Source organism: Microbacterium sp. USTB-Y (assembly GCF_023703415.1).
GTDB lineage: Bacteria > Actinomycetota > Actinomycetes > Actinomycetales > Microbacteriaceae > Microbacterium.
This window is the reverse complement of record NZ_JAGMTU010000010.1, coordinates 1-86,351: the sequence shown is the minus strand read 5'-3', so window position 1 is coordinate 86,351 and position 86,351 is coordinate 1. Positions and strand designations below refer to the sequence as shown.

The 86,351-nt window shown below is 71.0% G+C and carries 68 protein-coding genes, 2 tRNA genes and 1 pseudogene; 26 read left to right on the top strand and 45 right to left on the bottom strand.

Features of this window, described 5'->3' with window-relative positions:
* The 6 genes from J8G10_RS18370 to J8G10_RS18345 all read left to right on the top strand — a co-directional run.
* Positions 1-289 (top strand): TOBE domain-containing protein (locus J8G10_RS18370; RefSeq protein ID WP_251448475.1); only part of this gene is annotated, 289 nt, incomplete at its 5' end.
* Between the two features lie 42 nt (positions 290-331).
* Positions 332-1,510, top strand: a complete 1,179-nt coding sequence (locus J8G10_RS18365) for an ABC transporter substrate-binding protein (RefSeq protein WP_251448473.1) — start codon at positions 332-334, stop codon at positions 1,508-1,510.
* A 63-nt stretch (positions 1,511-1,573) separates the two neighbouring features.
* Positions 1,574-2,500 carry an ABC transporter permease gene (locus tag J8G10_RS18360; RefSeq protein ID WP_251448471.1) on the top strand — a complete coding sequence of 309 codons (927 nt, stop codon included), beginning with the start codon at positions 1,574-1,576 and terminating at the stop codon, positions 2,498-2,500.
* 8 nt (positions 2,501-2,508) lie between these two features.
* On the top strand, positions 2,509-3,309 hold the full coding sequence (locus J8G10_RS18355) for an ABC transporter permease (protein ID WP_251448469.1): 801 nt from the start codon (positions 2,509-2,511) through the stop codon (positions 3,307-3,309).
* 73 nt (positions 3,310-3,382) lie between these two features.
* Positions 3,383-5,083, top strand: coding sequence for a long-chain-fatty-acid--CoA ligase (locus J8G10_RS18350; RefSeq protein WP_251448467.1), 1,701 nt, complete (start codon positions 3,383-3,385; stop codon positions 5,081-5,083).
* Between the two features lie 143 nt (positions 5,084-5,226).
* Positions 5,227-7,143 (top strand): DEAD/DEAH box helicase, encoded by a 1,917-nt coding sequence (locus tag J8G10_RS18345; RefSeq protein ID WP_251448488.1) that lies wholly within the window; start codon positions 5,227-5,229, stop codon positions 7,141-7,143.
* Positions 7,144-7,326: 183 nt separating this feature from the next.
* On the opposite strand, the gene J8G10_RS18340 is transcribed toward J8G10_RS18345, so the two are convergent.
* The 5 genes from J8G10_RS18340 to J8G10_RS18320 form a co-directional block, all read right to left on the bottom strand.
* Entirely contained in the window at positions 7,327-8,076 is a 750-nt protein-coding gene (locus J8G10_RS18340; RefSeq protein WP_251448465.1) for an ABC transporter permease, read from the bottom strand.
* Positions 8,077-8,100: 24 nt separating this feature from the next.
* A complete protein-coding gene (gene ligA, locus J8G10_RS18335) occupies positions 8,101-10,419 on the bottom strand; it encodes an NAD-dependent DNA ligase LigA (protein ID WP_251448463.1) in 2,319 nt (772 codons plus the stop codon).
* Between the two features lie 47 nt (positions 10,420-10,466).
* The gene (locus tag J8G10_RS18330) at positions 10,467-11,738 is read right to left on the bottom strand and encodes an ATP-binding protein (RefSeq protein WP_251448461.1); all 1,272 of its coding nucleotides are present in this window, start codon (positions 11,736-11,738) and stop codon (positions 10,467-10,469) included.
* A 105-nt stretch (positions 11,739-11,843) separates the two neighbouring features.
* A complete protein-coding gene (mnmA, locus tag J8G10_RS18325; RefSeq protein ID WP_251448458.1) occupies positions 11,844-12,941 on the bottom strand; it encodes a tRNA 2-thiouridine(34) synthase MnmA in 1,098 nt (365 codons plus the stop codon).
* A 297-nt stretch (positions 12,942-13,238) separates the two neighbouring features.
* Positions 13,239-14,420: an aminotransferase class V-fold PLP-dependent enzyme gene (locus J8G10_RS18320; RefSeq protein WP_251448455.1), complete on the bottom strand. Its 1,182-nt coding sequence runs from the start codon at positions 14,418-14,420 to the stop codon at positions 13,239-13,241.
* A 115-nt stretch (positions 14,421-14,535) separates the two neighbouring features.
* On the opposite strand from J8G10_RS18320, the gene glgX reads away from it, so the two are divergent.
* The 6 genes from glgX to J8G10_RS18290 all read left to right on the top strand — a co-directional run bounded on the left by glgX (position 14,536) and on the right by J8G10_RS18290 (position 24,192).
* Entirely contained in the window at positions 14,536-16,620 is a 2,085-nt protein-coding gene (gene glgX, locus J8G10_RS18315) for a glycogen debranching protein GlgX (protein ID WP_251448485.1), read from the top strand.
* 109 nt (positions 16,621-16,729) lie between these two features.
* Positions 16,730-18,748: an alpha-1,4-glucan--maltose-1-phosphate maltosyltransferase gene (locus J8G10_RS18310; RefSeq protein ID WP_251448481.1), complete on the top strand. Its 2,019-nt coding sequence runs from the start codon at positions 16,730-16,732 to the stop codon at positions 18,746-18,748.
* Positions 18,745-20,943, top strand: a complete 2,199-nt coding sequence (gene glgB / locus J8G10_RS18305; RefSeq protein ID WP_251448452.1) for a 1,4-alpha-glucan branching protein GlgB — start codon at positions 18,745-18,747, stop codon at positions 20,941-20,943. The genes J8G10_RS18310 and glgB overlap by 4 nt, the downstream gene beginning before the upstream one ends.
* 55 nt (positions 20,944-20,998) lie before the next feature.
* Entirely contained in the window at positions 20,999-21,559 is a 561-nt protein-coding gene (locus J8G10_RS18300; RefSeq protein WP_251448449.1) for an RNA polymerase sigma factor, read from the top strand.
* Positions 21,556-22,662: a DUF4349 domain-containing protein gene (locus tag J8G10_RS18295; RefSeq protein WP_251448445.1), complete on the top strand. Its 1,107-nt coding sequence runs from the start codon at positions 21,556-21,558 to the stop codon at positions 22,660-22,662. The genes J8G10_RS18300 and J8G10_RS18295 overlap by 4 nt, the downstream gene beginning before the upstream one ends.
* A gap of 180 nt (positions 22,663-22,842) precedes the next feature.
* Positions 22,843-24,192: an acyltransferase family protein gene (locus J8G10_RS18290; RefSeq protein WP_251448443.1), complete on the top strand. Its 1,350-nt coding sequence runs from the start codon at positions 22,843-22,845 to the stop codon at positions 24,190-24,192.
* Here J8G10_RS18290 and proS read toward each other — a convergent pair.
* Both proS and J8G10_RS18280 read right to left on the bottom strand, forming a co-directional pair.
* Positions 24,186-25,604 carry a proline--tRNA ligase gene (proS, locus tag J8G10_RS18285; RefSeq protein ID WP_251448441.1) on the bottom strand — a complete coding sequence of 473 codons (1,419 nt, stop codon included), beginning with the start codon at positions 25,602-25,604 and terminating at the stop codon, positions 24,186-24,188. The genes J8G10_RS18290 and proS overlap by 7 nt on opposite strands.
* 78 nt (positions 25,605-25,682) lie before the next feature.
* Positions 25,683-25,755, bottom strand: a tRNA-Glu gene (locus tag J8G10_RS18280).
* A gap of 128 nt (positions 25,756-25,883) precedes the next feature.
* Here J8G10_RS18280 and J8G10_RS18275 point away from each other — a divergent pair.
* A complete protein-coding gene (locus J8G10_RS18275; RefSeq protein ID WP_251448439.1) occupies positions 25,884-26,522 on the top strand; it encodes an MBL fold metallo-hydrolase in 639 nt (212 codons plus the stop codon).
* A 53-nt stretch (positions 26,523-26,575) separates the two neighbouring features.
* Here J8G10_RS18275 and J8G10_RS18270 read toward each other — a convergent pair whose 3' ends face one another.
* Positions 26,576-27,751 (bottom strand): cation:proton antiporter, encoded by a 1,176-nt coding sequence (locus J8G10_RS18270; protein WP_251448437.1) that lies wholly within the window; start codon positions 27,749-27,751, stop codon positions 26,576-26,578.
* Positions 27,752-27,814: 63 nt separating this feature from the next.
* On the bottom strand, positions 27,815-30,310 hold the full coding sequence (gene pepN, locus J8G10_RS18265) for an aminopeptidase N (RefSeq protein ID WP_251448435.1): 2,496 nt from the start codon (positions 30,308-30,310) through the stop codon (positions 27,815-27,817).
* 55 nt (positions 30,311-30,365) lie between these two features.
* On the opposite strand from pepN, the gene J8G10_RS18260 reads away from it, so the two are divergent.
* The gene (locus J8G10_RS18260) at positions 30,366-30,863 is read left to right on the top strand and encodes a YbaK/EbsC family protein (RefSeq protein ID WP_251448433.1); all 498 of its coding nucleotides are present in this window, start codon (positions 30,366-30,368) and stop codon (positions 30,861-30,863) included.
* 78 nt (positions 30,864-30,941) lie between these two features.
* Complete coding sequence (locus J8G10_RS18255) at positions 30,942-32,096, top strand: acyltransferase (RefSeq protein ID WP_251448431.1); 1,155 nt, start codon at positions 30,942-30,944, stop codon at positions 32,094-32,096.
* A 45-nt stretch (positions 32,097-32,141) separates the two neighbouring features.
* On the opposite strand, the gene J8G10_RS18250 is transcribed toward J8G10_RS18255, so the two are convergent.
* The 10 genes from J8G10_RS18250 to J8G10_RS18205 all read right to left on the bottom strand — a co-directional run bounded on the left by J8G10_RS18250 (position 32,142) and on the right by J8G10_RS18205 (position 46,837).
* On the bottom strand, positions 32,142-34,580 hold the full coding sequence (locus tag J8G10_RS18250) for an HAD-IC family P-type ATPase (RefSeq protein WP_251448429.1): 2,439 nt from the start codon (positions 34,578-34,580) through the stop codon (positions 32,142-32,144).
* A gap of 5 nt (positions 34,581-34,585) precedes the next feature.
* A complete protein-coding gene (locus J8G10_RS18245; RefSeq protein ID WP_251448426.1) occupies positions 34,586-35,440 on the bottom strand; it encodes an SDR family NAD(P)-dependent oxidoreductase in 855 nt (284 codons plus the stop codon).
* Positions 35,441-35,482: 42 nt separating this feature from the next.
* Positions 35,483-36,802: an MFS transporter gene (locus J8G10_RS18240; RefSeq protein WP_251448422.1), complete on the bottom strand. Its 1,320-nt coding sequence runs from the start codon at positions 36,800-36,802 to the stop codon at positions 35,483-35,485.
* Positions 36,799-37,386, bottom strand: coding sequence for a helix-turn-helix domain-containing protein (locus J8G10_RS18235; protein ID WP_251448419.1), 588 nt, complete (start codon positions 37,384-37,386; stop codon positions 36,799-36,801). Before J8G10_RS18235 ends, J8G10_RS18240 begins: the two co-directional genes overlap by 4 nt.
* An 81-nt stretch (positions 37,387-37,467) precedes the next feature.
* Positions 37,468-38,172 (bottom strand): ABC transporter ATP-binding protein, encoded by a 705-nt coding sequence (locus J8G10_RS18230; protein ID WP_251448416.1) that lies wholly within the window; start codon positions 38,170-38,172, stop codon positions 37,468-37,470.
* A complete protein-coding gene (locus J8G10_RS18225; RefSeq protein WP_251448413.1) occupies positions 38,169-39,104 on the bottom strand; it encodes an ABC transporter ATP-binding protein in 936 nt (311 codons plus the stop codon). The genes J8G10_RS18230 and J8G10_RS18225 overlap by 4 nt, the downstream gene beginning before the upstream one ends.
* Before the next feature lie 56 nt (positions 39,105-39,160).
* Positions 39,161-41,818, bottom strand: a complete 2,658-nt coding sequence (locus J8G10_RS18220; RefSeq protein WP_251448410.1) for an FtsX-like permease family protein — start codon at positions 41,816-41,818, stop codon at positions 39,161-39,163.
* Complete coding sequence (locus J8G10_RS18215; RefSeq protein ID WP_251448407.1) at positions 41,815-44,166, bottom strand: hypothetical protein; 2,352 nt, start codon at positions 44,164-44,166, stop codon at positions 41,815-41,817. The genes J8G10_RS18220 and J8G10_RS18215 overlap by 4 nt, the downstream gene beginning before the upstream one ends.
* Before the next feature lie 123 nt (positions 44,167-44,289).
* A complete protein-coding gene (locus J8G10_RS18210; protein ID WP_251448478.1) occupies positions 44,290-45,558 on the bottom strand; it encodes an MFS transporter in 1,269 nt (422 codons plus the stop codon).
* A 73-nt stretch (positions 45,559-45,631) separates the two neighbouring features.
* Complete coding sequence (locus J8G10_RS18205) at positions 45,632-46,837, bottom strand: PLP-dependent aspartate aminotransferase family protein (protein ID WP_251448404.1); 1,206 nt, start codon at positions 46,835-46,837, stop codon at positions 45,632-45,634.
* Positions 46,838-46,951: 114 nt separating this feature from the next.
* On the opposite strand from J8G10_RS18205, the gene J8G10_RS18200 reads away from it, so the two are divergent.
* The 3 genes from J8G10_RS18200 (at position 46,952) to J8G10_RS18190 (ending at position 51,240) form a co-directional block, all read left to right on the top strand.
* The gene (locus J8G10_RS18200; protein WP_251448401.1) at positions 46,952-47,428 is read left to right on the top strand and encodes an Lrp/AsnC family transcriptional regulator; all 477 of its coding nucleotides are present in this window, start codon (positions 46,952-46,954) and stop codon (positions 47,426-47,428) included.
* 121 nt (positions 47,429-47,549) lie between these two features.
* Positions 47,550-50,084, top strand: coding sequence for a bifunctional lysylphosphatidylglycerol flippase/synthetase MprF (locus J8G10_RS18195; protein WP_251448398.1), 2,535 nt, complete (start codon positions 47,550-47,552; stop codon positions 50,082-50,084).
* Positions 50,085-50,127: 43 nt separating this feature from the next.
* Complete coding sequence (locus J8G10_RS18190; RefSeq protein ID WP_251448394.1) at positions 50,128-51,240, top strand: M23 family metallopeptidase; 1,113 nt, start codon at positions 50,128-50,130, stop codon at positions 51,238-51,240.
* A gap of 67 nt (positions 51,241-51,307) precedes the next feature.
* On the opposite strand, the gene J8G10_RS18185 is transcribed toward J8G10_RS18190, so the two are convergent.
* Together J8G10_RS18185 and J8G10_RS18180 are read right to left on the bottom strand one after the other, a co-directional pair.
* The gene (locus tag J8G10_RS18185) at positions 51,308-51,829 is read right to left on the bottom strand and encodes a hypothetical protein (protein ID WP_251448391.1); all 522 of its coding nucleotides are present in this window, start codon (positions 51,827-51,829) and stop codon (positions 51,308-51,310) included.
* A gap of 7 nt (positions 51,830-51,836) precedes the next feature.
* A complete protein-coding gene (locus J8G10_RS18180) occupies positions 51,837-52,247 on the bottom strand; it encodes a DUF4383 domain-containing protein (protein ID WP_251448388.1) in 411 nt (136 codons plus the stop codon).
* Positions 52,248-52,462: 215 nt separating this feature from the next.
* On the opposite strand from J8G10_RS18180, the gene J8G10_RS18175 reads away from it, so the two are divergent.
* On the top strand, positions 52,463-53,428 hold the full coding sequence (locus J8G10_RS18175; RefSeq protein ID WP_251448385.1) for a DNA topoisomerase IB: 966 nt from the start codon (positions 52,463-52,465) through the stop codon (positions 53,426-53,428).
* 28 nt (positions 53,429-53,456) lie between these two features.
* Here the strand turns inward: J8G10_RS18175 and J8G10_RS18170 are convergent, their stop codons facing one another.
* Positions 53,457-54,992, bottom strand: a complete 1,536-nt coding sequence (locus tag J8G10_RS18170; RefSeq protein WP_251448382.1) for an SDR family oxidoreductase — start codon at positions 54,990-54,992, stop codon at positions 53,457-53,459.
* Between the two features lie 208 nt (positions 54,993-55,200).
* Between J8G10_RS18170 and J8G10_RS18165 the strand changes: the two genes are divergently transcribed.
* Positions 55,201-57,084: a bifunctional UDP-sugar hydrolase/5'-nucleotidase gene (locus J8G10_RS18165; RefSeq protein WP_251448379.1), complete on the top strand. Its 1,884-nt coding sequence runs from the start codon at positions 55,201-55,203 to the stop codon at positions 57,082-57,084.
* A gap of 46 nt (positions 57,085-57,130) precedes the next feature.
* Here J8G10_RS18165 and J8G10_RS18160 read toward each other — a convergent pair whose 3' ends face one another.
* Positions 57,131-57,955, bottom strand: coding sequence for a glutamate ABC transporter substrate-binding protein (locus J8G10_RS18160; protein ID WP_251448377.1), 825 nt, complete (start codon positions 57,953-57,955; stop codon positions 57,131-57,133).
* Position 57,956: 1 nt separating this feature from the next.
* Positions 57,957-59,669 carry an amino acid permease gene (locus J8G10_RS18155; RefSeq protein WP_251448374.1) on the bottom strand — a complete coding sequence of 571 codons (1,713 nt, stop codon included), beginning with the start codon at positions 59,667-59,669 and terminating at the stop codon, positions 57,957-57,959.
* Positions 59,670-59,858: 189 nt separating this feature from the next.
* On the opposite strand from J8G10_RS18155, the gene J8G10_RS18150 reads away from it, so the two are divergent.
* The 3 genes from J8G10_RS18150 to J8G10_RS18140 all read left to right on the top strand — a co-directional run bounded on the left by J8G10_RS18150 (position 59,859) and on the right by J8G10_RS18140 (position 61,033).
* Positions 59,859-60,308: a hypothetical protein gene (locus J8G10_RS18150; protein WP_251448372.1), complete on the top strand. Its 450-nt coding sequence runs from the start codon at positions 59,859-59,861 to the stop codon at positions 60,306-60,308.
* On the top strand, positions 60,305-60,706 hold the full coding sequence (locus J8G10_RS18145) for an MmcQ/YjbR family DNA-binding protein (protein ID WP_251448370.1): 402 nt from the start codon (positions 60,305-60,307) through the stop codon (positions 60,704-60,706). Before J8G10_RS18150 ends, J8G10_RS18145 begins: the two co-directional genes overlap by 4 nt.
* A gap of 138 nt (positions 60,707-60,844) precedes the next feature.
* Positions 60,845-61,033: a hypothetical protein gene (locus J8G10_RS18140; RefSeq protein ID WP_251448368.1), complete on the top strand. Its 189-nt coding sequence runs from the start codon at positions 60,845-60,847 to the stop codon at positions 61,031-61,033.
* A 69-nt stretch (positions 61,034-61,102) separates the two neighbouring features.
* On the opposite strand, the gene J8G10_RS18135 is transcribed toward J8G10_RS18140, so the two are convergent.
* The 11 genes from J8G10_RS18135 to J8G10_RS18085 all read right to left on the bottom strand — a co-directional run bounded on the left by J8G10_RS18135 (position 61,103) and on the right by J8G10_RS18085 (position 72,191).
* On the bottom strand, positions 61,103-61,561 hold the full coding sequence (locus J8G10_RS18135; RefSeq protein WP_251448366.1) for a hypothetical protein: 459 nt from the start codon (positions 61,559-61,561) through the stop codon (positions 61,103-61,105).
* 392 nt (positions 61,562-61,953) lie between these two features.
* Positions 61,954-62,025: transfer RNA gene (locus J8G10_RS18130), tRNA-Gln, on the bottom strand.
* 90 nt (positions 62,026-62,115) lie between these two features.
* Positions 62,116-62,613, bottom strand: coding sequence for a lipocalin family protein (locus tag J8G10_RS18125; RefSeq protein ID WP_251448364.1), 498 nt, complete (start codon positions 62,611-62,613; stop codon positions 62,116-62,118).
* A 101-nt stretch (positions 62,614-62,714) separates the two neighbouring features.
* Complete coding sequence (gltX, locus tag J8G10_RS18120) at positions 62,715-64,220, bottom strand: glutamate--tRNA ligase (RefSeq protein WP_251448360.1); 1,506 nt, start codon at positions 64,218-64,220, stop codon at positions 62,715-62,717.
* A 63-nt stretch (positions 64,221-64,283) separates the two neighbouring features.
* A complete protein-coding gene (locus J8G10_RS18115) occupies positions 64,284-65,069 on the bottom strand; it encodes a class I SAM-dependent methyltransferase (protein WP_251448357.1) in 786 nt (261 codons plus the stop codon).
* Positions 65,066-66,346, bottom strand: a complete 1,281-nt coding sequence (locus tag J8G10_RS18110; protein ID WP_251448355.1) for an MFS transporter — start codon at positions 66,344-66,346, stop codon at positions 65,066-65,068. The genes J8G10_RS18115 and J8G10_RS18110 overlap by 4 nt, the downstream gene beginning before the upstream one ends.
* Positions 66,343-67,122: a fumarylacetoacetate hydrolase family protein gene (locus J8G10_RS18105; RefSeq protein WP_251448352.1), complete on the bottom strand. Its 780-nt coding sequence runs from the start codon at positions 67,120-67,122 to the stop codon at positions 66,343-66,345. Before J8G10_RS18105 ends, J8G10_RS18110 begins: the two co-directional genes overlap by 4 nt.
* A 47-nt stretch (positions 67,123-67,169) precedes the next feature.
* Positions 67,170-68,225, bottom strand: coding sequence for a phosphogluconate dehydrogenase (NAD(+)-dependent, decarboxylating) (gene gnd / locus J8G10_RS18100; RefSeq protein ID WP_251448349.1), 1,056 nt, complete (start codon positions 68,223-68,225; stop codon positions 67,170-67,172).
* Between the two features lie 76 nt (positions 68,226-68,301).
* Complete coding sequence (locus J8G10_RS18095; protein WP_251448346.1) at positions 68,302-69,414, bottom strand: branched-chain amino acid aminotransferase; 1,113 nt, start codon at positions 69,412-69,414, stop codon at positions 68,302-68,304.
* A 51-nt stretch (positions 69,415-69,465) separates the two neighbouring features.
* Positions 69,466-70,527, bottom strand: coding sequence for a 3-isopropylmalate dehydrogenase (locus J8G10_RS18090; RefSeq protein WP_251448343.1), 1,062 nt, complete (start codon positions 70,525-70,527; stop codon positions 69,466-69,468).
* A 128-nt stretch (positions 70,528-70,655) separates the two neighbouring features.
* The gene (locus J8G10_RS18085) at positions 70,656-72,191 is read right to left on the bottom strand and encodes an MFS transporter (protein ID WP_251448340.1); all 1,536 of its coding nucleotides are present in this window, start codon (positions 72,189-72,191) and stop codon (positions 70,656-70,658) included.
* Positions 72,192-72,258: 67 nt separating this feature from the next.
* Between J8G10_RS18085 and J8G10_RS18080 the strand changes: the two genes are divergently transcribed.
* Positions 72,259-72,816, top strand: coding sequence for a TetR/AcrR family transcriptional regulator (locus J8G10_RS18080; protein WP_251448337.1), 558 nt, complete (start codon positions 72,259-72,261; stop codon positions 72,814-72,816).
* 432 nt (positions 72,817-73,248) lie between these two features.
* Here J8G10_RS18080 and serA read toward each other — a convergent pair whose 3' ends face one another.
* From serA to J8G10_RS18065, 3 genes are all read right to left on the bottom strand, one after another.
* Positions 73,249-74,880, bottom strand: a complete 1,632-nt coding sequence (serA, locus tag J8G10_RS18075; protein WP_251448334.1) for a phosphoglycerate dehydrogenase — start codon at positions 74,878-74,880, stop codon at positions 73,249-73,251.
* Positions 74,881-74,996: 116 nt separating this feature from the next.
* Positions 74,997-75,326 (bottom strand): hypothetical protein, encoded by a 330-nt coding sequence (locus tag J8G10_RS18070; protein ID WP_251448331.1) that lies wholly within the window; start codon positions 75,324-75,326, stop codon positions 74,997-74,999.
* On the bottom strand, positions 75,323-75,853 hold the full coding sequence (locus J8G10_RS18065) for a hypothetical protein (RefSeq protein ID WP_251448328.1): 531 nt from the start codon (positions 75,851-75,853) through the stop codon (positions 75,323-75,325). The genes J8G10_RS18070 and J8G10_RS18065 overlap by 4 nt, the downstream gene beginning before the upstream one ends.
* A gap of 83 nt (positions 75,854-75,936) precedes the next feature.
* Between J8G10_RS18065 and J8G10_RS18060 the strand changes: the two genes are divergently transcribed.
* Positions 75,937-76,938, top strand: a complete 1,002-nt coding sequence (locus tag J8G10_RS18060) for a tetraspanin family protein (protein ID WP_251448325.1) — start codon at positions 75,937-75,939, stop codon at positions 76,936-76,938.
* Between the two features lie 101 nt (positions 76,939-77,039).
* Here the strand turns inward: J8G10_RS18060 and J8G10_RS18055 are convergent, their stop codons facing one another.
* From J8G10_RS18055 to J8G10_RS18025, 7 genes are all read right to left on the bottom strand, one after another.
* Positions 77,040-77,765 (bottom strand): copper homeostasis protein CutC, encoded by a 726-nt coding sequence (locus J8G10_RS18055; RefSeq protein WP_251448322.1) that lies wholly within the window; start codon positions 77,763-77,765, stop codon positions 77,040-77,042.
* On the bottom strand, positions 77,762-79,111 hold the full coding sequence (locus tag J8G10_RS18050) for an alpha-L-fucosidase (protein WP_251448319.1): 1,350 nt from the start codon (positions 79,109-79,111) through the stop codon (positions 77,762-77,764). Before J8G10_RS18050 ends, J8G10_RS18055 begins: the two co-directional genes overlap by 4 nt.
* Positions 79,108-80,658, bottom strand: coding sequence for a M81 family metallopeptidase (locus J8G10_RS18045; protein WP_374208794.1), 1,551 nt, complete (start codon positions 80,656-80,658; stop codon positions 79,108-79,110). Before J8G10_RS18045 ends, J8G10_RS18050 begins: the two co-directional genes overlap by 4 nt.
* Before the next feature lie 83 nt (positions 80,659-80,741).
* The gene (locus tag J8G10_RS18040) at positions 80,742-81,716 is read right to left on the bottom strand and encodes an ROK family protein (protein ID WP_251448312.1); all 975 of its coding nucleotides are present in this window, start codon (positions 81,714-81,716) and stop codon (positions 80,742-80,744) included.
* The gene (locus tag J8G10_RS18035) at positions 81,713-82,639 is read right to left on the bottom strand and encodes a carbohydrate ABC transporter permease (RefSeq protein ID WP_251448309.1); all 927 of its coding nucleotides are present in this window, start codon (positions 82,637-82,639) and stop codon (positions 81,713-81,715) included. Before J8G10_RS18035 ends, J8G10_RS18040 begins: the two co-directional genes overlap by 4 nt.
* Positions 82,629-83,573, bottom strand: coding sequence for a carbohydrate ABC transporter permease (locus tag J8G10_RS18030; RefSeq protein WP_251448306.1), 945 nt, complete (start codon positions 83,571-83,573; stop codon positions 82,629-82,631). Before J8G10_RS18030 ends, J8G10_RS18035 begins: the two co-directional genes overlap by 11 nt.
* Before the next feature lie 64 nt (positions 83,574-83,637).
* Positions 83,638-84,897 (bottom strand): ABC transporter substrate-binding protein, encoded by a 1,260-nt coding sequence (locus J8G10_RS18025; protein ID WP_251448303.1) that lies wholly within the window; start codon positions 84,895-84,897, stop codon positions 83,638-83,640.
* A gap of 211 nt (positions 84,898-85,108) precedes the next feature.
* Between J8G10_RS18025 and J8G10_RS18020 the strand changes: the two are divergent.
* Positions 85,109-86,188, top strand: a pseudogene (locus tag J8G10_RS18020) (ROK family protein); the annotation flags it as partial.
* Positions 86,189-86,351: the final 163 nt, after the last annotated feature.

Sequence of the window (86,351 nt, the reverse complement as noted above, 5' to 3'; positions counted from 1 at the left end):
GATGCTCGTCGGTGCCGGCCCGTCGACGGAGGCGGGGTCGCGGTCGGCGGCGGGGGTGGTCGCGGAGGCGATCTATCTCGGTTCCGGGGTGCGGCTGGTCGTGGATCTGGACCAGGGGCCGCGGGTCGCGGTGCTGCAGCAGAACGCCGGCGGTCGCGCGCACGGGAGCCACGGCGACCGGGTGTTCGTGTCCTGGCGGGACGCGGACGTCGTCGCCCTGGGCGACGCACCCATCGCCGAGCAGAACGACACCCCCTCCCGCACCATCCGCACAGTCGACACGCACTGAACCCTCGCACCACCGAACGCAAGAGAAACAAAGGAGTACTCCATGCGAAAGAACACCCTCACGGCCTTCGCGGCCGTCGGCCTCGCCACGGCGGTGATCGCCGCACTCACGGGCTGCGGCACCGCAGGATCCGGTGGCGGCGGCGCCGCGTCGGGCCCGATCGAGAAGCTCGGCAAGACCGAGGGCGCGGTCAAGATCCTCGCCTGGCCCGGTTATGTGGAGGACGGATCGAACGATCCGAACGTCGACTGGGTCTCCGACTTCACGAAGGCGACCGGCTGCAAGGTCGAGGCGAAGACCTTCGGGACCTCGGACGAGGCGCTGAACCTCATGAAGACCGGCGACTACGACGTGGTCTCCGCGTCGGGCGACGCGTCGCTGCGCCTCATCGCCTCGGGCGACGTGGTCGAGGTCAACACCAAGCTGCTGAAGAACTACGACGGCATCTTCCCGTTCCTCAAGGACCGCGCCTGGAACACGGTCGACGGAAAGCACTACGGCGTCCCGCACGGCTACGGCGCGAATCTGCTCATGTACAACACCGAGACGTTCCCGACCGCGCCCACCTCCTGGGACGTCGTCTTCGACAAGGCGTCCGAGCACAAGGGCAAGATCACGGCTTACGACTCCCCCATCTACATCGCCGACGCCGCCGTCTACCTCATGGCGCACAAGCCGGAGCTGAAGATCACCAACCCCTACGCGCTGGACCAGAAGCAGTTCGACGCCGCCGTCGACCTGCTCAAGGAGCAGCGTCCCAACATCAGCGAGTACTGGGGCGACTACCTCAAGGAGGTGCAGTCGTTCCAGTCGGGCGACAGCGTGGCCGGCACCACCTGGCAGGTGATCCAGAACACGCTCGAGGGCGAAGGCGCCAAGACCGCGGTCGTGCTTCCGAGCGAGGGAGCCACCGGCTGGAGCGACACCTGGATGATCTCGTCGAAGGCGAAGAACCCGAACTGCGCGTACGCATGGCTCGACTACATCTCCAGCCCGAAGGCGAACGCCCAGGCCACCGCGTTCTTCGGCGAAGCGCCTTCCAGCGAGAAGGCGTGCGACTACCGCGACGACTGCGCCTCGTACCACGCGGGCGACGCCGACTACGCGAAGAAGATCTGGTACTGGACCACCCCGATCGCGAAGTGCCTCGACGGCCGCACCGACGTGAAGTGCATCGACTACGCGGGCTGGACCACGGCCTGGCAGCAGATCCGGAACTGATCGGATCCGGTCGCCCGGGGCTCATGCTCCGGGCGACCGGGACCGGGACCCGAAAGGCCCGTCATGACCACCATCGCACCGGCGAAGACGCCGCCGCGCTCGTCGATCCCGTCGCCCCGCCGCTCCGCGGCGCGACGCGGATCCGTCTACCTCTCCGCGCACCCGCGCGCCCGTCTCGCCCTGCTCCTGTCGGCCCCGCTGTTCTGGCTCGGGGCGGTCTACGTCGTCGCCCTGGCCCTGCTGCTCGTGACGGCGTTCTGGACCACCGACACCTACACCGGTCAGATCCGCACCGAGTTCACCTTCGACAACGTGGTGACCGTCGTGACGGATGCGTTCTACCAGGGCATCACGCTGCGCACCGTGGGGATCGCCCTCGCCGTGACCCTCATCGACGTGGCCCTCGCCCTGCCCATCGCCTACTTCATGGCGATGGTGGCCTCCCCTGCCCTGCAGCGCGCGCTCGTCGTGCTCGTGCTGACCCCGCTCTGGGCCTCGTACCTCGTGAAGGCCTTCGCCTGGCGGTCGGTGCTCTCCAGCGACGGGATCCTGGACTGGCTGCTGCGTCCCTTCGGCGGGAGCACCCCCGGCTACGGCATCACGGCGACCATCATCACGCTGTCCTACCTGTGGCTGCCGTACGTCATCCTGCCCATCTACGCGGGTCTCGAGCGGGTGCCGAGCTCGCTGCTCGAAGCCTCGGGCGACCTGGGCGGACGCAGCTGGGCCACGCTGCGGCTGGTCGTGTGGCCGATGGCCCTGCCCGCGATCATCGCCGGCACGATCTTCAGCTTCTCGCTGTCTCTCGGCGACTACATCACGATCGGCATCGTCGGCGGCGGAGCGCAGATGCTCGGCACGCTCGTCTACCAGGACATCGGCGCGGCGAACAACCTGCCGCTCGCGAGCGCGATCGCCCTCATTCCCATCGTCATCATCTTCGGCTACCTCTTCCTCGTGCGCCGCACTGGCGCCCTGGACAACCTGTAGGAGTCATCGTGCGCATCTCCCTCGGAACCAGGGTCACCCTCGGCGTCGTCACGACCGTGATCCTCGCGGTCGTGTACGTGCCGCTCCTGGTCGTGCTCGTCAACTCGTTCTCCACGTCGTCGTCGCTCACCTGGCCACCTCCCGGGTTCACCCTGGAGTGGTGGGGGCGGGCGTTCCGCAGCGACGGCGCCCTCGAGGCCGTCGGCACGAGCGCCCTCGTCGCACTGATCTCATCGGCCCTCGCGCTCATCCTCGGCACGATGCTCTCCTTCGCGCTGCAGCGGTTCTCGTTCTTCGGCCGCAACACCGTGAACCTGCTCGTGATCCTCCCGATCGCGCTGCCCGGCATCATCACCGGCATCGCGCTGAACAACCTGTTCCGCACGATCCTCGGGGTTCCGCTGTCGATCTGGACGGTGATCATCGCGCACACGACGTTCTGCATCGTCACCGTCTTCAACAACGCTGTCGCCCGACTGCGACGCATGGGCACCTCCTTCGAGGAGGCCTCGGCAGACCTCGGAGCCGGCATCTGGACGACGTTCCGGCTCGTCACCTTCCCGCAGCTGCGCTCGGCGCTGCTCACCGGCGGACTGCTCGCGTTCGCGCTGTCCTTCGACGAGATCGTGGTGACGACGTTCACCGCCGGTTCCGGGGTGCGGACGCTCCCGATGTTCATCATCGACAACGTCGCCCGCCCCAACCAGGCGCCGATCGTGTCCGTGATCGCCGTCGTGCTGGTCGTGGTCTCGATCGTCCCGATCGCCCTGGCCCAGAAGCTCTCCGGCAGCGAGCAACAGCGCCGGTGAGGTGCTCCGGGGGGTGCGGAGGGGGTGGCGCCGCCCGGAGCATGTTCGCCGCCCGGCGGCATAGGCTGAGCAGGTGACGACGTTCGTTCCCCCGCGCCCCTGGACCGCCAGCTACGCCGAGGGGGTGCCGGAGGATCTCGCCGTGGTCTCCGGATCCCTCGTCGACATCGTCGAGGCGTCGGCCCGCGACTACCCGGACGCCCCCGCCCTGCAGTTCTTCGGGCGGACGACGTCCTACCGCGACCTGCAGGCCGCGATCGACCGTGCGGCCGCGGGGCTCAAGGCGCTCGGCGTGAAGGCCGGGGATCCGGTGGCGATCGTGCTGCCGAACTGCCCGCAGCACATCGTCGCGTTCTACGCCGTGCTGCGCCTGGGCGCCGTCGCCGTGGAGCACAACCCGCTCTACACGCCGCGCGAGCTGCGCAAGCAGTTCGAGGACCACGGCGCGAAGCACGCGATCGTCTGGAACAAGGTCGTCGCGTCCGTGCAGGAGTTCCCTTCGGATCTCGCCGTCACGAACCTGATCTCGGTCGACGTCACCCGCGCGATGCCCGCGCTCACGCGGTTCGCCCTGCGCCTCCCGGTCGCGAAGGCGCGTGAATCCCGGGAGGCGCTCACCACGCGGGTACGCGGCACGGTCACCTGGGAGTCCGTCCTCGGATACTCCCCGCTCCCGGCGTCGCACCCGCGGCCGGCGACCGACGACCTCGCGATCATCCAGTACACGTCCGGCACCACGGGCACCCCGAAGGGCGCCTCGCTGACGCACCGCAACCTGCTCGCCAACGCCGCACAGGCGCAGGCGTGGGTCCCGTCGATCACGCGCGGCAACGGCTGCGTCGTCTACGCCGTGCTGCCGATGTTCCACGCCTACGGGCTCACGCTCTGCCTCACCTTCGCGATGTCGATGGGGGCGCGCCTCGTGCTGTTCCCCAAGTTCGACCCGGATCTCGTCCTCGACGTCGTCAAGAAGCACCCGGCGACGTTCCTGCCGCTCGTGCCGCCGATCGCGGACCGCCTGCTCAAGGCCGCGACCGCGAAGGGCGTCTCGCTCGCCGGCATCGAGGTCGCGATCTCGGGCGCGATGGCCCTGCCGCACGAGCTCGTCGTCCCGTTCGAGCAGGCGACCGGAGGGTACCTCGTCGAGGGGTACGGCCTGAGCGAGTGCTCCCCCGTGCTCATGGCGAACCCCGTCGCGGACAACCGCGTCCCGGGAACCGTGGGGCTGCCGCTTCCCGGGACCGAGTGCCGTGTCGTGGATCCGGACGAGCCGACGAAGGACGTGGAGCCGGGGCAGCCCGGCGAGCTCGTCGTCCGCGGACCGCAGGTGTTCTCGGGCTACTACGGCAAGCCCGAGGAGACGGAGGCTGTGTTCGCGGACGGCTGGTTCCGCACCGGCGACATCGTCACGATCGACGAGGGCGGGTTCGTGCGCATCGTCGACCGCATCAAGGAGCTCATCATCACCGGCGGCTTCAACGTCGCCCCCACCGAGGTCGAGGGCGCCCTGCGCCAGCACCCGGACGTCATCGACGCCGCGGTCGTGGGACTTCCCAGCGAGCACTCCGGCGAGGAGGTCGTGGCCGCGATCGTGGTGGATCCGGGCACGGACGTCGACGTCGAGGCGATCCGCGAGTTCGCCCGCGGGATCCTCACGCCCTACAAGGTTCCCCGCCGCATCTTCGTCGTCGACGAGCTGCCGACCTCGCTGATCGGCAAGGTGCTGCGCCGCCAGGTCAAGGAACGTCTGGTCGCGCTGACCTCGGGGAACTGACCGGTCCTGTTGTCTCCGATCCCGCGAAGGGCCCGATCCCGGCCACGGATCGAGCCCTGTGCGGCCCCGGGCTGCGATCTCCCAGGGCCGGGACGGTACCCTGAGTTGTGACCCGAGACGACGCGACGCCGACCGAGACCCCCATCGACCCCGCTGCGGAGGGCGACGGAACGACCGAAGCGGAAGCGCCGGCGGGCCCCGGCTTCGAAGAGCTCGGCATCACCGGCCCCGTTCTCGCCGCGATCAAGGCGCTCGGCTACGAGACGCCGTCGGCGATCCAGCGCGAGACGATCCCGCTGCTGCTCGGGGGCCGCGACGTGCTCGGCACCGCGCAGACGGGAACGGGGAAGACCGCGGCCTTCGCCCTGCCGATCCTGGAGAACCTCGATCTGCAGCAGCGCAACCCGCAGGCGCTCGTGCTCGCCCCCACCCGCGAACTCGCCCTGCAGGTCGCGGAGGCGTTCGAGGCCTACGCCGCCCAGCTTCCGGGCGTTCACCTCCTGCCCGTCTACGGCGGACAGGGCTACGGCGTGCAGCTGTCGGCGCTCCGTCGCGGCGTGCACATCGTCGTGGGCACCCCGGGCCGCATCATGGACCACCTCGCCAAGGGCACGCTCGACCTGTCCGAGCTCAAGAACCTGGTGCTCGACGAAGCCGACGAGATGCTCAAGATGGGCTTCGCAGAGGACGTGGAGCAGATCCTCGCGCAGACCCCCGAGGACAAGCAGGTCGCGCTGTTCTCCGCGACCATGCCCGCGACGATCCGCCGGCTCGCCCAGCAGTACCTGCACGACCCCGAGGAGATCTCGGTCAAGGGCAAGACGACCACCAACGCGAACATCACGCAGCGCTACCTCGTCGTCTCGTATGCGCAGAAGGTCGACGCGCTCACCCGGATCCTCGAGGTGGAGAACTTCGAGGGCATGATCGTGTTCGTCCGCACCAAGAACGAGACAGAGACGCTGGCCGAGAAGCTCCGTGCCCGTGGCTACTCCGCCGCGGCGATCAACGGCGACATCCCGCAGCCGATGCGCGAGCGCACCGTCGGCCAGCTCAAGGACGGCAAGCTCGACATCCTCGTGGCGACCGACGTCGCGGCGCGCGGGCTCGACGTCGAGCGGATCAGCCACGTCGTGAACTTCGACATCCCCACCGACACCGAGTCGTACGTGCACCGCATCGGCCGCACCGGTCGCGCGGGGCGCAGCGGTGACGCGATCAGCTTCATCACGCCGCGCGAACGCTACCTGCTCAAGCACATCGAGCGCGCCACGCGGCAGCAGCCCACCCAGATGCAGCTCCCGACGACCGAGGACGTGAACAGCACCCGCCTCGCGCGCTTCGACGATGCGATCACCGCGGCGCTGGAGGAGACGGGGCGGATCGAAGGCTTCCGCGACATCATCGCCCACTACGTGCGCCACCACGACGTGCCCGAGGCCGACGTCGCCGCGGCGCTCGCGGTCGTCGCGCAGGGCGAGACGCCGTTGCTGCTCGACCCCGAGAACGACGCGCTGTCCGCCGCCGTGGCCGCCGACAACCGCCCGCCTCGGACGGACCGCCCCGAGCGCTCGGGAGGTCGCGACGCGCGTGATCGCGACGACCGCGGTGCCCGGCCCGAGCGGCGCAGCCGCGGCGACTACACGCCGTATCGGATCGAGGTGGGCCGCCGCCACCGCGTCGAGCCCCGGCAGATCGTCGGCGCGCTGGCGAACGAGGGCGGGCTCGGTCGCGACGACTTCGGCGCGATCACGATCCGTCCCGACTTCTCCATCGTGGAGCTGCCGGCGAACCTCGACGCATCGGTGCTGGATCGCCTGCGCGACACCCGGATCTCGGGCCGCCTCATCGAGATCCAGCGCGACTCCGGTCGCCCGAACCGTGGACCCCGCCGGGACGACCGCGGCGGTGACCGCGGCTACGGCGACCGTCCGCGTCGCTCGTACGAGGGCGGATCCGGGGATCGCGGCTACGGTGACCGCCCGCGTCGCGACGACCGCCCGCGCGATGACCGGCGCACCGACGAGCGGCCCCCGCGCAAGCCGCGTCATAAGGACTGAGCATTCCCGTGCGCCCGGCGTCCTCGCCGGGCGCACGGCGAGTTTCCGAGCGCACGGACCTCGATGCGCGGTTCCCCCGGGCGCGGTGCCGAGTGCACGACGAGCTGCCGATGACACGGCACGTTGACGCGAAGGACCCGTGCACTCGGCACGATCCCGTGCATTCGGCACGATCTCGTGCTCTTAAGCCGCGATGACCGGCTTGGTGCGCACCGGGCCGAGCCAAGTGGCGATGAGCACGGCGGTGACGGATCCGGCTGCCATGATCGCCGCGAGCACCACGATCTGGAAGCGCCCCGCGTCGAGCGGTGACAGGCCGCCGAAGATCGCGCCGACGAAGGCACCCGGCAGCACGACGAGACCCGTTGTCTTGGTCTGATCGATCGACGGGATGAGGGACTCCCGGACGGCCCTTCGAGCGAGTTCGAGTGTGGAGCGCCGCGGTGTTGCGCCGAGCGCCAGCCACCCCTCGACCTCCTCCCAGCGGTCGACGACCGAGGCGGTGAACCGGCACCCGGCGAGCGTGGCGATGCTCATGGAGTTGCCGATGAGGATCGCCCCGATCGCGAGGAGATAGCGCGGTGTCGGCTGCAGGGCGCCCGTCGCGAAGACGGTGCCGATCGACACCACCGCGCCCGCGCCGATCGACGTCGCCATCACGAGCACACTGCGGGCGCCGCCGCCCGTGCGACGCACGGCGACGCCCGTCGCGATGCCGAACATCACCAGCAGGGCGACGCCGATCCACGCAGGTTGTGAGACGATCCCCGTCAGGATCACGCTGATCACCGCGAGCTGCACCGCGCCCCGGATGACCGCGAGCGCCGGCGTCCACCGTCCGGGCACGCGGAAGAGCAGCAGAGCCGCCGTCGCGACGGCGGCGAGGACGAGCACCCCGATCACGGTCGGGAGCAGGTCGATTCCACCCGTCATGCCGACTCCTCCCCAGTTCGCGCCTCAGGCGTCGAGCGCGTCCGGCCCCTCCGTCACGAGGATATGGAACTGTGCCGCGTCGAGGATCCGGACACCCAGTTCCTCCGCCTTCGCGAGCTTCGACCCCGCCCCAGGCCCGGCCGCGACGAAGTCGGTCTTCTTCGAGACGCTGGATGCCGCCTTGCCGCCCGCCTTGATGATCGCCTCCTGCGCTCCGTCTCGCGTGTAACCGTCGAGCGAGCCGGTCGCGACGACCGTGAGCCCGTCGAGCACGCCCCCCTCGACGACGGCGGCCCCCGGACCGGGATGACCCGGTGTGGCCCACTGCACCCCCGCGTCGGCCCAGCGCTGCACGATCTCCTGGTGCCAGTCCACTTCGAACCAGTCCGACAGGGACTCGGCGATGATGCCGCCCACGCCCTCCACCGCCGCGAGCTCCTCGACGGAGGCGGCGCGGATCGCATCCAAGGATCCGAAGAACTGCGCGAGCGCGCGGGCCGCGACCGGCCCGACGTGCCGGATGTTGAGCGAGACGAGAAGACGCCACAGCTCCTTGGTCTTCGCCTTCTCCAGCTCCGCCAGGAGCTTGACGGCCTGCGACGACGGCTGGGGGACGGTGATCCCGTTCTTCTTCTCGGCCGCGGTCGCGTTGCGGCGGAACGGCGCGCGGGTCTTGACGATCCCGTCCTCGTCCTCCTTCGGAAGGCCCGTCTCGGCGTCGCGGACGAGCACCTCGATCGGCACGAGCTGCTCGAGCGTGAGCGTGAACAGCCCCGCCTCGGTCTCCAGCGGCGGCACGGCGGGGTGGCTCGGCTGGGTAAGCGCGGCCGCGGTGACCTCGCCGAGCGCCTCGACGTCGAGCGCGCCACGGGATCCGATGTGCTCGACACGGCCGCGCACCTGCGCGGGGCAGGAGCGCGTGTTCGGGCAGCGCAGATCGATGTCCCCCTCCTTGGCAGGGGCGAGGATCGAGCCGCACTCCGGGCAGCGCTCGGGCATCACGAACTCCCGCTCGGTGCCGTCACGACGTTCGACGACGGGCCCGAGCACCTCCGGGATCACGTCGCCGGCCTTGCGGAGCACGACCGTGTCGCCGATGAGCACGCCCTTGGCCTTCACCACGTCCTTGTTGTGCAGCGTCGCCTGACGCACCACGCTGCCGGCGACGTGCGCCGGAGCCATGACGGCGAACGGCGTGGCGCGCCCGGTGCGTCCGACCGAGACGACGATGTCGAGGAGCGTGGTCTGCACCTCCTCCGGCGGGTACTTGTAGGCGATGGCCCAGCGCGGCGCACGGCTGGTGGCGCCGAGCTCGTCGTGCAGGTCGAGCTCGTCGACCTTCACGACGATGCCGTCCAGCTCGTGCTCGATGTCGTGCCGGTGCTCGCCGAAGTACGCGACGAAGTCGGCGACCTCGTCGATCGTGGCGCAGACCTTCGTGTGCGGGCTCGTGGGCAGGCCCCATTCGTCCAGCAGCTCGTACACCTGGCTCTGCGCCGCGACGGGCGGATCCTGCCATGCTCCGATGCCGTGCACATACAGGGCGAGGGAGTCGACGCGGAGCAGCCCTGCCTCGAGCTCCATGCCGTCCTTCTTGTCCAGCTGCTGACGGAGGCCGCCGCTGGCCGCGTTGCGCGGGTTCGCGAAGGACGGGAAGCGCCGGGCGGCAGCCGTGCGCGCCTTCTCCTCGTCGAACGGCTTCTTGGCGCCGGTGCGCGCCTCCCACCGCTCCAGCGCCTCGGCGTAGGCCCGGTCTCGGAACGCGGCCTGCGCGGCGTTCAGACGCTCGAAGGCGGCGACCGGGATGAACACCTCCCCGCGCACCTCGACGATCGGAGGGTGCCCCGTTCCGCTCAGGCGCTCGGGGATCCCGGCGACGCGCAGCGCGTTCTCGGTGACGATCTCTCCGACGCGCCCGTCGCCGCGGGTCGCCGCCGACGTGAGCACGCCGTTCTCGTAGCGCAGGTTGATCGCGAGGCCGTCGATCTTGAGTTCGGTGAGCCAGGCCACCTCACGACCCGCCGCGGCGCGCGTCTTCGCGGCCCACTCCCGCAGCTCTTCGAGCGAGAACACGTTGTCGAGGCTGAGCATGCGCTCGGCGTGCTCGATGGTCTGCAGCCCCGTGGCCTCGGCGGCTCCCACCATCTGTGTCGGCGAGTCCTGGCCCTGAAGCTCGGGGTGCACGCGCTCGAGCTCTTCGAGCCGGTGCATCCAGCCGTCATAGGTGGCATCGTCGACGAGCGAGGTGTCGCGCCCGTAGTACGCGTCCTTCGCCTCCAGGATGCGGGTCGTCAGCTCCTCGGCCTCGACGCGGGCGGCTTGCAGCGAGATGTTCTCCGGCACCCCTGAAGTCTACGAGCGGGCGCCGACATCCGAGGGGCGCCGCCCTCTCAGAGCCGCGCGATCGTCTCGATGTCGGCGCGGAACTCGGCGATCTCGTCGGCCGAGACGGTCGCCCGGGTGCTGCCGAGGGCTCGCGCGTAGTCGTCGGTGCCGAGGGAGGAGCCCGCGGTCCCCTCGCGCAGCGCTCGTGCCAGAGCCTCCTGCGATGCACGGCGGGCGGCGTACTCGATGTCGGCGGGGGTCAGCCCGTCGCTCGCCGAGACGAGCCGGTCCAGGTCCACGTCCCCGGCGGATTCGACCGGGATGTACCGCGCCCAGATCGCGCGACGGGCATCGGCGTCGGGGAGCCCGATCGGGATCACGTAGTCGAAGCGCCCGTGCCGGAGGAACGCGGCGTCGAGAGCCCGTACGAAGTTCGTCGCGCAGATCAGGATCCGCCCCTCCCGGTCGCGGAAGTCGGCGACGAGCTTGAGCAGCTCGTTGGTCACCCCCTGGGTGGGCGACGGCGGAGTGCCGCCGCGGCGGGAGGCGATCTCCTCCACCTCGTCGATGAACACGACGGCGTGCTCGAGTTCGTCGATCGTCTCGAACGAGGCGCGCAGCCCGCCGGCGAGGCCCGAGCCGCCGTCGGCCAGCCGAGAGGGGAAGAGCTCGACGAAGGGCCAGTCCAGTCGTGAGGCGACGGCCCGCGCGAACGTGGTCTTCCCGGTTCCGGGAGGGCCGAACAGCATGACCGCCCGCGGCGGCACCACCCCGAACCTCTCGGCGAGCTCCGGGCGCGCCAGCGGCGTGACCAGACGCTCCTCGAGCAGCGTCTTCTCGTGCGTCATCCCCGCCACGCGGTCCCACAGGTGCGGCGGCAGGATGCGTCCGCCGACCTCTTTCAGCGCGTCGATCTCGCGCCGCTGGATGGGCATCGCGCGCTCCAGGTAGCGCACCGAGTGGTGCACGTGGAAGCCGTTCTCCGTGAAGGCGCCGAGCCCGTCGGCCTCGGGGATGAGCACGGAGAGCTTCGCGAGGCCGAGGGGCGCCATCTTGCGCTCCAGCGCGTGCAGGAGGGAGGAGCTCACCTCGGAACCGGCGTCCTCCGCCGTTCCAAAGAACACGATCCATCCCTGGGCGTGCGCGCCGCGGCCGACGGCGGCGCCCACGAGCAGCTCGCCCTGCACGGCGACGACGGCGTGGTCCTGCTGGCAGGAGGCGATCACCTCGGCGAGCGAGTAGATGGGCCACTCGTTCTCGCGGGTGACCTGCCCCCACAGCCGGACGATCTGGTCCAGATCGTCCCCGTGGAAATCGCGGATGTAGGTCCTCGTCATGGCGGCTCCTCCGTCGGACTGTGCACCCATCATCACAGAGCCCCGCATCGGCCGACCGCGACATGACGACGCCGACAACCGATGTCGTCGACGACGACAGCTGGTTCAGACGCCCGCGGGCACCGCCGAGACCGTGCGATCGATCGTGAACTGGCCGAGCACCCGTGTTCCGACGTAGAGCACCGCGCTCTGACCGGGCGCCACGCCGTCGAGGGGCTCGTCGGGGATGACCCGGACGACGTCCTCCGCGACGAAGGCACGGGCAGGAACCGGATCCGCATGGGCGCGGATCTGCACCTCGCAGAGGAACTCGTCCGCAACGGGCGCGGCTCCCGCCCACGAGCGCCGCTCCCCCGAGATCTCGGCGATCGCGAGCGCCTCCTTCGGGCCGACGACGACTGTGTTCGAGACCGGACGGACCTCGAGCACGAACCGGGGCTTGCCGTCGGGGGCGGGCACGCCGAGCCGCAGGCCCCTGCGCTGGCCGACCGTGAACGCGTGCGCGCCGTCGTGCGTGCCGACCACCTCGCCGTTGAGGTCGAGGATCTCGCCCTGCTCGGCGCCGACCTTCTCCGCGAGCCACCCACGGGTGTCGCCGTCGGGGATGAAGCAGATGTCGTGGCTGTCCGGCTTCTGCGCGACGCTCAGACCGCGCTCGGCGGCTTCCGCCCGCACGAGCGCCTTGGAGGGCGTGGATCCGAGCGGAAAGTAGGTGTGCGCGAGCTGCTCGGCGTTCAGCACGCCGAGCACGTAGGACTGGTCCTTCGCGGCATCCGAGGCGCGGTGCAGTTCCAGCCCGCCCTCGCCATCGACGAGCGTCGCGTAGTGCCCGGTGCACACCGCGTCGAAGCCGAGTTCGATCGCGCGCTCCAGGAGGGCGGCGAACTTGATCTTCTCGTTGCAGCGCAGACAGGGGTTCGGCGTGCGCCCCGCCCGGTACTCCGCGACGAAGTCCTCGATGACGTCCTCGCGGAACCGCTCGGAGAAGTCCCAGACGTAGAACGGGATGCCGAGGAGGTCGGCCGCTCGCCGCGCGTCCATCGCGTCCTCGATCGTGCAGCAGCCACGGCTGCCGGTGCGCAGGGTGCCGCCCGCGCGCGACAGCGCGAGGTGCACGCCCACCACGTCGTGCCCCGCCTCGACGGCGCGCGCGGCGGCCACCGCGGAGTCCACTCCCCCGCTCATCGCCGCCAGCACACGCATGGATCCAGTGTACGTCGGGGCACTCCGGGGCCGGCTGAGCGAGCGCCGACGGAGTCGGTGCGGGACGAATCGCGGTCGCTCGTGAGGTCGCCGCGTTTCGTCTCGGTCGCCTTCGGCGTCCTCGCTCAACGACCCCGGAGGGGATGGTCGCGCTGGGCCGGTGCCCGCTCAACGACCCCGGAGGGGATGGTCGCGCTGGGCCGGCGCCCGCTCAACGACCCCGGAGGGGATGGTCGCGCTGGGCCGGCGCCCGCTCAGCGACCCCGGAGGGGATGGTCGCGCTGGGCCGGTGCCCGCTCAGCGACCCCGGATCGAGGATCCCGATGCCCGCGCGTACGCGTCCGCGATCACCGCGAGCACCGCGTCGACGTCGTCGTCGGACGAGGTCCTTCCGAGCGTGAACCGGATGACGCTGCGCGCCTCGGTCTCGGTGCGGCCGAGCGCCTGCACGACATGCGAGGGCTCGGCGATGCCGGCCTGGCACGCGGATCCGGCCGAGGCGGACATCCCCGCGATATCGAGCAGGAACAGCAGGCTCTCGCTCGGCGCGCCGGGGAACAGGAGGTGAGCGTTGCCCGGAAGCCGGCCGGAGGGATCCGGATCCCCCAGCAGCTCGGCCGAGGGCACCCGCTCCCGGATCCCCGCGGCGAGGCGGTCCCGCAGACGGCGCAGCCGCATCGCCTCCGCGACCTGCTCCCCCACCGCGAGCTCCGCCGCGAGCGCGAACGCCGCGGCGCCGGCGACGTCCTGGGTGCCCGAGCGGAGGCCGCGCTGCTGACCACCGCCGTGCAGCAGCGGCGCGATGCGCGCGGTGCGGGCGACGACGAGCGCGCCGGTGCCGGCCGGGGCGCCGATCTTGTGCCCCGCGACGCTGAGCGCGACGAGGCCGGCGCCCGCCGGCGCCTCACCGCGGAGTGCGGCGAACGAGAGCGGCAGATGACCGAACGCGGCGACCGCGTCCAGGTGCAGGGGAACGCTCGCGGCGGCGGCGGAGGCGGCGAGCGCCGCGGCGTCGTTGATGGTGCCGACCTCGTTGTTCGCGACGAGTGCAGTGGCCAGGGCGACGCCCTCGGCGGCGAGCGCCGCGGCGAAGGCGTCGACGAGGATCCGTCCGACGGCGTCCAGTCCGATGGCGACGACGCCGGCTCCCTCGGCGGCGAGGGCGGCGACCGTGTCGAGCGTCGCGTGGTGCTCCCCGTCGGGGAGCAGGATCCCGGTGCGCCCCTCGGCGCGGGAGCGCCACAGGCCCTGGAGGGCGAGGTTCACCGACTCGGTGCCTCCCGAGGTGAAGACGACCTCGATCGGCTCGCACCCGAGCGCGGCGGCGAGGCGTTCGCGCGACTCCTCCAGGATGCGGCGCGCACGCTGGCCCGCACCGTGCGTCGACGAGGCGTTGCCGGTCGCCCCGGCCACCCGCAGCCACTCGTCCGCGGCCTCGGGGCGCAGGTCGGTGGTCGCCGCGTGATCCAGGTAGTGCACCCCTCCACTCTCGCATCTCTCGCCCCGCTGGGACTCGGTGGCACGGATCGCGGCACGCGGTGGCGCCGCAGCGGGCCCCTCCCGCGTTAGTCTGTCCCTCATGTGTCCGCATGCCATGGAGGACGAGACGCCGCTTCCCGACGGCGAAGGCTGCTCACTGTGCAGCCCGTCCCTGGACGACCTGGGCGTCCGCCTTCACGACGGGGTCGCGACTCTGCGCGTCTGGTCCCAGAACGCCTCGTCGATCGAACTCGTGATCTTCGATGAGACCGACCTCGACTGGGAGACGGCGCAGCTCGCGCTGGAGCGCCGTCCCGGGGGCGTCTGGGAGATCACGACGGAGCTGCTGCAGCCCGGCACCCGCTATGCGCTGCGCGTCGACGGCGCGCACAGTCCCGGCAACACCTTCAACCCCGAGACGCTGCTCCTGGACCCCTATGCCCGGGGCCTCGCCCAGGGCGACGGCTACGAGGAATGGCGCTCGGTCGTCATCGCCGACGGCTTCGACTGGGGCGACGTCGTCAAGCCGAAGACCTCCCTCGACCGCACGGTCATCTACGAGGGCCACGTCAAGGGGCTCACCAAGCGGCACCCCGGCGTCCCGCCGGCGCTCCACGGCACCTACGCCGGCCTCGCCCACCCCGCGATGATCGAGTACTACCGCGAGCTCGGGATCACGGCGGTCGAGCTGCTGCCCGTGCAGGCGTTCGCGTCGGAGCCGCGGCTGCTCGACCGGGGTCTCACGAACTACTGGGGCTACAACACCCTGAACTTCTTCACCCCGCATGCCGCCTACGCCACGGAGGACGCGCGCAAGGCGGGCCCCGAAGCAGTGCTGCGAGAGTTCAAGGGCATGGTCAAGCTCCTGCACCAGGCGGGCATCGAGGTGATCCTCGACGTCGTCTACAACCACACGAACGAAGAGGGCATCGGCGGCCCGCGGACCAGTCTGCGCGGGATCGACAACGCGCTCTACTACCGCCAGCAGGACGACGGCAGCTACATCGACACGACCGGCTGCGGCAACACGCTGAACACCGCCACCCCGGCCGCCGCGCGCCTCGTGCTCGACTCGCTGCGGTACTGGACGACCGAGATGCAGATCGACGGCTTCCGCTTCGACCTCGCCACGGCGCTCGGTCGCGATGCCGCGAACTCCTACACGCCGCAGCATCCGCTGCTGCAGGCGATCCGGACGGATCCGGATCTCGCCGACGCCAAGATCATCGCGGAGCCCTGGGACGTCGGGTTCGGCGGCTGGCAGACGGGGAACTTCCCCACCGGCTGGAGCGAGTGGAACGACCGCTACCGGGATCGGGCCCGCAACTTCTGGCTCAGCGACATCGACTACGCCCGTCGCGCCTCGGCCCCGACCGGCATCGGCGGCTTCGCCAATCGACTCGCCGGATCCGCGAACACGTTCGTCGACGAGCGCGGACCGCTCGCGAGCATCAACTTCGTCACCGCGCACGACGGTTTCACCCTGCACGACCTCGTCGCCTACGACGTCAAGCACAATGAGGCCAACGGCGAGGACAACCGTGACGGGGCGGACATGAACCGCTCGTTCAACCACGGCGCGGAGGGTCCGACGGACGACCCCGGGATCCTCGCCGCACGCCGCAAGGCGATGCGCAACCTGCTCGGCACGCTCATGCTCTCCGCCGGGGTGCCGATGCTCACCGCGGGCGACGAGTTCGGGCGCACCCAGCGCGGCAACAACAACGCGTACTGCCAGGACTCCCCGATCAGCTGGCTGAACTGGGAGCACGAGCCCTGGCAGAAGGACCTCTTCGCGCATGCGTCCCTGCTGACGCGCCTGCGCGACGAGAATCCCGCGCTGCGCCCGCTCCGGTACGCCCGCCTCGGCGAGCACATCCCGAACGCCTCGGTCATGGACTGGTTCGATCAGGACGGCGAGACGATGGAGGTGGAGCAGTGGAACGACCCCCGCAACCGCACGCTGCAGTACGTCGCCGCCTCCACACCGGACAAGGAGGCCTTCAACCGCATCCTGCTGATCGTGCACGGCACGGAGTCGCCGATCGATGTGCGCCTTCCGGTCATCGAGGGCGTGACGGCGTACGTCTCCCTGTGGTCGAGCATCGATGAGCGGCCGTCCGCGGTCGAGACGGTGCACCGTCCCGGCGACGTGATCGCCCTTCCGGGAACCTCGATGCGACTCTTCCGAGCGGAGTGACGCGCCCGTTACCTTCTTGGCGGCCCAGGAGCGGTAGGTTCAGGGTGTGTCCGAACGAACCGCCGCACAGCCCTCGTCCGATGCTCTCCGCAGCACCGCTCAGATCCCGGTGCGCGCACTGGGCGACATCGACGCCGCGGACGCGCAGACCACGCGCATCCCCCTCGCGGATCCATCGCCCGCGGCCCCGGAGGGATTCCATCCCAAGGCGTTCGCCGGCGAGGTGGTCCCGTTCCGGGTGGTCGCCTTCCGCGAAGGGCACGACCTCATCGGCGTGCACCTGCGCCTGCGCGCACCGGACCATGAGGAGAGCCTGCATCGGCTGACTCCGCTCCTGGACGGCACCGACCGCTGGCAGGTGGACGTCGCCCTCGACGAGGAGCGCGCCTGGACGTTCCGGTTCGAGGCCTTCGCCGACGAGTTCGCCACCTGGGCGCACGCCGCCGAGCTGAAGATCGCGGCCGGCGTCGACGTCGAGGTCATGCGCGCGCTCGGCGCGGGCCTCCTGGCGCGCGCCGCCAAGGACAAGTCCCGCCCCAAGCCCGAGCGCAAGCGGCTCGCGGCCGTCGCCGAGACCCTGAGCTCGCCGGACGGCTCCGCCGAGGAGGCCCTCGCCGTCGCGACCGATCCCGAGCTCGCCGCGGTCTTCGCCGACCGTCCGCTCACGGCGCTCGACTCGGCGACCGCATGGCAGAGCATCACCGTCGAGCCCGCGATCGCCGGGGCCGCCGCCTGGTACGAGTTCTTCCCCCGTTCCGAGGGTGCGGTGCAGAACCCCGACGGGACGTTCACGAGCGGCACCTTCGAAACTGCGGCCGAGCGCCTTCCCGCCGTCGCGGCGATGGGCTTCGATGTGCTGTATCTCCCGCCGATCCACCCGATCGGGCGGCTGAACCGCAAGGGCCCGAACAACACTCTGACCGCTGGGCCCGCCGATCCCGGATCCCCGTGGGCGGTCGGGGCGGCCGAGGGCGGTCACGACGCCGTGCATCCGGACCTCGGCACCCTGGCCGACTTCCGTCGCTTCGTGAAGAAGGCGAACGCGCAGAACCTCGAGGTCGCCCTCGACCTGGCCCTGCAGGCGGCGCCCGACCACCCGTGGGTCGCGGAGCATCCGGAGTGGTTCACCGAGCTCCCGGACGGCACGATCGCGTACGCCGAGAACCCTCCGAAGAAGTACCAGGACATCTATCCGCTGAACTTCGACCGGGATCCGGTGGGGCTGTACACCGAGGTGCTGCGGATCGTCGAGCACTGGATCGCGCAGGGGGTGAGGATCTTCCGCGTGGACAACCCGCACACCAAGCCGCTGCGGTTCTGGGAGTGGCTCATCCGCACGGTGAACACCAAGCACCCGGAGGTCGTCTTCCTCGCCGAGGCGTTCACCCGGCCCGCGCCGATGCGGGGTCTCGCCGCGGTCGGCTTCCAGCAGAGCTACAGCTACTTCACCTGGCGCAACACGAAGGCCGAGCTCGAGGAGTTCCTCCTCTCCGTATCCCAGGAGACGGCCGACTACATGCGGCCGAACCTCTTCGTGAACACGCCGGACATCCTCACCGAGTACCTGCAGTTCGGCGGCCGCGCGGCCTATCGGATCCGCGCGGCGATCGCCGCGACCGGAGCGCCCCTGTACGGCGTGTACGCCGGCTACGAGCTGTACGAGAACGTCGCCCGGCCGGGGTCCGAGGAGAACATCGACAACGAGAAGTACGAGTACAAGGTGCGCGACTGGGCCAAGGCGGAGGCGGAGGGCCGATCGCTCGCCCCCTACCTCACCCGGCTCAACGAGATCCGCCGCGCGCACCCCGCACTGCGTCAGCTGCGCAACCTGCGGCTGCACTGGAGCGACGACGACGCGGTCCTGGTGTTCTCCAAGCACCTGCCCGCGCCCTTCACCGGCACGGACACGAGCGACACGATCATCGTCGTCGCCAACGTCGACCCGCACTCGGTGCGGCAGACCACCGTGCATCTCGACACCCTCGCCTGGGGCGTCGAGCCTGGAACGGCGTACGAGGTCGAGGACCTCGTCACCGGATCCGTCTGGACCTGGACGGATCACAACTTCGTGCGCCTGGACGCCTTCACGGAACCGGTGCACATCCTCCATGTGAAGGGGCAGCCATGATCAGCACCACGATCGATGCGGCTGTGCTCGGGGCCGTGGCCTCGGGCTCGCACCACGACCCGCACTCCGTGCTCGGAGCGCATCCGCAGTCGGACGACAGCGGCAGACGCGCGACGATCGTGCGGGCGCTCCGCCCCCTCGCGAAGACCGTCTCGGTGCTTCCCGCGGACGGCGCCGAGGTCGCCCTCACCCACCTCGCCGACGGCATCTGGGAGGGGGATGTCGCCGGATCCCCGGGCTCCTATCGGATCAAGGCGACCTACGAGGACGCGCCCGACTGGATCTCCGCGGATCCGTACCGCCACTCCCCCACGATCGGCGAGCTCGACCTGCACCTCATCCGCGAGGGCCGTCACGAACGCCTCTGGGAGGCCCTCGGCGCCCATCCTCGAACGGTCGACGGAGACCAGGGCACGGCGTTCGCGGTGTGGGCGCCGCACGCCAGGGCGGTGCGCGTCGTCGGCGACTTCAACGGCTGGGACGGCCGCCTCGACGCCATGCGCTCGATGGGATCCAGCGGCGTGTGGGAGCTGTTCCTCCCCGGCGTCGGCGTCGGTGCGCACTACAAGTACGAGATCCTGACCCCGGCGGGCGCCTGGATCCTCAAGGCCGACCCGATGGCGCAGCTCGCCGAGAACCCGCCCGCGACGGCCTCGATCGTCACCCGCTCGGGCTACTCCTGGGGCGACGGCGCATGGATGACCCGCCGGGCGGCGACCCACGCGGTCGCGCAGCCGATGAGCGTGTACGAGCTGCACCTCGGATCCTGGCGTCCCGGTCTCGGCTATCGCGACATCGCGGACCAGCTCATCGAGCACGTCACGGCGACCGGCTTCACCCACGTGGAGTTCATGCCCGTGGCCGAGCACCCCTTCACGGGCTCCTGGGGATATCAGGTCACCGGATACTACGCGGCCACCCACCGCTACGGCGAACCGGACGACCTGCGCTATCTGATCGACCGGCTGCACCAGGCCGGCATCGGCGTGATCATCGACTGGGTGCCCGGGCACTTCCCCAAGGACGCCTTCGCGCTGGCCCGCTTCGACGGCGAGCCGGTCTACGAGCACCCGGATCCCCGTCGCGGCGAGCACCGGGACTGGGGCACGCTCATCTTCGACTACGGCCGCAACGAGGTGCGCAACTTCCTCGTCGCAAACGCGCTGTTCTGGCTGGAGGAGTTCCACGCCGACGGGCTGCGGGTCGACGCGGTCGCCTCGATGCTCTACCTCGACTACTCCCGCGACGAGGGCGAGTGGGAGCCGAATGTGCACGGGGGCCGGGAGAACCTCGAAGCGATCCGGTTCCTGCAGGAGGTCAACGCGACCGCCTACCGCCGCCACCCCGGCATCGTCATGGTCGCCGAGGAGTCGACGAGCTTCCCCGGGGTCACCGCGCCCACGGACCACCATGGTCTCGGCTTCGGGTTCAAGTGGAACATGGGCTGGATGAACGACTCGCTCGTCTACATCGAGCGGGATCCGCTGTACCGCTCGCACCACCAGGGCGAGATGACCTTCTCATTCGTGTACGCGTTCGGCGAGAACTACATCCTGCCGATCAGCCACGACGAGGTCGTGCACGGCAAGGGCAGCCTGCTCTCGAAGATGCCGGGCGACCACGCGGCGAAGCTCGCGAACGTGCGCGCCTACCTCGGCTACATGTGGGGGCATCCCGGCAAGAACCTGCTCTTCATGGGGCAGGAGTTCGGGCAGCTCTCCGAATGGTCCGTCGATCGCAGTCTGGACTGGTGGCTGCTCGATCAGCCCTCCCACCGGCAGCTGCAGGAGTTCGTCGGCGCGCTCAACAGCACCTACCGGCAGAACGCCCCGCTCTGGGAGCGGGATCACGACGGCAGCTCGTTCACGCGGATCGGCGCGCCGGACTGGGATCCCAACATCGTCGCCTTCGTGCGCCGTGACGCGCACGGCGGTCACATCGCGGTGATCAGCAACTTCGCCGGGACGACCCGGCACGGGGTCCGGCTCGACCTGCCGCTCGCGGGCGGGTGGTCGGAGGTGCTGAACACCGACGCCGCCGAGTTCGGCGGGCACGGCGAAGGCAATCTGGGCCTCGTCTACGCCACCGACGTGGAGAACGGCTCGCCGCAGGCGACGCTGACGGTGCCCGCACTGTCGACGATCTGGCTGCGGCACCAGAAGGACCCGCACGTGCCGATCGTGAGCAAGGGCTGAGACGATTCCGCCGGAGCCGACACTTCTCGGTGAGAGACACCGGAACGGAGCCGGCATGGCACACGACGCACACGACAGGACGCTCGTCGCGAGAGCAGCGGCGGGAAGCGACTCCGCCTTCCGCACGCTGTATCGCGCCTACGTCCGCCCCGTCCACTGGATCGCGTATGGCATCCTCGGCGACGCCGGCGATGCCGAGGACGTGACGCAGGAGACGTTCGTCGTCGCCTGGCGGAAGCTGCCCGCCCTGGAACTGGCAGGGGAATCCCTGCTGCCCTGGCTCGCGACGATCTGCCGGTTCCAGGCGGCCAACCGCCTGCGCCGGCGGCAGCGCGACGCCGCCCGCACGCTCGAGGAGACCGACGAGCGCATCCCCGCGCTCATCGACGTCGAGCAGCAGGTCATCGCCGCCGAGCTCGCCGAGCGCATCGCCGCCGAGCTCGGCGGGATGAGCGCGCTCGACCGCGAGATCTTCCGGCTGTGCGCGACCGAGGGGTACGACTACCGCGCCGCGGCCGACGAGCTCGGCGTGGGCCACGGCGTCGTCCGGAACCGTCTCTCCCGCGTGCGCACCCGCCTGCGCGGCGCAGTGACCGAAACGGAGCCCGCATCATGACCACCACCCCGATCGCGCTGCCGGAGCTGTCCGACGACGCCGTGGACCGCATCGAGGAGGCCGTCTTCTCGCAGATCGCGGAGGAGCGCCGCGCCGCACAGGCGCGAACCGCCGCGTCCCGCGGACGTGCGCGTCGACGCGGGTGGCTCACCGCAGGCGGCGTCGCCGCGGCCTTCGTCGTCGGAGTGCTGGTGACGCCGCCGATCCTGCAGCTGACCGGCTCCTCAGCCGGATCCTCGGTCGCATCGGCTCCCTATCACCCGACCAGTGGCACGGTCCCGCTGAGCGGAACCGCGAAGGAGCTCTCGCAGAGCGCCGACGGCGCCGCGTCGAGCAGTGCCGGCGGAGCCGCACCCTCGACGACCGCGCAGCGCGACATCATCCGCACCGGATCGGCCACCGTGCAGGTGGACGACGTGAGCAAGGCCGCCGACGCCCTCGCCGCCCTGGCGCAGAAGCACGGCGGCTTCGTGGAGAGCCAGCAGATCGGCTCGTCCCAGGGTCCGGTGGCGACGGACGGCGGGATCGTCCCGCCGCCCTCCGGAGACGGGTGGGTGACGCTGCGCGTGCCGGTCGCCGACCTCGACGCCGTGATGGCGGCACTGCGCTCCGAAGGCACGGTGCTGGCCACCTCGATCGGACAGAACGATGTGACGGCGACCACCACGGACCTGCGCGCACAGGTCGACTCGCTCACCGCGTCGGTGCAGCGGCTGACGCAGCTGATGTCCCAGGCCACCAGCGTCGCCGACCTGCTCACCGCCGAGACGGCGCTCACCGAGCGGCAGGGACAACTGCAGTCGGCCCAGCAGCAGCTGAAGGATCTCGAGTCCCAGGTGGACATGTCCTCCGTGCAGGTCACGCTCGTGCGGCAGGCGCCCGCCGCCGCCGACCCCGCCGGTTTCGGCGACGGGCTGGCGGCCGGCTGGAAGGGTCTCATCGTCTCACTGAACGCCCTGGTGATCGCGCTCGGCTTCCTGCTCCCCTGGCTCGTCGTGGCCGGCGTCGTGGTCCTCATCGTGTGGGCGATCGTGCGGACGCGCCGTGCTCGGCGCGCCCGTGCCGAGAAGGCGACGCGCACACAGACCGAGGCCGACGCCTGACCGCGAAGGGCACGGCTCGCCGACGGCAGAGGCGCACAATTCAGGCTGCTCTCGCCAGCGTCCGGGGAACGTCCGCAGCACGACGCCGAGTCAACCGGCCGCCGTCGAGTTCCGGCCTGAGTTGTGCACGCCGCCGGTCGATGCCGAACGCGACAAGAGGTCGCCACTAGGGTCATCGACATGAGCAGCGCCGCCGTCTCCTCCGCCCGCGCCGTCCCCGCGGGGCGCGACCTGACCCTCGACCTGACGCGAGTCGCGTGCGTGGTCCTCGTCGTCTTCGTGCACATCCTCTTCACGGGCGTCGGCCGTCGCGCCGACGGGAGTCTCCTCATCGAGCGCACCGTGGAAGGGCAGAGCTGGTTCGACGCCGCATCGTGGATCCTGAACATCATGCCGCTGTTCTTCGTCGTCGGCGGCTACTCCGCGCGAGCGGGCTGGCGCTCGGCACAGGCGCGCGGAGAGGACGCAGTCGGCTTCGTGCGCCTGCGCCTCGTGCGACTGGCGCACCCCCCGCTCCCCGTCTTCGTGTTCTTCACGGCGGCACTCGGCGCCGCCCGACTGCTCGGAATCGATCCGGGGCTCGTCGACACCGTGGCGATCGGCATCGGATCCCCGTTGTGGTTCCTCGCCGCGTATCTGCTCGTGCAGGCCCTCGCACCCTGGATGATCGGGCTCCATTCCCGATACGGCATACGCGTGCCGGCAGTGCTGCTGCTCGGAGCGCTCGCGACCGACGCCCTGCGCTTCGTCGTCGCCGGCGGAGTGCTCGGGATCCCGCACGTGCCCGCGACGGGCTACGGCATCGGGAGCGAGTTGTTCGGACTGCCCAACGTGGCATTCGTGTGGCTGTTCGCCCAGCAGATCGGCTTCTTCCTCTTCGACGGCTGGTTCGCGCGGCGTCGCGCCCGGCAGCTGCTCGGACTCATCGTTCTCGGCTATCTCTGCGTCTGGGGCCTGGTGTCGCTCGGCGGCTACTCCGGGAACATGCTGAGCAACCAGTGGCCGCCGACCGCGCCGCTCGCGATCCTCGCCGTGGTGCAGGCCGCGGCGCTCGCACTCCTGAACCGCCCGCTCACCGCGCTCATGCGCACCCGTGCCGCGCAGAGCGCCGTGCTGCTGATCGGCTCCCGGTTGATGACGGTGTACCTGTGGCACCTGCCGATGATCATGGTGCTCACCGGGGTGGAGCTGGTTCTCCCGTTCCCGATGCCGGCACCGGGGTCAGCGCTGTGGTGGTGGACCCGTGTGCCGTTCCTCCTGGTCGTGCTCGCCGCCGTCTGGGTGCTGTCCCTGTGGCTGGGGCGCTATGAACGGGCGCCGAGGATGGGCGATGCTCCGACGGCCCCCGTCCTCGCTCTCGCGGTCGCGCTGTTCCTGGCCCCGGTCCTCGCGATCACCGCCTACGGGCTGGACCTGCTCCTCGCGGCGTGCGCACTCGTCGCCACGATCGCCGCACTCGCACTCGTCGGCGCTGTCCCGCTCTCCCGCTCGGAGGCCGCGATCACCGCCAGGACGCGCCGCGGTCAGTAGGCGCGCGCGACGACCGCGACCAGGTCCTTCTCCGGCTCGTGCGGGCCGGGCAGGGAGCCGTCGCGGGTCTGCAGGCAGCGCACCGTGATAGCGTCCCGGTTCAGTTCCTTCTCGCCGGCCTCGCCGAGCGCGTCCCAGTCGATGAGGGCGAAGCCGCTGCGGGCGGCTTCGCGCGCCTCGTCGATGGTGGACACGCGTACGGTGCGGTCTGCGAGGCGCTCACGAGCAGCGGTGAACAGGTCGGCCTGGATCTCGTCGAGCAGCGCGGGCACACGCGTCGCAGCCTCCGTGACGGGCATCTGTCGCTTGCCCGCACGATCGCGGCGCGCGAACGTGAGCTGTCCGGCGTCGAGATCCCGCGGGCCGACCTCGATGCGCACCGGAACCCCCTTGAGCTCCCACTCGGTCGCGCGGCGGCCGAAGCCGGCCTGGGTGCGATCGTCGAGCTTCGCCCGCACCCCCGTGGCCATGAGGTCGGCGACGATCGTCCGTGCCGCCGCGACCGTCCGCTCGTCGTCCTTGACCACGATGACGACGACCTGGTGCGGCGCGATGCGCGGCGGCAGGACGAGCCCGGAGGCGTCTCCGTGCGACATGATGAGCCCGCCCATCATGCGGGTGGACGAGCCCCACGACGTGGTCCAGGCCGTCTGCGCGACGCCCTCCGCGTCCGAGAAGGTGATGCCGAACGCGTTCGCGAAGTTCTGCCCCAGCTCGTGCGAGGTCGCCATCTGCAGAGCCTTGCCGTCGCCCATCATGGCCTCGCAGGTCATGGTGTTGATCGCGCCTGCGAAGCGCTCGGACGGAGTCTTGATGCCCGGAAGCACGGGGATGGCCAGCACGGTCTCCAGGAAGTCCTTGTAGACGTCCAGATGGATGCGGCGTGCGTATTCGGCGGCGTCCTCCCGCGTGGCGTGCGCCGTGTGCCCCTCCTGCCAGAGGAACTCTGTGGTGCGCAGGAAGACCCGCGGGCGCATCTCCCAGCGGACGACGTTGGCCCACTGGTTCAGCAGCATGGGCAGATCGCGATGAGACTGGATCCATTTCGCCATGACCTCGCCGAACAGGGTCTCGCTGGTCGGGCGGACGACGACCGGCTCGGTCAGCTCCTTGCCCCCGGCGTGCGTCACCACGGCCAGTTCTGGGCTGAAGCCCTCGACGTGCTGGGCCTCGCGCTCCAGATAGGACTGCGGGATGAACAGCGGAAGATAGACGTTCTCCGCGCCCGTCGCCTTGATGCGCGCGTCCATGGCGGACTGCATCCCCTCCCACATCGCGTAGGAGTACGGTCGCATCACCATCGTGCCGCGCACCGGCCCGTTGTCCGCCAGCTGCGCCTTCTCGAGCACGTCCTGGTACCACTGCGGGAAATCGTTCTCGATCGACGCGAGAATGCTCTGTCGTTCAGCCACGTCTCGAGGATACCGACGCGAACGGATCCGCAGACGACGAAAGCCCTCGGCGAACCGAGGGCTTTCGTGTGCTGTCTGTGACCCCAGCGGGATTCGAACCCGCGTTACCGCCGTGAGAGGGCGGCGTACTAGGCCGCTATACGATGGGGCCGTCTTTGCGATCCGTTTCCGTCTCGCGACAACCGTTCAAGTATGACATGACGCGCAGCACCCGCCAAATCGGGGCCGGTCGATCACGATCCCCGGGAGTGTCGCGTCGCGCGGGATTACGCTCGGACCATGCGCATCACCAAGCATGAGCACGCGGCTCTCCGCGTCGAGGACCATGGGCAGACCCTCCTCATCGACCCCGGCAGCTTCACCCTGCCACTGGACGAGCTGCAGCACCTCGTCGGCGTGGTCATCACCCACGAGCACCCCGACCACTGGACGCCGGATCACCTGGATCGGATCCTGCGCGACGCGCCGGGGACGCCGATCTTCGCCCCGGCCGGCGTGGTCCGGTCCGCACCCGGATACGAGATCACCGAGGTCGCTCCCGGCGACACCGTGACCGCGGGCGACTTCACCCTGCGGTTCTTCGGCGGGGTGCACGCCGAGATCCACTCGTCGATCCCGCTCATCGACAACGTCGGCGTGCTCGTCGACGACGAGCTCTACTACCCCGGCGATTCCTACGCGATCCCCGAGGGCGTCGATGTGCAGACCCTTGCCGCCCCGCTCGGGGCGCCGTGGCTGAAGATCGGCGATGCGATCGACTTCGTGCTCGCCGTCGCGCCGCGCCGCGCCTTCGGCACGCACGACATGACGCTCTCGGTGATCGGGTCGAACATGCACCGCTCGCGGCTGAAGTGGGCGACCGAGGAGCACGGCGGAGAGTTCTTCGAGCTGGACCCCGGCGACGACCTCGAGACCTGACGCGACGGGTCGCCCGCATCCGCGAACCGCGGCCATGGTGACGGCCGTGGGCGTCACCCCGTCGGGGTGACCGCGGGCGTCGTCCCGGGAGGATCCGCCGGATCGGTCCGCGACCGACGGGACACCGCGGCGACGGCCGCCGTGGACGACACCACCGCGACGAGCGCGCCCAGGAGGATGGCGGCGCCTTCCCCGGGCAGCAGCGTCGACGTCTCCACCCCCAGGGCCACCGCCGCCACGGGAACGCCGAGCTGGCCCGCCGAGGCGACCGTCTGCGGCCACGGCAGCCCTGCCGCGCGGGCGATCAGGTGCGCGAGCACGGCCGCGGCGCCGAGCGCGAGACCGAGGAGGATCATCTGCGGATGCGCGGCGAGGTGTCGCAGATCGATCGACGCGCCGAGCCAGACGAAGAACAGCGGGCCGAAGAAGCCCTCGGTCATTCCGAAGAGCTGCCGGGCCAGCCTCCGCGGCTGACCGACCGCGGCGAGCACGAGCCCGAGCGTGAACCCCGCCATCATCACCGACACGTGCGTGAACTGCGCGATCCCCGCCAGGGCGAAAAGGGCGAGCAGGCTGAACCGCAGCTCGAGCGCGAAGCGCCGCGACTCCGACACCGCGTGCAGCAGATGCAGCCGGCGCGGGCCTATGCGGCGCAGCACGACCACGAGCACGACCCCGGCGGCGGCGATCCCCACTCCGCCGAGCGCCACCAGGGGCACCCGCGAGGGCTGCAGCACGAGCGGCAGGGCGAGGATGCACGCGACGTCGGCGATCGCGATCTGGGCGACCAGCTGCGCGGCCGAGGCCGCGGCGATCCCCATCGACTGCAGCATCGGCAGCACGAGCGCCGCGGAGGAGGATGCGATCAGCACGGTGTAGACGGCACCGTGCTGATTGCCGAACAGCAGCGCGACGCCGATGCCGAGGGCCGCGGCGACCAGGGCCACGAGGAGCGCGCCCAGCGCCCCGCGTCCGATCGCGGAGCGCACAGCACGGTCGAGCACCGGGATGTGCGAGCCGATCACGAGCATGATCAGCCCGAAGCCGATCTGCGCGAGCAGGGTCAGCGTCGGCTCGCTCGCATCCACCCAGCCGAAGCCGCTGGCGCCGACCACGAGGCCGGCGAGCAGCTCCCCCGCGATCAGCGGCACCCGCCAGGCGCGTCGCGCGGACAGCAGGGGGCCCGCCAGACCCACCAGCACGAGGAGCGCGAGCGTCGCGAACGTCATGCGCTCACTCTAGGACCGCCCCCGGGCCCCCGATCCCTGCGCGCGCCGCGCCGCCCGTGGCGGTCAGCCCACGCGTGCTCCCTGCAGCTCCCGCACGCGGATGGCGCGCTGCTGGTGATCGCGCTGTTCGAGCACGATCCGCCGCAGCGCGGCCGGAGCCTGCGGATGCGACTCGAGCCAGGCGTCGACCAGTTCGGTCGTCTCGGTGTCCGGATACAGGCCGATCACGAGGCGGCGCGCGATCTCGATCGAGCGCTCGGCCCATGCGGACTCGATGCGGGTGAAGTACTCCTCGTCGAACGTCTCCACGAGGTCGCGGCGCCCTCCGGCGCCGAACCCGCGGATCGTCGCATCGAGATGGTCGTTCGTGAGCGTGAGGTCGCTCCAGGCCGCTCGCCAGTCGGCCGCCCGCACGAGCGCGTTCGGGGTGGAGGCGGCGGCGGCGAGCGCGGCGGTGCGTCCGCTCGCGGTGTGGTCGCGCAAGTGCTCCTCGGTGATCTCCTCGGCCCCGGCGTGCCCGGTGGCGACGAGCGCGGTCAGGAGCTCCCAGCGCAGGTCCGCATCCATCGGGAGACCGCGCGGACCGGCTCCGATGAGCAGCGAGGAGACGTCGAGCCGGCGGGAGTCGTCGAAGGATGCGGCGGCGGCGAAGGCCCGCGCCCAGATGAGCTGGGCGTCGCTGCCGGCCTCCGCCTTCCCGAGCGCCTGCCACGTCGCGTCGAGCCAGGCCCGGCGGGCGCCGGCGCGCTCGGCATCGGGCAGATAGTGGCCGATCGCCGTCGCCGCGTTCAGCACCGCGCCGCCGAGAAGTGCGCTGTCGGTCTCAGCCGGCGCATGGGCCTCGACGATGGCGAGGTAGCGGGCCACGCCGAGCTCGCCGTCCCTGGTGGCGTTCCACAGCGCCGACCAGACCAGGCCGCGGGCCAGCGGATCTCCGAGCGAGGACAGCCCGCGCTCGGCGGCGTCGAGCGACCGGTCGTCGAGGCGGGCCTTGGCGTAGGTGAGGTCGCCGTCGTTGAGGAGGACGAGGTCGGCATCCGGGAGCACGACGGCGGTGCGCTCGTCGGCGATGTCGACGGGGACGTGCCGCCGCAGCACGAGCCGGCCGTCCTCGAGGCCGTAGAGCCCGATCTGGAGCCGGTGCGGGCGGGGGTCGGTCTGGACCAGGACGGCGCCCTCGCCGTCGCCCCGCTCCATGCTCAGCGTGCTCATCCCGGTCGTCTGCAGCCACGCCTGCGCCCACGCGCGCATGTCGCGCCCCGACGCGCGCTCCAGTTCGACGAGCAGGTCCTCCAGCGTGGTGTTGCCGTAGGCGTGCCGGGCGAAGTAGCGCCGGGCGCCGTCGAAGAAGGCCTCCTCCCCGACGAACGCGACGAGCTGCTTGAGCACCGCGGCGCCCTTGGCGTAGGTGATGCCGTCGAAGTTCAGCTTCGCGGCCTCGAGATCGGCGATGTCGGCGACGATCGGGTGGGTGCTGGGCAGCTGGTCCTGCGTGTACGCCCAGGCCTTGCGGCGGTTCGCGAAGGCGACCCAGGCATCGGTGAACTCGGTCGCGGCGACGGAGGCATGGGCTCCCATGTAGTCGGCGAACGACTCCTTGAGCCACAGGTCGTCCCACCAGCGCATCGTCACGAGGTCGCCGAACCACATGTGGGCCATCTCGTGCAGGATCGTGTTCGCGCGAGCCTGGCGCTGCGCGCGCGTCGCGGCACCCCGGTAGAGATAGGACTCCGTGAAGGTCACCAGCCCGGGGTTCTCCATGGCGCCGATGTTGTACTCCGGCACGAAGATCTGGTCGTACTTGCCCCAGGGATAGGGGAACGCGAACGCCTCCGCGAAGAAGTCCAGCCCCTGCCTCGTGATCTCCAGGATCTCCACGGCGGCGAGGTGCTCCGCCATTGAGGCGCGGCTCAGCACGGAGAGCGGCACCACCAGGTCGTCGCGGCGCCACTCGGAGGTCACCCGCACATAGGGTCCGGCCGCCACGCAGACGAGATAGCTGGAGAGCGGCCGCGTCGGCGCGAACTCGACGGTCTGCACGTCGCCCTCGACCTGCACCGACGCGGCGGACTGATTGGCCAGCACCTCCCACCCCGCGAGCGCGGTCACGGAGACTGTCAGCGGCGCCTTCATATCCGGCTGCTCGAAGCACGCCATGAACCGGCGCGCATCGGCGGGCTCGTCGTGCGTGTAGAGGTACGTGTTCCCGTCCACCGGGTCGACGAAGCGGTGCAGTCCCTCCCCGGAGCGGCTGTAGGCGCCCGTCGCACGGATCACCACGACGTTGTGCGCCGCGAGGCCCGCGAGCCGGATGCGCGCACCGTCCCACTCGACCTCCTGGGGCGCGTCGTTGAGCAGGACCTCGCTCACGTCCTCGCCGAGGAAGTCGACCCACGTCTCGTCCGCCGTCGCGTCGAACTCCAGCGTGCTCGCCGTCGGGAATCCGGTGACCCCCGGGTCTGCGGCACCGGTCACGTCGAGCTCGAGCCGGGTACGGAGCAGGGTGATCCCCGCAGAGCGCGCGGCGGTCTCGGTCCGGGTGAGGTTCGCGGAGGTCATGGATCCATCGTTCCATGTTCCGCACCCCTGTCGGGCGCTGTGCGAGCATGGTCGCATGACCGAGCAGCAGACGAGCGCGCCCCTCCCCGAACGCAGCCGGATCGTGCAGCAGCACGTGCACGCCGCGGGACTGGCGTCGCAGGTGCGCGAGCTGCCGGATTCGGCCCGCACCGCCGCACAGGCCGCCGCGGCCCTGGGCTGCGAGGTGGGAGCGATCGGATCCAGTCTGCTCTTCCTCGCCGACGGAGAGCCGCTGCTCGTGATGACGAGCGGACGGCACCGCGTCGACGTCGACCTGCTGACCGCCGCGGTCGGGGCCGGCGCCGTCGCGATGGCGCCCGCCGCCACGGTGCGCGAGGTGACCGGACAGGCCATCGGCGGCGTGGCGCCGGTCGGACATCCGGCCCGCGTGCGCACGGTCATCGACGAGGCGCTGCGCGACTACGACGTCGTCTGGACCGCCGGCGGCACGCCCCACACCGTGATGCCGCTGAGCTTCGACGAGCTGGTGACGCTCACCGGTGGCGAGGTCATCGTGGTCGCGGGCGACTGAACCACACGACTCGCCTTTTCGCAAGCCCCCAGGCGCGATCCAGGAGACGTCCAGACTCCGTGCCTACCGTGAAACGGGATGTCACAGAACGGTAACAGGATCAGTTCTCTCGACGGCCTCCGCGGCCTCGCGGCGGGGATCGTCCTCCTCCATCACGCCTCCTTGATCGCGCAGCCGTGGCTCGACCCGGCCGGCTGGGCGATGCTCACGCAGTCTCCGCTGAAGCTCCTGCTCGCCGGATCCGAGGCGGTCATGGTCTTCTTCGTGCTCTCCGGCCTCGTCGTCGCACTGCCCGCCCTGCGCTCCGGCTTCTCCTGGGCGCGCTACTTCCCGGCGCGCCTGTTCCGCCTGTACCTGCCGGTGATCGCCGCCCTCGGCGCCGCGACGCTGCTCGTCCAGCTGGTTCCCCGAGACGCCACGACGATGCCGGAGGACTCCTGGATGCAGGATGCACAGGCCACCAGCGTCTCGGCCGGAGACGTGCTCTCCCAGATGACGCTGCTGCGCTCCGACTACCCGATCGACAATGTGCTCTGGTCGCTGCGCTGGGAGCTCTTCTTCTCGCTGCTGCTGCCGCTCTACGTCTGGGTCGCGCTGCGGGTCCGGCGCTTCGTCCTCCCCGTCGCCGTGCTGACCGTCGTGCTGATGTTCGTGGGGCGCACCACCGGCAACTCCGCGCTCGCCTACCTGCCGGTGTTCCTGCTCGGCACCCTCATCGCGGTGCGCCTCCCCCAGCTGCGGGAGCTCGCGCACAACCCGCGGGCGACCCGTGCCCTCCCCTGGATCGCCGTCGCCGCCTGCGCGATGCTCATCGCCAGTTGGCTCGCACGCCCGCTCACCGCGGGCACGATCGCCGCCGATGTGCTCTGGGCGCTCGCCGGCGCCGGAGCGGCGCTGCTCGTGATCCTCGCCGTGATCTGGCCGCGCGCCCAGCGCGCGCTGAGCGTCCGGCCGATGCAGTGGCTGGGCCGGGTGTCGTTCAGCCTCTATCTCGTGCACGCGCCGATCCTGGCCACGCTCTGCTACCTGCTCGGCGCCGGGCAGTGGTGGCTGGCCTGTCTGCTGGGCGTGCCCCTCAGCCTCGCCGTCGCCGCGCTGTTCCACGCCCTCGTCGAGCGCCGGTCCCAGGAACTCGCGAGCCGAGCCGGATCCATCGGCGCGGCGCTCGCCGAGCGCGTGCAGATCCGCCGGATCGGCACCGCCCGGCGGATCGCGCTGGCCAGGGCGCGATGAGCGGCGGATCCGGACTCCACGCCACAGACGCCGCCGTCGCCCGGCTCAGCCCGCCGCGGCCTCGCGGCGCTGGCGGCCCCGGGTGACCGCGGCGTACACGGCGCGGAGCACCGCTCGCGCGGCGTAGCGCACGCCGATGCCGGCCGCGCCGAACGCGCACCCGATCAGGACGGCACGGGGGTCGTGCAGATCGACGTCGAACAGGCGGGATCCGAACGGGGTGAGGATGACCACGAGCATCCCCCCGATCATGGCTCCGACCAGTCCGATCTTCCACGGCCGGAACGGTCGCGCCACGGTGATCAGCACGAAGAACGCGACGATGATCAGCGCGAGGAACGCCGTGGACGAGGTGAGCACGCGCAGGTCGTGCCCGGTGCCGAGCACCGCGCGCGCGGTGAGGTACGCCCCGTAGGACGCGAGCGCGGCGCCGATGCCGCCCGGGACGGCCGCGTCCAGCACCCGGCGCACGAACCCGTCCTGTGCCCGGGCCGTGTTGGGCGCGAGCGCGAGGAAGAAGGCGGGGATGCCGATGGTGAACCAGGCGATGAGGGTCACATGCCGCGGAAGGAAGGGGAACGGCACCGCCGTGACGGCGACGAGCAGCGCCAGCAGGATCGAGTACAGCGTCTTGGTGAGGAACAGCGTCGCGACGCGTTCGATGTTGCCGATCACGCGGCGCCCCTCGGCGACGACGTGCGGCAGGGTGGCGAACGAGTTGTCCAGCAGCACGATGCGCGACACGGCCCGCGCCGCGGGCGAGCCGGAGCCCATCGCCACGCCCACGTCGGCATCCTTGAGCGCGAGCACGTCGTTGACGCCGTCGCCGGTCATCGCGACGACGCGCCCGTCGGCCTGCAGCGCATGCACCATCGCGCGCTTCTGCGTCGGGGTGACGCGGCCGAACGCGGTGCGGGTCTGCACCTCCGCATCGAACCGCGCGGACTCGGGATCCAGGGTTCGAGCGTCGACGGCATCGCGACCGTTCGGGACTCCGGCCTCCGCCGCGATCGCGCCGACGGCGGCCGCGTTGTCACCGGAGATCACCTTGATGTCGACGTCCTGCTCGGCGAAGTAGGCGATGGCCCCGGGCGCCTCGACGCGCAGCCGCTGATCCAGCACCACGAGAGCGGTGGCGACGAGGCCGTCGGGCAGACCGTCGCCCGCCGCGGCGGGATCGGGCAGCGCCGCATCGCTGCGGGCGAGCGCGAGGACGCGCAGCCCATCCGACGCGAGCGCATCGGAGCGCATGCGCACGGGATGCCCGGGCGGGAGCAGGACGTCGGGTGCGCCGAGCACCCAGGTCTCCACACATCCCGCACCGGTGCCGGTGCACTGCACCGCCGCCCATTTTCGGGCCGAGGAGAACGCAACCGAGGTCTGCACCGCGAGCGCCGGCGCCGTGGCGACATGCTCCAGGATCGCGGCCATGCTCGCGTTGGGCTTGCCCTCGGCCCGGCCGATCGCGGCCAGCGCCGCCTCGATCCGGTCGTCTGCGACTCCCAGCGGCTCCACCGACCCCACCCGCATGCCGTCCTCGGTGAGGGTGCCGGTCTTGTCCGTGCACACCACGTCGACGCGGGCGAGCTGCTCGATCGCCGGCAGGTCCTGCACCAGGCAGTTGCGCCGCCCCAGCCGGATCACGCCGACGGCCATCGCCACGCTCGTCATGAGCACCAGCCCCTCGGGAACCATGGGCACGAGGGCGGCCACGAGGCCGCGCACGGCGTTGCGCCAGTCCTCCGCATGACCCCAGATCTGGTTCACGATCGTGAGCACGCCGACGGGGATGAGCGCCCAGGTGACGTACTTGAGGATCTGGTCGATCCCGGCGCGCAGCTGCGAACTCGGCTTCCGGAACTCGGAGGCCTCCTTGGCGAGACGCGCGGCGTAGGCGTGCTCGCCGACGGCGGTCGCACGGAAGGCCGCCGATCCGGCGGCCACGAAGCTGCCGGACTTGAGCTCGTAGCCGACGCCGGCGAGCACGGGCTCCGACTCCCCGGTGAGCAGCGACTCGTCGACCTCGAAACCGGTGGCGTCCAGGACGACGCCGTCCACGGGGATCTGGTCCCCCGCGGCGACCAGCACGACGTCGTCGAGGACCACCTGCTCCACGTCGACCTCGGCGACTCCCGTGGCCCGCTCGACGCGGGCCGGCGCCTTGCTCAGCAGCGCCAGCCGATCCAGCGTGCGCTTGGCGCGCACCTCCTGCACCATGCCGACGACGCTGTTCACGATGATCAGCAGCCCGAAGAGGCCGTCGATGAAGTATCCGGTGCCGAGGATCAGCAGGAGCATCACGAGGTAGATGCCGTTCACCCGGGTGAAGGCGTTCGCACGGAAGATCTCGCCGAAGCTGCGACTCGTCCGCGCTGCGATGACGTTCGCCTCACCGCGTGCGTGACGCTCGGCGACCTCCGCTGCGGTCAGAGGGGCGCGGCCGACGGCGACGCTCCCGGTGCCGGATCCGGCCGGGTCCGTCATCCCCGTCACGCCGGCCGGTCGGTCGCGATCCAGGGCGCCGTGAATGCGCGGACCCGGGATCCGTCGTGGTCGGCGAGCGAGACTCCCACGAACGCCGTCGCCGCCTCGGAGCTCTGCCAGCGGAACCGCACCTCCTCGGAGAGCGCGGCCGCGGCGATCGCCGCCCCGGCGTCGGCGGCCGACTGCGCGTTCGCGAACGCCCCCGCGGTGCGGGAGGCGTACGCCTGCAGCAGTTCCCCGTATGCGCCGGCGTCCGTGGGCCGGACCGCGTTCTGCACGAAATCGCTCGCGACCGCGGCCGGCTCGATGACCCGCACGTGCACGCCGAACCGCTCGGCGACGGCGGCCAGCGACTGCATGAACCCCTCGACGGCGAACTTCGCCCCGCAGTACGCGTCGGCGAAGGGCTGGCCGACGGCGCCGCCGACGCTGGTCACGGTGAGGATCGTGCCGCGCCCGCGCTCGCGCATGCCGGGGAGCACGAGCTTGGCGAGGTGCACCGGCGCGAAGTAGTTGACCTCCGCCTGCGCGCGGATCTGGTCCATGGACAGCTGCTCGGCGGTGCCGACCCCGCCCTGCCCCGCATTGTTGACGAGCACGTCGACACCGCCGAACTCGGCCGTGAGCTCCTCGACGAGCCGTGCCGCGGCGGCGTGATCGGTGACGTCGAGTGCGCGGACCTCCAGGGCCACCCCCGCAGCGTCGGCCGCGGTCCGGAGCCGATCGGATCGGCCGGTGTCGCGCATCGTCGCGATCACCCGAGCGCCGGCTTTCGCGAGCTCCACGGCGGCGTACATCCCCATGCCGGACGACGTCCCCGTCACCAGCGCCACTTCCCCGTCCCGGCTGATTTCGCTCATGCGCTCACCTTAACAGCGCGCCATCTGCCCGCGCTGGAGGAATCAGGCCGGATCCACGACGCCCGACCGGCCCCGCCGACCGGGGGCCCGCTCCTGGCGGAGCGCGGGCAGGTAGCACAGGGCGCCGAGGACGCTGAACGCCCCCGCGACGACGGTCGCCCACCCCGCCGACGTGGCACCCGCGACCGCGGTGAGCACCAGCAGCCCGATGCTGTAGGCACCGCCGGAGACCATCGAGTTGAGCGACAGGATGGTCGCGCGCGTCGACCGGTCCGCCTCGCGGTGCAGCAGCGCCGCGTGCATGGGCCCGGCGGAGCCGTGCGCGAGATAGGTGAGGCCGTACCCGATGAGCAGCCCGACCACGCCGGAGGCGAGTCCCATGAGCACGACGAAGGCGCCGTTCAGGATCCGGCTGAGGATCGCCGTCCACGCCACACCGATCACGCCGCTCACCCGGCTCGCCAGGAGCGAGCCGACGGCGAACAGGCCCCAGGCGGCGGCGGAGGCGGGCCCGAAGACCGCTGCCGCGGCGTCCTCCCCGCCGAGGAACCCCTCCAGCTGCAGCGGCGTCAGCGTCTCGAAACCGATCATCGCCACCGACCAGAACACCTCGACCAGGACGAGCCCGGCGAGGACGCGGGACCGCACCGCCCGACGCACCCCTTCGACGACCGTCCGCGGCGTCTGCCGTGCGGCGTCGGCCATGACGGCGAGCGGCCGGACCGGCGCGTCGGTGCGCTCCGTGACGTCGTGCACCAGGATCACGACGAGCACCGTGTAGAGGATGTACAGCCCGATGGCCACGAGCATGGGCAGGATCAACGCGGACACCGCCCCCATCGGATGCCAGGCCACGAGGAGACCGCCGAGCAGTGCGCCCGCCGCGATCGCCACCCCGAGGGCGGTGCCGGCGCGCGCGAGAGGATGCGCGACCTCCGCCGCCGGGTCGTGCTCGTGCACGACATCGACGAACCAGGCCTCGAGCGAACCCGAGTCGAGCACGCGGAACACGCCCTGCAGCAGCAGCGATACCGCGAACAGCGCGTACGAGTCGGCGAGCAGGAACAGGATGCTGGCCGCGATCGCGAGCACTCCCGATGCGGCCAGCACGGGCCGACGTCCGAGGGTGTCGGAGAGCGCGCCGGTCGGGAGCTCCAAGGCGAGTGCGACGAACCCCTGGATCGCCAGGATCGAGCCGATCGCGGCGATCGACATCCCCCGCTCCAGGGGCAGCAGGACCGTGAGCCCGAGCGTGACGCCGACGGGCAGCCAACGCAGCGCGGTGAGCAGCAGCAGACGGCGCTCGGCCGCCGCGATCGACCGCGCCGCTCCCGCCTCCGACGGAGAGTCCTCCGCGTTCATGGCTGCGCCGGCGGGTCAAGGTCGACGGGGGTGCTCTGCACGACGAGCTGCACCCGTCGCGCCGAGGGATCCCCTTCGCCGATGCGGCGGTACTTCTCGGTCAGCGCATCGAGTTCTGCCTGGAACGCGGCGAGCTGGTCCGCGGTCACCGTGAGCAGCGTGTCGCCGAACCCGAGCTGGTCGACCCACTCGGCGGGCCAGGCCGCCTCGGCGTCGAGCCACTGCTCGGTGCGCAGCGCGTACTGCCGCACGTAGTCTCGTCGCAGCCAGCCGAGCGCGGTCTGCGCGTCCTCGTCGTCGGAGAAATCGGAGTTGCTCCAGGAGTGGAAGTCGGTGCTGGCCCGCCAGACCCGCCTCTTCCCCGCTCCCGCGCCGGTGTCCGTCACGAGGCCGACGTCTTCGAGGGCGCGGAGGTGATAGCTCGTCGCTCCGGTGTTGGTGCTCAGTGCGGCGGCGAGCTCGGTCGCCGTCGCCGGGCCGTGCATGCGCAGCCAGCCGAGGATCCTCGAGCGCAGCGGATGCGCGAGGACGCGCACGGCGCGCTCGTCGAGCCGCATTCCGACGGGGTGTTCCGGGTTCTCCATGGCCTCATGATTGCATGCACAGAATCTATGCACAAGTATTCTGCACAGGATTCCCGGCCATGCCGGACGCGCCGATGAGCCTCAGTGCCGCCCCGTTCTGGCGGCGAGCGCACGAGCACCCAGCTCTCGCAGCGCGCCGTCGTGGAGATCCAGGACCCGGTCTGCGCGCGTGAGCATCGCGGGGTCGTGCGTGGCGACGATCGCCGCCGTGCCGCGCTCGTGCACGAGACCGGCGATGAGATCCATGATCTGGGCACCCGTCTCGCTGTCGAGCTGCGCCGTCGGCTCGTCGGCGATCAGCACGGCCGGATCCATCACCAGTGCACGGGCGATGCCGACCCGCTGCTGCTGGCCGCCGGAGAGCTCGGACGGACGCTGGCGAGCGTGCTCTGCCAGCCCCACGGCCGTCAGAGCCCGCGCCACGCGCTGCTCGCGCTCCGCGACCGGCGTGCGACGGATGCGCAGCGGCACCTCGACGTTCTCCGCCGCCGAGAGCACGGGAAGCAGACCCGAGGTCTGGAAGATCGACGCGATCCGCTCTCCGAGCACGTGGCCCGTATCGCCGTCGGCGAGATCCCGGCCGTCCAACAGGACGCGCCCCGAGGTCGGGCGATCGAGCCCGCCCAGCATCGTGAGCAGCGTGGTCTTTCCGGATCCCGACCTCCCGGTCACCACCACGAGCTCGCCGGCGGACAGGGCGAGATCGACGTCGCGGACCGCCGTGACGTCGCCTCCGGGCGCCGCGAACACCCGGGTCAGCGCGTCGGCGCGCAGCACTTCGGTCATGTTCGCTCCGTCCCCTCCGCGCCCTCCGCGTCCTCCGGCGGATCGGATGCCTCGGGGGTCGACGCACCGGACGCGACCCGCACATGATCCGTCTCGAGGGTGAGACGCACCCGGTCGCGCAGCTCGAGCGCGGTCACGAACTCCCCCGGCAGCTGCATGCGCCCCGCCCGGTCCAGCACCGCGAACTCCTGCGCGACCCGTACCTCCCGGCCCTCGTCATCCGTCCGTGTGCTGCGCAGGGTCTCGGTCGACGTGCGGCCGTCGCGGATCCGGACCGTGCGATCCACGTGCTCCGACACCATCGGGTCGTGCGTGACGATGAGCGTCGTCACACCGTGCTCGGTGTTGACGGCCTTCATCGCGTCCAGCACATCTGCCGTGGTCCGCTCGTCCAGCTCGCCGGTGGGCTCGTCGGCCAGCAGCACGCGGGGCTCGTTCGCGAGCGCGACCGCGATCGCGACGCGCTGCTTCTGCCCTCCGCTCAGCTGCCCGGGGCGCTGCTCCGCGACGTCCGCGACGTCGAGAAGCTCGAGCAGCTCCCGCGCACGGGCGGCTCGCGACCCCGCAGGGATCACCTGCGCGACGCCGTGCGCCAGGGCGATGTTCTCCCGCGCGGTGAGATACGGCAGCAGATTGCGCCCGGACTGCTGCCAGACGAAGCCGACGCTGCGGCGTCGGTAGCGCAGCCGCTCGGCCGCGCGCATCGTGGCGAGGTCGTGGCCGGCGACGCGCGCACTTCCCGCCGTCGGCGCGTCCAGCCCCGCCAGGATGCCCAGCAGCGTCGATTTCCCCGAGCCCGAGGCGCCGACCAGCGCAACCATCTCGCCCGCCTGCACCCGCAGATCGAGCCCCTGCAGCGCCTGCACCTCGATCCCCTTCGCGGTGAAGATGCGCACGAGTCCCTCGCAGGCGATGTCGATGTCGGCGCTCATCCCGTCCCTTCCTCTCCTGTCATCGTCTCCTCTTCCCCTACAGCCCGCACCCCGGTTTAGCTCTCATCGTCGGCGACCCGGATCGCGTCGGCGCTGTGCACCCTCGTCGCGGCCGCCGCCGCGAGCAGCACGGCGGTCCCCGTGACCAGCACGAAGCCGATCACGGCCACCGTGAGCCACCCGAGAGGCATGCTCAGCGCGGGCGCGATCGATCCGCCCGTGAAACCGCGCAGATCCAGGGAACCCAGCACCAGCCAGGACATCGCCAGCCCGCACCCCACGCCGATCGGCACGGCGACCAGGAGCGCGGGGCCGACCTCCCACGCCACGAGCGGCAGTTCTCGGCGGCGCGGATAGCCCACCGCGCGCAGCAGCGCGAGCAGTCGCGCACGGGCGGCGGAGCCCAGCAGCAGCGTCTGCATGATGGCGAGCGTCAGCAGCACCGCCACGAGGACGGACGCCGCCACCAGCGCGATGCGCAGCGCCGATGTCGCCGGGTCTGCCGCGGCCTGGGCGACGATGTCCTGCGTGGTCGTCACGGTCGCCGTGGTGCCGAGCCGCGCGCCGACCGCCCGGGCGACGGACGAAGGATCCCGCCCCGAGCCCACCGCGACGAAGAGCCTCGAGACGAGCGGTGCGGAGACCCCGATCCGGTCGAGGTTCGCACGATCGACGATCACCCACTTCTCTGCAGCGCCGAACGGCGTGGGCTGCGCGGTGCGCCCGATCACCCGCACCTCGTGTCCGTTCACCGAGAGCGCGTCACCGAACTGCGCGAGCAGCGCCTCGGACGCCACGACGGGAACCGCGTCGCCGGCCGTCGTCTTCAACGACGCGGGCAGCGGGAGAGCCCCGTCGGCTCCCTGCTGCACGCGGACGAACGCGTCGCGATCGACCGCGTAGACCCGCACCCGGTCCTGAGCCTTGGCGGAGGAGCCCTGTCCGATCTCGTCGGCGTCCAGCGTCGCGATCGCGGCGACCCCGGGCAGCGTCCGCACGGCGTCGACCTGCTCGTCCTCGATGACCGGCATCGACACGGCGACGTCGGCTCCGGTCATGTCACGAGCGGTGCGCGCGATGCCGTCCGACACGGTCGCCGAGAAGGACACCGAGAACACCGCCACCGCGACCCCGATCACGGCGGCGAGGGCCGGCGCCGTCCGCAGCGCCGCGTCGCGGAGCGCGCGTGCCGGGCCGAGCAGCGCGATCAGGCCCGTGCGCCGTGCCGCGGACCGGTGCAGCCTGTCCAGCAGCAGCGGGAGCAGTCGCCGCGCGAGCACGGTGCCCGCGCCGCACACCAGCACGGGGACTGCGAGCAGCACCGGATCCACGCGGAGCGAGGGGCCGCGCCCGAGCAGGATCGCGGCGACGACGATCGCGAGCGCGATCACCGCGACCTCCGGCAGCACCCGCCGCCACGGGCGTCGCGCCGTATCGCCGTCCCGGGTCTCGGCGCGGGACAGCCTGCGCACAACGGCGAGCGGCACGGTTCCCGCCGGGATCAGCGCGAGCGCGGTCATGACGAGCACCGCGGGCGGATCGGGAGTCCGGCCCGCGAGGACCGCCCCGATCGTGCCGCCGAGCACGGCGCCGAGTGCGCCGAGCACCAGCGCCTCGCCGCCGAGCACGAGGATCAGCATGAGCCGCGACGCTCCGCGCGCGCGGGCGAGCGCCGCGGCGCGGGAACGGCGCAGCGCGACCTGGCCCCCCGCCAGCGTCAGCATCACGGCCGCCACCGCCAGCGGCCCGACGGACGCGACCGCGACCGCGGCCACGAGCGCGTCGCCCCGTGCCCGTCCTGCGTCGATCGCATCCGGGACCGGCGTGCGGAACGACAGCCCGCGGTCGAAGAAGTCGCCGCCGGCCACGAGATGCATCGGATTCGCCAGGAACAGCCGCAGCTGGCTGCTCACCGTCGCGGCATCCCCGGCGTCGATCGACCCCGTCCGCACCGGGATCCAGGAGAAGGTCGTCGTCTCGATGGCCCGGCGGCCCAGCACTCCTGCCTCCTCGGGCGCGAGGAATGCGAAGGTCTGCAGGATGATGTCGCCCGCCGGGCTGTACCGGATCGCCGGCGTACGGGCGCCCACGAGGATGTCCCAATCGAGATCGGTCCTCGGCCGGGGCTCGACGAGCCCGACCAGCGTGACCCCCAGGTCCTGCCGATGGCGGACCTCCCCGACCCTCCAGTCCAGGCGGCGCGCGGAGTCGGCGGTAAGCACGACCTCGATCCCCTGGGCCGGATCCGTGACCCGGGGATACCTGCCGCTCACGAGGGTGCTGCGCTCCTCGATCCCCGGATCCATCGCGAGCTGCACGAAATGCAGGGGCACCGTGCGGTCGGTCGAGAGCGCGGATCCGCCCCACAGGCCGACCACCCGCGGCTCTGCCAGCACGTCCCGCAGCGGGGACGGCTGCCGCTCGCGGGTCTCCTCGGCCGCCGCCAGCAGGCCAGGCCAGACATCCGACCTCGGTCCGTCTTCCGCGCTCACGCCGGGGATGCCGGACTGCGTCGCGGTGAGCGTGCGCCCGACCGCGGGGGTCTCCTCGATCTGGTGCTGCACGGTCGCCGTGCGCGCCCGATCGATGAGCGGAGGCACGAGTGCGGCGACGAGGCTCAGCGCGGCGACCGCGAGCACCAGGAACGCCGACAGCAGCGGCGCGGTGAGGACCGTGCGCAGGACCACTGTCGCAGAGCGGGGGTGACGGGTCATGCGCCGATCCCCCACATCACCGGCAGCACCGCCGCGGTCACGAGCAGTCCCGCGGCGACGCCGCCGAGCACCCCGGCGAGGGCGATGCCGAGCACCTCGCCGACGCGCGCGGTGCGCTGTCTCGCCGCAGTCAGTCCGAGCGCCCGCAACGCGACGCGCTCCTCCGTGCGCCGGCTGCGATCGACGGCGACCGCGACGGCGAAGCCGAGCGCCCCGAGCAGCGCGGCGCCGAGTGCGCCGACGACGAGCACGAGCACGGATGCGTCGGTGACGGGGGCGACGCTCACCGACCGCGCCGTCAGGATCGTGACGGGGTCCGTCGCTCGCGCCCGGATGGCTTCGGCGACCGCAGCCGGATCCGAGGCGGCGATCCACAGCCCGTTCGCGGTGATCCCGTCCGCCGCCCGGAGCGCAGAGGCACGCTCGGCGAGGATGCCGAAGCCGGATCCGATACCGGGGAGAGCGGCGACGACGGCGACGACGTCCATGTCGACGGGAACGCCCTCCGGGCGCAGCGTCGCCGTGAAGCGCGTTCCCGCCCGTGCTCCCAGTCGGTCCGCGAGCGTCTGCGTGACCGCGATCGGTAGTGCTCCGGTGTCGCGGTGGAGGGCGGCCGGAACACCGGCGGGCAACGTCAGGGCGGTCGAGTCCGCCGCCACGAACGCGACCGTGTCCGCGCCGACCTCGGCGTCCCTGCCGAGCACCTCGGTGGCGCGCGCGACCGACGGCAGCCGCGCGGCCTCGCCCGCGCTGAGCGGCGGTGCGCTCTGCACCCCGGCTGTCGCCCTCACATCCAGCCCGAGTCCCGCGCGCACTGCGGCGCGATCGGCCTGCGCAGCGAGCGGGCCGGCGCCGACGGCGAGCGTGACGGAGCCCGCGGCCAGCGCGGCGCAGAGGATCGCCACGGCCGTCGCCCCGGCCCGGCGGGCGATCTGGCGCAACGGAAGCACGGGAACGATCCCGCGCCCTCGTCGCGCCACCCGCTCCGCGAGTGTTGCGATCAGCACCGCGAGCACCGGCACGAGCAGCGCGAGCGCGAGCAGCGCCGCGGCGCCGGACGCCGAGGCCACCGGGTCCGCCCTGCCGCCGGCGTCGAGCACGCCGCCCTGAGCGAAGAGCTGCCAGAGGGCGAACCCCGCCACCAGCGCCGCGAGGAACGCAGGCAGCAGCAGGGCGACCGCCATTCCACGGCCGGCGTCCGCACGGGTCGCCGCGGCGGTCGCCGAATCGCGCGCCGCGGCGACCGCCGCGGCCACGACGGCGGTGAGCACGGTCGACACGGCCACCACAAGGGTCGTCGACGAGAACGGACCCCACGGCAGCAGCAGGAGCAGCGCGGCGACGACGCCGACGCCGGACGCGCCCCCGGCCTCGACGGCCGCGCCGCCGGCGAGGTCCCGCACCGCCGCGCCGCGCGCCCGCAGCAACCGCAGTTCGTCCCGTCGGCCGGACGCGAGCGCGGCGAGGATCACGATCAGCGCGATCGCACCGAGCAGCACGATGATCGCGGTCGGCACGGTCATCGTGCCGCGGGTGACGGTGACGGCCCGGGTCGCGCGATCGAGCAGCGCAGCGAGACCACCGGAGACCGTGGTGTTGGAGCGGTTGTCCGGGTCCACGGATGCGGCGAGTCCTTGCAGCCGGACGAGCCCTGCGCGATACGCGTCGAGGCGGCCGGCGGTGAGCACCGTGGGCCGGATGGTCCAGGTCACCGACGGCGTGGTGGAAAGCCGCCCCAGGGTGTCGTCGGTGACGAGCACGGGCCCGGCCGCCCCTCCGGAATCCCCCGAGGCCACCGCGGGATCGCCTGCCCACACGGGGTCGGCGGGGTCGTTCGCGGTCCAGATCCCCACGACGGAGACCTCCGCGGCCGCGCCCGCCGGGTCGGCGCCGAGTGCGATCCGATCCCCGACGCGCCAGCCGCGCCGCTCGGCGGCGGCCGCGAGCACCGCCGCCTCGCCCGCGCGCGACGGCCAGGCACCGTCGACGAGCGAACCCCGCTCCATCGCGTCGGAGCCGCTCATGGCCTGCATCGCATCCGGATTGCCGAGCGAGATGCCGCTCACCGCCAGCCGGGCCACGGCGACCGGAGCCGCGCCGAACGCCTCGGCGATCGCCGAGCGCACGGCGCGGTCCTGCGCGCCGGCGTCCTCCGACTGGAGCGCGGTGACGGTCGCGACCTGCGTTCCGGGCTCGGCGCGACCGGCCATCGTCCGCAGCCCGTCGTCCACGAGCCGTGCCGACAGCACCTCCATCCCGCCGACGCCGAGCACGACCAGGAGCGCGGAGAGCATGACGAGCAGGAGCCGCGCGGTCTGCTGCCGCGCCCGTCTCACCGCAAACGTCATCGTCCTCGCCCGTGTCACCGCTGTATCGCGCTCACCGCCGGATCGGCACCGATCTGAACAAACGCGCTCCTCCCATCCTGGAGGGGGCGCGCCGGAGCCGCAATGACGGCCTCGGGCGGGCGCTCAGCGCGTCTCCGCCTCGGCGACGTCCTCCTCGACCGCGACCCCGTTGGCCGATGCGGGCACCCGGCGCTCGAGAGCGAAGGCCAGCAGGCAGATGAGCACCGAGCCGACCACCATCGTCACGATGAACCAGGTCTGCCGGCCCTCGCCGAGGAGCAGACCCGCCGCGATCGGCCCGGCGATGGCGCCGCCCTGGAACGCGGCCGCGTTGATCGCGTTGTAGCGCCCCCGGCTGCGATCGGACGCGAGGTCGTTGTAGATCGCGGGGACCGTGGGCTGCAGCATCGTCTCGCCGAACGCGAACACCCCCATGAACAGCAGCACCCCGATGGCCGCCGCGAGCGACTTCGGCAGCAGCCCCGTGAGCCCCAGCAGCACCCACGAGAGCCCCCAGACCAGGGTCATGATCTGCATGACCCTGGTGCGCCGGTGTCCACGGATGAGCTTCAGCACGGCGAACTGCAGCAGCACGATGACGGCGGTGTTGACGGCGAAGGAGAACCCGATCACCTGCGTGGAGACGCCGGACACCTGTCGCGCGAAGGCCGGGAAGCCGCCCTCCATCTGCCCGTAGCCGATGAACACCGCCAGGAAGGTGAGCAGCGTCAGCCACAGCACCGCCGGTCGTCGCAGGATCTGCCGGTACCCCTCCGCCGGCTCCTCGTGCGGCTGGGCCGGATCCGCATGCGTGCGCACATGCCGCAGCGGTCCGAGCAGCAGGGCCATGGGGATGAGGGAGCTCGCGGCGTCGATGAGGAAGATCGCGGTGAAGGTCTCCGGGCGGTGGACGTCGATGAAGAAGCCGCCGACGATGCCGCCCACGCCGATGCCGAGGTTGACGAGCGCGAAGTTCACGCCGAAGTACTGCTGGCGGAGGTCTCCATCGACGATCGCCGCGATCACGGAGTTGAACCCGGGCCAGGAGACGCCGAAGTTCACGCCGATCAGCACGAGCGCGATCGCCGCGACCGCCGGTGTCGTCGCGAAGGCGAGCAGCGCGCACCCCGCGATCATCGCCATGAGCCCGGCCAGAAGCACCCGTCGTGCGCCGTAGCGGTCGATGAGGGTGCCTCCGGGGCCCGTCACGATCAGCCCGGTCACGGCGATGATGCTCATCAGCGCGCCCGAGACGCCCAGGTCGAAACCGCGCACCTCGTGCAGGTAGATGATCGTGAAGGGCAGGGTCAGCCCGCGGCCGAGGGTCTGGATCGCGACGGTCGACAGCAGCCAGCGGCCCTCGGTGGGCAGGGCGGTCCAGAACGTTCGCATACCGGTCACCGCACAAGTCTGCCCGAGGCCGCCGACATCGCTCGTCCGCGGTCCGATCCCGCCCGGGATCCGGTCAGGAGACCACGACCGCGACGCGGGCCAGAGCCCGGGCGAGATCTCCGATGAGGTCCTCCGGATCCTCCAGCCCGATCGACAGCCGCACGATGTCCGCGCCGGGGCGCGCCTCGGCGGCCACAGGCCGGTGGGTCAGCGCCGCCGGGTGCTGCACGAGCGAGTCCACGCCGCCCAGCGACACCGCGTGCGTGAACAGCCGCACGGAACCGGTGAAGGCCTCGGCGGCCGCATACCCTCCGCGCAGCCGCACCGCGATCATCGCTCCCCCGCCGCGCATCTGGCGCGGGATGAGACCGCGCTCATCCCCGATCCCGGGGTACCGCACCTCCGCCACGGCGGGGTGCTCGGCAAGCCATGCGACGACCTGTTCGGCGGAGCGCTGCTGGCGCTCCATCCGCACCGGCAGCGTCGCGAGCCCGCGGTGCAGGAGGTAGGCGCCGAGCGGATGCAGCAGCGCTCCGGTGATCGCCCTGACGCGTCGCAGCGCCTGCGCGGTCTGCTCCGAGCAGGCGATGACCCCGGCGATCACGTCGCCGTGCCCGCCGAGGTACTTGGTGGCGCTGTGCATCGACATCGCCGCGCCCAGGTCGAGAGGGTTCTGCAGCAGCGGCGTCGCGAAGGTGTTGTCGACGAGCACCGGCACCTCCCCCGCCTGAGCGACGACCGCCGCGATGTCGACCAGATCGAGGGTCGGATTGCCCGGGGTCTCCACCACGATCAGGCCGGTGTCGGGGCGCAGGTGCGCGTGCACCTCGCCCTCCGTGCAGAAGCTCGTCTCCGCGCCGAGCAGCCCGGAGTCGAGCAGATGGTCCGTGCCACCGTAGAGCGGGCGCACGGCGATGATGTGATGCTTGCCCGCCGCCGTCGTGTGCGAGAGGATCGCCGCTGTCATCGCCGCCATGCCGCTGGAGAAAGCGACCGCCGACTCGGCGTGCTCGAGCTCGGCGAGGCCCTCCTCGAACCGGGCGACCGTGGGGTTCCACAGCCGCGCGTACACGTTCCCTCCGTCCGGCAGCGGGTGCCCGCCGTTCGCCATCGACTCGTAGGAGTCGCCCCCGTGCTGGATGTCGGGGAGCGGGTTCGTGGTGGAGAGATCGATCGGCGCCGCATGCACGCCCAGAGCCGCCAGGTCGGCACGACCCGCGTGCACCGCGACGGTCGCAGGGTGCAGCGGGGTCTCGTTCAGGGAATCGTCATCGATCATGCTCCTCAGCATCCCTCCCCGCGCATCAGACTGCGACCCCCATTGCTGCAGACGCGTGTCTGGTCTGACATTCTTGCTGTCAGAGCAACGGTGCGCGCTCGGAAGGAGCGGATCTTGACCCCTGGACAGCAGACCGTCGATGCGCTCGACCTGCGCATCATCGCCGATCTGTCCGAACGCCCCGACACGCCGATCAAGGAGCTGGCGTCGAGGCTCGGCATCCCCGCCTCCACGTGCGCGTTCCGGCTGCGCTCCCTGCGGGCGCGCGGCGTGATCCTCGGACTGCGCCTCCTCCTGGATCCCGCGGCCCTGGGCCGGCCCGTGCAGGCCGTGATCCGGGTGCGGCTGGGCGCGCACAGCAAGGCGGGCGTCGAGACCCTGTTCGACGCCCTCGCCGCGACGGAAGGGGTGCTGCAGGTCTTCCACATCGCGGGCGCCGACGACTTCCTCGTGCACGTCGCGGTGGCCGACGCCGCCGCGCTCCGGGACATCGTGCTCGAGCGCATCACCGTGCACGCGGTCGTGCGTGCCACGGAGACGCAGCTCGTGTTCGAACGTCGCGAGGGCACCGGGCTCGTCGCGACGCCCTGAGGACCGACCCCGCCCTGGACCCGGCGACTGTACAACGCCCCGGACGTTCGGCACTCTGAGAAGTGGTCCCGGCTTCGGCCGCATCCCCGGGCCGCACGCTCACGCCAGAGAGGGCAACCGCATGACCGACGACGTCTCGGCCGGCACCGCCGTCCCGCCCACCTCGCCCCCGCGTCCGACTCCGCCCTGGCTCGGCGCCGTGCTCGCCTACCTGCGCGGCGCCCCGTTCGCCGCGGTGCTCGCCGTGCTGGTGATCGCGATGGGCTTCGTCACCGGCACGTTCCTCGGGCGCTTCCCCGCAGAGCTCGCCGCCGGGGAGGGCACCACCGTCGATCAGGGACTGTGGTGGACCCCGTTCACCGCCCTGCTGTTCGGCGATTCGGTGGTCGGCGGGCTCCTGGCGATCGCGCTGATCCTCACGGCCGGCGCATACGCCGAGCGCACGCTCGGCTCCGTCCGGAGCGTGTGGGTGTTCTTCGTCACCGGCGTGCTCGGGATCCTGATCGGCGTCGGATCGCAGGCGCTCCTGGTCTCCTGGGGATCGCAGTGGGGCGTGCTGGCCAGCTTCGATCTCGTCGCCGATCCGACGATCGGGACCGTCGGCCTGCTCATGGCGGCGTCCGCCTTCGCCCCGGCGCTGTGGCAGCGCCGGATCCGCGTCGTCGGGTTCACGCTCCTCCTCATGTTCGCGCTGTACGCCGCCGACAGCGACAGCGTGTTCCGGCTCCTCTCCGGCGTGCTGGGCCTCATCCTCGGCGCGGTGCTCGCGCGCGGGACCGTGCGCCCGTCCTGGCATCGCAGCTCGTACCGCGAGGTGCGCACCCTCGTCGCGGCCATCGTCGGCGCGACCGGTCTGGGGCCCATCATCGTGCTCGTCTCGGGATCGTGGTACGCCCCGCTCGGGCTCGTCGTCTCCGGCTTCTCCCCCGTCGAGGCGCAGCCGATGGACAAGTCCTGCGTCCAGGACTTCACCGCGGACTGCACGCGCCAGGCGGCCGCGATCCTGCAGTCCGGCCCTGGCCCGTTCCTGATCAGCCTGGTGCCGCTGGTGCTGACGCTGCTGGCGGCGTGGGGGCTGCGCACCGGACGCCGCGCGGCGTGGATCATGGCGCTGGTGGTCAACGCCGCAGTCGCCGTGCTGACCGCCACCGCCGTGGGGATCAATGATCTTCTCGACGATAAGGCCCGCGGCAATCTGCTCATCGAGGACGGCATCGCCATGATCCTCGCCGTCCTCGTGCCGATCGGGGTGATCGCGCTGCTGCTGCTCACCCGACGCCGGTTCCAGGTCACGGCTCCGCGCGCGGCCGCGCGCCGCTTCACGGCGACCGTGGTCGGAGCCTTCGTCGTGTGCGCGGGGATCTACGTCGTGATCGGCCTCATCGACGGCGACAACTATCTCGATGGACAGCCCTCGATCGGCGAGCTCCTCGCCGATCTCGTGCGTCCCTTCGTCTCCCCCGGGCTCCTTCCCGACATCGCCGATGCGGGGATCCCCGTCGACGGCGCGGCGCTCGTCGTCTACCAGTGGATCGGCGTGCCGTTCTGGATCGTCTTCGTGTTCGCCGCGATCCGCCTGTTCCGGGCGACGCACGTCTCCAGTCTCGCGATCGAGGAGGCCCGATTCCGTGCGCTCCTGCGGGACGGCGGCGGAGGCACGCTCGGGTTCATGGGCACCTGGACGGGCAACACCCACTGGTTCACTCCGGACGGACGGGGCGCGATCGCCTACCGGGTCATCAACAAGGTCGCACTGACGATGTCGGATCCCGTGTGCCCCGAGGGTGCGGAGCGGGACACCATCGAGGGCTTCATCGGATACTGCGAGGCGCAGGGCTGGTCCGCCTGCTTCTACAGCTTCCACGAGCGCTATCTGCCGATATTCCAGTCCTTCGGCTGGCAGTACATGTCCGTCGGCGAGGAGACGGTCCTGGACCTCCCCGGCTTCGAGCTCACCGGCAAGGCCTGGCAGAAGGTGCGCCAGCCGCTCAACCGCGGCGAGCGCGAGGGGATGACCACCCTCTGGTCCACCTGGCACGACCTGCCCTCCCGCTACTCGCGCGAGATCACCGCGGTCAGCGAGGAGTGGGTGGCGCACAAGAAGCTCCCCGAGATGGGCTTCACGCTCGGCGGCATGGAAGAGCTCAAGGACTCGGACGTCGGGATCTTCCTCGCGATCAACAAGGACGGCGGGATCGAGGCGACCACGAGCTGGCTGCCGAGTTGGACCGACGGGAGGATCACCGGCTGGACCATCGACTTCATGCGCCGCAGCGACGGAGCCATGCCGGGCATCATGGAGTTCGTCATCGCGTCCGCCGCGCTGCACATGAAGGAGCAGGGAGCTCAGGTGATGAGCCTGTCCGGAGCACCGCTCGCGACCAAGCCGGGCGAAGAGGCCCCGGATCCGACGGTCATGTCGCGTCTGCTCGGCTGGCTGGGCGAGATGCTGGAGCCCGCCTACGGGTTCACCTCGCTGTTCCGCTTCAAGAGCAAGTTCAATCCGCGTTACGAGACCATCTACATGGCCTACGCCGACCCCGCGCAACTGCCGAGGATCGGAATGGCGATCGGCAGCGCCTACCTTCCGGAGGCGACGCCGAAGGAGTATCTGGCGCTCATGCAGACCATCACGAACCGCGGCGGGGAGCACTGAACGCACCCGGACGCGCCACGCCGAGACGCGCGTTCGGGGGTCAATGTATGGAACTCTCAGGAACCATCCGTATTATTACGGAGTTGTAACACCACTCCGTGCCCCCGAATGCGGAGTCGTCACACTCCCCCCTCCGCTGCCCGAGGAGCACATCATCAGTTCGCGAGCCCCCGAGACCGAGCTCCCCTCTGCCCATTCCGCAGGATCCTCGTCCGCGACCGCCGGCTCCGCCGCGCCCCGCTCGCGCCGTGAGCTGCGCGAGCAGGCCGCCGCCCAGGTCGCCGCCAGCGCCCCCATCGCAGACGGAAGCGCGTTCTCCGCACGCCGCGCCGCAGACCCCACCGCGCCGCAGGCGCGCATCCCCGCCCCGCCGCAGGCCCCCACGCCGCCCGCGCGCTCGGCAGCCCCCGAGCAGCTGCCCGCACACGTCGTCCCGGCCGGCAAGCGCCCGCGTCGGAGCGTCAAGAACCTCAGCCGCAGCACCGGCGCCGCCCTGGCGATCTCCGCCCTCGTCGTCGGCACCGCGCTCCCGGCGCTCGGCATGGTCCGCGCGAGCGACGCGAAGGCCGCGGGCAGCGCCTCCGCCGACATCCGCGCGCAGTCGTTCACCACGGCGGAGGGCGTACTGCCCGACGTCCAGGTGCACGGCACGTTCACCGCGACGACGCCGACCGAGCTCAGCGCGATGCAGGCCGCCACCGCAGCCGCCGCGCGCACCGGGGTCGCGTCCATCGCCAAGCCCGGCCAGGTCATCTACCCCATGGCCGCGGGCTCCTACACGCTGACCGACGGCTTCGGCGCTCCGCGCACCGGCCGCAGCCACATGGGCCAGGACTTCGCCGCCCCCATCGGCACCCCGATCTACGCGGCCGCCGACGGCTGTGTCACGCTGTCGTCGGAGAGCTACCAGGGGTACGGCGTCACCGTCGAGATCGCCCACCCGGCGCTCTCCGGAAGCAATGCCGTCTCGACCCTCTACGGGCACATGGACTACGGCACCCGCGCGGTGCAGACCGGTGAATGCGTCACCGCCGGCCAGTACCTCGGCCGCGTGGGCAACACCGGCTGGACCGTCGGTTCCTGCCTGCACTTCGAGGTGCACATCAACGACAGCGCGATCGACCCGCTCGCCTGGCTGGAGTCGAACGTCTTCTGACCCGACCCCGGATACGACGAAGCCCCCGCCGTGGCGGGGGCTTCGTCGTATCCGTCCCTCCTCCGGGTCAATGCCCGCTGTGCGGATCGACGACGACCAGGTCCCCGCCGTGGTCGTGTCCTGCTCCGCGCCCGGCCGCGTCGGTCAGCGCGAGGGCGGGCGTCGCCAGCGCGGCGACGAGGACGACCCCCACGGCCATCCCCGCCGCCCGCAGACGCGGCGCCCTGGGCGGTTCCTCCCCCGAGGCCGCCGGCTGCTCCCCTCTTCGCGCTGCACGTGCCGCCATGGATCCCCCTACGACGGCGAGCGCAGACGAGATCGCGACGGCGCCGACCGGCGCGCCGCCCCCGAGCGACGCCGCGCCGAGCAGCACCGCCGCGATCGCGCCCGCCGCCGCCCCTCGCCCGCCGATGATCCGCCCGGCCCGCAGCACGGCGATTCCCCAGCCGAGCTCGGCCGCGCCGACCACCAGCATCGGCGCGCACAGCGCCGACGCCGCGCCACCCGACGGCGCGACGATCGAGGCGCCGATGGCGAGGTGGATCAGCCCCGCTCCCCACGCGAGCAGAGCGGGCCAGGTGCGCAGCACGACGACCTCAGGCCGTCGCCCCGCGCGGCGCGCTGCGCTCGACGCCCAGCCCGACCGCGAGCAGCAGCAGGGCGCTCGCGAGGTGCAGGAAGTGATCGAACGTGTTCAGCGCGAGGATGTTCGCCGCCGTGCCCACCAGGAAGAACCCGACGATGCCGAGCAGCAGATAGGCGGCTCCGACGACGGTGTTGGTGCCCTTCGCCGCCGGCGTGGACACGAGGCCCGCGACCAGCAGAGCCGCGCCGATCAGCAGATGCGCGACGTTGTGCAGCGGATTGACCATGAAGATCCCGAGCAGCATCCCTCCCTGAGTTGCCAGGAAGGAGACTCCTCCGGTGACGGCGAAGCCGAGTGCTCCGACGACGATATAGACGGCGCCGAAGATGACGGCGATCAGACGGTTCGGTGACGAACGCATTGCTCCTCCTCGATTCGGCGGCGGGGTGCCGCTCACCTCTTCTTCGGAGTCCCTGAGAATTCGGATTGCGCACCTCGGGCGAGATCTCGAGAGCTCGCGGGGCTGCGGTGCAGATCGCTCCCTCCCGCGCAAGCCCGTTGCCGGCCCAGCCGTGGCGCGGCAGGATCGGCCGCGGGCCGGAGCGATCCCGCCCGGGCGATGGAAGGGGGCCGGGAATGGCGTTGCGGATCGTGGACGGACAGGAGCCGGGCATCCGCCGGATCCGGCGCGGACGGGGGTTCGAGTACCGCGACGCCCGAGGTCGCCACATCGGCGACGCCCGGACGATCGAGCGCATCCGCGCGCTCGCGATCCCGCCGGCGTGGGAGGACGTCTGGATCTGCGCGCACCAGGACGGCCACCTCCAGGCCACCGGCGTCGACGCCGCGGGCCGTACCCAGTACCGGTACCACCCCGAGTGGGCGCGCCGGGCGGCGGAGGCGAAGTTCGACCGCGCCCTGGATCTCGCCCGGGCGCTGCCCGCCGCGCGCCGTTCCGTCACGCGCGACCTCCGGTCCGGCGGGACGGCCCGGCCGACGGTCCTCGCCGCCGGCTTCCGCATGCTCGATGTCGCGCTGCTCCGGATCGGATCCGAGAAGTACGCCGAACGACACGGCAGCGTCGGCCTGTGCACCCTGCGCGCCCGGCATGTGACGGTCGACGGCGAGACCGTGCGGCTGCGCTTCCGCGGCAAGAGCCGGGTCGCCTGGGAGACCGAGCTCGAGGATCCCGACCTCGCCGCGGTGCTGGAGCGGCTCCGTCTCCGCGCGCCCCGTCCGCGGACCCGGCTGCTGGCCTGGCAGGAGGACGGCCGGTGGCATCGGGTGCGCCCTGCCGACATCAATGAAGACGTCCGCGCCCGCACCGGCGGCGATTTCACCGCCAAGGACTTCCGCACCATCCACGCGACCGTCATCGCCGCGCGCAGCCTTGCGCGCACCGGCGCCGCCCGGACCGAGCGCGCACGCCGTCGAGCCGAGCGGACGGCCGTCGAGGAGACGGCCGTCGCCCTCGGCAACACGCCGTCCGTGGCGCGCGGAAGCTACATCGATCCCCGGCTCTTCGAGCGCTATGAGCAGGGGCTGACCGTGCGGGCCGACGGCCGGAGCATCGAGCAGCAGCTGATCGACCTGCTGCCCTGAAGAGCCCGCGGGCGGGCGCCCGGGAGGCTCACGGGCTCTTCTCTCCCCGCGGAGCGATGTCCGCACCGGAAACGGCGGTCCGCTGCCGCTCCCCGGGCTCGCGGTCCGGGTCGCGTTCGGCCTCGCGGAGGATGCTCGCGACCATCCCGCTGAAGATGATCCCGTGGAACGGCAGCAGCACGGCCCAGTACAGCCGCCCGGCGAGTCCCTGGGGAAAGAACACCGCCCGCTGACGATACAGACTGCCCTCGTCGTCCGGGCGCACGCTCAGTTCGAGCCACCCTCGTCCGGGCATCCGCATCTCCGCCCGCAGTCGCAGATCCTGTCCTCGCACGATCGACTCGACCCGCCAGACGTCGACCACGTCACCGGTGTTCAGGCGGGAGGGGTGCCGACGCCCGCGGGTCATCCCCACACCCCCCGAGAGGCGATCGATCCACCCCCGCGCGGCCCAGGCGAGCGGCGCCGAATGCCACCCGTTCACCCCGCCGATCGACTCGATCACGCGCCACACCGCTTCGGGCGACGCCGTGCTGCGGCGCTCGCGCTCGTCCGTGAACACGACCTGTCCCGCCCACTCCGGATCGCTCGGGAGCGGATCGCTCGGAGCACCCGCGACCGTCGCGTTCTGCCAGCTGGTCTCGACCTCCCCGGCTCGCTCGCGCCGGAGGGCCAGCCTCACCGCCACCCGGTACGGGAGCAGCCCGCCCTCGGGCGGTGGCACGTAGCGGTCGATGTCGTGCTCCTGTGCCACGCAGTCGTTCTGCAGGGACGCGATGATCGGCACGGCGAGCGCCCGCGGCACGGGGGTGACCAGGTTCACCCACTGGGACGCGAGCCAGGGCGTGAGCACGGGCAGCGGCGCGATCGGCCGCTGCCGCAGCCCCGCCTCGACGGCGTACCCGTTCATCATCTGCCCGTAGCGGAGCACGTCGGGGCCGCCGATGTCGAAGGTGCGGTTGAGCCCCTCGGGAAGACTCGCGGCCCGCACGAGATAGCGCAGCACGTCGCGGACGGCGATCGGCTGGACCCGGTTGCGCACCCAGCGCGGTGCGGGCATGTACGGCAGAACCTCGGTGAGGTGACGGATCATCTCGAACGAGGCGGACCCGGATCCGATCACGATCCCGGCCTGGAAGACGATCGCGGGGACCGGCGAGTCCAGGAAGACGCGTCCGACGGCCGCTCGCGATGCGAGATGCGTCGAGAGCCGTCCCTCGGCGGGATGCAGTCCGCCGAGGTAGACGAGGCGCCGGACGCCGGCGTCGGCGGCCGCCGCTGCGAACGTCTCGGCCTGCGCGCGTTCGGCCTGGGCGAAGTGGCCCCCCGAGCTCATCGAGTGCACGAGGTAGTACGCGATCTCCGCTCCCTCCATCGCGGCGCGCACCCCTTCCCCGGTCGAGAGGTCGGCGGGCACGATCCGCACCCGATCCCGCCAGGGGACGTCCGTGAGCTTCCACGCCGAGCGCACGAGACAGGTCACCTCGTAGCCGGCGTCGAGCAGCTGCGGGACCAGGCGCCCGCCGATGTATCCGGTTGCGCCGGTGACGACGACTCGCGTCATGCGGATCAGCTCCTTCACAGAGTGTCTAACCAGGTTAGCTAAAACTGCGCTGATGCGGATCTTCCCACGAGCGAGCGCCACTCATCGACCGGAGTCGCTCCGCTCGATCGCGCACGCACGCAGCACGGTGCCGCTCATACGCGCGATCGTCGAGTGTTCACCCGCGCACTGTTGTCCCGGTTCTCCGGGCGTGATTGCATCGGACTTCATGACTGATGAAACACATCTGCACCGTCACGCCGCCGCCCCCGAACCCCGCTGGTGCTCCTGCGCGGTTCCGGACGAGGCCGCGCAGGAGCGCCGTTCCGGACTGAATCGACGAGGATTCCTCACGGGTGTCACGGCGGCGAGCGCCCTCGCCGCCGCCGGTTGGGTCGCGACCCCCGAGAAGGCCTCGGCCGCCGCCGGCGGCATCGGCAAGTCCGTCACGATCACCATCATGGGCACGTCCGACCTCCATTCGCATGCCCTGAACTGGGACTACTACACGGACGCGGCGTACAGCGACAAGGCCGGCAACGTCGTCGGCCTCTCGCGCGTGGCGAGCGTGGTGAAGCAGATCCGCGCCGACCGGGGGCGCGACCACACCCTGCTCTTCGACGCCGGCGACACCATCCAGGGCACTCCCCTGGGCTTCTACTACGCAACGGTGGAGCCCATCACGAAGACCGGTGCGACCCATCCCATGGCCGCGCAGATGAACGCTCTCGGCTACGACGCCGTCGCCCTCGGCAATCACGAGTTCAACTACGGCCTCGACTTCCTCGACACCTGGATCTCGCAGATGAAGGCGCCCGTGCTCGGCGCCAACGCCGTGCGCGCGGGGACCACGGTTCCGGCGTACACGCCGTACACGATCAAGACCCTGAACCTGAAGGGCGCCAAGCCGATCCGCGTCGGCGTGCTCGGACTCACCAACCCCGGGATCGTCATCTGGGACAAGGCCAACGTCAGCGGCAAGCTCGAGGTGCTGGACATCGTCGAGACCGCCAAGCGCTGGGTGCCGGTGATCCGCGACCAGGGCGTCGATCTGCTCGTCGTCAGCGTGCACTCCGGCGACAGCGGCACGTCGTCGTACGGCACCGATCTGCCGAACGAGAATGCGGCGGGGATCCTCGCCGAGCAGGTGCCGGGCATCGACGCGATCCTGTTCGGCCATGCGCACAAGGACATCCCGCAGCGCTTCGTGACGAACGCGCAGACCGGCCAGCAGGTCGTGCTCAGCGAGCCGATGTGCTGGGGGCAGCGCCTGAGCGTCTTCGACATCGAGCTCCAGCAGGTCAAGGGCAAGTGGACGGTCGTCTCGCGCACGTCCACGAACCTCAACACCAACACCGTGCAGGACGATCCCGCGATGGTCGCGCTCGTCCAGAAGCAGCACGACGCTGTCGTCGCCTACGTCAACAAGCCGGTGGCGACCTCGACCGAGGAGCTCTCCGCCGCCGAGTCCTGCTGGAAGGACACGGCGATCCTCGACTACGTCAACACCGTGCAGGTCGACACGGTCTCGAAGGCGATCGCCGGCACTCCGGAAGCGGCTTTGCCGATCGTCTCGATCGCCGCGCCGTTCAACCGCCTGGCGACCTTCCCGGCGGGCGAGGTCACGATCCGCGACGTCGCGGGGCTGTACATCTACGACAACACCCTCATGGCGTCGGTGCTGACCGGTGCGCAGATCAAGGACTACCTCGAGTACTCGGCGAAGTACTTCCAGCAGGTGTCCCCTGCCGCTGCGGTCGACCCCGCGAGCTGGACCAACGCGCTGAGCACCCCGGACTACAACTACGACCAGTTCTCCGGGGTCACCTATGACGTGGACATCGCCCAGCCGCAGGGCTCCAGGATCGCGAACCTGTCCTGGCAGGGCTCACCGGTGGATCCCGCGCAGAAGTTCGTCGTCGCGGTGAACAACTACCGTCAGTCCGGCGGCGGCGGCTTCCCGCACATCGCCACCGCACCCGTCGTGTACAACGCGCAGGTCGCCATCCGCGAGGCGATCGTGGCCTACGCCTCGGCCGCCGGGGTCATCGACCCGGCCGAGTTCCACGTGGTGAACTGGCAGCTCACGCGCGCCGGCGTCCCGGTCTTCTGAGCCGCAGGCGACGCCCCTCCGCTTCGGAGGGGCGTCGTCGCGTCCGCTACTTCACCGTCGGCGGAGCGGGGATCGCGTACCCGGATGGCGCGATGTTCGCATCGAGCGACGCCTTCCAGGCTCCGGACGAGATGTACTCCTTCAGGGCGGACCGCACGGTGCCGAGGCGACTGTCGCCCTGCGCCATGCCGATGCCGTAGTTCTCGTCGGTGAACCCCTTGCCGATCACGCGCAGCACGCCCTTGTACTCGGGGAGCGCCGCGAATCCGGCCAGGATCAGGTCGTCCGTCGACACCGCATCGACCGTCCCCGCTGCGAGGTCGCGCACGCACTCCGACCAGGAGGGCACCTTCACGACGGTGATCCTGCCCTCGTAGTGCGCGGTGAGGTAGTCGATCGAGGTGGTGCCCGCGGCCGCGCAGACCTTCTTGCCGTCCAGCGTCTGCGGGCCCGAGATCGTGTCGTCGTTGCGACGGATGAGCAGATCCTGATGCGCGACGAAGTACGGTCCTGCGAAGGCGATCTCCTTCTCCCGCTCCGCGGTGATCGAGAACGTCGAGACGACGAGGTCCACCTTGCCCGACGTCAGCGCACTCACCCGCTCCGACTGCTCGATGCGCTGCCAGGTGATGTTCTTCGTCGGCACCCCGAGCTTCCCCGCGACGTAGTTGGCGGTGTCGATGTCGAACCCCGCGTAGCCGGCGTCGGTCTTGAGGCTGACTCCGGGGAGGTCGTCGGCGATGCCGATCGTCACCGTGGCGGATCCGGTGGCGTTGTTGTCGCCGGTGCTCTTCGGCGGCGTCGACGAGCAGCCCGCCACAAGCACGGAGGACGCGACGAGGGCCGCCACGACGATCGCGAGACGACGCATCTCACCGTCCCCCTTCGCTCTTGCCCGTGCCGTCAGGCGGATTCCTGTCCGGCTCGTCGAGGTTGTCCCACTCGTGCACGTCGATCTCCACGGGCCCGATCTCGATGCCCCCGTCGTCGGGGTCGTCATCCCGCTCGTGCACGTCGAACTGGACCGTGCCGATGGCCGCGATCGACTCCGTGCGCGGCCCGGCGGGCTGGGGCGGGTAGCGCAGACCGGTGTCGGTCCATTTGCTGAGCATCCGGCCGTCGGTATGCGCCGACACCCGGCCCTTCACGATGAGCCAGCCGATCTCGAAGATCACGAAGAGCACCGGGATCCCCACGACCACCACGACGAACCCGGTCTTGTGCCAGAAGTACGGCGAGGCCTGCCAGCCCGAGATCGCCATGCCCACGATCACGAACACGAGGAACGCCAGCCCCAGATAGCTCGTCCACGGCGTGCCCGGCGCACGGAACGTGCTGGCGGGGAGAACCCCTCGATCGCTGAGCCTGCGCAGACGCAGCTGGCAGACGAAGATCGTGCCCCAGGTGAACACGACGGCGATCGAGGCGGCTTCCAGCGCGATCTCGAACGCGTCCGGGCTGACGGCGTTGAGGATCGATCCGAACACGTAGACGACCGCGGTCATCACGATGCCGGCCCACGGCACCCCGGACTGGCTCATCTTCAGCGTGAATCCCGGAGCCTGCTTCGCCATGCCGAGGCTGCGCAGCACGCGGCCGGTCGTGTACAGCCCCGAGTTCAGCGAGGACATCGCGGCGACGATGAGGATCGCCTGGATCACGTTCGCCATCCACGGCATCCCCATCCGTCCGAACACGGTCACGAACGGGCTGATGCCGGGGGTGAACTCGCTCGTCGGCAGGATGCACACGAGCAGCAGCAGCGCGCCGCAGTAGAACACGGCGATGCGGACGATCACGGCGTTGACCGCCTTCGGCACCTCGCGCTTCGGATCCTCCATCTCGCCGGCCGCGATGCCGACCATCTCGATCGCAGCATAGGCGAAGACCACGCCGGACATCACGATGATGGGCCCGTACCAGGCGAAGCCGTCGCCGGTCGGCCAGAAGCCGCCGGGGTTCGACCAGAGGTTCTGCACGCCGGCGCGATGTCCGCCGACATCGAGGCTCAGCACGACCACGACGAGGCCCACCACGAGGAAGACGATGATCGCGGTGACCTTGAGCACCGAGGCCCAGAACTCGAACTCGCCGAAGGCCTTCGCCGACAGCAGATTGACCACGAGCACCACGGCGAGGGCGATGAGCACCGTCGCCCAGGTGGGCATCTGCGGCCACCAGTACTGGATGTAGAGGCCGACGGCACTGAGTTCGGCGATGCCGGTGAGCGCCCAGTTCGTCCAGTACATCCAGCCCGTGTAGTAGGCCGCCTTCTCGCCGAAGAACTCGCGCATCCAGGACACGAACGCCCCGGAGGTCGTCCGGTACAGCACCAGCTCGCCGAGCGCCCGCATCAAGAAGTAGGCGATCACGCCGACGAAGGCGTAGCTGAGCACCAGCGCGGGTCCGTTGCTGTGCAGGCGGGATGCGGATCCGAGGAACAGGCCCGTTCCGATCGCGCCTCCGATCGCGATCATCTGCACCTGGCGCCGGTTCAGGCTCTTCTTGTAGCCCTCCTGCTCGGCGTCGTGCTCGGCCCCGTGATCCTGGTCGTGCGTGAGATTCGTGGCTTCCGTCCGTGACATGCGTTCCCCCTCATCACCGTGGATCGCCGGTGGGCGGGTCGCATCGCGGCTCCGGGCATCGGCGCTAGGTGCAAACGAGAATGGCACGGTTTCTGGACCGAGGGCAACGGATCGGCGGCGAGCCGCCCCGTAGACTCACGGCAACGACGACCGCCGTCCTCCGAGGCAGTGGCGTGGAAAGGGGGGCCGGTGTTCGGACGGAAGAACGCGAAGAAGCAGCGGATGGACGACATGATGGAGCGGCTGCGCCCCGATCTCACACGGGAAGCGCTCGGCGTCGGTCCGGACTTCCCCGGTGTCGCGCCGAACCCGCTGCTGAGCCGCGACGCGCGCCGGCGCACCGCGGAGCTGCGCACGGGCGCGCTCGCGATCGGCGTCCTCGTCGGCTGGCGCGAGGTGAACAGCAATCCGCGTCTCGTGCTGATGCTGGATGTGCGGACCGCGGAGGGCGCCGCCTTCCGCGGCATCGCCGACGAGGACTTCACGATCACCGAGCTCGCCCGGCTCGCACCGGGGCAGACCTTCCCCGTGCGCTACCGTCCGGCGGTCATGGATCACTGCGTCGCCCTCGCACGGGATGCCGACCCGGCCGAGGTGAAGCGCGTGTCGGATCTCATCGACGCACGCACGCGCCCATGAGCGGCGACGAGCTGCGGCTGTGGGCGGCCGCGCGCGCCGACGAGCTCCCCGGCACGACCGTCGACCAGCCGTTCGGCCCCGAAGTCGACGTCTACCGGGTGCGCGAGCGGATGTTCATGGCGATGTCCTCCACCGGCCGCACCTCGGTGACGCTCAAGTCCGCGCCGGAGGACGCCGAGGCGCTGCGCGAGACGTTCGAGGCCATCGTCCCGGGGTATCACATGAACAAGCGGCACTGGATCACGCTGCAGGCGGACGGCACGCTCGAGCAGGATCTCGTGGAGGAGCTCGTCACCGAGGCGTACCGTCTCGTGGTAGCGAAGCTCCCCCGCGCGCAGCGTCCCGTGGATCCGGATCTCTTCCTGAGCGCCTCACGCGCGGATCCGGATCGTCCGTAGGCCCAGGTCCCTCGCGCACCGGCCCCCCGCCGCATCTTCCCGGGCGCCGACGGGCGGCTCTGGCTCACCGCCCGGTCGCCCGCGGGATTGCTCTCCTTCGATCCCTCCGACCCCGAAAGCTCGCTGGAGCGATGCGAGATGGCCTCGCTCCAGGAGCCCGACGGCGTCTGCCTCGGCCCCGACGGCGCCCTGTGGATCGCGGACACCGCCGCGAACACGATCGTACGATTCGATCCGGCGGACGGCTCATGGACGACGGCGGGCACGGCCCCGCAGGTCGACGGCCCCTTCGACATCAAGCCCGGGCCTGACGGAGCATCCGTCTGATTCACGAACAAGACCGGGAACACGATCGGTCGGCTCTCGACCGGCGACGAGGCCCGCGCCGGCCGAGACTCAGTCGTGGACGAGGACCGTGGGTGAGGTGTCGTCGAGGCCGTTCCGCAGCTCCACGCGCGTCCAGGCCACCGGCGCGGCCGCGAAGACGGGCTCCAGCACCCGCCACATCACCATCGGATCGTCACCGATGAAGTAGAGCTCGTAGCCGTTTGCTCCCACGTCGTTGCCGTCGATCGCTCCGGCATTCGCCAGCCCGAGCGCCTCATCGGCGGCCAGCTCCGTCTCCAGAAGTGCGTCCATGAGCCCCGTGTCGAACTCCGCGGGTCGATCCTCGAACATCACGACCACCCACCCGTCGCCGCCGGCGCTCGCGACCTCGACCGGTGCCGCGGCGGGCGACGTCGAGGCGGACGCTACTGAGGCTTGCGGCGCCGAGGCCGGTGCGCATGCCGTGAGGACCCCTGCCGCGGCAAGCAGCACCGGCACGGCGGCGATCAGAGGACGTCGAAACGGCATGGGACGAGCGTATCCGCCCGCCGACGTGCTTCCAGCCGAGATGTCGGCTGCGGTCCCGACGAACGCGGTCGGCTGCGAAGAGGGGTGCGGCCGGCAGCTGATCCGACCGCACCCCCGCGCACCCTGGGGGACGCGCACAGCGGCTCCGAAGGGACACCGACGCGAGATGGGACACGACGGCGAGGAATCTGGAACCCGCCGTCGAGGTGGTGCCCGGTGTCACGAGCCGTGCAGTGGAAGAGAGCCCGATCCCCCTCGATCATCACGCGACTTTCCCGCGGATCCCGCAAGACGTCGCGTCCTGCGACGCCCCTGTCGCGTTGTGCGCGTCCGGAGCGCGACCATCCCTCCGCACACAAGAAAACCCCCGACGGAGCGGGGGTTTCATCTTGCTGGGGTACCTGGACTCGAACCAAGAACAACTGAACCAGAATCAGCCGTGTTGCCAATTACACCATACCCCAAGGGCGAAACCAGGGCCTCGCACCGAGAGTCAAGCTTACCCGAGCCCGCGACGGGATCCAAACCGGCGCCGGATCCCGCGCGCGTCGCACTCAGATCGCGACCACTTCGCCGGACTGGGAGGTCTCGATCCAGTCGGACAGATCGAAGCCCTGGGCCCGTGCGGTCTCCAGGAAATCGCGTCGGACGGCCCCGTCGCCCCGGGGCTCACGTGCCAGCAGCCAGAGGTGCTTGCGATCCGGGGTTCCGACGAGAGCGTGCCGGTACTCGGCGTCCACGCGCAGCACCCAGTAGTCGGCGTGGGTGAACGGGATCCACCGCAGCCCCTCGGGGAGGAACGTGACGCGCAGCCGGCCCGCATGCTCGGTGTCGAGCTCCGCCTCCCCCACCGCCTGCGTCGGCTCGCCGTCGCCATCCAGACAGCGGTTGTCCACCCGCACCGTGCCGTCGTCGGCCAGCGCGTACTCGGCGGTCACGTCGGTCGCGTCGTCGTCCTCGTACCGCAACGGCAGCCGCCCCTGCTCGAACCAGAGCCCGAGATAGCGGTCGAGCTGCAGCCCGGGCACCGACCTCACTTCCTCCACGTCCATTGGATCCTCCTCCGTCGTCGACGCCCATTCCACCCGAGCGTCGCGAACAAGCCAAGGGGCTTGCCCCGATGCGCGGCGCATGGCAGGACGTCCGACGAGGGTCAGCCCAGGAAGTCCGCCAGGGCGTGCAGGCGGCGCAGGGTCTCGTCCTTGCCGAGCAGCTCCATCGACTCGAACAGCGGCGGCGACACCCGGCGGCCGGTGAGCGCGACGCGCGGCGGTCCGTAGGCGACGCGGGGCTTGAGCCCCAGCTCGTCGACGAGCGCGGCGGAGAGCGCCCCCTGGATCGCGTCCGGTGTGAAGGTCTCGAGGGGTTCGAGTGCGGCGGCGGAGGCCGTCAGCACCTCGGCGGCGTTCGCGGGCAGCCCCTTGAGCGCGTCCTCGTCGTACGACACGGAGTCGGTGAAGAGGAAGCCGAGCATGCCGGGCACCTCGCCGAGGAGCTGCACCCGCTCCTGCACGAGCGGAGCGGCGCGGAACGCGAGCACGATCTGCTCGTGGGTCGGCTCGCCGTCGAACACGTCGGCGGCGGCCAGGTACGGCAGGATCCGCTCGGCGAAGTCCTTCGGCTCCAGCGTGCGGATGTGGTCGCCGTTGATCGACTCGGCCTTCTTCTGGTCGAAGCGGGCCGGGTTCGGGTTGACGTTGACGATGTCGAAGGCCGCGGTGAACTCCTCGAGCGAGAAGACGTCGCGGTCGGGGCCGATCGACCAGCCCAGCAGGGCCAGGTAGTTCAGCAGGCCCTCGTGGATGAAGCCGCGCTCGCGGTGCAGGAACAGGTCGGCCTGCGGGTCGCGCTTGCTCAGCTTCTTGTTGCCGGTCTCCCCCAGCACGAGCGGCATGTGCGCGAAGCGCGGCACGAACGTCGTGACGCCGGCGTCGATGAGCGCGCCGTAGAGGGCGAGCTGGCGCGCGGTGGAGGGCATGAGGTCCTCGCCGCGGAGCACGTGCGTGATGCCCATGAGCGCATCGTCGACGGGGTTCACCAGCGTGTACAGCGGGGCGCCGTTCGGACGCACGACCACGAAGTCCGGGAAGGATCCGGCGGGGAAGGTCACCTCGCCGCGGATGAGGTCGACGTACGTGACGTCCTCATCCGGGACGCGCAGGCGCAGCGCGGGCTGACGCCCCTCGGCGCGGAACGCCGCCCGCTGCTCCTCGGTGAGGTCGCGGTCGAAGTTGTCGTACCCGAGCTGCTTGGCGCGGCCGTTCGCCTCGTTGCGGGCGTCGATCTCCTCGGCCGTCGAGTAGCTCTCGTACACCGCGCCCGACGCCTTGAGCTTCTCGATCACCTCCTGGTAGATCTCGCCGCGCTGCGACTGCCGGTACGGCGCGTGCGGGCCGCCGACCTCGACGCCCTCGTCCCAGTCGATCTTGAGCCAGGTCAGAGCGTCGACGAGCTGACGGAAGCTCTCCTCGCTGTCGCGGGCCGCGTCGGTGTCCTCGATGCGGAACACCAGCTTCCCGCCGGTGTGCCGGGCATAGGCCCAGTTGTAGAGCGCGGTGCGGACCATGCCGACGTGCGGCAGACCGGTCGGCGAGGGGCAGAAGCGGACGCGGACATCGGCACCGGACGCGGTCGTGGTGCGGGGATCGGGAGTAGCCATAGCCCTTCGATTCTAGTTGGCGGGCCGCACGCTCCCCGACGACCGCATTCGCCGCCCACCGCCTCACCGGGACGGATCGAGGTACGCCACGCCCACGGCGGCCACATGCTCCAGCGGCAGGACACCGTCGACCGAGCGTGCCGCGACCACCTCCTCGAAGCCGGCCCGGAATCGCTCGCGATCACGCGTGCCGAGCGCACGGTAGTAGGCGCCGGCGCCGGCGATCCCGCCCTCGACCGAGCTCCACAGCGCTTCCGGCGAGGCCCGCCAGATCCAGCGCAGCTCCCGCACCCGAGGATCGGGCCATCCGCCCTCGTCGAGCATCGCCGCGAACCCGTCGACGCTCCGCTCGAAGTCCAGCTCCGCCGGGAGCCGGCCGCCGGACGCGGCGACGAGGCCCGCCTGATCGCACACCTCGGCCCACAGCCACGACGGCGAAGAGGTCCAGATCGTGGCGACAGCCGCCCCGCGCGCGACCCGTCGCAGCTCCGCGGCTGCGGCCCGTGGATCGGGGACGTGATTGAGCACGAAGTTGGCGACCACCGCGTCATAGGCGCCGTCGCGCTCGGGAAGGGCAGGAAGGGCCCCTCCCTCCGCACGCAGCCCGGGATGACGGCGCGCGGCGACCTCCCGCATGCTCGGCTCGGGCTCCCGCGCCATGACGGCCCAGCCGTCGGCGGCGAACGCCGCCGCGAGCTCACCGGTCCCGGCCCCGACGTCGAGGAGGGTCCGCCCGTCCCCGGTACCGAGGAGAGCTTGCAGTGCGGGGAAGGTCCCCCGGCAGAGCTCCGCGTAGGAGGCCGCGTAGGCCGCGCCGACGCCGCTCCAGGATCCGGGGCGTCCTCTCATCGCTTCCCGAGGGGCGACAGCACGACGATCGCGACGACCACGATCAGCGCGGCGATCGCGAGCCCCGCGTAGGAGAAGGTCTGCAGGATCACCCCGGCGAGCACCGCCCCGCCCGCTGCGCTCAGGCTCATCAGCGAGTCGCTGCGCCCCTGCCTGCGCGTGCGCAGCGCGGGCGCCGACGCCTCGGTGAGCAGGGCGGCCCCGGCGACGGTCGCCGCGCTCCAGCCGAGTCCCAGCAGGATCAGGGCGACCATGACGCCCCACGGGGTCTCCCCCGCGAACATCGCGAAGCACAGCGAGGCGACGAGCACGACCTGGCCGAGCAGCACGGTGCGCAGCCGCCCCCACCGGTCGGCGAGGATGCCGAACACGGGCGAGAGGCCGTACATCCCGGCGACGTGCAGGGCGATGGTCACGCCGACCAGCACGGTCACGTCCACCTCCGACATGCCGGCCGACCCGCTGCCGCTCATGGAGCCGGAGTGGTGCATGCCGGCCATCGTCATGTTCACGAGATGCACGGGAGTCATGGCCATGACCGAGGCCATCGTCACGTGAGATCCGGCGATCGCGAAGATCGCATAGCGCGCGGCCACGGGACGATCCACCCGTTCCACCGCCCCGGCGAAGGAACCCGTCTCCGGCAGATCCCGGGACAGGAGGAGCGGATCCGGCCGCAGCGCCACGAGATACAGCGTGAAGGCGGCGATCTGGGCGACGAGGGAGAAGAGATAGGAGCCGGTGTGCGGCGGCATCCCGATCGCTCGTCCCACCTGCTCGCCCGCGCCGAGGAGCAGCGGACCCGCCACCCCTCCGATCGTCGTCGCCCAGACCACGATCGAGAGGTCGCGACCGCGGTGCGCCGTGGCGGCGAGATCGGTCGCGGCGAAGCGGGACTGGAGGTTGCCCGCGTTTCCCATGCCGATGAGCACGATCCCGGTCAGCAGCAGCGGGAACGAGCGCACGGCGGCGGCCGTGATCACGATCGCGATGCCGACGAGGGCGAGCAGGTTTCCGGCGGTCAGGGCGAGACGCCGTCCGCGCGTTCCGGCGAGGCGGGCGAGCGGGATGGCCGCGATCGCAGCGCCCAGGGTGACCGACGCCGTTGCGAGCCCCGACAGGGCATCGCTGCCGGAGATGTCCTTCGCCAGGAGTGCTCCGAGCGAGACCGTCGCGCCGAACGCGACGCCGCCGAGCACCTGGCCGAGCGAAAGGATGCCGACCGTGCGCCGCTGGATCCGGTTCCGCTGGTCGGGCGTCAGGACCGCCGCGCTCACGAGGCGGGCAGAGCGTCGCGCACGGCGTTGCGCAGGGTTCCGATGCCGCTGATCTCCACCTCGACGGTGTCGCCGGCCTCGAAGGGGCCGACGCCCGCCGGCGTGCCGGTCATGATGACGTCGCCGGGAAGGAGCGTGAACACGGCGGACGCGTAGGCGATGATGTCCGCGACGGAATGGATCATGTCGGTCAGCGGCGCGTGCTGGCGCACCTCGCCGTTGACGCGGGTGGTGAGCTCCGCGCTGTCGAGATCCACGTCGGTCTCGATCCACGGACCCAGCGGGCAGAACGTGTCGAAGCCCTTGGCGCGCGCCCACTGGCCGTCCTTGCGCTGCAGATCGCGCGCCGTCACGTCGTTGCCGACGGTGTAGCCGAAGACGTACTGGCGTGCGTTCTCCGCGGCGACGTTCTTCGCGATGCGCCCGATCACGACGACGAGCTCGCCCTCGTACTCGGTCCGCTCCGAGAGCGCGGTCGGACGAACGATGGTGTCGCCCGGGCCGATCACCGCGGTGTTCGGCTTGAGGAACAGCAGCGGCTCCGCCGGCGCCTCGCCGCCCATCTCCGCGGCGTGATCGTGGTAGTTCTTGCCGACGCAGACCACCTTTGACCTCGGGATCACGGGCGCCAGCAGGGCGGCGTCCGCGAGCGGCACGCGCTCCCCCGTCGTCTCGTAGCCCGCGAACATCGGGTCGCCGGCGAGCACGACCAGCTCACCCTCGTCGAGGATTCCGTACTTGATGCCGTCGTTGTGGCTGAACCGAGCGATCTTCACACGTTCAGCCTAGCCACGAGGATCCGATGTTTCGTCGCGGTCGCGACTCAGGCGTGGTCGGCCTTGTTGCCGCCGGCCTCGAGCACGTCGCCCGCGGGGAGCTCCTTGTGCCCGCCGAACTGCAGGCGCATCGCCGAGAGCACCTTGTTCGCGTACAGGTCCTCGTCACGCGACGCGAAACGCTCGAACAGCGAGGCGGCGAGCACCGGCACCGGCACGCCCACGTCGACCGCGGCCTTGACCGTCCAGCGGCCCTCGCCGGAGTCGGACACCCGGCCGGCGAGGCCGTCGAGCGTGGGGTTGCCCTGGAGCGCCGCCGCCGTGAGGTCGAGCAGCCACGACGAGATCACGGATCCGCGGCGCCACAGCTCGGCGACCTTCGGGGTGTCGATGTCGAACTGGTAGTACTCGGGCTCCTCGAGCGGGGCGACCTCGGCGGAGTGCTCGGCCTCGCGGATCCCCGCATCGGCGTTCTCGAGCAGGTTCAGCCCTTCGGCGAGGGCGGCCATGACGCCGTACTCGATGCCGTTGTGCACCATCTTCACGAAGTGCCCCGCCCCCGAAGGACCGCAGTGCAGGAAGCCGAGCTCCTCATCGGTGAGCTCCCCCGTCCGTCCCGGCGTGCGCTCGATGTCGCCGACGCCCGGAGCGATCGTCTTCAGGATCGGCGTGATCGTCGCGAACGCCTCATCGGGTCCGCCGACCATGAGGCAGTATCCGCGCTCGAGGCCGAAGACGCCGCCGCTCGTGCCCACGTCGACGTAGCTCAGGCCCTTCTCGCGCAGCGCCTTGGCGCGGCGCACGTCGTCGCGGTAGTTGGAGTTGCCGCCGTCGATGAGGATGTCGCCGGGCTGCAGCACCGTGCTGAGCTCCTCGACGACCCGTCCGGTGAGACCGGCCGGGATCATCAGCCAGACGACGCGCGGGCCATCGAGCTTCGCGGCGAGGTCGGCGTAGTCGGTCGCACCGATCGCCCCCTCCGCCACGAGGGCGTCGACGGCGTCCTTGTTGACGTCGTAGACGACGCACTCGTGGCCTCCGCGCATGAGGCGGCGCACGATGTTCGCCCCCATCCGTCCGAGTCCGACCATGGCCAGTTTCATAGCGGGGTCCTCTCCCTCAGGGATCGCGGTTCGTGCGCCGCCTCCGCGCCGGAGGCGGCGTTGCTCGTGCGGCGGGTCAGCCGTCCAGGCGGACGAGCCAGCCGTGGGTGTCCTCACGACGGCCGTACTGGATGTCGGTGAGCTCCTCACGCAGCGACATGGCCAGCTCGGTCGCCTGCGGGCCGTCGTGGACGATCTCGAAGTCGGCGGCCTGCAGCTTTCCGATCGGCACGACGACCGCAGCGGTGCCGCACGCGAACGCGCCGACGATCTCACCGGACGCGGCGCCGTCGCGCCACTCCTGGATCGACAGCTTGCGCTGCTCGACCTCGAGTCCGCGATCCTTCGCGAGCTGCAGGATCGACGCGAGGGTGATGCCCTCGAGGATCGAGTCGGACTCGGGGGTGATCAGCTTGTTGTCGCGGGTGACGAGCACGAGGTTCATGCCGCCGAGCTCCTCGATGTACTCGCCGTCGAGGAAGAGCACCTGCTGGCAGCCCTTCTTGTACGCCTCCTCCTGCGGGAGCAGGCTCGAGGCGTAGTTGCCGCCGGTCTTGGCCGCGCCGGTGCCGCCTCGTCCGGCGCGCGCGTAGTCGCGCGAGAGCCAGATGTTGACCGGCTGCACGCCTCCGGGGAAGTAGGCGCCGGCCGGGCTGGCGATTAGGTAATAGGCGACCTTCTTCGCCGCGCGCACGCCGAGGAACGCCTCCTTCGCGAACATGAAGGGGCGCAAGTACAGGCTCTCCTCCGGGTTGCTGGGCACCCAGGACGAGTCGACGGCGACCAGCTGCTTGAGCGACTCAATGAAGAGCTCGGTGGGCAGCGGAGGCAGTGCGAGCCGCGCCGCGGAGCGCTGCAGGCGGGCGGCGTTGCGGTCGGGACGGAAGGTCCAGACCGATCCGTCCGCGTGCCGATAGGCCTTGAGGCCTTCGAAGATCTCCTGCGAGTAGTGCAGCACGGCCGCAGCCGGGTCGAGCTCGATCGGGCCGTAGGGCGAGACGCGGGGGCGGTGCCACCCGCCCTTCTCCGACCAGCACAGGTCGACCATGTGGTCGGTGAAGTACTGCCCGAATCCGGGGTTCTGCAAGATCGTCTCGCGCTCGGCGTCCGAGCGCGGTTCCTCGTTGCGGGTGACCCGCCAGATGAGGCCGGCGGGAGACGGAGCCTGAAGAGGGAGTTCGATGGTCATGAGTGTGTCCTGACAGGTCGAAGGGGACGGCGTCGTGCGCGTGACTTCAGGTTACGCCTGGAGTCGCGCGATGATCGCCGCGCCGGTCTGTTCGGTGGTGCGGGTGCCTTCCCGCGATGCGACGTCCTCCTGGACCGCGCGCTGCACGCGTGCGGCCTCGTCGACGAGCCCCAGGTGGTCCAGGAGCAGGGCGACCGAGAGGATCGCTGCGGTGGGGTCGGCCTTCTGCTGACCCGCGATGTCGGGTGCCGAGCCGTGCACGGGCTCGAACATCGACGGGAACGCGCCGTCGGGGTTGATGTTGCCCGAGGCGGCGAGGCCGATGCCACCGGTGACGGCGCCGGCCAGATCCGTGAGGATGTCCCCGAAGAGGTTGTCGGTGACGATCACGTCGAAGCGCGAAGGGTGGGTGACCAGGAAGATCGTGGCCGCGTCGACGTGCAGGTAGTCTACGGCCACGTCGGGGTGCTCGAGCGCCACTTCGTCGACGATCCGCTTCCAGATCGCGCCGGCGTGCACGAGCACGTTGGTCTTGTGCACGAGCGTGAGCTTCTTGCGGCGCTTCTCGGCGAGGGCGAAGGCGTAGCGGACGACCCGTTCGACGCCGAACGCCGTGTTGACGCTGGTCTCGTTCGCGACCTCGTGCGGCGTGCCCTTGCGGATGGCGCCGCCGTTGCCGACGTAGGGGCCCTCGGTGCCCTCGCGGACCACGACGAAGTCGATCTCGCCCGGGTCCGCCAGCGGGCCGGTCGATCCGGGGTACAGCCGGGAGGGCCGCAGGTTCACGTAGTGGTCGAGCTCGAAGCGGAGCTTCAGCAGCAGGCCGCGCTCGATGTTCGCGTCCTTGAGGCGCGGATCCCCCGGCTGTCCGCCGACGGCGCCGAGCAGGATCGCGTCATGGGTGCGGATCTCGTCGAGGTCCGTGTCGGTGAGCGTGTCGCCGGTCTCCAGGAAGCGTGCGGCGCCGAGCGAGAAGCGCGTCTTCTCGAAGGTCACGCCGCTGTCCGCGGTCACCGCGTCGAGGACCTTCTCGGCCTCGGCGACGACCTCGGGACCGATGCCGTCCCCGGGGATGACGGCGAGCTTCACGACACGGGACGAGGCGACAGACACAGGCGCTCCTCAATTGTTGCGGGTGGAGGATCCCAGGCTATCGGCAGCCGGAGCCCCTCAAGACAACGAGTCGTCCCCCTCAGCACGACCCATAGACCGTGCTGAGGGGGACGACTCGAGAATGGCGGTCAGCGGAGGCGGCGGCCGAGAGTCAGCGCGGCGATCACGGCCGCGACGACGACGAGCCCGCCGCCGATGAGCGACGTCACCATCACACCGGTGCCGAAGGCGTCGGCGGCCGCCTGCTGCAGTGCGGTGCCCAGGGCGTCCGGGAGCTTCTCGGCCGCGGAGAACGCTCCGGCCAGCGTCTCCCTGGCGCGGTCGGCCACGGCATCCGGCACGCCCGCGGGCACGATCAGGGAGCTGCGGTAGAACGCGGTGATGATGCCGCCCAGGATCGTCGTGCCGAGCACGGCGCCCAGCTCGTACGCGGTCTCGGAGACGGCGCTCGCGGCACCGGCCTTCTCCGGTGGCGCAGCCGCGAGGATGAGCTCGTTCGAGACGGTCTCCGCGGCGCCGATGCCGATGCCGAGCAGCACGAACGCGACGATCAGCGGGGCGACGCCGTGCGCGTGCGTGGTGAACGCGACGACGAGATAGCCGGCGAGCGAGAACACCAGGGCCGACGGCACGAGGACCTCGGGGCGCACCCGACGCGCGATCGGCACGACGACGAGACCCGAGACGATCATCATGGCCATGCCCGGGATGAGCGCGAGGCCGGCGTCGACGGGCTTCAACCCGAGCACGAGCTGCAGATGCTGCGACACGTAGTACAGGAAGCCGACGAGCGCCACGACGCTGAGCAGGTTCACCAGGATCGCGCCGCTGAACATCCCGCGCCGGAACAACCCCATGTCGAGCATCGGGACCTCGGCACGCAACTGGCGGCGCACGAAGAGCACGCCCATGCCCACGCCGAGGACGATCAGGATCACGACGAGCGGCGAGACGCCGTCGACGGCGAACTCCTTGATCGCGTACACCACGGGCACCATGGTGGCCATCGACATCAGGATGCTGAGCAGGTCGATCCGCCCCGGGTTCGGATCCCGGCTCTCCGGCACCAGGATCGGCGCGAGGATCAGCAGCGGGATGAGCACCGGGACGGCGACGAGGAACACGGATCCCCACGCGAAGTGCTCGAGCAGCACTCCCCCGACGATCGGTCCGAGCGCGGATCCGGCGGAGAACGCCGCCGCCCACACCGCGATCGCGAGACGGCGCTGCTCGCGGTTCTGGAACACCGAGCGCAATAGCGAGAGCGTCGACGGCATCAGCATCGCGCCGAAGAACCCGAGCAGGGCACGAGCCGCGATCAGCAGGCCCGCGGTCGGGGCGAATGCGGCGAGCGCGGAGACGAGCGCGAAACCGGTGGCGCCGATGAGCAGCATCTTCCGCCGCCCGAAGCGGTCGCCGAGCGTGCCCATCGTCACCAGCAGGCCGGCGAGCACGAGCGGGTAGACGTCGATGATCCACAGCTGCTCGACGCCGCTGGGGCTCAGCGCCGTGGAGATCTCCGGCAGCGCGAACGACAGCACGGTGTTGTCGACGGAGACCAGCAGCACCGGCAGCATGAGCACGACCAGCGCCGCCCATCCGCGCGCGCCGACGCGGGGGCCGTCCTCGGTCCCCGGCAGGGAGATCGACGCTGTTGCGGACATGGTGCACCTCTCGGATCTGTCAATGAGGGACGAATTACTAAACCGTCCGGATGGTATAGTAACAGACATGGCCAGACCTCCGCATGCCCGTGAGCGCGTCCTCGACGCCTATGAGGCGCTGCTGATCTCCGACGGCGAGCGCGCCGCGACCCTCGACGCCGTCGCCCGGGCGGCGGGAGTCTCCAAAGGCGGACTGCTCTACCACTTCGCCTCGAAGGACGAGCTCGCGACCGCGATGATCGCACGTCTCGACGCCCTCGCGGCCGAGGACATCGAGCGGATCCGCTCCGCATCCGAGGGACCGGTCGAGTATTACCTGCGCACCTCGGTCATGATGGACGACGCCCTCGACCGGGCGATCATCGCGGCGTCCTGCCTGGCCCAGAGCGGCAGCAGGGCCGCCACGGACGTGCTGCACCGCATGCGCGAGGAGTCGGCCGAGGCGATCCGCCCGCACGTGCGCGATCAGGCGGCGCTCGACCTCGTCATGCTGCTCAGCGACGGGCTGTTCTTCAACAACGCCCTGGACTCGCACGGTCCCGCAGACGACGCGGACGGCGTCCTCCCCACCGGGGCGGACTTCGACGCGCTGGTCGCTCTCGTACTCCGCACCGTCGAGGGCTGAGACCGCGCCCGACGCACATCGGCGGCGAGGACGCCGCAGGCGACCGTCCCCGGGGCCGCTGTGCGTAGGGCGCTGCAGGCACCCCTCGGGGACGTTGAGCGAGGACGCCGCAGGCGACCCGGGGCCGGGGTCGTTGAGCGAGGACGCCCCAGCCGCCCCTCGGGGTCGTTGAGCGAGGACGCCGCAGGCGACCGAGACGAAACGCGGCGCCCTCGCAAGGGCACCGCGTTTCGTCTCGCTGCGCTCGCTCAACGACCCCCAAAGGGGTTCGACCGGCTCGCTCAACGACCCCGAGGGGGTTCGCCCCGCTCGCTCAACGACCCCGAGGGGGTTCGCCCCGCTCGCTCAACGACCCCGAGGGGGTTCGCCCCGCTCGCTCAACGACCCCCGAGGGGGTTCACCAGCGCGCTCAGCGGCCCCGAAGGGCGAGGATCACGCCTCGACGAGCTCGATCTGACGGAACAGGTCGGCGTCGATCGCCTCGCGCACCTCGTCGAGCAGCACCTCGGGGATCGGCGAGTCGAGCGTGAGCACCGACAGGGCCTGGCCACCGGCGTTCTCGCGGGCGATCTGCATGCCGGCGATGTTGATCCCGGCCTCGCCGAAGCGCTGGCCGTAGACCGCGACGATGCCGGGACGGTCCGTGTACAGCATGACGACGTGGTGCTTCTCGATCGGCAGCTCCACGGCGTGACCGTTGATCGCGACGAGCTTCTCGATCTGCTTGGGGCCCGTGAGGGTGCCCGACACGGAGACCTGGCTGCCGTCGGCGAGAGCGCCGCGCAGCGTGATGACGTTGCGGTACTCCTCGCTGATGTCGTCCTGCACCAGGCGCACGGCGACGCCGCGCTGCTCGGCGAGCAGCGGCGCGTTCACGTACGAGACCGTCTCGCTGACGATCGGGGTGAACACGCCCTTGAGCGCGGCGAGTCGCAGCACGCCCACCTCGTACCCGTTGAGCTCGCCGTGCACCTCGACGTCGAGGCTGGTCAGCGGCGACTGCGCAAGACCGGACAGGATCTGGCCGAGCTTCTCGGTGAGCGGGATGCCCGGACGCACGTACGGGTCGATCACGCCACCGGCGACGTTGACCGCATCCGGGACCAGGTCGCCGCCGAGGGCGAGCCGCACGGAACGCGCCACCGAGACGCCGGCCTTCTCCTGCGCCTCGTCCGTCGACGCGCCGAGGTGCGGGGTGACGACGACGTTCGGCTGCGCGGTGAGGGCGCGCGCCGCGCTTCCCTCGACCGGCGGCTCGGAGGTGAAGACGTCCAGGCCCGCACCCGCGATCTCGCCGTTCTGCAGGGCGACGAGCAGCGCCTCCTCGTCGATGAGACCGCCACGGGCGACGTTCACGACGTACGCGGTGGGCTTCATCGCACGGAACTGCTCCGCGCCGATCATGCCGGTCGTCTCCGGCGTCTTGGGCATGTGGATCGTGAGGAAGTCGCTCTCCGCGACGAGTTCGTCGAGGCTCAGCAGCTGAACGCCGAGCTGCTGGGCACGGGCGCTCGTGACATAGGGGTCGTAGGCGACGACGCGCATGTCGAATGCGGCCAGACGTGCGGCGACCAGCGCGCCGATCCGGCCGAGGCCGACGATGCCGACCGTCTTCTCGAAGAGCTCGGCGCCGGTGTAGGAGCTGCGCTTCCACGCACCGGCCGAGAGCGAGGCGTGCGCCGCCGGGATGCGGCGGGCGAGGCTGAGGATGTGGCCGACCGTGAGCTCGGCGGCCGAGACGATGTTCGACGTGGGCGCGTTCACGACCATGACGCCGGCTGCGGTCGCCGCCTTGATGTCGACGTTGTCCAGGCCCACGCCGGCACGCGCGACGACCTTCAGCACGGGGGCGTGCGAGAGCGCCTCCGCGTCGATCTTCGTGGCCGAGCGGATGAGCACGGCGTCGGCGTCCGCGAGGGCGGCGAACAGCGCCTCCCGGTCGGTGCCGTCCACCGAGCGGACGTCGAAGTCGGGGCCGAGTGCGTCGACCGTGGCCGGAGACAGCGTCTCGGCGAGCAGGACGACGGGCTTGCGGGCGGACGTGTTCACGGCGTTCTCGGGCACAGAGAGATCCTTCGGGGCTGGGAAGGGGGATCCGGATGCGCCGCACCGTCGGGGCGCGATAGTGCGAACACTCTACCGGAGCGCGCCGTGCCCTCCGGACCGTGTGACGCCGCGGGTCAGTGCGCGCCGGACAGCGTGTAGCCGACCACGTCCAGCCAGAACACCGCGACCACCCCGAGCCCGGCGAAGAGCACGAGGGCGACCGTGCCGAGTCCGCGTCGGCGGGTGATCGCGATCGCGAGCACGTAGACCACCACGGGCAGGATGATCGCGAGGATCAGCGCCACCCACGTGGTCGCACCGATCGCGAGCCCGGCGAGCGGGATCGTGTAGGCGATCGCGTTCCACACCGCGTAGGCGTAGAGGAGCCCGAACAGGCCGAGCAGGGTGTACAGGATCCAGCGGGGGCGCCGCGGATCCAGGGTCGTCCTGACTTCTGCGCTCATGCCCCCACCGTCCCGAACATCACGAAGGGCCACGGCACGAGCAGCACCGCACCGCCGATCAGCGCCACGATCCGGATCCAGGTCGCGGTGCCTCGGGTGAGCACCCAGGTCGCCGCGAACCACAGCACCGGCGCGAGCGCCGCGAGCCACATCCACGGGAAATACGTCCAGTCCCCGAGCAGGAGCGAGGCCCGCGGCCGCAGACGGAAGCCGCCCACGATCCAGCCCACCGCGAAGAGCAGGTACACGCCGCCGATGATCCCGTAGAACACCAGGGCGACGTTGCCGGTCCCCTCGGGCTCCTCCTCGTCCTCGACATCGACTTCGGCAGGCGACGCCTCCGCCGCGGCGGCCGCGGCGGCGACGGGCGCCTCGATGCCGGCGGCAGAGGTGTGCACCGCCCCGGGATCCCCCTGCGGGGCCTGAGGCGGCGCGGCGTCGGTCGGGCGCTCCTGCTTCGCGGGGGCGTCCGGCGCGGCGGGCTCGTCGCCCTCCCAGCGCAGCGCGTCGTCCGGATCGGTCGTCATGCGTCCAGCGTAGCGACCGATTTCCCCGGATCAGCGGGCCCCCGCCGCTAGGCTCGGTCCTGCACCAGGCGGAAAGGACCACCGTGCCCGAGAACAGCAGCAAGAAGCCCGCCCGCGCGGCGAGCAAGCCCGCACCCGCGTCGACCAGCGCCGCGGCTTCCACCGACGCGCCGGCGGATCCTCCCGCCGGCTGGACCCCCACCCCCGAGGCCAAGGCGAAGGCGACGCGGTTCCGCTGGATCGCCGTGGTGCTCTGGGTCGTCGCGATCGCCGCCGAGGCGTTCGGCATCTTCTGGCTGCTCCGGCAGCGCCAGGTCACCGGCGGCGACGGCGAGCTCGTCCGCAACCCCGACACCGGGCTCCTCGAGCAGCAGGGCGCGACCGCGACGTTCCCGCAGTGGGCGTTCATCACGCTCATCGTGCTGTTCGTCGTGATCGCGGCGCTGTCGATCACCGGATCGTTCCTCTGGAAGAAGGCGAACCGCCTGGATCCGGCCCGTCGCTCGGACACCGTGCGGTTCTTCGTGCAGAACCAGCTGGGCGCGATCATCGCGATCATCGCGTTCGTGCCGCTCATCATCCTCGTGTTCCTGAACAAGGACATGGACAAGGGGCAGAAGACGATCGCGGGCATCGTGGGCATCGCGCTCGCGGCTCTCGCCGTCGTGCTCGGGATCGACTTCAACCCGCCGTCCGTCGAGCAGTACACGGCGGACCAGTCCACCGTGATCCAGCTGCTCGGCAAGGACCAGGTCGTCTGGGTCGACGGCGGCACCGTCTACCACGTGTGCGAGGAGGTCTCGGCCATCCAGACCGGCAGCGACAAGCGCACCGGCACCACCGCACAGGCGGTCGAGGCGGGCAAGACCCGGCTGACGCTGGAGTTCGCGTCCGAGCTGCGCAAGTGCGGCCTCCCCGTGCCGGAGAACGCGCCCGCGATCGCCGATGCCCTGCGCGCCATCCGCGACGGCAAGACCGACACCACGCTCCCCGCGCCGGTCTGGGGCGCCGGCGTCGAAGCACCGCTCACGGTTCCGGACGCCTCGTCGTCGGGCTCGACGCCCGCGCCGACCAGCACGCCCTGACCCGCGCACCGGCGAAAAGACGAGCGCGACGTCCCTCTCGGGGCGTCGCGCTCGTTCGTCCTCCAGGGCCCCCTCTCCGAGAAGGAGAGCGGGGCCCGGGATCAGCCCCGCAGCGCGGCGGCGGCCCGCCGCACGATCTCTGCGTCGGTCACGTCGAAACCGGGATCCCCGCCGCCGGGTCCGCTCGGCGTCGTGTCCCCGGAGGGCCGGCGCGCCGACAGATGGACCGCGTCGACCCCGGCCGCCAGGAGCCCGGCGACGTCTTCCACGCGCACTCCTCCCCCGGCCATGATCTCGAGTCCGCCGTCCGCCGCGGCGACGAGCCCGCGCAGAGTCTCGACCCCGTCGATGCTGCGCGCCGCGCGACCGCTGCTGAGCACGCGGCGCACCCCGCCCGCGATGAGGTCGTCAACGATCGCCGCCGGCTCCGGCACCGCGTCGATCGCGCGATGGAAGACGAGGTCCGCGGCGCCGGCCGCCTGCCGCCACGCGTCCAGCGCGCGTCGGTCGACCGCTCCCGCGGCGGTCAGGGCGCCGACCACGACCGCCCCGGCGCCCCGGCGGACGACATCGGCGATGTCGGCCGCCACGAGGTCGACCTCCTCGGCGCTGTAGACGAATCCGCCCCCGCGGGGCCGCACGAGCACGGCGACGCGCGCAGGATCGCCGGCGACGGCGAGCACCGCGTCGACCGTGGCGCCCGAGGGCGTCAGGCCTCCGGTCGCGGCGAGCGCCTGGCAGAGCTCCACCCGATCGGCGCCGCTCTCGAACGCGGTCCGCGCCCCCGCCGGCCCGTCAACCGCGATCTCGAGCGCGATCCGCGTCACGGTGCGACCGTGAGGGTGGCGACGGGCTCGTCGCTCAGCCCGGCGGGGATGCGCACGATCCGCGCACCGTCCGTCGCGCTCTCCGACTCCGCGGCGGAGCCGTCCGCCCAGCGCGCCGTGCCGTCGGTCAGCTCGGCCGGGAGACGGAGCTCCCCGGCGCTGGGGTCGAGCGCGTGCACGTGCACGCCGGCAGCCGACTGGGTATAGCGGCGCGGCTCGCCGGTCTCCTCGCCGAAGCGCAGCCAGGGGCGCGTGCCATGGATCGTCTCGCCATTCGTGCGCATCCAGGCGCCGAGGTCGCGCATCGTCCGGCGCTGCAGCTCGGGGATCCGCCCGGCCGCATCGGGACCGACGTTGATGAGCAGGTTGCCGTTCTTGGAGACGACGTCGACGAGCATCCGGATCAGGTCCGGGCCGGACAGCGTCTGGCGCTCGTCCTCCGCCTGGTTGTACCCGAACGAGTAGCCGAGGCCGCGCGTGGACTCCCACGGAGCATCGAGGATCCCGGGGATGTGCGTGTACTCCCGCGTGAGGAAGCCGTGGTACGGCACACCCCAGCGGTCGTTCACGACGCCGTCCGGCACCCGTGCGAAGTAGCGGCGCAGGAGTGCCGCGACCGCGAAGTCGTCGTTCCCCTTGCCGCCGTCTGGCCACTCGATGTCGTTCCAGAGCACGTCGGGTGAGAAGCGCTCGACGAGCTCGTCGAGCTGCGCGGCGGCGTAGCGCGAGAAGTGCTCGTCGTTGCGGCGGTAGCGGAACAGGTCGGTGTCGGACTCGATCGCCGGGAAGTCGCTCGCATGCCAGTCCAGCGCGCCGGAGAAGTACACGCCGAACCGCGCGCCCGCACGGCGCGTGGCGTCGTGGAGCTCCGCGATCAGATCGCGCCGGGGTCCGCGGGCCACCGCGTTGAATCCGGTCGTACCGGTCCCCCACAGGCAGAAGCCCTCGTGGTGCTTGGTGGTGGGGATGACGTAGCGCGCCCCCGCATCCACGAGCTCGCCGACGAACGCGTCCGCGTCGAAGGACGATGCGTCCCAGAGGTCGGCGAGGTCCTCGTAGGACGTCCCGGGTCCGTAGAGCTCCTGATGCCGCTGCCAGGTCGGGCTTCCCGTGATCCGCACGGTGTTGCCGTACCACTCCGCGTACTGGTGCCAGGCGTAGGCGTCCTCGGTGGGGATGTTCACGCCCTCGCCGTGCTGCACGGCCCAGGCGGGCACGGAGTACAGGCCCCAGTGCACGAAGAAGCCGAGTTTGGCGTCACGGTACCAGTCCGGCACGGCGGCATCCGGGTAGGCGGGTGCGGCGGATCCGAAGTCGGGTCCGGTGCGCTTCTCGAAGTTCATCATGCGGGCAGCTCCTCTCCGCGACGGCTCACGTGCGCCGTCAGGGCCGGCTCACCGTCGGTGTCGAACGGGAAGACACCGGGTGCGAGCCGGTGGTGCCCCAGGCGGAGCAGATCCTGGTCCACGCCACCCGGCGTGAGCGCGAGCGTCCAGTCGGCGGCGAGGTCGTACAGCTCGGGCTCGAGGTAGCCGATCTTCACGATCACGATGTCGGCGGCCTCGGGATCCAGTCCCAGCATGCGGAAGTCGTCGAGGTGGTGGAAGGGCTTGCGGCGCTCGGTGACGATCGCGTGCACGCTGCCGGCGCGGATCACGACCTGCGTGCCCGCCTCGGGATCGCCCTCGGTGATCGAGAAGACCTCGCCCGAGATCGGCACGGGGCCGCGCGGACCCGGATCCACCCGGCCGCCCACCTCGAGGTCGACGGCGGCGCCGACGCCCGCGGCCACGGCCTGCGCGACCGCCGCGGGATCGAAGACGGAGGCGTGCACGACGACGCGCCCCGGCTCTGCGAGCTCCGGGCGCGCGAGCAGCTCGCCGAGCGTCCAGGACACGTCGCCGGCGCCGCCCGCCGTGGGGTTGTCGCCGGAGTCGGAGATCACGTACGGGCGAGCGGCTCCCGGTGCGAGCGCGCGATCGAGCGCCTCACCGAGGCCCGCGGTCGGGCCCACGAAGACGAAGTCGGCGCGGGCGTCCCAGTACTCCCGTGCCAGCCGCTCCGCCTCGCGGGCGATCACGGTGCGGTCGTCGCCGGTCACCATCACGATCGCCATGTTGCGCGGCTCGTCGGCCCACGCGTATCCGACCCAGATCGCCGCGTCCACGACGCCGTCGAGCTCCTCGACGTCCGGCACCTGCGCGTAGATGCCGCGCGCCGGCTCCAGTCGGGTGCTCGTCTTCTCCCCCGGCAGCAGCACGGGAACGGGGACCCATGCCTTGAAGGGGCGGCGGAGCAGCGGATCGGATCCGTGCGGACCGCGCAGGCGCGCGAGCAGGTTCCACACCGCGCGCTCCTTGGTGTTCATCCAGTCCTCGTGCGGCGCCATCCGATAGCAGGTGAGCAGATCCAGGGCGTCGCGCAGCACCTCCGACACGTTGCCGTGCAGGTCCATCGAGGTCGACACGAGCACGTCGTCGCCGAGCTCGGCGCGCACGGCTGCCGCGAGGTCCCCCTCCGCGTCCTGCATCCCGACGACGCTCATGGCGCCGTGGATGTCGAAGAAGAAGCCGTCGAACGGACCGCCCGCGGCGATCTCGGCGCGGATGCCGTGAACGATCGCCTCCTTCATCCGCAGGTAGGTGGCCAGCGCCACGGCACCTCCCGGAAGCGAGCGGCCGTGATGGATCGGGACCCACTCCGCCGCCGCTCGCAGCTCACGCTCCTCGTCGAGGAACGGGTAGTAGCCGACGAGCTCGGCGCCCTCGCGGATCGTGAAGGCCTCGTCGCCGGAGATGTGCGGCGAGAAGGTGCTGGACTCGATCGAGATCCCGGCGATGCCGATCCGCGGACGGACGAGCCCTCCGTCCTCGACGGGCGGGAGCGGCCCCATCCAGACCGTGTCGGCCTCGGGGCGGAGGTGCGGGGTGGGCGCTGTCATGACGGCGTGGGTTCCTTCTCAGGGGTGCGGACGGTTCAGACGGTGGCGGGGACGGAATCGGCGAGCCGCGCGGACGCGAGCGCCGCTGCTCCCCGGGCGACGGCGTCGGCCGAGATCTCGGCGGGCACGATGCGCAGCGGGAACCCGGAGACCGGGGCGTCGGTGCGCAGCGTCTCGAGGATGCCGGGTTCGAGCAGGTCCCAGGCCTCGCGGACTCCGCCGCCGACCACGACCATGCCGAGATCGAGCAGTGATGCCGTGATGGACGCGGCGAGCGCGGTCGCCCGCGCCGCGTCTGCGAAGACGGCGAGCGCAGCGGCCTCGCCGCCCCTGGCGCGATCGGCGATCTCCGGAGCGGAGGCGTCGGATCCCGTGGCCGCGCGATAGCGGCGCGTGATCGAGGTGCCGGAGGCGAGCGTCTCGAGATGCCCGGTCTGCCCGCAGGTGCAGACGAGCTCGCTGAATCCCGGCGTGTGCCCGATCTCCCCCGCCGCGCCGTGCACGCCGTGGTGTACGGCGCCGCCGAGGGCGATCGCGCCTCCCACTCCGGTGCCGAGCATGATGCCGAGCACGTCGCTCTCGCCGCGGGCCGCACCCCAGCGCAGCTCGCCGAGGAGGAACGCGTTCACGTCGTTCTCGACCCACACGGGTGCGCCGAGTCGGCCTTCGAGCTCCTCCGCCAGGGGGAAGCCGCTCCAGTCCGTGAACGTGGCGGAGGCGGCGACCACGACGCCGCGCTCCTGGTCGATCACACCGGCCGCACCGACGCCGGCGCCGGCCAGGGGCGCTCCGATCACGCCGCACAGCCGGAGCACGAGGCCCGCTGCGGCGTCCGCCATCGCGGGACCGCCCTCCGCGGCCGGCGCCGGTACGACGCCTCGGGCCAGGACGGATCCGGACTCGTCGGTCAGCACGGCGGAGATCTTCGTCCCGCCGATGTCGATGCCCGCGATCACGGGCGCGCTCGTGTGCCGGTGCGGGTCGGCACCGGAGTGTGCGTCGTGGGTCATCGTCCGCCGAGCCCCGCCATCGCGATGCCCTTGACCAGGTGCTTCTGCAGCACGATCACGAGGATCGTCGTGGGCACCATCGAGATGATCGCCGCCGCCATCTGCAGGTCCCAGCGCGTGCCGGTGAGACCGGAGAAGGTCGCGAGTCCCACGGGGAGCGTGCCGTGCGCGTTGTAGTCGACCGTGACGATGAGCGGCCAGAGGTAGCTGTTCCAGAACGACAGGAAGGTGAACACGGAGAGCACCGCGACCGCCGACTTCGCGAGCGGGAGGATGATCTGCAGGAACGAGCGCACGGGCCCCGCGCCGTCGACGCGCGCGGCCTCTTCGAGCTCGTAGGGGATCCCCCGGAAGAACTGCCGCATGAGGAACGTGCCGAAGGCGGTGAACGCGAACGGGAAGATCAGCGCCTGGTAGGTGTCCACCCAGTTCAGCCACTGCATGACCTGGAACATCGGGATGACGAGCACCTCGGCGGGGACCATGAGGGTCGCGAGGAAGAGCACGAACACGGCGTCGCGGCCCTTCCAGCGCAGACGCCCGAAGGCGTAGCCCGCGGTCGTGGAGACGATGAGGACGACGAGTGTTCCGGCGATCGCCACGAAGAACGAGTTGCCGATGTAGGTGAGGAACGGACCGTACGCGAACACGTCGGCGAAGTTCGACCAGCGCAGCTCGGAGCCGATGAGCTTCGGCGGCATCGAGAACATCTCGTTGTTCGGCTTGAGCGCCGAGAAGAACGAGTAGATCAGCGGCGACACGAAGATCAGCGCGGCGAGGTAGACGAAGACGTGGGCGATGATGAGGCGCGTCCGCTCGGCGCCGGAGAGCGGCGCCTTGGTGCGCTTGGTGCGGTCCTCGGCCGCGACCTCGATCGACTCGTCCGAGGCGATGAGGGCGCTCTGCTGCAGATCAGTGCTCATAGTGCACCCACTTCTTCTGCGCTCCGAACTGCAGCGCGGTGATGATGATGATGAGCGCGAACAGGATCCACGCGCCGGCGGCGGCGATGCCGAGATCCTGGAACTTGAAGCCCTGGTTGTAGATGAACTGCACGAGCGGCTGAGTCGCATTGCCCGGACCGCCGCCGGTGAGCAGCTGCGGCTGCGCGAAGACCTGCAGGGACGTGATCATGGTCATGATCGTCGCGAAGAAGATCGACGGCGAGATCATCGGGACCACGACGCTCCACTGCATCCGGAAACCGGAGGCCCCGTCGATCCGCGCCGCCTCGATGACCGATTCCGGCAACTGCTCGAGGGCGGCCGAGAAGATGAGCATGTTGTAGCCGAGCCCCTGCCAGACGCTCATGATGATGACCATCGCCATCGCCCAGAACGGGTCGGCGAGGAAGTTGGGGAGCTTGATGCCGAACCAGCCCTGGGCGATCCCGTTGAAGAGGCCCTGCGGCTGCAGCATCATCTTCCACACCAGGACGCTCGCGACCATGGGCGTCACGACCGGGATGAAGAAGAGCACGCGCAGCGCGCCGCGTCCGCGGATCCGCGGCCCGAGGGACATCGCCAGGATCAGGGAGCAGACGATGCTGAGCGGCACGTAGACGACCGTGAAGACGGCGGTGTTGCGCATCGCGGGCCAGAAGTCCGGGCTCGACGTGAAGAGCTTGATGTAGTTCCCGACGCCGTTGAACGTCTTGTCGCCGAACGTGGGCCAGTTGTAGAAGCTCATCACGATCGAGAGCACGACCGGCACGACGGTGAACACGGCGAGGCCGATCAGGGCGGGGCTCGCGAAGCCGAGCGCCTGACGGCCCTCTGTCCGCGCGAGGGATCCGCGGCGGGCCGGGACGCCGCGGCGGTCCTGCGGCGCGCGACGGCGGGATGCGGCGATGGTCACCGTTCCTCCTTCTTCCAGGATGGTGTCCCGGCCCGGCGGACGGATCCGCCGGGCCGGGAGGGGATCACTTGCCGAACTGCTCCTGCGCGCTCTTGAGCACGTCGGCCATGGGGGTCTGGCCGTTATAGACGCTCACGAGCTGCGGCTGGATGTAGCTGCCGACCTTCGACCAGTTGTCGGTGACGTACTGACCCTGCACGTTCGCGAACGCGGCCTTGAAGACCTCCTCGACCTGTGCGCGGTACTTCTCGTCGATCGACTCGAAGTACAGCGGCTGGCTCTCGGTGCGCGCCGGGTAGCTGCGGCCCGAGGAGGCGATGTAGTCCTGCGAGTCCTTGCTGAGCAGGGATCCGAGCACCTTGAGCGCGGCGTCCTTGTTCTTGCAGGTCTTGGAGATGCCGTAGCCCGAGCCGAGGATGAGGCTCAGCGAGTCCTTGCCGTCGCCCGGCAGCGGCGCCATGCCCGCGGTGAAGCCCGCCTCGTTCTTCAGGTAGCTGACCGCGTTCCACGTGCCGTCGACGGCCATGGCCGCGTTGCCGTTGGAGTACTGGTCCTCGCCCCAGCCGCCGTCCGAGGCGCTGGCGACGGGGAGCGCCACCTTCTGGTCGGTGACCAGGCCCGCGTACCAGGTCGCGGCGTCGGAGAACTTCTTGTCGGTGAGCTGGAGCTTGCCGTCCTGCGTCGCCGGCTGCACGCCCGCCTTGGCGATCGGCAGCGCCTGCCACTGGAAGTCGCCCATACCGACGGCGAAGCCCTGCTTGCCGTCGCGGGTGGCCGCCTTCGCGGTCTTCTCGAAGTCGTCGAAGGTCCAGCCCGGCTTCGGGTCGGCCGCGCCCGCGGCCTTGAGCTGATCCGCGTTGTAGTAGACGAGCATGGTCGCGGTGTCGAACGGCAGGCCGTAGAGCTCGCCCTTGTTCTTCAGGATCTCGGTGGTGCCGGAGGCGAAGTCGCCCTCCTTGAGGCCCGCGGTCTTCAGATCGTCCGCGGTGAGCTTCTGGAAGCCTGCGGTGTAGCTGGAGAGCATGCCGCTGTTCATGCCCGTGACGCACGCCATGTTGCCCGAGGCCATGTTCGTGGTGAGCTTCGTGAAGAAGTCGTTCCACGGCGCGGTGCGCAGCTCGATCTTGAGGTCCGGGTTCTGCTTCTTGGCGACGTCGATCTGAGCCTGCAGCGCCTTGGTGTCGTCGGCGGATCCGGCCCACATGTCGACCACGACGGTCTTGTCGTCGCCACCGGCGCTGCTGCTGGAGCCTCCGCAGCCGGTGAGGACGAGGGCGGCGCCCACCGTGAACGCCGCCGCGGGGACGAGGTGAGTCTTCTTCATTGAAATGCCTCCTCAGGCACGAACAGATCCAGGCTTCGTTTGAGTTCGAACGAAGTAATTCGGGGTTATGCCCTCATCCTGTCAGAGCGACACGCGAAACTCCAGTCGAACATCGGATGTCTGGCTCAGATCGTGAGAGTTCCGTGATTTATCCGAACTGGTTGGTCATTCGCCACTAGAGTGATCTTCATTCGACCTCGAAGGAAGTGTCATGGCACATCCCGCAGACCGGTCCCCGGACCGTCGCGAACCCCCGTCGTCCGGCGACCACGCCCGGCAGATCGTGGAGCTGGTGACGCGCGGTGAAGCGCTGTCGCGCTCCGACCTCGCCCGGCTGCTCGGCATCGCCCCATCCACCGTCTCCCTCCGCGTGCAGGAGCTCGTGGACGCCGGAATCCTGCGGGAGAACGGTCAGGCGCAGTCGTCCGGCGGACGCCGCGCACGCCGCCTCTCCCTGGGCGGCACACCGCATCGCGTGCTGGCCGCGGAACTCGGCGGCGAGCACGCCCGGCTCGGGCTGCTCGATCTCGGCGGTCACCTCGACCGGACCGCGACGATCCCGATCACGATCGCGGACGGCCCCGAGGCGACGCTCGCCCTCGTCGAGGCGGGGCTCCGCGCCCTCGCCGCCGAGGCAGACATCCGAGCAGTGGGCATCGCGCTCCCGGGGCCGGTGGACTTCGAGTCCGGCAGCGTGGACCAGCCCTCCCGTATGCCGGGCTGGCCCGGATTCCGCGTCGGCGAGGCGCTGGCCGGGCGCTTCGGCGTTCCGGCCGTGGTCGACAACGACGCGAACCTCATGGCCCTGGGCGAGCATCACCGCAGCCTCACGCGCGACCAGCACAGCATCACGGTCAAGGCGGGGACCGCGATCGGAAGCGGCATCATCGTGGCGGGTTCCGTGCACCGCGGCGCCACGTCCGCGGCCGGGGACATCACGCACACGCGCGTCGCCGAGGCCGCGGACATCCCCTGCTCCTGCGGCAACCACGGCTGCCTGGAGACCATCGCGAGCGGTGCGGGCCTCGTCCGGCAGATGCGCGAGCGCGGCGTCGCCGTCGCGGGCGCCGCCGACGTGCTGGAGCTGGCGCGCAACGGCGATCCGATCGCCACGACGCTGGTGCGCACGGCCGGCACGCACCTCGGTCAGGTGTTGTCCGGCGTGGTCAACTTCTTCAACCCGCACGCCGTGTTCCTCACCGGGAGCATGAGCGCGAGCGAGCCCTTCCTCGCCGCGGTCCGCAGCCGCGTGTACGAGGCGTGCCATCCGCTCGCCACCCAGACCCTGCGCATCGAGTCCGCCCGCACGGGCCCCGACGCGGCGCTCTACGGCGCGGCGCGCCTGGCCATGGAGCTGGTCGAGGCCCGCACCGCTCGCGATGGTCTCCAGGCAGCCGTGGTTGCCGCAGGAGCAGGGGATGTCCGCGGCCTCGGCGACGCGCGTGTGCGTGATG

What these genes read in the sequence shown, in the direction of transcription:
- J8G10_RS18330 (WP_251448461.1), bottom strand. Translation starts at nt 11,738, where the DNA reads ATGACGAGGACCTACATCCGCGATTTCCACGGGGACGATCTGGACCAG.
- J8G10_RS18340 (WP_251448465.1), bottom strand. Translation starts at nt 8,076, where the DNA reads ATGACGGGTGGAATCGACCTGCTCCCGACCGTGATCGGGGTGCTCGTC.
- mnmA (WP_251448458.1), bottom strand. Translation starts at nt 12,941, where the DNA reads ATGCGTGTGCTGGCGGCGATGAGCGGGGGAGTGGACTCCGCGGTGGCC.
- J8G10_RS18190 (WP_251448394.1), top strand. Translation starts at nt 50,128, where the DNA reads ATGTATGGAACTCTCAGGAACCATCCGTATTATTACGGAGTTGTAACA.
- J8G10_RS18180 (WP_251448388.1), bottom strand. Translation starts at nt 52,247, where the DNA reads ATGCGTTCGTCACCGAACCGTCTGATCGCCGTCATCTTCGGCGCCGTC.
- J8G10_RS18240 (WP_251448422.1), bottom strand. Translation starts at nt 36,802, where the DNA reads ATGAACGCGGAGGACTCTCCGTCGGAGGCGGGAGCGGCGCGGTCGATC.
- J8G10_RS18070 (WP_251448331.1), bottom strand. Translation starts at nt 75,326, where the DNA reads ATGAGCGCAGAAGTCAGGACGACCCTGGATCCGCGGCGCCCCCGCTGG.
- J8G10_RS18270 (WP_251448437.1), bottom strand. Translation starts at nt 27,751, where the DNA reads ATGACGTTCGCGACGCTCGCGCTCCTCGTGCTGGTGGGTCTGGCGGGC.
- J8G10_RS18210 (WP_251448478.1), bottom strand. Translation starts at nt 45,558, where the DNA reads ATGCGAACGTTCTGGACCGCCCTGCCCACCGAGGGCCGCTGGCTGCTG.
- glgB (WP_251448452.1), top strand. Translation starts at nt 18,745, where the DNA reads ATGATCAGCACCACGATCGATGCGGCTGTGCTCGGGGCCGTGGCCTCG.
- J8G10_RS18260 (WP_251448433.1), top strand. Translation starts at nt 30,366, where the DNA reads ATGACCGAGCAGCAGACGAGCGCGCCCCTCCCCGAACGCAGCCGGATC.
- J8G10_RS18040 (WP_251448312.1), bottom strand. Translation starts at nt 81,716, where the DNA reads ATGACCCACGACGCACACTCCGGTGCCGACCCGCACCGGCACACGAGC.
- J8G10_RS18140 (WP_251448368.1), top strand. Translation starts at nt 60,845, where the DNA reads ATGGCCTCGCTCCAGGAGCCCGACGGCGTCTGCCTCGGCCCCGACGGC.
- J8G10_RS18165 (WP_251448379.1), top strand. Translation starts at nt 55,201, where the DNA reads ATGACTGATGAAACACATCTGCACCGTCACGCCGCCGCCCCCGAACCC.
- J8G10_RS18095 (WP_251448346.1), bottom strand. Translation starts at nt 69,414, where the DNA reads ATGACCATCGAACTCCCTCTTCAGGCTCCGTCTCCCGCCGGCCTCATC.
- J8G10_RS18300 (WP_251448449.1), top strand. Translation starts at nt 20,999, where the DNA reads ATGGCACACGACGCACACGACAGGACGCTCGTCGCGAGAGCAGCGGCG.
- J8G10_RS18080 (WP_251448337.1), top strand. Translation starts at nt 72,259, where the DNA reads ATGGCCAGACCTCCGCATGCCCGTGAGCGCGTCCTCGACGCCTATGAG.
- J8G10_RS18170 (WP_251448382.1), bottom strand. Translation starts at nt 54,992, where the DNA reads ATGACGCGAGTCGTCGTCACCGGCGCAACCGGATACATCGGCGGGCGC.
- J8G10_RS18175 (WP_251448385.1), top strand. Translation starts at nt 52,463, where the DNA reads ATGGCGTTGCGGATCGTGGACGGACAGGAGCCGGGCATCCGCCGGATC.
- J8G10_RS18050 (WP_251448319.1), bottom strand. Translation starts at nt 79,111, where the DNA reads ATGATGAACTTCGAGAAGCGCACCGGACCCGACTTCGGATCCGCCGCA.
- J8G10_RS18255 (WP_251448431.1), top strand. Translation starts at nt 30,942, where the DNA reads ATGTCACAGAACGGTAACAGGATCAGTTCTCTCGACGGCCTCCGCGGC.
- gnd (WP_251448349.1), bottom strand. Translation starts at nt 68,225, where the DNA reads ATGAAACTGGCCATGGTCGGACTCGGACGGATGGGGGCGAACATCGTG.
- J8G10_RS18160 (WP_251448377.1), bottom strand. Translation starts at nt 57,955, where the DNA reads ATGCGTCGTCTCGCGATCGTCGTGGCGGCCCTCGTCGCGTCCTCCGTG.
- J8G10_RS18290 (WP_251448443.1), top strand. Translation starts at nt 22,843, where the DNA reads ATGAGCAGCGCCGCCGTCTCCTCCGCCCGCGCCGTCCCCGCGGGGCGC.
- J8G10_RS18145 (WP_251448370.1), top strand. Translation starts at nt 60,305, where the DNA reads ATGAGCGGCGACGAGCTGCGGCTGTGGGCGGCCGCGCGCGCCGACGAG.
- J8G10_RS18215 (WP_251448407.1), bottom strand. Translation starts at nt 44,166, where the DNA reads ATGACGTTTGCGGTGAGACGGGCGCGGCAGCAGACCGCGCGGCTCCTG.
- J8G10_RS18045 (WP_374208794.1), bottom strand. Translation starts at nt 80,658, where the DNA reads ATGGGGCCGCTCCCGCCCGTCGAGGACGGAGGGCTCGTCCGTCCGCGG.
- J8G10_RS18065 (WP_251448328.1), bottom strand. Translation starts at nt 75,853, where the DNA reads ATGACGACCGATCCGGACGACGCGCTGCGCTGGGAGGGCGACGAGCCC.
- J8G10_RS18205 (WP_251448404.1), bottom strand. Translation starts at nt 46,837, where the DNA reads ATGATCGATGACGATTCCCTGAACGAGACCCCGCTGCACCCTGCGACC.
- J8G10_RS18230 (WP_251448416.1), bottom strand. Translation starts at nt 38,172, where the DNA reads ATGACCGAAGTGCTGCGCGCCGACGCGCTGACCCGGGTGTTCGCGGCG.
- J8G10_RS18025 (WP_251448303.1), bottom strand. Translation starts at nt 84,897, where the DNA reads ATGAAGAAGACTCACCTCGTCCCCGCGGCGGCGTTCACGGTGGGCGCC.
- J8G10_RS18195 (WP_251448398.1), top strand. Translation starts at nt 47,550, where the DNA reads ATGACCGACGACGTCTCGGCCGGCACCGCCGTCCCGCCCACCTCGCCC.
- J8G10_RS18225 (WP_251448413.1), bottom strand. Translation starts at nt 39,104, where the DNA reads ATGAGCGCCGACATCGACATCGCCTGCGAGGGACTCGTGCGCATCTTC.
- J8G10_RS18275 (WP_251448439.1), top strand. Translation starts at nt 25,884, where the DNA reads ATGCGCATCACCAAGCATGAGCACGCGGCTCTCCGCGTCGAGGACCAT.
- J8G10_RS18085 (WP_251448340.1), bottom strand. Translation starts at nt 72,191, where the DNA reads ATGTCCGCAACAGCGTCGATCTCCCTGCCGGGGACCGAGGACGGCCCC.
- pepN (WP_251448435.1), bottom strand. Translation starts at nt 30,310, where the DNA reads ATGACCTCCGCGAACCTCACCCGGACCGAGACCGCCGCGCGCTCTGCG.
- J8G10_RS18235 (WP_251448419.1), bottom strand. Translation starts at nt 37,386, where the DNA reads ATGGAGAACCCGGAACACCCCGTCGGAATGCGGCTCGACGAGCGCGCC.
- J8G10_RS18035 (WP_251448309.1), bottom strand. Translation starts at nt 82,639, where the DNA reads ATGAGCACTGATCTGCAGCAGAGCGCCCTCATCGCCTCGGACGAGTCG.
- J8G10_RS18155 (WP_251448374.1), bottom strand. Translation starts at nt 59,669, where the DNA reads ATGTCACGGACGGAAGCCACGAATCTCACGCACGACCAGGATCACGGG.
- J8G10_RS18245 (WP_251448426.1), bottom strand. Translation starts at nt 35,440, where the DNA reads ATGAGCGAAATCAGCCGGGACGGGGAAGTGGCGCTGGTGACGGGGACG.
- J8G10_RS18365 (WP_251448473.1), top strand. Translation starts at nt 332, where the DNA reads ATGCGAAAGAACACCCTCACGGCCTTCGCGGCCGTCGGCCTCGCCACG.
- J8G10_RS18125 (WP_251448364.1), bottom strand. Translation starts at nt 62,613, where the DNA reads ATGGACGTGGAGGAAGTGAGGTCGGTGCCCGGGCTGCAGCTCGACCGC.
- J8G10_RS18250 (WP_251448429.1), bottom strand. Translation starts at nt 34,580, where the DNA reads ATGACGGACCCGGCCGGATCCGGCACCGGGAGCGTCGCCGTCGGCCGC.
- J8G10_RS18360 (WP_251448471.1), top strand. Translation starts at nt 1,574, where the DNA reads ATGACCACCATCGCACCGGCGAAGACGCCGCCGCGCTCGTCGATCCCG.
- J8G10_RS18220 (WP_251448410.1), bottom strand. Translation starts at nt 41,818, where the DNA reads ATGACCCGTCACCCCCGCTCTGCGACAGTGGTCCTGCGCACGGTCCTC.
- gltX (WP_251448360.1), bottom strand. Translation starts at nt 64,220, where the DNA reads ATGGCTACTCCCGATCCCCGCACCACGACCGCGTCCGGTGCCGATGTC.
- glgX (WP_251448485.1), top strand. Translation starts at nt 14,536, where the DNA reads ATGGAGGACGAGACGCCGCTTCCCGACGGCGAAGGCTGCTCACTGTGC.
- J8G10_RS18295 (WP_251448445.1), top strand. Translation starts at nt 21,556, where the DNA reads ATGACCACCACCCCGATCGCGCTGCCGGAGCTGTCCGACGACGCCGTG.
- J8G10_RS18135 (WP_251448366.1), bottom strand. Translation starts at nt 61,561, where the DNA reads ATGCCGTTTCGACGTCCTCTGATCGCCGCCGTGCCGGTGCTGCTTGCC.
- J8G10_RS18115 (WP_251448357.1), bottom strand. Translation starts at nt 65,069, where the DNA reads ATGAGAGGACGCCCCGGATCCTGGAGCGGCGTCGGCGCGGCCTACGCG.